Raw genomic sequence first — 113,128 nt, 5'->3', positions numbered from 1 at the left:
GGGTCCGCCCCCCCCCCCCCCACCCCCGCTCCTACAGGGAGGGCGGTGGGTCAGGAGAGGAAGCCGCCGTCGACGTTCAGCGATACACCGGTGGTGTAGCTGGACGCGTCGCTCGCCAGGTACAGCACCGCCCCTGCCATTTCACTCGGATCCGCCACACGCTTGAGCGGAATCTGCGCCAGCGCCGTGTTCAGGATCGCCTCGTTCTTCACCAGTGCCGACGCGAACTTGGTGTCGGTCAGCCCCGGCAACAGCGCGTTGCAGCGGATGCCGAATTGCGCGCATTCCTTGGCGAACACTTTGGTCATGTTGATCACCGCCGCCTTGGTCACCGAGTAGATGCCCTGGAAAATCCCCGGCGAGATGCCGTTGATCGACGCCACGTTGATGATGCTGCCGCCGCCGTTGTCGCGCATCAGCTTGCCGGCTTCGACGGACATGAAGAAGTAGCCGCGGATGTTCACATCAACGGTTTTCTGGAAGGCGCTGAGGTCGGTGTCCAGCACGTTGCAGAATTGCGGGTTGGTCGCCGCGTTGTTGACCAGGATGTCGAGGCGCCCGAACTGCTCGCGGATGCCGGCGAAGACCTGGCTGATCTGCTCCATTTCTCCGATGTGGCAGGCAACGGCGGTGGCTTTGCCACCCGCGGCGATGATCGCGTCGGCCACGTGCTGGCAGCCCTCAAGCTTGCGGCTGGAGACGATCACGTGGGCGCCTTGCTGGGCCAGCAGTTTGGCAATCGCTTCACCGATGCCGCGGCTGGCGCCGGAAACGAAAGCGATCTTGCCGTCGAGGTCGAACAACTGAGTCTTGGACATGCGGGTTCCTTGTTATTAGCGGGCCGTGTTTCAGGCACTCATCACGAGATCAAAGCGTGGATTTCTGGATGACCTGCAAGCTCATCTGCTCCAGCAGTTTGTTCATGTGAATGAACTGCGCGAAGCGTTTGTCCTGGGTCTGGCCATGGAAGAAGCGGTAGTAGATCTGCTGCACGATGCCGGCGAGGCGGAACAGGCCGTAGGTGTAGTAGAAGTCGAAATTGTTGATCTCGATGCCCGAGCGCTGGGCGTAGTAATCGACGAATTCGCGGCGGGTCAACATGCCCGGCGCGTGGCTCGGCTGGCGGCGCATCAGTTGCACCGGCGCCGGGTCGCCGGCTTCGATCCAGTAGGCGAGGGTGTTGCCCAGGTCCATCAGCGGATCGCCGAGGGTGGTCAGTTCCCAATCGAGCACGCCGATGATCTGCATCGGGTTGTTCGGGTCGAGGATCACGTTGTCGAAGCGGTAGTCGTTGTGCACGATGCTCGACGTCGGATGGTCGGCGGGCATCTTGTCGTTGAGCCAGGCTTTCACCGCTTGCCACTGCGGCGCGTCCGGGGTCAGGGCTTTCTCATAGCGATCGCTCCAGCCCTTGATCTGCCGCGCCACGTAACCTTCGGGTTTGCCGAGATCGCCGAGGCCATAGGCGTTGTAATCCACCTGGTGCAGTTCGACGAACTTGTCGATGAAACTCTTGCACAGGGCTTTGGTTTTCGCCGCGTCCAGGCCCAGCTCCGGCGGCAGTTCCGAACGCAGGATGATGCCGTTGACCCGTTCCATCACATAGAACTCGGCACCGAGCACTGACTCGTCGGTGCAGTGCACGTAGGCTTTCGGGCAGTACGGGAAGCCGTCACGCAGCTGATTGAGGATACGAAATTCGCGGCCCATGTCGTGGGCGGATTTGGCCTTGTGGCCGAACGGCGGCCGGCGCAGGACAAACTCCTGTTCGGGGTATTCCAGCAAGTAGGTGAGGTTCGACGCGCCGCCCGGAAACTGGCTGATCTGCGGCAGGCCACTAAGGCCCGGTATGTGCGTCTTGAGGTACGGATCGATCAGGCTGGCATCGAGTTCTTCGCCGGTGCGGATACGGGTGGACTGATCAGTAAGCGCCATGCTTATCCCTTCTGCTTATTCTGGAGGCCTGAAACTATTGGCTAATCTAATGCGCACACCCGGCACCCACAACCGCGATCGGCCCTTATAGGTGAGCGTGTTGCCGGGCAATCATTGCTTTTGATACACCTGTTTGAATTGTCCTACAGAACCGCATTGTTTTCCGCAGGCGGCGTGGCTGAGGCCGACGCTGGCAGCTCGATGGGGGTGAGCACCGGTTGACCGGAAAAGAACGCCATCAGGTTGCGCCCGACCAGTTCGACGGTGCCCCGGGTGGCTTCGGGCGACAGGCCGGCGACATGCGGCGTGAGGATCACGTTGCCCAGCGCTTTCAGGGCGTCCGGCACCTGAGGTTCGTGATCGAAGACATCCAGCCCTGCGCCGGCAATGCGCCGTTGCTCCAGGGCGCTGATCAAGTCAGCCGTGACCACCACGCTCGCTCGGGCGATGTTGATCAGGAATCCTTGCGGCCCCAGTGCATCCAGCACCGCTTTGTTGATCAGGCTCCGGGTGCCGAGCCCGCCGGGTGTGGCTACCACCAGGAAATCCGAGGCGCGGGCCAGTTCGGTCGGGGTCGAGCAGAAGCTGTATGACACGTCGCTGCGGTGCTGGCGGTTGTGGTAGCTGATCGACATGTCGAAGCCGTTGGCCGCGCGTTTGGCGATGGCCATGCCGACGGCACCCAGCCCGAGGATGCCCAAGCGTTTGCCCGCAAGGGAAGGGCGCATGATTTTCGGCCACTCGCCCCGGCGCACGGCGGCGTCGCAGCGGGGAATGTCACGGACCAGGGACAGCAGCATCGCCATCGCGTGATCGGCGACCGACGAGGCATTGACCCCGGCGCCGTTGGTGACGGTAATGCCACGGTCGGCCGCGGCCTGCAGGTCGACGTGCTCGTAACCGGCACCGATCACGCAAATGATTTTCAGCGCCGCCAGTGCCGCGATTTCATCGGCGTACAAGCCCAACGGACCGCGAGTGAGTACGGCATCGATACGCGCGCCGTGAGTGGCAATGGCTTCGGCGCGCTCGGCAGGGGTAGGGGCCAGAATCAGGTGAAAGCCCTGATGTTCGAGAATCGGCAGGTAATCGTTGATGGTTTCAACCAACACCAAAACGGTTGCGGGCATGCTGGGCTCCTGTTGCTTGAATATCCTAGAGATTGCTGGCTATAAAACGCATTGGCAACGATAAAAATTGCAGCACTGCCAGATGATCATAGCGGAACAGGGATGACACATTATGAAGCTGTGAGAAAGGTTCGCGCGGCCTCCAGAATTTCATCGGACAAGGCGTCGCCACGGGTGGCGCGGGCCAGTGTCAGCGCGCCAACCATCAACGAATAATCGACCAGCGCTTTCTGTCGATTCGCCTCGGGCTGGTCTGCCCCCATCAGCGGCGCGAGCATCTGCAGCAAGGCTTCCAGGCCTTGGGTGTAGGTCTGGTGCAAGCCGCTCTCAGAGGTTTCATGGCACATGTCGCCGGCAAATGCGGTCACCGGGCAGCTCTCGCCGGGATTGTCGCGGTTGGCGGCCGACAGGTACGGCGCAATGATGCTCTCGCGGGCCGAACGCTCGTCGTCGTGGCCTTCGATTTTCAGCTTCCAGCGCTCCATCGATTGCGTGAACGCCCGGGAGCAGGCTTCCTGCGCGAGTGCTTCCTTGGAATCGAAGTGACCGTAGAAACCGCCATGGGTCAGGCCGGCCGCGGCCATCACGTCGACGACGCTGATGCCGTGCAGGCCGCGCTCACGAAACAGGCGCGTGGCGGCCTCGACGATGATCTCGCGGTTCAGTTCGGCTTGTTTGCGGGAAACTCGAGGCATGGCGGCTCACAGATCAATCAGGCGTATAGATGACTGGCATCATAGGGAACTGTTGACGGCGTGTCAGGTGCTCACTTTGATGATGGCCGAAAGGCCCTATGGACGGTGCAACGGCTAGCCGGCGAATTGGCCGATGCCGTTGCCAAACGACCAGTTCTCGCGCTTGACCTCCACCAGGCTGATAAAGACATCCTCCAGGCGCACGGCCAGTTCCGCGTTGAGACTTTCGGCGATGGTTTTGTAGAGCAGTTTTTTCTGCTCGGTGGTGCGACCTTCCATCAAGGTGATCTGGATGATCACCAGGTTGTCGGTGCGCTGTATCCCCATAAAGGTCGGGTCATAAATGAAGTGGTTGGCATCGTGCTCGGCGAGGATCTGGAAATTATCGTTTTCGGGCACGCCGATGGTGGTGTGCATGGCCGTATAGATCAGTTTGCCGACACGCTTTGCAAAGGTCGGGTCCGGGTTGTTTTTGATATCGACGCGAACGAGAGGCATAAGTGGCTCCGCAGAATAGGCTGCCGGTCAGCAGGTCAGTCGAAAATACATGACGCTGATCCTTTATTAAATAGATTTTTTAAAACATCTATTGGTCCCTACGACCATTCCTCAGCTAAGTCTTTGCTTCTGCTCATGAATCCCGGACAATCGCGCCCCTGTTTCGGCCAGGGCGCTGCCTGTCGGATTTTTCCGACTCGTCCCGGCCGGGTAGCAACTGACCGGAATGTGGAGATCCCACCGGATGAATGATCAGGCCAATAGCGTCAACGAACGCTATGCAGCGGCGAAACCTGTCAGCCTTGAAAGCTGGAATCGCCATGACACCACCTGGATGCTCGGCCTGTTTGGCACGGCCATCGGTGCCGGCACCTTGTTCTTGCCGATCAACGCTGGCCTGGGCGGTTTCTGGCCGTTGCTGATCCTGGCGTTGCTGGCTTTTCCCATGACGTTCTACGCGCACCGTGGCCTGACCCGCTTCGTCTTGTCCGGTCGCGAGGGTGCGGACATCACGGAAGTGGTGGAAGAACACTTCGGCCTCAAGGCCGGGGCGCTGATCACGTTGCTGTATTTTTTCGCGATTTTTCCGATCCTGCTGATCTACAGCGTGGCCTTGACCAACACGGTGGGCAGCTTCCTTGAGCACCAGCTGCACATCATGCCGCCACCCCGCGCCGTGCTGTCGTTGGTGCTGATCCTCGGGCTGCTGGCGGTGGTGCGTTGTGGCGAACAGGTGATCATCAAGGCCATGAGCCTGATGGTCTACCCGTTCATCGTGGCGCTGCTGTTCCTGGCGGTATTCCTGATTCCGCACTGGAACGGTGGCATTCTCAGCACCGCCTCGACGTTGCCGGAGCCGTCGGCGTTGTTGCACACGCTGTGGCTGGCGATCCCGGTGATGGTGTTCTCGTTCAACCACTCGCCAATCATCTCGGCGTTCGCCGTGGACCAGAAGCGTCGATACGGTGATCACGCCGAAGAGCGCAGCTCGCAGATCCTGTCCCGCGCCCACGGGTTGATGGTGGTGATGGTGCTGTTTTTCGTGTTCAGCTGCGTGCTGACCCTGTCGCCAGCGCAACTGGCGGAAGCGAAGGCGCAGAACCTGTCGATCCTGTCTTACCTCGCCAATCACTTCAGCAATCCGACCATCGCCTTCGCGGCGCCGTTGATTGCGTTCGTGGCGATTTCCAAGTCGTTCCTGGGGCATTACATCGGGGCCAGCGAAGGTTTGAAGGGCCTGATCGTCAAAAGCGGCAAGCGCCCGGCGCCGAAGACGCTGGATCGTATGACCGCAGCGTTCATGCTGGTGGTGTGCTGGGTCGTGGCGACATTGAACCCGAGCATCCTGGGGATGATTGAAACCCTGGGTGGCCCGGTGATCGCGGCGATTCTGTTTCTGATGCCGATGTATGCAATCCGCAAGGTGCCGGCGATGGCCCGGTATCGTGGGCAGGCGTCGAATGTGTTTGTGGTGGCGGTGGGGCTGGTGGCGATTTCGGCGTTGATCTATTCGCTGAGTGCTTGATGGTTGAGGTGTGTTGATTTGATGAACGGCTGACCCAAATCGGGTTGGCCGTTTTTTTGTCCTGGTGTTTTTGCGCGGATCACGGTAGGAGCCAGCTTGCTGGCTCAGAACCTGAGAGCGCTGCGGGGTGTCTGGTTTCCCGCGTTATCGTTAACGACCATCGCGAGCAGGCTCGCTCCCAGTAACCAGGTTGGCTCGAGTGTGGCGGTCGCCCATAAAAAAACGCCGCTCATCTCGCGATGGGCGGCGTTTTTCATTGCTGTGTAACGTTAGGCTTGAACCACCGGAATGTTGGCGTTCGCAGCCGATTCACGGAACTCGGCAATCTGGTCGAATGACAGGTAGCGGTAGACATCGGCCGCCATGCTGTCGATCTTGCCCGCGTATTCCATGTACTCCTCGACGGTCGGCAGGCGACCCAGGATGGACGCAACGGACGCCAACTCAGCCGAAGCCAGGTAAACGTTCGCGCCGTCACCCAGACGGTTCGGGAAGTTACGGGTCGACGTCGACACCACCGTCGAGTTCGGCTCTACACGTGCCTGGTTACCCATGCACAGCGAGCAGCCCGGCATTTCCATGCGCGCGCCAGCCTTGCCGTAGATGCCGTAGTAGCCTTCTTCGGTCAGCTGGTGAGCGTCCATCTTGGTCGGCGGCGACAGCCACAGACGGGTTGGCAGCTGACCCTTGACCTGATCCAGCAACTTGCCCGCAGCACGGAAGTGGCCGATGTTGGTCATGCAGGAACCGATGAACACTTCGTCGATCTTCTCGCCGGCAACGCTGGACAGCAGACGGGCGTCGTCCGGGTCGTTCGGCGCGCAGAGCACAGGCTCTTTGACGTCGGCCAGGTCGATCTCGATGATTTCAGCGTATTCAGCGTCAGCGTCAGCCGCCAGCAACTCTGGGTTGGCCAGCCAGGCTTCCATCGCTTGAGCGCGACGTTCCAGGGTGCGTGCATCGCCGTAGCCTTCGCCGATCATCCAGCGCAGAAGGGTGATGTTCGACTTCAGGTATTCAGCGATCGATTCTTTGGACAGCTTGATGGTGCAACCGGCAGCCGAACGTTCGGCCGAGGCGTCGGACAGTTCGAACGCTTGCTCGACGGTCAGGGTTTCCAGACCTTCGATCTCCAGGATGCGGCCGGAGAAGGCGTTCTTCTTGCCTTTCTTCTCTACGGTCAGCAGGCCAGCCTGGATCGCGTAGTAAGGAATGGCGTGAACCAGGTCACGCAGGGTCACGCCCGGTTGCAGCTTGCCCTTGAAGCGAACCAGGATCGACTCCGGCATGTCCAGCGGCATGACGCCAGTGGCCGCGGCGAACGCAACCAGACCGGAACCGGCCGGGAACGAAATGCCGATCGGGAAACGGGTGTGGGAGTCGCCACCGGTGCCGACGGTGTCCGGCAGCAGCATGCGGTTCAGCCAGCTGTGGATGATGCCGTCGCCCGGACGCAGGGAAACGCCGCCGCGGGTCATGATGAAGTCAGGCAGGGTGTGGTGGGTGGTCACGTCGATCGGCTTTGGATACGCCGCGGTGTGGCAGAAGGACTGCATCACCAGATCGGTCGAGAAGCCCAGGCACGCCAGGTCTTTCAGTTCGTCACGGGTCATAGGACCGGTGGTGTCCTGGGAACCGACGGTGGTCATCTTCGGTTCGCAGTAGGTGCCCGGACGGATGCCGGTCACGCCGCATGCCTTGCCGACCATTTTCTGCGCCAGGGTGTAGCCCTTGGTGCTTTCAGCCGGTGCTTCAGGCTTCTTGAACAGATCGGAAGGTGGCAGACCCAGCTCGGTACGAGCCTTCTCGGTCAGGCCACGGCCGATGATCAGCGGAATACGGCCGCCAGCGCGAACTTCGTCCAACAGGACCGGGGTCTTCATTTCGAAGGTGGTCAGGACTTCGTCGGTGCCGTGCTTGCACACCTTGCCAGCATGCGGGTACAGGTCGATCACATCGCCCATGTGCATGTTGGAAACGTCGAATTCGATTGGCAGTGCGCCAGCATCTTCCATGGTGTTGTAGAAGATCGGAGCGATCTTGCTGCCGAAGCAGAAACCGCCGGCACGCTTGTTCGGCACGTAAGGAACGTCGTCGCCGAAGAACCACAGCACCGAGTTGGTAGCGGATTTACGCGAAGAACCGGTACCGACCACGTCGCCGACGTAGGCGATAGGGAAACCGGCGTTGCGCATTTCTTCGATCTGTTTCATCGGGCCGGTGACGCCTTGTACGTCAGGCACGATGCCGTCGCGGGCCATTTTCAGCATGGCCAGGGCGTGCAGCGGGATGTCCGGGCGGGACCAGGCGTCCGGGGCAGGGGACAGGTCGTCGGTGTTGGTTTCGCCGGTGACCTTGAACACGCGCAGGCTGATCTTGTCGGCCAGGACAGGACGCTTGACGAACCATTCGCCGTCGGCCCAGGACTGCAGCACGCCTTTGGCGTGAACGTTGCCGTTCTTGGCTTTTTCAGCGACGTCGTGGAAAGCGTCGAACATCAGCAGGGTGTGCTTGAGCTCTTCGGCGGCGACTGGCGCCAGTTCGGCGTCGTCCAGCAGGTTGACCAACGTCACGATGTTGTAGCCACCCTGCATGGTGCCGAGCAGTTCAACAGCGCGTTTCTTGTCGATCAGGGGGGAATTGACTTCGCCTTTGGCCACGGCAGAAAGGAAGCCTGCCTTTACATAGGCCGCTTCGTCCACGCCAGGCGGAACGCGATTGGTGATCAGGTCAACGAGGAAAGCTTCTTCGCCAGCCGGGGGATTTTTCAGCAGCTCGACCAGGCCTGCAGTTTGTTCGGCGTTAAGCGGCTGGGGAACGATACCCAGGGCTGCACGCTCTTCGATATGTTTGCGGTAGGCTTCAAGCACAGTTATTACCCTCATCAGTGGTCCCAAATGGGTGTCCGGGACGCTCATCCCGAAATTGCCGTACTCATGCGCTGCGTGGCGTTGTGGGCCACTTAGCCAGAATTACCGACAATTCCTTACAGAAGCTGCTTTCAAAGTTTTACGCCTGCAGAACGGGGAGCTGATGAGGGTTGGCGTTGGGCTTTTCCCCGCTGGAAAAACCCTTCGCCAACACCGCTCTGAAGGAACGACTGTGCTCGTGACGCTTTGAAAACAGCTTCTAACGGACATTGGCGCCTTAAAAGGCTGGCTGATTCTACGGCAAAAAAAATTTAAAGGTAAGTCAGGGGTTATTGGACTTTGGTGGCGAGTTACATTGAGCGGGGCTGTGGTACGGCCCTTTGGCCCCTGACTTTGAGGGGTGATGAATGCGGGACAAAGGGCTAACATGCCGACCTGTTCTGCTTTCCCATGCTGTGTTGACTATGCCCAATCAGACCATCAAGACCCCCTGCGTCGGCCTTTGCTCCACTGTTTACGGTGACCTGGTCTGCCGTGGCTGCAAGCGTTTCCACCATGAAGTGATCAACTGGAACGGTTACAACGAGGAGGAGAAGCGCGCGGTCTGGTTGCGTCTTGAGCAGCTGTTGTCCCAGGTAATGGCTGCCAAGCTCGAGGTGTTCGATTCGCAACGCCTGCGCCAGCAACTGGAGCAGCGCAAGATTCGCTTCGTGCCGCATCAGTCGGAATATTGCTGGGCGTATCAGTTGATCGCCCGTGGTGCACGGGTGATCAACAATCTGGATGCCTACGGGATGGTGCTGCTGCCGGAATTCCGCGACTGGAACCTGCCGGAGTTGCGGGATGCGATCGATCGGGAGTTCTTTTTGCTCTCCGAGGCGCATTACCAGCGCTACATTGCGCCGGGGTTTCTCAAGGATGCCTTCGGCGGCTGAGAGAGCATCGCGAGCAAGCCCGCTCCCACATTTGATCCGTGTCGTTCACGGACCCCATGTGGGAGCGGGCTTGCTCGCGAAGACGTCCGAACCGTCACCGCCCACCCTCAATGCTGCGTCACAATCTCCTCCAGATGATCCATGATCGTCTCCGGCTTCAGTACCAGCACATCGCTCTCCACCGCATCCAGCACCACCTCCGCCGTGTTGCCGATCAACGCCCCGGACAATCCTGACCGCGCGACCGTACCGATCACCGTCACCGCTGCCTGCAGTTTGTGCACGATGAACGGAATCAACACATCCGCCGGACCTTCCTCGATATGCAGGTGTTCATCGTCGATATCGAATTCGGCCTGGAACGCCTTGCACTGTTCGCGATAGCGCGCCTCGATGGTTTGGCTGAGCTGCAACGTCGGGTCAGAGGCCGACAGCATCGGTGAAGGGTGGGCGCTGACCACATGCAGGTGTGCCTTTGCCAGGCTGGCGATGTCATAGCCGTGATCAACAATGGTGGCGTGCAAGGTGCGGTGTTCACCGTCGGTATTACCCACGTCGATGGCCGCCAGGATGACCCCGCCGGTCCAGGGCTTCGACGTTTTCACCAGCAACACCGGCGTTGGGCAGTTGCGCAGCAGCTTCCAGTCGGCCGGGGTCAGCAGGGCCTTTTTCAACGGGCTGTCGGGGAAATGCTGTTTGATCACCAGCCCGCAGCCTTCTGCCTGCTGCACGTCGACAATGGTTTCGTGCAGGCTTTCATTCCACGCCTGCTCGGTGGTGACGCTGTAGCCGTCCTCGAGCAGGGCGGCCTTGAGCACACTGAGCATGGCGCTGTGATCATGCTTGCGGTCGCACACCAGCAGATGCAGATGTGCCTGGGTCACGCCGGCAATCAGTTTCGCCCGTTTGAGCGCCAGGCTTTCCGGGTGTTCGGGTTCGATGACCACCAGAATGCTGCGAATGGCTTGCATGAGCGGGATCTCCAGGAAGTAAAAAACACTGCGTTGGACAACTATAGTAGTTGCTGGTCGCGCATCCGGGACTTGATGCATATCAACGGTCACGGCTGGTGGTCTGGCGACGGGCCGGTATAATCGGCGCCCTTCGTTTTGAACCTTTATGTCCGTGAGCCCCATGATCCTTCCCGAAATTCACGAGTTCCTTGGCTGCCGCACCCCCGACGGCTGGGTCCGGGCCGCGCTGGCCGATCAGGAAACGCTGCTGATCGACCACAAGAACTGCGAATTCAAGGCCGCCAGCACGGCATTGAGTCTGATCGCCAAGTATCACTCCCACGTTGACCTGATCAACATGATGTCGCGCCTGGCCCGGGAAGAACTGGTGCACCACGAACAAGTCATGCGCCTGATGAAAAAGCGCAAGGTCGAGCTGCGTCAGCTCTCCGCCGGCCGCTACGCCTCGGGCCTGCGCAAAGTGGTGCGCAGCCACGAGCCGGTCAAGCTGGTCGATACTTTGGTGGTGGGCGCGTTCATCGAAGCCCGCAGCTGCGAGCGTTTCGAAGCGTTGGTGCCGCACCTGGACGAAGAACTGGGCAAGTTCTACTTCGGGCTGCTGAAAAGCGAGGCGCGGCATTTTCAGGGCTACCTGAAACTGGCTTACCAGTACGGTGACGCCAAGGACATCGCCCAGGTGATCGAGCGGGTTCGCGTCGCCGAGCAGGCGCTCATTGAATCGCCGGACGTGGAGTTTCGCTTCCACAGCGGCGTGCCGATGATGGCGGCAGCCGCCTGAAGCTCACAGCATCCGACCCTTCACGGCAAGGCCAGCAGATCGCTTCGGACTTTCGAATAACGACCGCCTAAATCTTCATTTCGACTGCACAGCATCAGCGGCAGTTGTTCGGCGTTGAACGTGACGTCGTCGAAGGTTTTGACGAAATCGGCGATCGCCACCTTGCTGCAGTCGGTATCCGCCGCCGGCCCCGAGTAATACAGCGTGCCGAAATGAGTGGGAATCAGGTAGCGCCACGTGACGCTGTAGTTCCAGTCGGCGCCCAGCGTCAGGGTCGGCTCCGGCATGCGTACCGGCGTTCTTTCGACCAATTGCACCGGCGTGATCCAGGCGCTTTTCATTAACGTCGCGGTCGGTCTGGTGTCGGCCGACTCGACGCCGATGACACACAGGTAATGCATGCCGGCATCTCTGCTGAGAGGGGTGTCGAGGACGGCTTTACTGGCGTCGAGCGTGCCGCTGTAGTTTCGCGGTGACCGGCAGTCCATGGCGTCCCGAACGGTTTTGAATCGATAGAGCGGTGTGCTCAATGAAAACTGTGCATTGAGGGCTGGGTCCGGACTGCCCGGATCTTTGGGCATTGCAACATATTGGGTCGGCCAGTATTCCAGTTCGGTCACTTTAAATGCAGGGTCGAACTGACAGGCGCTGGAAGTATGGGTGAATACGCCTTCGTTAAAACAACTTCGTACTTGATCAGCTGCAAAAGAATAGTGCGTGTCGGGTGACCAGGTAATGTTGCCGTTTTTTACTTCGCAGGGCGCGTTATCAAAACATTGTTCATCGGCCGTAGCGCCATAGGTGCTGGTCGAGACGACACTGAGAATTTCGCCACTTTTTCGGTCAAGTACCGGACTTCCCGAGGATCCAGGGCGTATGTCCTGGCACCTGTTCTTCAGCGCGGAGGGATAGACCCGATCGCCTTCAACCAGGGCGGCTGCGGTGGCCTCCTGTGTGCAGGCAGCCAGGCGCAACCCGGCTTGCGCCAGTCTTCCGGGCGCACCGACAATCAGCACATCCGTGGCGTCCTGCGCCCAATCAGAGGCCAGGCGGAGCGGACTGATGCCGTCCTTGAGCAACGTCGCGAGCGTTGCATCCAGTTCCATGATTGCCAGGTCCGTATGCTGGAAATCTTTCCAGAGCGTGTCCTTGATCCCGTAACTTCGGTAGCTGGCGGAAGTGTCGGTGAAGTAGTTGAATTTAACCGTGGCCTTTTCGTCCGGCGCGAGTGGCCGCCGAATGACGCCAGGCACGCAATGTGCGGCGGTGAGCAGGTAGGCCGGCCCCGTAGCCAGATTGTTGGCGTCGCGCGTGTCCAGCAGGCTGGCAGTGCAGGCCGGGTCGTCGTTCCAGAATATCTTGCCGATGCCATTCCAGTGTTTGTAGTTGCCCGTCCGGTTTTCCAGTAATACCGCATCGGCGCCGTTGGCGAGTCCTGCGCCGAGGTCTGAAGCACTAATGGACGTCGATAACGTGAGTGCTCCGGTTATAAGACAGGAAGTTGCAAGTTGATAAAGAGTCATAACCAATCCTTGGTTTTGTTGATATTGCGTATTCGCTTAGTTGTTAAGCACGCCTGTAGTTCGCAAAGTAAAGAGTGCGGTGAAGCCTCGCAAGAATAAGTAGTGGGTATGTTTTGATTAATGGTTTCGGCTTTTTTCAAGTGCTCCATTGCCACAGTTAGTGGCTCCCACCCTGTTCAGCGGTGGAACACAGGTAAGTGCGATGCTCCCCAACCGCTGTGGGAGCGGCGGTGCGACGGTTCGATACCAATCCCGGCTGTCCACCCGGTTTTGTAGAAATGAACAATAATCCCCATTACCACTTGTGCAGCGGACCGGCGTTATTGTCGGGGGCTGCTGGCAGGATGCAGGCATTGGAACAGGAGAATTCGCATGAAGATCGTCATCGCCCCCGATTCGTTCAAGGACAGCCTGAGTGCCCAGGGGGTGGCTGATGCCATCGGGCTCGGGCTGAGAGAGGTCTGGCCCGATGCGCAACTGATCAAATGCCCGATGGCCGACGGTGGGGAAGGGACGGTCGATGCCATTCTGGCCGCCTGCGAAAGCGAGCTGCATCGAATTAACGTTCGGGGCCCGCTGGGCACGCAGGTGCCTGCCGCGTGGGGCTGGCTGCCCCAGAGCCATACGGCGATCATCGAAATGGCTGAAGCCAGCGGCCTGCAACTGGTGCCGCCGGGACAGCGCGACGCGTGCATCAGCAGCACCTACGGCACCGGCGAGCTGATCCGCGAGGCGCTCGATGCCGGGGCGCAACGGGTGATCCTGGCGATAGGCGGCAGCGCCACCAATGATGGCGGCGCAGGGGCGATGCAGGCGCTGGGCGCGAGGCTATTGGATAAGCAGGGGGAAACGCTCCCGCCGGGCGGATTGGCGCTGGCGCAACTGGCCCGTATCGACCTGAGTGACCTCGACCCGCGCCTGGCAAAGGTGCGCTTCGACATCGCCGCCGACGTCGATAACCCTCTGTGCGGTCCCCATGGCGCCTCAGCGATTTTCGGCCCGCAGAAAGGCGCATCGGCGCAGCAGGTCGGACAACTCGACCGCGCCCTCGGGCACTTTGCCGATCACTGCGCGAAGGTACTGAACAAGGACGTACGCGACGAACCGGGCAGCGGTGCCGCCGGCGGTCTGGGGTTTGCCGCCAAAGCGTTTCTCAACGCGCAGTTCACGGCCGGGGTCGAGGTGGTCGCGGAGCTGGTTGGCCTGGCCGAACTGGTGGAGGGCGCTGATCTGGTGATCACCGGTGAAGGCCGTTTCGACGCACAGACCCTACGCGGTAAAACGCCGTTCGGCGTCGCGCGCATCGCCCGGCAATACGGTGTGCCGGTCATCGTCATTGCCGGTACGCTGGGCGAGGACTATCAGGACCTGTACCAACACGGCATTGATGCCGCATTTTCTCTGACGGGCGGGCCGATGACCCTGGAGCAGGCCTGCGCAGAAGCGCCGGTACTATTGAGGGAACGCGCCGGCGATATTGCGCGGGTCTGGCGCTTGGCTGCCAACAAACCCTGAACCCTGTAGGAGCGAGCACGCTCGCGATGAACGTCAACGATGACGCGGGTGTCTGAATCACCGCAGCGTCCATGCGTCCATCGCGAGCAGGCTCGCTCCTACAGGAGGCGGGGCGATTCGCAGAGTGTTTCATGGGTGAAACACTCGTAACCTCTTGAAATATATTTCGCAAATCCCTGCAAGAAACCTCAAGCCCGCCGATACAGATAACAGGCGAGCACAGACCTGTCACAACAGTGCCGCCTGCCTGAACGGCGCGCCCCGATGCCCGCCCGCCAGTGATTACGGCATGGACGCTCGAAGCCTCATTCACCCGAGTATCGTCCTATGTCCCTGCGTAATCTGAACATCGCGCCTCGAGCCTTCCTGGGTTTCGCCTTCATTGCCTTGCTGGTGATCGTGCTGGGCGTGTTTGCGGTCAACCGCATGTCGATCATCCGCCAGTCCTCGATCGACATGGGCAGCACCCAACTGCCGAGCGTCACCTTCCTGGGCAATGTCACCGAAAACATCCTGCGCATGCGCATCCTGTCGTTCCGCATCCTGGTCAACCGCGAGCCGGCCAGTTTGCAGGAAGCCGAAACCCGTCTCGGCGTGCTTACCGACAAGGCACGCAAGGCCCAGGCCGCTTACGCCGATCTGCCGGCAGGCCCGGACGAAGCGGCGCTGTACAAGTCGTTCAGCGCGACCCTGGACACCTACATGCAAGCCCAGCGCGAAATGATGGACCTGTCGCGCCAGAACAAAGTTGACGAGATGCGCAACCTCATCAATACGCGGATCAAGGACGGCACCGACCTGATGGGCGAGCAGCTCAATCGCCTGGTGCAGTACAACACGGACGGCGCCAAAGCCGCCGGGGTGGTCGCCGAAAACAACTACAGCACCGCCGTGAACGGCATCATCGTGGTGTCGGTGGTGGCTGCATTGATGACGGTGCTGCTGGCCTGGCTGTTGACCCGCAGCATCGTTACGCCGTTGAGCCGTGCGGTGCTGGCGGCGGAAACCATCGCCAGCGGCAACCTGACGAAAACCATCGACATCGACGGCAAGGACGAACCGGCGCGCTTGCTCGGTGCCTTGTCCACCATGCAAGCCAACCTGCGCAAAACCATCGAGCAGATTGCCGGGTCCGCCACGCAACTGGGCGCCGCCGCCGAAGAACTCAGCACCGTGACCGAAGAAGCGTCCCGCGGGCTGCAACAACAAAACAACGAAATCGAACAAGCCGCGACGGCGGTCAACGAGATGACCGCAGCGGTGGAAGAAGTAGCGCGCAACGCGGTGTCGACTTCCGAGGCTTCGAACCAATCGACCCAAGCCGCTCGCGAAGGCCGCGACCGCGTGGTGGAAACCGTCGATGCGATCCAGACCATGACCCACGACGTGCAAAACACCTCGGTGATGATCGAAGGTCTGGCGGCGCAGGGCCGCGATATCGGCAAGGTGCTGGACGTGATCCGCGCCATCGCCGAGCAGACTAATCTGCTGGCGCTGAACGCCGCGATCGAAGCGGCCCGTGCCGGTGAAGCCGGGCGCGGTTTTGCGGTGGTGGCGGACGAGGTTCGCGCGCTGGCCCATCGTACGGCGCAGTCGACCCAGGAAATCGAGAAGATGGTCGCCGGGATTCAGAACGGTACGGGCGAGGCGGTGTCGTCGATGCAGCAGAGCAATCAGCGCACCCAAAGCACCCTGGAAATGGCCCGAGCGGCGGGGGTGGCGCTGGAGCAGATCACTCAGTCGATCCATCTGATCAACGAACGCAACCTGGTGATCGCCAGTGCGTCGGAGGAGCAGGCGCAAGTGTCCCGCGAAGTGGACCGCAACCTGGTGAACATTCGTGACCTGGCCACTCAATCGGCGGCCGGTGCTAACCAGACCAGCGCGGCGACCCATGAGCTGTCGCGCCTGGCGGTGGATCTGAACGCGATGGTGGCTCGGTTCGTCGTTTGATCACCGACCCCTTGCAGGAGCGAGGGGGACGCCTGGTCCTTGATCGCGATGGGCGTGAATGATAACGCGTGAAACCTGATGGCCCGCGGGGCACTCAGGTTTTTCGCGAGCATGCTCGCTCCTACAGTTATCCGTGGCGTACCCGAAGGGGCAGGTGAAGAAGTCTATGAAGTGATCCTGCCGACCGAGGAGTTGGCCTCCTGGCGCCTCACCTACAAGACCCAGAATGGCCTGCTGTGCCTGATCGATGTCAAGACCCCCGTGGGCGGTCACGAAACCCTTGAATATGCGGGTACTGGCCATGCCTATCCAGGCTTCGTTCATCCGCCATTGCCCAGGGTATGGAAGCACATCATCGAGCCGGGCTTCAGGCAAGCGCCGATCGAGGTGCATTACGAATACGAGACCACCGAGCTGCCTGGAAGCAACAATTTTCTGGGCAACAACGACCCGACGATCAAATGGGACGACAACGGGCTGGACAACCTTTTCCAGGTCACAACCCGTTATCAGTACGCCACCACGGAACGGCACTATGACGGCGGCGTGGAGGTGCGTCGCATCGAACGCACGTTCAACCGTTTTCATCTGCTCACCGAAGAGAAAACCATCCAGGGTGACAACGTGCAGCAGGTCTTCACCCTCTACTACGCCGATGACAATCTCGACCTGCCGTTCGCCAATCAGCCTGCCCAGTGTCAACTGCCCAAAGAGGTCCGCACCCGCTGGGGACTCAAGGACGGCCCGTCACGCACGCAAACCGTGACCACCACGTACGACTCCCATGGCAACCTGACCAGGCAGATAGAGGCCAATGGTGTATCGGAGGAATACGAATATTTCCCGGTCGCCGGTATCGTCGGTGAATGCCCGAAAGACCCGCAGGGGTTCGTGCGCAGTCTGCGCAGTAAAACCGTGACCCCCGCCACCAACCGCGAAACCGGTGCCCCGCAGTTGAGCACTCGTCACAAATACGCCTTGATGGACCCGGTCCAGGACAACGCCGCGCCGACCGGCCAGTGGCTGGTGATGACCGATGAGACGCTGTATGAGGTCGACGGCACGCAGGCGTCCGAGTTGCAACACACCGCCTATATCACCTCGAATACGCCGACCAACCCCCTGCTGCATGGCCGCCGCGCGGAGCAGTCGATTACGCTCAATGATCTGACCACGACGACCAGGTATGCCTATAAAAAGCTGCCGAGCGTTTTTGCCGGTGAGACCATTCTGCAAACCGTCGAAACCCTCACCGGTTACGACCACGGCGTTGCCGGCACCTTCACCGAAAAAGTCGTGACCCAGGAGCACTCGCTGCTGCACGGCGAACCGCTGCTGGCCCGCGACGACAACGACGTGGAAATTCGCACCGCCTACGACGCCCTGCTGCGGGTCACCAGCGAAACCGTGGCACCTGACACCGATTATCAAGCGACGCGCAGTTACAGCTATTTCCTGACCCGTGCCGCTGGCGAACAGGCCAGTCAGGAAACCACTGACGTCAAAGGCGTCAAGACCAAAACCTTGTTCGACGGCGTCAACCGCGTGGTGCAGGAGCAGCGCCAGGACAAGGACTTCCTCACCGGCCTTCCGGCCGAGGCATTTCGCGACACCTACCTGGCCGAATACGACGGCCTGGGGCAATTGATCAAGGAAACCGAATATGACTGGCGCAGCGCCGCGCCGTCCGACGATCTGGTGCTGGTCAGCGAGTACCAGTACGACAACTGGGGCCAGCAGCGCAGCCTGAAACGCCCCGATGGCGTTGAAGAACACGAGGTCACCGATCCGATCAAACAGACGGTCACCCAATGGATCACCGGGCGGGCCAAGACCGTCACCACCAACAACCTGTTCGACAAGCCCGACAGCATCAGACGGTACAACCTAGCAGACGACCCTGCCGACCCTGAGGTCAAGCCGTACAGTGAACACCTCTACTACTACGATGGGCTGGGACGCACCGCGCACGAGTTCGATGCACTTCTGCGCAAGACGGCCTACGTGTACGACCCATTTGACCGGATGCTCAGGACGGTGCTGCCCGACGACGCACAGGTCGAGCGGCGATATGCGTTGCATTCCAGCGAAGATCTGCCTGTCTGGATCGGCGTACACGCCTACGGCAATGTGAAGGAGTTGGGGCAGCAGAGCTTCGACGGCCTCGACCGCATGATCCAATCGATCACGGGCGGTCGTGTGACCCGCTACAACTTTAAACAAGCAGAGTTGAAACCGTGCAAGGTTATCCGGCCATCCAAGGTCGAGGTCGACTACGTCTACGAGCCGGCATTGGGCGAGGACCCGGTGAAACGCACCACCTCATCCACGGTCATTGCCGCGACCTACGACTACGACGAAAAAAACGCCCGTCTGAAAAGCAGCGAAGAAAGCGGGATCACGCTGTCGCGCGACTACTTCACCACCGGGGAAATAAAGACCGAAACCCGTAAGCAGGGTGACGAGACATTTACGATGCACTATGGCTACAGCCGTCAGGCACGTCTGTTGAAGTATGTCGACGTGCTCAATCAGGAACAGGTGTATGACTACAACAAAGCCACAGGACAACTGCTGAGTACACGCCTGGGTACCACCGTCTCCCGGTTTGGCTACAACCCCCAGGGCGAGATCGAGAGCATCGAGACCTCCGATGGCGGGCAGACGCTGAAAACGACCTTGAGCTATGACGACTATGGTCGTGAAAGTCTGCGGGTGTTCGACTTTGGCGGCGGGCTGACCCAGGAGTTGAGCCAGGCTTACGACGAAGTCGATAACCTGACCCGAAGCACGCTGAAGGAAGGTGCGACTGTTTTGCGCGATCAGACCTACGAGTACGATATCCGCGGGCATCTGGAACTCTACGAGTGCAGCGGCACCCAGCAGCCCGTCGACCCCTACGGCAAGGCCATAGAGATGCAGCGGTTCATCTACGATGAGCTGAGTAATATCGAGGTGTGCGACACCTATTTTGCCGATGGACGTAATCGGGCGCGGTACAGCTACGACAATCAGGCCGATCCAACGCAGCTCACGGCGGTGACCAACGACCATGACGACTACCCGAGCGAGCTCACGCTTCCGTACGACGATAATGGGAACCTGAAGTGTGATGAAGAAGGGCGCGAGCTGTGTTACGACGACCTGGATCGTTTGATCAGTGTCAGCGGGGGGGATGATGGAGCCTCCAGGAGCTATGGCTATGATCCGCTGGACACGCTATCCAGCGAGAACGGCGGCAGCGGCGACCAGCATCGTTTTTACCAGAGCGGAGAGATTCACACCCTGAAACAAGGGGCGAACAGCAGCACCTTCGTTCACGCTGCCGGACTTGCGCTCGCCGAGCTCCAGGCCGGTGCCGACCCAAAGTCCCTGTTGCTGGCGAGTGACCAGAAGAGCAGTGTGCTGTGTGAGGCCAGTGAGGGGAGTCGTCAGGAGCAGAGCTACTCGCCTTACGGGTACTCCTTGGGGGGCGTGGGTGCGCTTGGGTTTAACGGTGAACTCCGTGAGGGGCACGCTGGCCAGTACATTCTTGGGAGCGGATATCGGGCCTACTCACCAACGTTGATGAGATGTTACGTAGCCGACAACATGAGCCCGTTCAGCAAGGGGGGAATTAACCCCTACATGTATTGCTTGGGCGACCCTGTGGGACTCATCGACGATACCGGGCATTTCTCCAAGCTTGGTCTGTTGGCGACGGTGCTCATGGAAAGCTCTGATGTAGGTAGAGGAGCGAGAGCGAGTGCGAGCGCAGGAGCGTTCAATCCGGGGCTCACCACCGTTACGTTTGATCCTGGCGATGTCCTCGCCAGATATACCATGACCACTTCAAATGCGGCGATGCCTTCCCGTACCGCGCAGTCGGCCGCATCGCGCAGTGTGAGCTTTGCGCCAACCAGCAGTTCAGCTAAGCCATCACCGACGAGCGCCCGGTCGGGATCCAATGCGGTATCTGCACCGAGGAACCAACCGCCTCTTGACCCTTCAGCACCACAGATAAAGACGCATAAAAAGGCGGCGCCTGTGCCGCAACCACAACCGGTCCCACAACCCGTTTCACTCGAAAAATTTGAAAAAATGTCGTCAATAATAAGGAATGACTACTTGTCACGGGGAGGCCTGGACCCTACCGTCGGACGCGGACGATTCCATGGTGCCGCCAAGAAAAGTGCGCTCGATTTGCGCCGTGATACGGGTCGACACAATTGACTGATAACTGATCGAAGCGAACCCACCCCATCGGTGGGTTCGCTTTTTCCCGGTGCCGACCTTCAGTCCTGTAACCCACTCAACCGCGCGAACTCCACCAAACCACCGTCGTGAACAAGCCCCAACTTGTCCATGGCGGTGCGCTTCTGCCGGCTGATGGTCTTTTCGCTGCGGTTCAATTGCGCGGCGATCTGTCTCCCGGAAAGACCCTGGACGAACAGCCGCACCACTTCCAGTTCCCGCTCCGAAAGGTTCACGGCGGGCGCTTCATACCTGGAGTAGGGCAGGCTTTGGGCCTCGATGATGCCGGCGAACGAAGGGCACAGGTGTTGTTGACCGTTGGCCACGCGGTTGACCGCGCGCAAAAGCTCGCTCAATGGACTGCGCTTGTCGAACAAGCCGCTGACGCCCTTGTTGAGCAACGCTTGCAGCATCGACGGGTTGCGCAACATCGTCATGACGATCAGGGGAATGTGGGTGAAATGCCGTTTCAGGTAGCCCATCAAGGCCAGGCCGTCGGGAAACTTGCCGCAGGGCATTGAGTAGTCGCTGATCAGCAGGTCGCAGGGTGTGCGTGCCAGATGGCGCACGAGTTCGTCGGCGTTGGTTGCCAAAGCGACCACAGAGAACGCGGGTCCACAAGCGCGCAGGGCCATTTCGACACCCTTCAGGACCACGGGGTGGTCGTCGGCCAGCATGATGCGCAGTGTTTGGCCTGGGCGGTACCTGTGCGATACGGGCGTATCGTCACAGGCATCTTCGCGGGAGAGATCAATCAGTGGGGAATGAGGCGCTAGTTCATCAGGCATATTGGGTCTCGACAGGGTCAATGACGCGCTGACCGCTGAACAAAGACCGGTTCAAGTGGATTGAATCAAGCCCTGTTCCAGCGCCTTGGCCATGGCGGCCCAGCGCGATCTCACGCCGAATTTGCGGCGGATATTGCAAAAGTGGTAATTCACACCTGCCTCGCTGCATTCGCAGATCTTGGCAATTTCCCAGGACGACTTGCCTGCCACACCCCACTGCAAGACTTCCTTTTCCCTGGCCGTCAGGGTGATCGTCTGGGGTTGCGGGTTTTCGTGGTGCTCGAAGTTGACCGGGGCTGGCGATGATCGAAGTGATGCGGTAGTGGAGCGGTACATGAGCGAATCTCCCATTCATCATCATTGACGGCGTGGGCGCGGCGGAATCGTCCTACTGCTTGATGGCGTGGATCGCGCGACCGTCCTTCAGCCAGCTGTGCGGGGGCTGGAGGCTCGGTTTCCTTATATCGCGATTTGATCACCTTGGAACCTGTCACAAGTTACAGGTGGCAGACTGTAATCAGGCCTCGTTGAAAAGGCTGTCAGTGAAAATGGTCAACACTTGTAGGAGTTGTCACCGGGTTTATGAGTCCTACAGCCCGGAGATAATTTTTTGATAAGGCGGGGGTTTTTATTTGCTGCGAGTGTGTAAGAACCGGTTGAACGTCGGCGCGAAAAATGACCGGGTCGCCGCTTGTCATCGCACCTTAATAATCCGGCCGTCCGTCGCTTTCAAACGTCATGCTGGCGCGCCGGTGGATTTCAGATAGGGTTGTGGCTTGGATACCCGCGCGACAGGAGAACCAGATGCGCTATTCAGCCTTGACCCAACGAATCGCCGGTGACGGAGCGGCGGCCTGGCAGATTCATGATCGAGCGCTGGAATTGCGCGAGCAGGGCGTCGATGTATTGCTGCTGTCGATCGGCGATCCCGACTTCGATACCCCCAAGCCCATCGTCCGCGCCGCCATCGACAGCCTGTTGGCGGGCGACACGCATTACCCGCCGGTGCTCGGCACTCCGGGGCTGCGCGATAGCGTTGCCCGTCGGCACCGGCAACGCAGCGGTCAGCCGGTAACCGCCGAGCATGTGGTGGTGTTTCCGGGGGCGCAGTGTGCGGTGTACTCGGTGGCGCAGTGCCTGCTCGATCCGGGCGACGAGGTGATTGTCGCTGAACCGATGTACGTCACCTATGAAGGTGTGTTCGGTGCCATCGGCGCGAACGTGGTGCCGGTGGCGGTACGCCCGGAGAATGGTTTTCGGGTGGACCCGGCGGATGTCGCGGCACTGATCACGCCGAAAACACGGGTCATTTTGCTCAACAGCCCGAACAATCCTTCCGGCGCCAGCCTGCCGCTGCTGATCTGGCAGGAGCTGGCGTCACTGTGTGTGCGCCACGATTTGTGGCTGATCAGTGACGAGGTGTACAGCGATTTACTGTACGAGGGCGAACACATCAGTCCGGCGAGCCTGCCGGGGATGGCCGAACGCACGGCGACGATCAACAGCCTGTCCAAGTCCCATGCGATGAGTGGCTGGCGGGTAGGGTGGGTGATCGGGCCGCCGCGTCTGGCCGGTCATCTGGAACATCTGTCGTTGTGCATGTTGTTCGGCATTCCCGAATTCATCCAGCACGCGGCGCAACGGGCGCTGGATGAGGATTTTCCAGAAGTGGCGCACATGCGTGACGAGTATCGCCAGCGTCGCGACCTGGTGTGCACCAGCCTGAGCCAGTGCCCGGGCCTGCGGGCGATCCGGCCGGATGGCGGCATGTTCGTGATGGTTGATGTGCGCCCGACCGGGTTGTCGGCCCAGCACTTTGCCGAGCGGCTGCTGGAAGGCTATGGCGTATCGGTGCTGGCCGGCGAAGCTTTCGGGCCGAGTGCCGCCGGGCATATCCGCCTTGGCCTGGTGGTTGGCCAGCCGCAACTGGCCGATGCCTGCCGGCGCATTGCGCTGTGTGCGACGGACATGCTCGAAGCGCGGCGGGCCTGAGGGATTTGCGGGGCCTGAGCTGGCGCCTTCGCGGGCAAGCCCGCTCCCACAGGTTTTTCGCCAGACGCAGGATGTGCGAGCGACGCGGTCACTGTGGGAGCGGGCTTGCCCGCGAAGGCTGACTGCCAGACGCCGACTGCCTCAAGCCTTCCACGCCCCGACATTCACCAGATTCTTCGGCCGCTCACCCGCCAGAGCCGCCAGCAGATTGTCCACCGCACAAGTCGCCATCGCCTCCCGGGTCTCATGGGTCGCCGAGCCAATGTGCGGGGTCGCCACCACATTGTTCAACTGCAACAACGGTGACTCCGCGTTGAGCGGTTCGCGCTCGAACACATCCAGCCCCGCCGCGCGAATCTGCCCCGACTGCAACGCCTCGATCATCGCCACTTCGTCCACGACCTTGCCGCGGGAAATGTTGATGAAGATCGTTTCCGGGCCCATCAATGCAAACTGTTGCGCACCGATCAGCCCCTCGGTTTCCGCCGTCAGCGGCAAGGTCAGGCATACAAAATCTGCCTGCCGCAGCAGCTCCGGCAGGCTGCGGTACTGCGCATCGAACCGCTGTTCCACCGCCGGTTTCGGCGAATGGCTGTGATAGATCACCGGCATGCCAAAGCCGAAATGCCCGCGCTGGGCCAACGCCTCACCGATGCGCCCCATGCCGATGATGCCCAGGGTCTTGCCGTGCACATCGGTGCCGAACTGCGCGGGGCCGACGTTGCTTTTCCATTGGCCGTTACGGACCACGTTGGCCAGTTCCACCACGCGCCGGGCGGTCGCCAGGATCAGCGCGAAGCCGGTGTCGGCGGTGGTTTCGGTGAGCACGTCCGGGGTGTTGCTGAGCAGGATCCGCCGTTCGCTCAGGTAGTCGATGTCGTAGTTGTCGACGCCCACCGAGACGCTGGCAATGGCTTCAAGCTTCGGCGCCAGGTCCAACAATTCAGCGTCCAGTTTCAGGCTGGCACCGAGTAATCCGTGGGCGCGGGGCAGGGCCTCGCGCAGTTGCGCCAAACCTTCGGCGTTGAGGTTCTCGATCAGCGTCACCTCGACCTGCTCCTGCAAGCGAGCCATCAACGGCGGCGAGAGTTTCTTGTACAGCACGACCTGCTTTTTCATCGTCAGTCTCTTTGTCAATTCAAGGATGGGCGTGGCGGTTCAGGGCGACCGTCGGACGCTCGCGATCACTGGCGCCGGGCTTGAGGGCAATCGTCAACACCACCGAGAGCATCAGCGCGCCGCTCATCAACAGGTACGACGCCCCTGGCGAGCCGGTGGAACTGTTCAGGTAACCGACCAGATACGAACCGCCAAACGAACCCAGCGCGCCCATGCTGTTGATCAACGCCATGGCGCCACCCGCGACGTTGGCCGGGAGGATTTCCGGGATGATCGCGAAAAACGGCCCGTACGGTGCGTACATGCAAGCGCCGGCAATCACCAGCAGGGTGTAGGACCACCAGAAATGCTCGGCGCCCAGCGCGTAGGACGCGTAGAACGCAATCGAGGCAATCAGCAGCGGCGGCCAGACGAAGCGTTTGCGCTTCTGCAGTTTGTCCGAGCCCCAGGACACCAGAAGCATGCCGATCACCGCCGCCAGGTACGGCAGCGCTGACAGCCAACCGGCCTCGACCATGTCCATTTGCGCGCCGGCCTTGAGGATCGACGGCAGCCACAGCACGAAGCCGTAGACGCCGATGCTCCAGCAGAAAAATTGCAGGGCCAGCAGGATCACTTTTGGCGAGCGAAAGGCTTCGGCGTAGTTCTTCACCGCTTTGATGCCGACCTGTTCGGCGGCCAGGGCGCTTTCCAGGTCATGCTTTTCTGCATCGCTGAGCCACTTGGCCTGGGCCGGACGGTCATCCGCCAGGCGCCACCAGATAAAGGCCCAGAGCACCGCTGGCAAACCTTCGATGATGAACATCCAGCGCCAGCTGAAATGCTGCACCAGGTAGCCCGAGACAACTGACATCCAGAGCATGGTCACCGGGTTGCCGAGGATCAGGAAGGTGTTGGCGCGCGAGCGTTCGGCGCGGGTGAACCAGTGACACAGGTAGATCAGCATCGCCGGCATCACCGCGGCTTCGACCACGCCGAGCATGAAGCGGATGACGATCAGCCAGTAGGCATTGGAGACGATCCCGGTCAACGTGGCCAGGCCGCCCCAGAGAATCAGGCTGACGAAAATCAGCTTTTTCACGCTGTGCTTTTGCGCGTAGATCGCGCCGGGCACCTGAAAGAAAAAGTAGCCGAGGAAGAACAGCGCGCCCAGCAGCGAGGACAGGCCGGGGGTGATCATAAGGTCGGCGGCCATCCCGGAGGCGGCGGCGAACCCATAGTTGGCGCGGTCCAGATACGCCAGGCTATAGGTGATGAAGACGATGGGCATGATGTACCACCAGCGGCGGGCGGCGAGGGTTGCGGTTTTCATGAGGTGCTCCTGAGCTTGTTGTTTTTGTCGCAGCAGGTGTTTGGATTTTCAGTGACTGGGCGGGCCTCATCGCCAGCAGGCTAGCTCCCACAAGGGGTCCTACGTTCGGCACAAATCCCCTGTGGGAGCTAGCCTGCTAGCGATGGCGGCCTCAAATTCAACAGACATTTCGGCTCGGCTCGGCAACCCCTCCATATCCCCCCGGCTCTGCACCGCGCGGCTGCCAATCCAGTTGGCGCGCTTCACAGCGTCGGCAAAGCTGAAGTTCTCCAGCAGCGCGCTGATCAGGCCGACGGCAAAACCGTCGCCGGCGCCGACGGTGTCGACCACTGTTTCCACCGGCACACCGGCCACGAATCCTTCATCCAGCTGCGTGCGGTAATACGCACCGTGCGGGCCGAGTTTGATCGCCACGGCCTCAACACCCTGGTCGAGGTAAAACGCCGCAATGTCGGCCGGGTCGTCGTAACCGGTCAGCACGCGACCCTCGCTCAACCCCGGCAGCACCCAGTGGGCGAGGGCGGCGAGGCGGTTGATCTCGCTGATCATCTGCTGCTCGCTGGCCCACAGGCTCGGGCGCAGGTTCGGGTCGAACGACACACTGCGCCCGGCCTCGCGCATGCGCGTCATCAATTCGAACGACATCTGCCGTGCGGTTTCCGACAGCGCCGGTGGAATGCCGGTGGCGTGCAGGTGCCGCGCATTCAGCAAATCAGGGACGATCGATTGCGGCGACAGATGGCTCGCCGCCGAACCGCGGCGGAAGTATTCGACCACTGGATCGTCGCCGTCATCGCTGCGCGATTTGAGCTGGAAACCGGTCGGGTGGGCGCTGTCGATCGCGACGTTGCGGCAATCCAGGCCCTCCTTCTGCAGCGTGTCGATGACGAACCGACCGAGGGAATCGGCGCCGACCCGGCTCAGCCACGCCACGTTGAAGCCCAGTCGCGACAGACCAATGGCGACGTTGCTGTCGGCCCCGGCAATACGCTTGTGAAAGTGGTCGACGTTGGCCAGGTCGCCGTTGTGATCGGCGACGAACATCGCCATGGTTTCGCCGAACGACAGAATATCGATCTCAGACATGAGCGCTCTCCAACCGTGCTTGACCCAGGTGGGCGAGGACGGCGACATGCTCGGTGGTCAGTTGCACCAGGTCGTCGCCCTGCAGCGGATATTCCGCAGCCCGCATCACGCCTTGGGCCATGTGCCGCAGCAGTTGTTCCCACAGATGCAGGTCGCTGGCGGCGGGCGGTATGGCGATCAGCTTGCCGTCGGCGCGGCGCGAAACCGCTTTGCAGTGCACATAGCCGACGTGACGCCCGAGCAAGCGTGCGGCGCTGCTGGCGGATTGGTCCTGCCAATGCCAGTTGCCGATGTCGAAGGTCATCCTGATCGGCAGGTTGTGTTGCTCGACCGCGGCGAAAAAGCGCTGAAAGGGTTCGATGCGGCCGCCGTGCAGGGTCTGGTCGTTTTCCACCAGCAGTTGCACGGCGCTTTTACCCAGGATCCGGGCGAGGGTGTGCAGGTCGCTGGTGTCGGTGAAATAACCGAGGGACACTTTCAGCCATTGGGCGCCGAAAGCCTGGGCCCGTTGCAGGGCGATGATCAATTCGGGATTGGGTTTCGACTGGCCGGCCAGCCACAGTTCCATCGGCGCGGAGTACACGCTTTCGAGGCCGTTGGCCTGAGTGGCGTCGGCCAGCTGCGCAGGGTCTTCGTCAGTCAGCAGCTCTTCACGCCATTCGATGCGCGTGGCGCCGGCGGCGGCCAGCAATTCGATGAAACTGCCCTGGCCGCGTTGGCGGACTAGGTCTGCGCCGTAGCTGGAGAGGCTGATGGAAACGGGTGGTTTGTTCATTGTTTTTCTACCTCTGAAACCGGTTTCATTTTTATGCAAAAAAAAGGTGAGGGTGTTGTGGTGGTCGTTCGGGCCTCATCGCTGGCAGGCTAGCTCCCACAAGGGATTTGCGAACACAGCGCCTGTGGGAGCTAGCCTGCTAGCGATGAGGCTTCACAGTCAGCGCAGATTGCCAAGGGTCGACCCCCTGACAATCAACCGCGCCGAAAAATCCAGTGTCCGCACCGGTCCGTCATCCCCGCGCAACCGCTTGAGCAAACACTCGAACGCACTCGCGCCAATCTGCGCCGTCGGTTGCGCCAACGCGGTGATCCCGCTGCCCACCAGCGGATACCAATCCAGATCATCGATCGCGATCAGCCCGACGTCTTCAAACAGATTGCAGTTCAATTCGCGCAACGCATGGGTGCTGGCCAGCGCCGCAATTCCGTTCGCACAGAACAACGCCTTCGGTCCGGGTCCAGGTGTGTCGAGAAAAGCCTTGAGGTTCGCCGTCAGTTCGCTGCCGGTTTCGATCAACGTCCCCTGCAGCGCTGGACGCTGGGCGATGCCCGCCTTGAAGCTGCTGACCCGCTCGATCCGCGAACTGGTGCCGTCAAACGGTTCGGTAACCAGCAACACATCACGGTAGCCGCGCTGCTCAAGGTGGGTGAGGGCGAGTTCGACCGCGGCCGGGTTGTCCAGCCCGACCAGGTCGCTGGCGAGGTGCTCGACCTTGCGGTCGACCAGCACCAGGGGCATTTCCCGGTGCAGTTCCTGCAAGGCATCGCGGTGATGGCCGAGGGTGTTCACGATCAGCCCTTCGATGTTGTAGGAACGCAACAGGGCCAGGTGCTGGCATTCCTGCACGTCATCGCGGTCGGTGTTGCACACCACCAGGCTGTAGCCATGCTGACGGCAGGCGGTTTCCACCCCGTGCATCACGGCAATCGAATAAGGGTTGCGGATGTCGGCCACCAGCATGCCGATCAGGCGGGTGCGCCCGCGTTTCAGGCCACGGGCCATCTGGTTCGGGCGATAACCGAGTTCGGCAATTGCCTGTTCGATGCGCAGGGCCGTAGCCTCGGACAACAGGGCGCGGTCATCGCCGATGAAGCGCGACACGCTGGCCTTGGATACCTTGGCGTGTTCAGCGACATCAAGCATGGTCACGCGGCTGCGCTGGGCGGCGGAAAAATCGTTCACGGGCTGAAACCTTCTTATTGGATTTATACGGTTTGTGCGATTGCGATGGCACTGAAACCGGTTTCAGAAGACACCAAAAGCGAATCCTGCGTCAAGCCCTTCAGCCCGGATTGTCCGACAAATGGGCTTCAGACCCAGACGCTGAGCCATGCCGACCCCAGCAGCAACAGGGCCATGCAGCGATTGAAAGTCTGCATTGAACGCGGCGAGCGCAACCACCGCGTCGACCCCGCACCCAGCAGCGCCCAAGCCCCGAGACACGGCAGGGAAATCAAAAAAAACGCCAGGGATAGACACATCACGTGGTGCAACCGCTGTTCGCCAGCCCCGGCAAACACGCTGACCACCGCCAGCGCCATCATCCAGGTTTTCGGATTGATCAGTTGCAGGCTCGCGGCGCCCACCAGTCCGAGTCGGGCTTTAGGGGCTTGCGCATCCAGCGCCTCGGCGGGTGCGCTGAAGATCTGCCAGGCCAGGTAACTCAACCAGGCCATGCCGAGCCACTGCATCACGGTTTGCACAGCAGGAAACGCAGTGAGCGACGAACCGATGCCGCTGCCCACCAGCAACACGATGGCCGCCGCACCGGCACAACCGCCGAAGACGATTGGCATGGCCGCCGCCAACCCATAACGAGCACTGTTGCTCAACACCAGAATATTGGTCGGGCCCGGCGTGATCGACGCCACGAAAGCAAACAGAAGGAAGGGCAACAACGTCGGGAAAGAAGCAAACATCGCAGGGAAACTCCGGTGAAGATCAGTGAAGTCGATCTTCACAACTGCGCGGGTCAACTGTCTGGAAGATTTGAGCAACGCTTGCGGTACAGCGCCGGCGTCAGGCCATACGCGCGGACAAACCAACGACCCAGGTGACTCTGGTCAGCGAAGCCCAACGCCATCGCCACTGTTGCCGGTTGCTCGCCGCGGGCCAGCATCCGGCGGGCAGTGGCCAGGCGCAATTGCACCAGGTAGGCGTGGGGCGCGATGCCGTATGCGGCTTTGAATGCGCGGGTCAGGCGGAAGCGGTCGACGCCGGTGGCGGCGGCCAACTGATCAAGGCCGACGTCCTCGTGGGCATGGGCGTGCAGGTATTCCCGGGCCTTTTGCGCCACCAAAGGCAGGCGCGGGTCCTCGCGGTAGCGAGCGCGCCAGTGCAAGTGCGTGGTGAGGCGTTCGAGCAGGCCATCGAGGGCGGTCTGGCGCACGATCTTCAGCTCGCCGCCATGCAGCGCCTGAAACGCATGGCCGGTGGCGTGTGCCAGTCGCATGTCGGTGGCCAGGGTGTTGGCGAAACTCAACTCGGCATTGTCCGGCGCGTTGTCGAACAGGGCGCTGACTTCACGCTGCAGCCAATGCGGGTCGAGGTACAGCATGCGGTAGGTGAATCCATCGGCGGTCGGCGCCTCGCCGTCATGAATGTCTCCCGGTTCGAGCAGAAACACCTTGCCGGGCGTGCTCTGGTGTTTGGCCCGGCGACAGTTGAACTGCTGCACCCCTTGCTCGGTCACGCCGACCAGGTAGCTGTCATGCCAGTGCGGATCGTAGGCGTGCCCCTCGAAATGCGCGCGCAGCGTCTCGATGCCGGTGTCGGCGTCCTGGGCCAAATCGATCCAGTTGGTTGAAATCATGCGCCTGCTTGCCAGTTTACGTGTGCCGTAGGGATATTCGTTATCTTCCCTGAGCAGACCAATGTCTAGAACAAATGTGCGGGTGGAGCGCGTTGCAGTCGCTATCAGGTCGCTCGTGCACATCCCTTAAGCAAAGTCAACTAGTAGTTCTGTCAGGCGCGCAGTTGAATATTCCGGTGTACAAGGTATTGCATTCGGGCCGGTTAGGGAGACGTAGCATGAAGAAGCTGTCAGAGAGCGTTTCGATCGACGTGGCCTCACCATTGCAAATCTGCGCCCCCGGCAATCTGAGCGGCTACAGAATGTCATCGACTTCGGCGACGCTGACCTGGAGCGAACCCTATGCAACCTGCCATTTGTGTCCCGACGCGAAAGGTTATGAGGTGTCGGGCAGCACCTTCGCCACTGTCCACGTCACCCGCCCTCCTTGTGAGCTTCAGCTGGGTAATACCTACGGTGCCGCCCATGTCCATGTGCGGGCCAAAGCAGCGAATGGCGTGTTGTCGGATCCCAGCGTTTTTGTTTTTCTGCCAAGCCCTGGCAGCCCGACTGAACTGCGGGCGACCGATCGCACAGACAACGGTTTCACGCTCAGCTGGCTGGCGCCTGTGGGCGGGGTGCCACCTTTCAATTATGTGATTTTTCGCAATGGCCAGGCGCTCATGACGGAGCGCGGCGTGAGTTGCGCGGTGAAACATCTTCTGCTGGCAACCGATGTTTATGAAGTACGCGCCAGAAGTAACGCTGGCAATCTTTCTGATCCCGGCATCCTTGATATCACGCCGCCGCGAAAGCCGGTTGGCCTCGGTGCCCTTAACTTTTCGAGCAAAGCTGCAGTCTTGATCTGGGGGGCAGATAACCACGGCGAAGTCAGCAGATATGAGGTCTTCAAAAACGATGAGCTAACGGGAGCGTCGCAGGGGGCGGCGCCTGTGTTCACGGCTGTTGGACTCACGCCTGGGGTCCAATACACATTTTTCGTCGAGGCTGTGGACGCGTCCGGGAATCGCTCGGCGAGAAGCGATTCGATCGTGGTCAAGACACCCCTGCTGGATCCGCCCGAAAAGGTGCGGGTGTCCGTCGTTACACGCTCCAGTATCACGCTGGTATGGGAGCGGCCCAGTGACGCTGTCGGTATTATCATGTATGTATCTGAAGCCGATAACCATCGCGGTTCCACCAGAAAGATCACGAGTGTCGTTCAGGGGGTCACATTTTCAACTCTGCGTTCATCCAGCACTTATACGCTGACTGTCAGAGCGGTGGATGCAGCCGATCAATACTCGCAGCCGGTGACGCTCGAAGTGACTACCCCGTGAACACGCGGGTTCTGAGCGGCTATCAGCTGAATAGTCCCGCTGCAATATTGATGGAAAACCCCAGAATGGCCGTGTTGAACAAAAAGCCGATCAACGATTGCGCCAGCACGATCTTGCGCAGCTCCCGCGTCGCCACGCCGACATCCGAGGTCTGCACGGCCACGCCGATGGTGAACGAGAAGTACAGGAAGTCCCAATAATTGGGGGTGGTCAGGCCTTCGGCAAAACGCAGGGCCGGGTCCTTGCCATTCCAGGTGTAGAACAGGCGTGCGTAGTGCACGCTGAAAATCACCCCGATCAGCAGCCATGAACCGATGACCGTCAGCGCGGTGAATCCGTAGTGCAGCAGTTTGCTGGCGTTTTCCAGGTCCTTGCTGCCGGCCAGTTCGAAGGTGATGGTCGCGAGGCTGGCGATGGCGGCGATGCATACCATGAACAGCACCAGCCCGGCGTTCTCGTCCTCGATCTCGGCAATACGCTTCACATCCGGCGCCTTGGCGCGGGCGGTGAGCCAGAGCATCAGCACCAGATAGGTCCAGACCCCGGCGTTCCAGCCGAGGAGGATTTTGCTGATGATCGAATCGGCTGGAGCCAGAATGCCCACCGCGAGACCGAGGGCGGCGGCGGCAGACAGGCGAGGGTGGGTGCGGGCGAGGAAGGGCATGACGGCTCGATAGTCAGGATCGTGGGAACAACATAGCCCAACGGCGATGGTTATGACCACACCGCCCCGTGTAGGAGCGAGCATGCTCGCTCCTACACGGGGGCTTCAGCGTTTTTTGCGAACCCGCTTCATCACCACCACAAAAAACACCGGCACGAACACCACCGCCAGCGTCGCGGTGATCATCCCGCCGATCACCCCGGTGCCGATCGCCTGTTGGCTCGCCGAGCTGGCGCCGGTAGCAATCGCCAGCGGCACCACGCCGAGGATGAACGCCAGTGACGTCATGACGATCGGTCGCAGGCGCAGGCGTGCGGCTTGCAGCGTGGCGTCGATCAGGTCGTGACCTTCGTCGTACAGGCTCTTGGCAAACTCGATGATCAGGATCGCGTTCTTCGCCGACAGGCCGATGATGGTGATCAAACCCACCTTGAAGAACACATCGTTGGGCATGCCGCGCAAGGTCACTGCCAGGACGGCGCCGAGCACGCCGAGGGGCACCACCAGCAGCACCGAGGTCGGGATCGACCAGCTCTCGTACAACGCCGCCAGGCACAGGAACACAATCAGCAACGACAGCCCGAGCAGGATCGGCGCCTGGCTGCCGGATAGCCGCTCCTGCAGCGACAGCCCGGTCCATTCCTGGCCCAACCCCGCCGGCCCTTGCGCCACCAGCCGCTCGATTTCCGCCATGGCCTCGCCGGTGCTGTGACCCGGTTTCGGTTCGCCCGAAATACTGATCGCCGGGTAGCCGTTGTAGCGGGTCAATTGCGCCGGGCCCTGGGTCCATTTGGCCTGGACGAAGGCCGAGAGCGGCACCATTTTGCCGTTGCTGTTGCGCACATGCATCTTCAGCAAGTCGGCGACCTGGCTGCGTTGATCGCCTTCCGCCTGGACCACCACCCGTTGCATCCGCCCCTGATTGGGAAAGTCGTTGATGTAGGCCGAGCCCACGGCGGTGGACAGCACGCTGCCAATGTCGGCAAACGACACCCCGAGTGCATTCGCCTGTTTGCGGTCGACGATCAGTTGCACCTGCGGCGCCTCGGCCAAGGCGCTTTCGCGCACGTTCATCAGGATCGGACTTTTCTCGGCGGCGGCCAGCAACTCGGTGCGCGCCTGCATCAGCGTGGCATGGCCGAGGCCACCACGGTCCTGCAGGCGGAACTCGAAACCGCTGGAGGTGCCGAGACCGTCCACTGGCGGCGGCAGGACCGAGAACGCCACGGCGTCCTTGATCTGGCTCAGGGCGATGTTGGCGCGGTCGGCAATCGAACCCGCCGAATCATCGCTGCCGCGTTCGGACCAGTCTTTCAGCGTGGTGAACGCCAACGCCGCGTTTTGCCCGCTGCCGGAGAAGCTGAAGCCGAGGATCACCGTGCTGTCACCGACGCCGGGTTCGCTGGCGTTGTGCGCCTCGATCTGCTCGACCACCTGCACCGTGCGATTCTTGCTCGCGCCGGGCGGTAACTGGATGTCGGTGATGGTGTAACCCTGATCCTCCACCGGCAGGAACGACGAGGGCAGGCGGCTGAAGCACAGCGCAAGGCCGACAAGCAGCACGACATAGATCAGCAGGTAACGGCCGCTGCGCTTCAACGCATAGGCGACCCAGCCCTGATAGCGCTCGGTCAATTGCTCGAAGCGGCGATTGAACCAGCCGAAAAAACCACGCTTTTCGTGGTGCTCGCCCTTGGCTATGGGCTTGAGCAGCGTGGCGCAGAGTGCAGGAGTCAGGGTCAGGGCGAGGAAGGCCGAGAACAGGATCGACGTCGCCATCGACAACGAGAACTGCCGATAGATCACCCCGACCGAGCCTTGCATGAACGCCATCGGAATGAATACCGCGACCAGCACCAGGGTGATGCCGATGATTGCCCCGGTGATCTGCTGCATCGCCTTGCGGGTTGCCTCTTTCGGCGACAGGCCTTCGCTGACCATGATCCGCTCGACGTTTTCCACCACCACGATGGCGTCATCCACCAGAATGCCGATCGCCAGCACCATGCCGAACATGGTCAGCACGTTGATCGAGAACCCCAGCGCAAGCATGGTTGCGAAAGTGCCCATCAGCGCCACCGGCACAACGAGGGTCGGGATCAGCGTGTAGCGGATGTTCTGCAGGAACAGGAACATCACCGCGAACACCAGCGCCATCGCCTCGACCAGGGTGTAAACCACTTTGGTGATCGAGACCTTGACGAACGGCGACGTGTCGTAGGGGATCTTGTATTCGACGTTGGCCGGGAAGTAGCGCGCCAGTTCATCCATCTTCGCTCGCACCAGGGTCGCGGTGCTCAAGGCGTTGGCGCTGGGGGACAATTGCACGGCGACGGCGGTCGAGGGCTTGCCGTTCAGGCGTGTGCCGAATTGGTACTCCTGACTGCCGATTTCCACCCGCGCGACGTCACCGATGCGCACGGTAGAACCATCGGGATTGGCCTTGAGCACGATGTCGGCGAATTCTTCCGGCGTCGACAGCTGGCCTTTGACCAGAATCGTCGCGGTGATTTCCTGGGTGGTGCGGGTCGGCAGATCGCCGATGCTGCCCGCCGAGACCTGAGCGTTCTGCGCCACGATGGCGGCGTTGACATCGGCCGGGGTCAGGTTGAAACCGATCAGCTTCTGCGGGTCGATCCAGATTCGCATCGCCCGTTCGGCGCCATACAACTGAGCCTTGCCGACACCGTCGAGACGCTTGATCTCATTCATCACGTTGCGCGCCAGGTAATCGCTGAGCGCCACGTCATCCAGCTTGCCGTCGGTAGACGTCAGGGTGATCAGCAACAGGAAACCGGCGGAGACTTTCTCCACCTGCAAGCCTTGCTGGTTCACCGCCTGCGGCAGGCGCGACTCCACGACTTTCAGACGGTTCTGCACATCGACCTGGGCCATTTCCGGATCGGTGCCCGGCTGGAACGTCGCCTTGATGGTGGCGCTGCCGAGACTGCTCTGGGATTCGAAGTACAACAGATGGTCCGCGCCATTGAGTTCTTCTTCGATCAGGCTGACCACGCTTTCGTCCACGGTCTGCGCCGAGGCACCGGGGTACACGGCGTAGATCTCGATTTGCGGTGGCGCGACGTTGGGGTACTGCGCCACCGGCAACTGCGGAATGGCCAGTGCGCCGGCCAGCAGAATGAACAGGGCAACCACCCAGGCGAACACCGGACGGTCGATAAAGAACTGCGGCATAAAAAGCGTCCTGCTTACTGCCCGGAAACCTGGGCAAGTGGAAGAGGGGTGTCGTCGATCTGCACTTTCTCGCCGGGCCTGGCGTGTTGCAGGCCTTCGATGACGATGCGGTCGCCGGGCTTGAGGCCCGCGGTGACGATCCAGCGATCGTTCTGCACGGCGCCCAGTTCGACCGGTTGCTGGCCAACCCGCTGCTCCGCATCGAGCAGCAGCACTTGCGCGATCCCTGCGCTGTCCCGTTGGACGGCACGCTGCGGCACGCTGATGCCCTGCCGGTTCACCGCTTGCTCCAGGCGCACCCGGACAAAACTGCCGGGCAACAGATCGAGGTCGGGGTTGGGAAACTCGCTGCGCAGGATGATCTGGCCGGTGCCCGGGTCGACGGTAATGTCGGTGAACAGCAGCTTGCCCGGCAGCGGATAAAGACTGCCGTCGTCCTGAATCAACGTGGCTTTGGCCTGACCCTGACCGACTGCCTGCAACTGGCCGGAGCGAAAGGCGCGGCGCAGGTCGTTGAGTTCGCGGGTCGATTGGGTGAGGTCGGCATGGATCGGATTCAGCTGCTGAATCAACGCCAGCGGCGTGGTTTCGTTCTGCCCGACCAAGGCGCCTTCGGTGACCAGCGCGCGGCCGATGCGCCCGGAAATCGGTGCGGTGACGGTGGCGTACCCGAGGTTGAGTCTGGCCCGCTCCACGGCGGCCTTGTTGGCGGCGACGTCGGCGGCGGTTTGCCGGACGGCGGCGCGGGCATTGTCGTAGTCCTGGCCGCTGATGGCGTTGCCTTCGATCAGCTGGGCGTAACGCTGCGCTTGCAGACGCGCCTGAAAGGCATTGGCCTCGGCTTTGCGCAGGTCCGCCTCGGCGCTGTCCAGGTCTGCCTTGAATGGTGCCGGATCGATGCGAAACAGCACGTCGCCTTGTTTCACGTCGCTGCCTTCGTGGAACACCCGTTGCAACACGACGCCGGCAACCCGGGCGCGGACCTCGGCGATCCGTGGCGCGGCAATCCGTCCGCTCAACTCGCTGGTGATCGACAGCGGCCGGGCTTCGAGGGTCTCGATGCGCACGGTGGCCAGAGGCGCCGGTTCTTCGGCGTTCGAGGACTTGTCACACGCGCTCAGCGTCAACGCCAGGGCCAGCAGGCTGAGCTTGGCCAGCAGGTTCTTCGACATGTAAATACCCCAATAATGAACTCCCGCATCCTACGGGGCGCCGACGAGGGTAGCGGTGAAGCTTTGTAGGCGCTGTGTGAAATTGTGTAAGGGTTTTGCTCAGGGGTGGATGAGGGCGTATATCCTTCACGCCTTGATTCCTTTTGCGACATCGAGCCCGCCTTCGCGAGCAAGCCCGCTCCCACATGGAATCTTCTGCGTGTCATAAATTTTGGCGCTACGCGAATCCAATGTGGGAGCGGGCTTGCTCGCGAAAGCGGCCTTGGGGTTGCCACAGAACTCCCTGGAAACACCATGCCCAACATCCTCCTGGTCGAAGACGACACTGCGCTCTCCGAACTGATTGCCAGCTACCTGGAACGCAACGGCTATTCCGTCAGCGTCATCAGCCGCGGCGACCACGTGCGCGAGCGGGCGCGGGTCAATCCGCCGGACCTGGTGATCCTCGACCTGATGCTGCCAGGGCTCGACGGCCTGCAGGTCTGTCGCCTGCTGCGCGCGGACTCGGCGACGCTGCCGATCCTGATGCTCACCGCCCGCGACGACAGCCACGACCAGGTGCTCGGCCTGGAAATGGGCGCCGACGACTACGTCACCAAACCCTGCGAACCCCGCGTCTTGCTGGCCCGTGTACGAACCCTGTTGCGCCGCAGCAGCCTCAGCGAACCGCAGACGGCTAACGACCGCATTCTCATGGGCAACCTGTGCATCGACCTGTCCGAACGTACCGTGACCTGGCGCGGGCAACTGGTCGAATTGTCCAGCGGCGAATACAACCTGCTGGTGGTGCTGGCCCGTCATGCCGGTGAAGTGCTGAGCCGCGACCAGATCCTGCAGCGCCTGCGCGGCATTGAATTCAACGGCACCGACCGTTCGGTGGACGTGGCGATTTCCAAGTTGCGGCGCAAGTTCGATGACCACGCCGGCGAGGCGCGCAAGATCAAGACCGTATGGGGCAAGGGTTACCTGTTCAGCCGTTCCGAGTGGGAATGCTGATCGATGTACAGAATCCTCTTTCGCCTGTATCTGGTAACGATTGTGTCGTACAGCGCGGCGATCTATCTGGTGCCGGACGTAGTGATCAAGATCTTCCAGGAGCGCTTCGTCACCTACAACCTTGATTATTCCCGCGGCCTGCAAACGCTGATCGTCAAGCAGTTCCACGCCGTGCCCGAAGCCGAGTGGCCGGCGTTGGCGACGGAGATGGACAAACAATTCAGTCCGCTCCACATCGTCCTCAGCCGTAATGACGATGACGGCTTGACCCTGGCCGAACAGCAACGTTTGCAACGTGGCGAAAACGTGGTGCGCATCGGTGACTGGGGCTGGCGCACGCTGGCGGCGGCGCCGTTGAACGAGCACACCGTGGTGCAAATGGTCGTGCCGCCGGACCCGATGGACGTCAACTTGCTGTACTGGAGCATCAACGTGCTGATCGGCGCGACCATGCTCGCGTGCCTGCTGATCTGGCTGCGCCCGCACTGGCGCGATCTGGAGCGCCTCAAAGGCACGGCGGAACGCTTCGGCAAGGGCCACTTGAGCGAGCGCACCAGGATCCCCGCCAGTTCCAACATCGGCAGCCTGGCCAATGTGTTCGACACCATGGCCGGCGACATCGAGAACCTGCTCAATCAGCAGCGGGATTTGCTCAACGCGGTCTCTCACGAATTGCGCACGCCGTTGACCCGCCTGGATTTCGGCCTGGCCCTGGCGCTGTCCGACGACCTGCCCGCCGCCAGTCGCGAGCGTTTGCAGGGGCTGGTTGCGCACATTCGCGAACTGGACGAGCTGGTGCTGGAGCTGCTGTCCTACAGTCGCCTGCAAAATCCGGCGCGCCTGACGGAGCAGGTCGAGGTGTTGCTGGATGAATTCATCGACAGTATTTTGGGCAGTGTCGATGAGGAACTGGAATCGCCCGACATCGTGATCGACGTGCTGCTGCATGGCCAGCTCGAACGCTTCAGCCTCGACCCGCGCCTGACCGCCCGGGCGATTCAGAACCTGTTGCGCAATGCGATGCGCTACTGCGAGAGGCGCATTCAGATTGGCGTGCAGGTATGCCCGAAAGGGTGCGAGATCTGGGTCGACGATGACGGCATCGGTATTCCGGACGACGAACGCGAGCGCATCTTCGAACCGTTTTATCGCCTGGACCGCAGCCGGGATCGGGCGACGGGCGGCTTCGGCCTCGGTTTGGCGATCAGTCGCCGGGCGCTGGAGGCTCAAGGCGGCACGTTGACGGTTGAAGCGTCACCTTTGGGGGGCGCGCGGTTCCGCTTGTGGTTGCCGACGCCGGCCTGAAATGAGTGCAACACCTGTCAAACCTGACAGTAGTCATGTTCCGCAATTAGGCGTTTGATGGTCCCTCGCGGTCAGGCTTTTCAGAGCGTAGCCTGCGGAAGGAGGGTTCATGGGCGCGGTAATAATAAAAACAAACGCGGTAGGAACGATCGGCGCCATCAGGAGCGTCCGGATCGACGAAGCAACGACCCGATTCGCCATGGTCATACCGGAAGACGGCTGGCCCCTGCTGGCCGTGCGGATAGGGCTGAATATCACCGCGGAGGGCGACGATTATTTTTTTGTCGGCGACAAGGTGCGGTACACCGTGTTGATGGATCCCGCGGGCGAGTTCCCACGCGCCCTGGACCTCGAAAAATGCTACGTCGAGCGCAATAGGGTGTGATGGTTTGTATGGCAATCCTCGAGTTTGCCGCAATGTCTGATGGCCTCAACGCCAGCAAGCTGGCTCCTGCAGGGTCGGGTTTGCAACAGCGCATCCGGGCACGCCGCCAAACCCGGTGGGAGCTGGCCTGCCAGCGATGGCGTCGTCAGTACTTACGCGTTGAGCCGGCGCTTCAGCAGTTGCGCCATGTCCTCCAGCTCCGTCGCCGGGTTATGTCCGATCAGCATCCAGGCGTGTTCCATGTCCGACCAATACACCACGTTCATCTCATGCCGGCGCTCATGGGCGAAATGCCGGCTGCCATTGTTGGAGCGCGTGACGCATAACGCCATGGCCCCATGCGCCGGGTCCAGGTAGGTAATCTGCGCGATGGGCACGCCGTCGTATTCGAGAATCTGCGCGCGCTTGAGCTCAACGCGCGGCAGGACCAGTTGACCGGGTGAAAGGCTCAACCCCAGGCGCGCGTCGATGGTGCGTAATTGCGCGCGCTGGACGGCTTCGTCGTTGGGCAGGTGTTCCAGGGTTTGCGGTACGTACAGCGACATATAGTCCGCGACCAGCCCACGCCAGTTGTGCTTGACCTGGCTCGCCTGCCAGCCGAGGAACAAGCGGTCCGCCAGTACGCCGCTGACCACCAGACCGGCTGCCGCCGTGAGAAACCAGCGTCGACTCATGGCTGGCCGGGCCGGCGAAGGCAAGGTATCGAGCATGGCTTGCAAACGGTCTACCGGTGCCTGACGTGCCAGGTCATCGTAGGCCTCGCGAAATGGCAGGCTGCTGCGGGCCAGCCATTGCAAGCGCAGGTTGAGGGTCGAATCTTCGGCAATGGCTGCGTCGATACGGCTGCGCTGGTCGGTGTCGAGTTGGTCGTCGAGGTACGCCACCAGTTGCTCGTCAGATGGTTTTGCGTGATCGTTCATCGACGTTCTCCGGTGGAAGGGTTGGGCACCGCGTGCATGGGTGGGTATTCGGCCAGTTTGGCCCGCGCGGCCGCCAGGCGGCTCATCACCGTACCGATGGGCACGTCCAGCACCTCGGCGACTTCGCGATAGGACAAGCCTTCGACGTAGGCCAGGAATACCGTTTCGCGCTGGGCTTCGGGCAGCGCATCGACGCGCCGGATCACCTGGGTTGCCAGGACGTGGGTTTGCGCCACGTATTCGCCGTCGAACGACAGAGCGCTGTCGGCCTCCACCAACCCCTGGCCCTGACGCACCCGGCGCGAGCGCACTTCATTGAGCCAGATCGAATGCAGGATGCTCAGCAGCCAGCGGTCCATGCGAGTGCCGGGGTCAAATTGCCCGGCGCGTTCCAGCGCCCGCACGCAGGTGGCTTGCACCAGGTCTTCGGCGACATGCCGTTGCCGGGACAGCAGCAGGCCATAGCGCCATAAACGCGCCAGGTGCTGGCCCAGCTCTGCCCGTATTGCCTGATCGCTGGCGATGGCGACCTCCGTCCCGTCAGGTTTTCGATGAGCCGTTGATGGCTTCGGCCAGGTCCTGGTACTCCTCGCAGGTGTTGCCGCAAATCGACTTGATCTGCTGCAGCTGTTCTTGCGCGAGGTCCAGACGACCCTTGATTACATACGCCTCGCCGAGGTATTCGCGGACTTGCGCATACTGCGGATCGAGTTTGACCGATTGCAGGTAATAGCCGATGCCTTCGTCGGTGCGCCCCAGTTTACGCGTGGCATAGCCGCGATAGTTAAGCGCCTTGGCAGTGTTTGGGTTTTCAAGTGTGTCGAGCAACGCCAAGGCTTCTTCATAACGCCCGTCCTTGGCCAGGCGGTAGGCGTAATCGGTGCGGTCGGCGTCGGGCACGAGGCGACTGGTCTGCAGCACGCATTTCTGCGATTTGCTGTCCCAGACCTGGCCCTTGGGGCAATTGGGTTTGGCCGGTGCGTTGTCTTCGCCGTTGGCCAGGGCCAGGGAGCCGGACAACGCAACGGCGAGCAGCAGCGGGGCGGTAAACACAGCAAGACGGTTATTCATGGTAGGGCTCCACAGGATTATTTTCAGTTCGAACCACGTCCCGGCAACATGCGGCGCAAGGTGTTATCGCGCAAACCGTAATGGTGAACCAGCGCCATGACCGCGTGCAGACTGGCCAGGATAATGATGACCCACGCCACTTGCTCATGCAGGCCGCCGAACACCGATTTCATGCTTTTGTCGAAGGTGACCAAGGTTGGGACATCGAACAGGCCGAAAAAGCTGAACGGTTCTGCCTGGGCCCAGCGGAACAGGAAACCCAGTACGATCTGGCTCAGCAGCAAGGCATAAAGCGCCCCATGCGCGGTCTTCGCCAGGATGTTCATCGCCCCCTTGTTGGCGGCTGGCAAGCGCTTGCCTTGGGACAGGCGCCAGAGCAACCGGGCGATGACAATCACCGCGAGCAGGATACCGCAGGAGATATGCAGCGCCTGCAACTCCTTGCGCAGTGGCGTGCCTTTGGCCAGTTGCTCCCAGGTTTGAGCGCTGGCGAACAGGCCGATGACCAGCACGGCAGTCAGCCAGTGCAGGGTCATGGTCAGGCGGTCGTAACGTATCGGTGAATCCGGGTTCAAGTTGTTCATGGGCAATCCTCATGGGCTCTGCCAAGTGAACACCTCGGGGTAAACATTTATTCATTTCTTTCTGCAATTCTTTTCAAGGAAAGGACCGGCCCAGACGCTATGCTCGACAGCGTTCGCCGTCGATCTGGAGAGTTGTCATGAAAGACCACGTTCATCATTCTGCGGCCGCCGGTTACAGAACCGCTGCCGATACTTACGTTCGCGGTCGTCCGGATTATCCGCCGCAAGTGGCTGATTGGCTGGCGCACATGCTGGGGTTGAATGCGGATAAGTCCGTGGTCGATCTGGGCGCTGGAACCGGCAAGTTCACCGCCCGGCTGGTGGCGACCGGGGCACAGGTGATTGCTGTGGAGCCGGTGCCGCAGATGCTGGAAAAGTTAGCCGAAGCCTTTCCCGATGTGCTCGCCGTCAGCGGCACCGCCATGGACCTGCCGTTGCCGGATGCGTCGGTGGATGTGGTGGTCTGCGCCCAGGCCTTCCACTGGTTCGCCAGCGGCGATGCCCTGAGCGAAATCGCCCGGGTGCTCAAGCCCGGCGGCAAGCTGGGGCTGGTGTGGAACCTGCGCGATACCCGGGTGGGCTGGGTGCCCAAGCTGGACGCGATCGTCAATGCACTGGAGGGCGATACGCCGCGTTTCTACACCGGAGCCTGGCGTCAGGCGTTTCCGCACGCGGCGTTCGGGCCGCTGCAAGAACAGCAGTTCAGCCATGGGCACACCGGCTCGGCGGAGGACGTGATTTTCAATCGCGTGCGCTCTACCAGTTTTGTTTCGGCATTGCCGGCGGCGGAGCGTGAGAAGGTGGATGAACAAATGCGCGCTTTGATTGCAGCCGAGCCTGAATTGCGGGGCAAGGATGTGGTGACGGTGCCGTATGTGACCGCGGCATTCGTGGCAGTAAAAATCAGTTAGCCCAACGCCAACCTTTGTAGGAGCAAGCGTGCTCGCGATAGCGGATTATCAGTCACCCTGGATATCCGACGGTCAGACCACCGCGCCAGCACGCCGGCCCCCACAGGATTTGCGCATCAGCCCAGTAACCGGATCGGCTTTCCAGCCGACCAGGCTTGAATATCCTCGATCATCTGCGAGAAGAACTGGTGATAATTCTGCTGGCTGACATACCCGACATGCGGTGTCGCCAGCACATTCTCCAGCGTACGGAACGGGTGGTGCGGCGGTAGGGGTTCCTGATCGAACACATCCAGAGCTGCACCGGCCAGGCGTCGTTTCTGCAGGGCCTTGATCAGCGCCGCTTCATCGACAATCGGCCCGCGTGCGGTGTTGACCAGCAGCGCCGTCGGCTTCATCCAGTCCAGCGCCTGGGCGTCGACCAGCCCACGACTGCGGTCGCTGAGCACCAGATGCACCGACAACACGTCGGCCTGTTCGAACAGTTCCTGTTTGCTGACGTAGGTCACGCCGGCCGCGGCGGCCCGTTCGGCGGTGAGGTTTTCGCTCCAGGCAATCACGCGCATGCCGAACACCTGACCGAACTGCGCAACCCGCTGACCAATGCTGCCCAATCCGAGAATCGCCAGGGTCTTGCCGTGCAGGTCACCCCCCAACGTTTGCTGCCATTTTCCGGCGCGCAGGGCGTTGGCTTCCTCGACCAGGTTGCGGGTCGCGGCCATGATCAGCGCCCACGTCAGCTCTGGCGCGGCGTGTTTGTAGCTGTCGGTGCCGCTGACCTGGATGCCCAGCGCCGCTGCCGCTTTCAAGTCCAGCGCGGCGTTGCGCATGCTGCCGGTGACCAGCAGCTTGAGTTTCGGCAGCCGCCGCAGCAGGTCTTCATCGAAGCGGGTGCGTTCGCGCATCACACAGATCACTTCGAAGTCACCCAGGCGCGCCGCCAGCGTGTCGTTGTCGGCAGGGTAGTCATGGATAAAACTCACCTGGCCAATGGCATCCAGCGCCGACCAGTCCACCACGTCCCGCGCGACATTCTGCCAGTCATCGATCACCGCAATTTGCACAGCCATCAGCCTTACCTCATCAACGAACGGGGTTGGTTTTGTTCAGCCAGGCGAGCAGGGCCTGGTGGAATTGTTGCGGTTCTTCCATTTGTGGCGCATGGCCCATGCCGGGGAATTCGACCAGCGTCGACCGCGGGATCAACTGTGCCACTTGCTTGCCCAGGACATCGTAGTGCCCGAGTCTGGCCTTGACCTCCGGCGTCGCAATGTCGCTGCCGATGGCTGTGGTGTCGGAGGTGCCGATCATCAACAGGGTCGGCATCTTCAGGTCCTTGAACTCGTAGTACACCGGCTGGGTGAAGATCATGTCGTAGATCAGCGCCGAGTTCCACGCCACTTGCGTGTGTCCCGGCCCTTTGTTCAGGCCGGCGAGCATGTCCACCCAGCGATCGAATTCGGGTTTCCAGCGACCACCATAATAGGTGTTGCGCTCATAGCTGCGGATGCCGTCGGCCGTCAGTTTCAACTCGCGCTCGTACCATTGATCCACGGTCCGATAGGGCACGCCGAGGGCTTTCCAGTCTTCCAGGCCGATCGGGTTGACCAGCGCCAGTTGCTCGACCTGATCGGGGTATTGCAACGCGTAACGGGTGGCGAGCATGCCGCCGGTGGAATGTCCGAGCACGCTGGCCTTCTGGATGCCAAGCGCCTTGAGCAATTGCTGGGTGTTGGTGGCCAGTTGCTGGAAGCTGTACTGATAGTTGTCAGGTTTGCTGGAGGTGCAGAAGCCGATCTGGTCCGGGGCGATGACCCGGTAGCCGGCGTCGCTCAGGGCCTTGATCGAGCTGTCCCAGGTAGCGCCGCAGAAATTCTTGCCGTGCATGAGCACAATGCTGCGTCCGTTGGCCTTGCCATGGGCGGCGACGTCCATGTAACCCATTTGCAAGGATTTGCCCTGGGACTGGAAAGCGAAATGCTTGACCGTGTACGGGTACGCGAAACCTTGCAGCTCCGGCCCGTATTCCGGACCTTCGGCGGCGATGACAGGCAGGGCGGCGATCAGCAGCAGGCTGGCCAGCCAGCGGGAGCGGGGGAGGGACATGGGCAAACTCCACAGGAAATCGGCCGATGCTGGATCGGCATGATTAGGGCGACATTAAACACAGGCAATCGCCGCGAATGATCGTTCAACCCATCCAGCCCGAGGTCGCCATGGCCAGCACGCCATAGCGGGCGCCTTTGGCCAGGGTCACGATCAGCAGGAAGCGACCAACCGGCTCGCGCATCACCCCGGCCACCAGGGTTAGCGGATCACCGATGACGGGCACCCAACTCAGCAACAGTGACCAATGACCATAGCGCTGATAATGCCCCCGGGCTTTTTCCAGATGCTTCGGGCTGACCGGAAACCAGCGTCGACCACGAAAGCGCTCGATGCCTCGGCCCAGCCACCAGTTCACCAAGGAGCCAAGGACGTTGCCCAGGGTCGCGACCGCCAGCAGCGACCAGAGCCAGTACTGTTCGCTGAGCAGCAACCCCACCAGCAGCGCTTCTGACTGCAACGGCAGCAGGGTTGCCGCACCGAATGCGGCGGAGAACAACCCGACGTACGCACCCGACATCAATGGGCAGCGTAGTCCGCCACCACCACGTCATTGCCGTCCTTTTTCAGGCCGATCACTTGATAGGCATCACTCATGCCGTCCATTTCCATGCCCGGCGAACCCATCGGCATGCCGGGGGCGGCCACACCCAACAGGTCGTCGCGCTTGCTCAAGGCCAGCACCTGATCGGCCGGGACATGGCCTTCGACGAATTTTCCGTTGATCAAACCGGTGTGGCAGGAGGCCAGGCGGGGCGGCACGCCATGCTGTCGCTTGAAGTCGCTCATGTTGGCTTCGACATGATCCTCGACCTCGAAACCGTTGGCCTCCAGGTGGCTGATCCATTTTTTGCAGCAGCCGCAATTGGCGTCGCGGTGGACTTCAATCGGGATCAGGTCGGCGGCTTGGGCGAGGGAAGAGAGGAACAGGGCGCTCAGCGCGATCAGACTCAGTGGGGTTCGCATGGGGAATCTCGTCTCGAGGGGCGGGCAAAAAACGCATTCTGACCATTCTAGCCAACGCCGAGGCAGTAGATTGTTTCGAAGTAATACGCGGCGACAGGTCGTGCCCACGCTTCAGCGGGCCAAGGTTGTGCTTTGTATCCGAAGTGTATTGAAATTGTAAGCTCGGCAAATATAAGCTGGTGGGGTGTTGTAACTAAACCGATACTCGCGCCCACCTAACTTGCTTGAACAAGGAGTTTCCATGCTCGTCTTACAAGGACTTTGCTCATGACAATCGGTTATACCGGCGCCTGGACGTCTAAAGCGGGCCTGCTTGTTCAAGACACGGGCACCAGCACGAAGCCGGTGGCCCAGAGCGTTAAGGTCAAGCAGATGCTGGCCCTGGTGGGCAACAATCCAAACGCGCTCGACACGGCGAAGATGGACAAGATGCAACTGCACAAGAACATAAAGGGTTTCAACCCGGAAAGCGTGACCGCCACGTCGCTGGGCAATCTCACGGCCTTCCTGAAAGAGCGTGGTCTGATCACCGACGTGACCGCGGTGACCCTGAGCAATGCCGGTGACAAGTTCGATCGCTTCGGTATTCCGAAAGACCCGGATGCGCCCTTTAACGCACTTGAGTACTTCGCCACGCAACTGGATACCATCCAGAACAACAACCTGAAGGGTAACAAGTACGCGAACTACTTGATTCCCGAGTACAAGAAGGCGATCTACGTACTGCAGAACCTGGCCACTTACGGCAAGGGCAACGGTACGACACCATCAGACAAGAACCTCTCCGCCAAGGCGTGAGATCGAATTGCACTGACCCGTTCGGGCGACCGAACGGGCCAGGTGCCTGTCAACGGTCGAGCAACTTCATGACTTCCTCCGGGTAGCGCAAACCGGCGGTGGCATTCGCCGGGAAAATCGCTTCCAGTGCGAGCAATTCGTCGTCGCTCAGTTTGACCTCCAGCGCCGCCACGTTTTCTTCCAGGTATTTACGCTGTTTGGTCCCGGGAATCGGGATCAGGTAATCACCTTGGGCCAGCACCCACGCCAGTGCGAGTTGACCGGCCGTCACGCCTTTTTGCGCCGCCAGGTCTTGAACCTGCTGTACCAGCAGCAGATTTTTCGCGAAGTTCTCACCCTGAAAACGCGGGCTGAACCGCCGGTAATCATCCGCCGCGAAATCGTCCGGGCTTTTCAGCGCGCCGGTCAGAAAACCCCGACCCAATGGGCTATAAGGCACGAAAGCGATGCCTAGTCGCTGGCACGCCGCCAGGCAACCGTTTTCTTCCTGATCGCGACTCCACAGCGAATACTCGCTTTGCAGCGCACTGATCGGATGCGCCTTGTTGGCCCGTTCCAGGGTCGCCGCCGAAGCCTCGCTTAATCCCAGGTAACGCACCTTGCCGGCCTTTACCAGGTCGGCCATGGCCCCAACCGTTTCCTCGATGGCCACTTGCGGGTCGATACGGTGCTGGTAATACAAGTCCAGGGTGTCGACGCCCAGGCGTTTGAGCGTGCCGTCGATGGCGGCACGAATGTAGTCCGGGCGGCCGTTGACACCCCGGGCAGTCGGGTTCGCCGGGTCGCGGACGATGCCGAACTTGCTCGCCAGGAACACTTGATCGCGCTTGCCGACGATGGCCTTGCCGATCAGCTCTTCGTTGGTGTGCGGGCCGTACATGTCAGCGGTGTCGAGCAGATTGATGCCCAGCTCCAGCGCCCGGTGCAGGGTAGCAATGGCTTCGCGGGTGTCGACCCCGGTGGTGTAGAAATCGGTCATGCCCATGCAGCCGAGGCCAATGGCGCTGACCCGTGGACCGTTCTTTCCAAGTTGACGTGTTTGCATGAAATCAGCTCCTTTTGAATGTGACGCCCATTGTTGACCTCGACACAAACGAGATAAACCGGCTAAAACTGCTATCACTGTTCATCAATTCTAAATAATCAGTCGGTACGCCAAAGCAATGGACCGTCTCAACGCCATGCGCGTGTTTACCCGAATCGTCGAACTGGGCGGTTTTGCCAAAGCGGCGGACAGCCTGCAGATGCCCCGTGCTTCGGTGACGCTGCTAATCAAGCAACTGGAAGCGCATTTGGGTGTGCAGCTGTTGCAACGCACAACGCGTCAGATCAGCCTGACCCTCGATGGCGCGGCCTATTACCCGCGTTGCGTGCGGTTGCTGGCGGACCTGGAGGAAACCGAAGCGGTGTTCTCCGCCGCGCGGCACAACCCCAAAGGCTTGCTGCGGGTGGACATGCCAGCAGGCATCGGGCGTTTGATCGTGATTCCGGCGCTGCCGCAGTTCACCGCCCGTTATCCGTTGATCGAGCTGGAAATCGGTCTAAACGACCGGCCTGTCGACCTGATCCGCGAAGGCGTCGACTGCGTGTTGCGGGGCGGTTCCTCCCTTGACGATTCGCTGGTGGCGCGGCCATTGGTCATGTTGGACCAGGTCACCTGCGCCAGCCCCGACTATCTGCAACGGCACGGCATGCCCCAGGACTTCGCGGCACTGGCGGGGCATCAAATGGTGGAATACGTGGCCAGCAACGGTAAACGTTTCGGGCTGGAGTTTGTCGTGGATGGCCAGGTGCAGGCTCTGAATCTGCCCAAGCACATTTCGGTCAACAGTGCCGATGGCTATCTGGCGGCCTGCGAGGCGGGATATGGCCTGGTGCAGGCGCCTTACTATCATGTGGCGCGGCGATTGAAGGAGGGGCGTCTGGTCGAGGTGCTGAGGGAAGTGCCGCCACCGGTCATGCCGTTGACGGCGCTCTATCCTCCTCACCGTCAGTTGTCACGACGGGTGCGGGTGTTCGTCGACTGGATGGTTGAGCTGTGTACACAGCCGGGCAATATTTTTTTCAGGGATCAGTCACGTCCATGAAAAGCGTTAGCGATGGTAATAACCCGGTCCACCACGGTCGTCGTAGTGGTGGTCGCCGTGCCAGCCGCCGTGGGGGAAAATAATGCAGCCGCTCAGGGAAAGAATGGCGAGCAGGGGAATCAGCAGGGCGATTCGACGGAACATTTCTAAATCCTCATGGTTAACGCCGTGAAGCTAAAACTCTTCATCGGCTGTAACATGAGACCCCGTTTGCAGCGCCCCATCCCCGAAAAACGGTAGGGGCTTGGCATGCATCCGGATACAAAGCGGATACATTTTTCACGTTCAGTTTCAGGTTTGAGGAAAAGGGCAAATGACCCAGTCGCAACGTTTGAAATATTCGATTCTGATCTCCCTGGTCGTGCTGGGGATCATGTTTGGCCTGTCGTATCTGCAGAACACCGGGGTCATCAGCGAGAAGCTGTTCCAGTACATCGCCATTGGGGTGGCGGTTCTCGTGGTGGTGATCAATGGCGTGATGCGCCGCAAGGTCAAACCCTGAACGACGCCCGCCAGGGCGATTACTCGCCGTGCAGTACGGCGGCAGCCTGCGGGTGCAGGCTGTAGCTCTTGTCCGCGTTCAGCGTGATCACGCCTTCGCTGCACAAGCGCTTCAACACTTCGCGAACGCTGAGAAACGACAAGGGAATGTCCAGGTCTAGCAGGTGGCTGTGCACGCCACGTACGCCGAGGCTGCGGTCGCTCTCGGCGGCGCTCAGCAGGGCGTCGATGACTTTCAGGCGAATCAGGCTGGTGCGCAAGCCAAAGCTCTTGAGCAGGACGCGGATCCGCTCATTGCCGTGACGCTCGGCCTTTTGATTGAACAGGCCCGAGTGACCTAGCGCTGCAGTGCTACCGTCCGTTGGCAGTTGCGAGTTGTACATGCAAAAACTCCTTTGCAGAGCCTGGACCGAAAAGATGTATTGGTGCTCTTACCCATAAGACGTATGAGCCAGGCAAATCATGAAGCCTCAGATGTAGAAATTTTGTCGCCGCTACGTCACGACCCCGTAAATTCCCGTCTTCCTCCCCTTTAAATTTTTGCCATCAAATTCGTTCCCTGTAGGAGCGAGCCTGCTCGCGATGGTCGTCAACGATGACGCGGGCTATCTGAATGCCAACGTTGCCTGGACGACCATCGCGAGCCTGCTCGCTCCTACAGTTTGATTTGCATTCAGGAGCGAGCGTGATTATTACCAGGCAGTTAACCCGATTGAGCCTTGCCGCGGTATGGGTGGGGCTGAGCCTTGCGGCCAACGCGCGTAGCCAGCCGGATCAGGCGACAGCCGAGATCCGCCGGACCAGTTTCGGCGTGCCGCACATTCGCGCCGACAACGAACGTGGCCTCGGCTACGGCATTGGCTATGCCTATGCCCAAGACAATCTGTGCCTGCTGGCCAATGAAATCACCACCGTGAATGGCGAACGTTCGCGGTATTTCGGCGCGGAACAATTCACCGTCGAAGAGCGCGAAAACCAAGTCAGCGACGTGTTTTTCAACTGGCTGAATACGCCGCAGTCCGTCGCCGCGTTCTGGCAGGGACAAACCCCGGAAGTCCGCGACCTGATGGAAGGTTATGTGGCGGGCTACAACCGCTCGCTGGCAGAACGTCGCGCTCAGGGCTTGCCGCAGCAATGTCGGGGTGAATGGGTGCGGGACATCACTGCGCAGGACCTGGTCAAGCTGACCCGTCGCCTGTTGGTCGAGGGCGGTGTGGGGCAGTTTGCCGAAGCGCTGGCCGGTGCGAAGCCGCCCAACGCCGTTGCGCAAGCCGCCGCTGGCCCCGCAGCGTTCCAGACCGCCGAAGTACGCCAGCAACGCTTCGCCCTCGATCGCGGCAGTAACGCGGTCGCCGTGGGTAGCGAGCGCTCGTTCAACGGTCGCGGCATGTTGCTGGCCAACCCGCATTTTCCGTGGGTCGGCGGGATGCGCTTCTATCAGATGCACCTGACCATCCCCGGCAAACTGGACGTGATGGGCGCCGCGCTGCCCGGCCTGCCGATGATCAACATTGGCTTCAACCAGCATCTGGCCTGGACCCACACCGTTGATTCGTCCAAGCACTTCACCTTGTATCGCCTGCAGCTCGATCCGCAGGATCCGACGCGTTACCTGCTCGACGGCAAGTCGGTGCCGATGAAACAGCAAACCGTCACCGTCAGCGTGAAACAGCCGGACGGGCAGACCCGGGCGGTTTCCCATGTGGTCTACAGCTCGCAGTTTGGTCCGATCGTGCAATGGCCGGGCAAACTGGGGTGGGACAAGCAATTCGCCTTCAGTTTGCGCGACGCCAATCTCGATAACGACCGCGTGCTGCAGCAGTGGTATGCGATGAACCGCGCAACCAGTCTTGAAGAATTGCAGGCGTCGGTGCACACGATCCAGGGCATCCCGTGGGTCAACACCCTGGCTGCGGACGACAAGGGCCAGGCGCTGTACATGAACCTGTCGGTGGTGCCGAACGTCGATGCCGCCAAACTGGCCCAATGCAGCGATCCGCGGGCCGGGTTGCAGATGATCGTGCTCGACGGGTCCAACAGCGCTTGCGCCTGGGACATCGACCCGGAGGCCGCACAAAAAGGCATCTACGCCTCCGCCCGGTTGCCGCAATTGCTGCGCAAGGATTTCGTGCAGCACTCCAACGATTCGGCGTGGATGGCCAACCCGGCGCAGCCGCTCACCGGGTTCTCGCCGTTGATCAGCCAGGAAGGCCAGCCGCTGGGCCTGCGCTCGCGCTTTGCGTTGGATCGGCTTGGCACGTTGGAGAAGGCCGGGCCGATCACGGCGGCGGACCTGCAACACATGGTGATGGACGATCAGGTGTATCAGGCGGCGCAAGTGATGCCGGACCTGCTGCAGTTCTGCGCGGCGGACCTGGGCGCGGATGCCTCGACGCTGGCGCCGTTGTGCGCCAGCCTCAAGGCCTGGGATCGCAGCGCCAATCTCGACAGCGGCCTGGGTTTCGTGCATTTCCAGAACGTGATGGAGGCATTGCAGGTAACGCCGGACGTCTGGCGAGTGGCGTTCGACCCGAAAGACCCGCAACACACCCCGCGCGGCCTGGCAGTGGATCGCCCGGAGGTGGCGACCGCTTTGCGTGATGCGATGCAGGCGTCAGTGGAGCGGGTCAACACATCGGGGCTGAAGAGCGACAGCCGTTGGGGCGATATCCAGGTGGTCAGCAGTGGCGGCAAGCAGACGCCGATTCACGGCGGGCCGGGTGCCCTGGGCGTTTACAACGCGATTCAGAGTGTGTCGAGGAGCGATGGAAAACGCGAAGTGGTCAGTGGCACCAGCTACCTGCAAATCGTGACGTTCGATGACAAAGGTCCGCAGGCCAAAGGGTTGCTGGCGTTCTCGCTGTCCAGCGACCCGTCCTCGAAGTACTCGAATGACCAGACCCTGGCGTTTTCGACGAAGCAGTTGAGCGCGATGCCGTTCACCGAACAGCAGATCACCTCGGACCCGCAGTATCAGGCGCAGACGATCCGCGAACAGGACGAAAAAGCCGGGAAGGTGGCGAGGCAGTAAAACGAAAAATGCTGGGATAAAAAGAAGGCCGCACCTCGCGAGGGTTGCGGCCTTTCAGCTTTTCGGCGGTTGTTGCGGCATGGAGTTGAGGACCGGGTTGCCGTCCTTGTTACGGGTCAGGTAGACGGGCAGCACTTTGGGCAGCGACCCTACAAGCGTGTTGAGTTCCTTGATGTTGTAGATGCCGCCGAGACGGATCGCGCCGGTGCTGCTGTCGGCGACCATCACCGGATGGGTCAGGTAGCGGTTGATCAGGGGCAGCGCTTCGGACAATGCCAGGTCATCGAGCACCAGTTTGCCTTGGCGCCAGGCCAGCGACGTGTCGTTGGCGTAGGTCTGGCTGATCTGCGGCGTAAAGTCGCCGTGTTTGTAGCGGGCCTGCATCGACGGCTCGAGGCGCAAACCATCCCCCGGCAGGTCCTCGTTGCTGCTGACCAGCACCGAGCCTTCAATCAGGTTCACCCGCACCTGATCTTCATACATCCAGACGTTGAACTGGGTTCCGGTTACGCGGATCCGGCCGTCTCCCGCCTTGACGATGAAAGGGTGGGCCGCGTCGTGGGTGACACGGAAAAACGCTTCACCCTTTTGCAGCGTGACCCGGCGTTGATCCTTGTAGTTACTGTAAGTCAGTTCGGTGCCCAGGTTCAGTTCGACCTGGCTGCCATCCTTCAGGGTGACCTGGCGGACCGTGTTGCTCGCTTCGAAATGCTGATACGAGTTGGGCAGCCAGCCCAGGTTCCAGCCGGCGTACGCCGCCAGGGGCAACGCCAGGGCGCAGACGGCGGCGGCAATGCCCAGGGTACGCCAGGGGGTGGCGGGTTTGAGGCGGGGGGCGGGGGAGACGGTTTCCGGTCGAGGCAGATCTTCCGCGACAACCCAGATCTCCAGCATGGCCTCGTATTCGAAGGCATGCAGTGGATGCGCATCCCGCCACTGCTCGAAGGCTTGTCGCTCTTCAGCGGTGCAGTCGCTGGCGTGCAGACGCATGCACCAGTGCGCGGCGGCATCGGTGACGGCGTCATAGTCGGCTTGTGAGAAAGGGCTGTCGGTCATTGACTCATCCTGATTTCGTGCATTCTAACCTTGGGGGGAGTCTGCGAGAACAGCCGTCATGGCATTTACCCATCAAACGGGGTGTTTATTTTGTCCCTAAGGCCCTGAACTGTCTGCAGCTGCGGCCTGAGCACCCAGTTCCTGTAGGAGCGAGCAGGCTCGCGATGGTCGTTAACGATAACGCGTGCTGCCTGAATAAACGCGGAGCCCTCGAGTCCATCGCCAGCAAGCTGGCTCCTACAGGGTTTTGCGTGTTGTTGGTTCTGGTTACGTCACCGGGTCGAGCTGTCGGCCCATTTCACAGATCAGAAACGCGATCGAGTCGGCATTGCGCAGGATGATGTCGATTCGGGCAGACGGGTTTGTCTGGTCCAGAAATGCACTGCGTGCTTCGTCCATCGTCTTGCTTTGGGTCGCGCTCAGGATTTCCCGGCCCACATGCTCCAGCCCCGGTATCGCGTCAAGGCTGACCCACGCACTCAGCGAGTTGTTCCACTGCGCGAACAGCTCTTGCCGAGGGCTGGAAAGGGACAGGGCCAGGCGCTGGAAGTCCTGTTGTGATTGTTTCATTGTGGCGCCGTAGCGGGTGATCGGTGTGATGAGGTCGCTGAACGGTCGCCGTGCCTCAAGCGTCGCGATGTCCAGCGCCTTCGAATAGGTATGGGCAAATTCATGAATCAGGGTGGCTGCCTGGCTATGACCGTCGACATTGAAGGGCTCGGTCAGGCACGACTTGTACCCGTCGAGCCCCTGTTCGAAAAACCGTTCGGTGAAATGCACATACTTGCGATCATCATCTTTCAGCACGAAGGCAATCAGATCGGTCAACTGATGCTTGACGGAGCCGACCACGAACCGCTCGGAGTTCAGCAGGTCTTCACCCGGGTCCACCAGGGCATCGCAGACGGGGGTGATGGCGTGTTTGATTTTATCGAGCAGGGCGGTATCGACGCGGGCGACGTCAAAAAAACGCCTCAGGAACGTATCCAGTCGCGTCCCGGGCAGCAGTTTCCTGAGCTGCGCGAGGTTGTGCAGACTGTTGAAGGCGTAGAAGCGCGCCATGTCGATGGCCTGCACGATCATCCGGGCCTTTTCCGGGTGGCAGGCGCGGATCTGTTGCATGCCCCGGGCCTCGATGTTCAGCACCTGACGGGTCCGAAGGTTGTTTGTGTAGCGATTGTGCAGGGTTGACAGCGCCTTGCCGAAATGCACGGTGTGCGAATCCAGGTCGACCACCTGCAATCCTCCGGGCGTTGTCATCAGATAGGGGCCCTTTTCCCGATCGCTGAGTATTCGCCACACGGCTCCCGGGTTGGCGACGCGATAGACTTTTCCGGCGATGGCAGCGTAGCGATTCGTGCCCACTGACTTGACCCAAGTGCCACTCGTGGCGTCCTTTTTCAAATCTTTCAACGCCACGGTGGTCACTTCGAACGGTTGCAACGAGGTGCGCATCGGCGTGGTGGGCCGCACGTCCGCCCACTGCGGGTCGACAACCGGGGTGGCAACAGGAGGGGCATCGGAGGTCGTTTCCGCCGTGAGCAGCGAGGCTTCCTGTGACAGTTTTCCCAATGACACGAGCTGCTTGCCACCGTCGATAAACGCCTGGACGGCGCGTGTCCAGTGATGATCCTGCAGGGCCTCGGCGGAGTCTTTGAAGGCCTTGTAGGCGTGCCACAAGAACCGGCCATAGGCGAGTTTGCCGGGCAGGACGCCGGAGATCAGGTTGATCCCGGCGCTGAACAGTTGCCGGGTGGCCTCCCAGTCCGACTGGCCGGTGTCTTCGGACTGACTGCCTAGCATCTGCGCGAGCAGACTTGCGTTGTCGGCGAACAATCGCGCCAGCAGATTGCCGACGATGGGGGTGGCCCCCAGGTTAATTTCGCTCACCTCACCGAGACTGGACTGGAACAGATTGCTGAACGACATCCGCTGGCTTTCCGGCAAGCGCCTGAGAATCAGCTCCTGCAGGGTTCCGGGTCTGTTGATCGCCGCCACCACGTCGAGCTCGTTGGCGAACTCGCTGAAGATCGGCCCGCAGTGGTAGGGCGCATACAGAATGTGCGGCCCGGTTTTCCCTCCACCGGGGCCGATCAGGTACACCCCAAGGGCCTGGACGGCGGCGGTGCCGACCGTCTTGATCAGTTCCAGCGGCCGGACGACGGCGTGAGCCCCCGCCACGGTGACACGGGCGAGCGCGTCTGGCATGTCCAGCACCTGGGCAATCAAATCGAATGCGCTGGACGACAGGCGTTGCTGCAGTTTTTGCGCGTGGGCGTGATGGAGCAGTTGCCACGGCAGTTGTTGCGCGAAGCGCAATGAGCGTGCGGCGGAATCGACGCCTGACAGCGCCTCGGTCACCTTTTTGGCAAAGTCCCGCGGGATGTTCAGCGACTGCAGAAGCTGACGGACCGCCCCTTGATTCAGTCCCTCGGGCAGCTTTCGCGTGGTTCCGGCACTGACTCGAAATCCCGTGCCCTGCGCGATATTGACGTGGTTCAAGGCGAACTCGGTCAGGGTTTGCGCGGGCCCCGCCAGTGCCAGGTTGGGCGTGATTTCCACTGTGTCTGGGTCAATGGACTGTCCAGGGAAACGCGCGGTCAGCAATGACTTGAGGGTATCGCGAACGTAGTCCTCCAGCGTCTGCATCCCATGCAGATAGTCCTTGTCGTCGATGACGTTGTTGCGGTACTGCTCCAGCAACTCGAAGTGCAATTGCTGTTCTTCGACCGGTGCCAGACCCAGCCAGGCAGGCAGGGATTGCTGGTGAGCGATGGCGTCGGCAATCCGCATCGCTCGGCGCAGATTGGTGTCGATGGGTGTCTGCGTCAGTGTCCTGAATGCCTTACTCTGCTTCTCGGTGCTGAGTTTCAACGAACGCAGATGCTCGCAACGTCCCAGGAAGTGGGCAATGGCTGACTGCGTGAGACGCTGCAGGACATTGTCTTCGATCAGCCGCAGCGAGTTGAGGGCATAGCGTCGGTGGAACTTGCGCTGTTCGGGAGTGAGGTTTTCCAACAGCACCAGACGCTGGTCAGGGTCCAGCAGGCGCAGGTTCAGCTGTTGCCGAGCAGTGCCGACCGTATCAAACACTTCCAGACCCGCCGCTGGCGTCCACAGGATCGCACGTCCGGAATGCTGGGCGTCTAGCCCGCCACGCTCGGTCAGCAGGAAGCAGTGGGCCAATGGCAACACATTCCGCTCACCGGAACATTCCAGAACCAGCGAGAACGCATCCGGATAGAAACCACGGACCGCCGGGCGGCTTTTGCGGTCCGGCCGGTCCGGGTTGAACACGGTATCGACAATCAGCCAGTCGCCATTGCGCAGGGTGCCACCGAGTTCGCGCAAACCGGCCTCGCCACGCAAGCCAACGGAGAGGGCGTGGGCCAAGCGTGGCTTCATGTTTTCCAGGTACGCCCGTTGTGCTGCCAGCGTTGCCACGGGTTGTGCGACAAACTCGGTGTGGATCGGCCATTCGACTGCACGAAAAGTCTTCGCCTGACCGCTCGCCGTGTCCGCCAACACCATGGAGGGCTGTTGCTCCGGCAGCGCTGGCCGGGTGCTCCAGCGGCCCTGGACATCCAGTGTCAACAGGTCAGTGTTGATCATCGAGCGCATGTCCAGCGCCTTGTCAAAGAACGCGTGGATGTTCACCGCGCCGTCGCTGAGGCGGAACACCTGAAAGGCGTATTCCATGTTTTGCAGCTGTTTGCTGATGATTGCTTCGAACAGGGCGTTGAACACCGAACCCGTAACCACGGCGCCCGACACTTGCGCCTGATCGAAACCGATGAAGCGGTTGCGCTCCTCAAGGCTCAGCAGGTCATACAGTTCGTCGTCGTGACCGGCCACCAAGGATTTTTTCTGCAGCGTGTCCTTCAGGTCCTGGTAGTTCTTCAGTACTTGCATGCCGTGGCCGGGCGTGTAGAGAAAAGCATTGGCGCTGTCGTGGCTGATCATCAGCGCGCCGGCGAGTTCGACATGGTTGGGCGGGTATTCCCAAAGGCGCACGGTTTCCAGGGTCAGGCTCGATGCTCTTTCAAGCGACTCGTCGATCAGCGGGTGCAAGTCGCGGCTTTGTTCCGGGCTGATGATCCCGGCTTCGCGCTTGAGCAGCAGGTCGGCGCGGGCCTTTTCGCGCAGGGCACGGGTAAAGAATGCCCTCCGTGTGGCACCGTCGACGCTGCCGTCATTCCAGTAGCGTTGCAATTGCACGGCCAGCAGGTTGATCAGGGTGTCGGCGGCGTTCTTGATCGCCGTTTCCCAGAGTCTCTGGTCTGCGGCTTGCGGCGTTCGTTGCGGGTGAGAAAATTCCGGATGCTGTCCGACGGGCCAGCGTTGATGGCGGTAATAAGAGAGCAGCGCCTCGCTGAAGGACATGGCACTGATCCAGCGGCGGGTCGTCGGGTTTTGCGCGTCGGTTTCGGCATAAAAACTGACTTGGGTTCGTTGTTGATCCAGCCTCGGAAAGGCCGCTTTCATTGAGTCCTCAAGCACTTTATCGAGCAGCCCGCCCAGTGTCGGCAGTTTGCGCAGCTCGTCGATCATCGCCTGATTATTGCTGCGCTGGTTGCTTTCAATGACGGTGCGCTGGTCTTCGAAAATGTCCTCATCGATGGTCGCGAAGCTCAGCTTGATGTCAGTGGCCGCCGCCAGTGTCTTGCGCGCGGCCAGCGACATGAAGGCCAGCAAGTCATCGTCCTCGCCTGCGCGGTCGAGTTGGCGTTTGAGGTCCGCGGACAGGCTCGCACGGCTGTCGAATTTCTTGATGCCGGCGTACGGGGTGTAAAGGATTTCGCCTTTGTCATCCGGCGTCGAACTCAGTACGAAGCAACCCGCGAGGGGCAGCGACGATGTGCCGATACCGACCAGGATACGCTCGGCGAGCATCGGCAGCGTCTGTTGACTGCGTTGGGTCTGGCTGGCCAGTTTCAGGTGGCGGAACCACTCGAAATCCTTGCGCGTCAGCCCGTGGGTTTTGCCAAGCTCAGTCCAGAGGCCGGGCGAACTCAGGGCCTGGGGAAAGAACAGCGGGGTAGAGGGTGTAGACATTGTTTTCCAGTCTCTTGCTGGGCGCCACGAAGAGCGCCGTTAAGGTGAGACTCGAGACTAAAAGCCGCGGGAATAGGGCAGGTGGTAGATAGTTAACGCATCCGCCGTCAGCGGGGGTTGAGCGGAAAGGTTGACAGGCTCCCGGTCGCGCGTGGTTAATCAGCGGGTCTTCATACGCTGTTGCCCCCTCCAATAATTAGTCTGGAGCTTCAGATGTCTGCGCCACACGATCAAGTGTCTACTGTTGTCTCGCAAAACCTGTCCCTCGACGAGCTGACGGGGTTGCTTGAGAAGATCTTCCTGCGTCACGGCACCTCGGCCGGAGTCGCGCGAGTGTTGGCCGAAAACTGTGCCGGCGCCGAACGCGATGGTGCCCACAGCCACGGCGTGTTCCGGATTCCCGGTTATGTGTCGACCCTCAAGAGCGGCTGGGTCAACGGCCAGGCTGTACCGGTGGTCGAGGACGTGGCGTCCGGCTTCGTTCGGGTCGACGCCGGCAATGGCTTTGCCCAGCCCGCCCTGGCGGCCGCTCGCGCCTTGCTGGTGGAAAAGGCTCGCAGCGCCGGTATCGCGGTGCTGGCCATTCGTAATTCGCATCATTTCGCGGCGCTGTGGCCGGACGTCGAGCCGTTCGCCTATGAAGGGCTGGTGGCGTTGAGCGTGGTCAACAGCATGACCTGCGTGGTGCCCCACGGCGCCGATCGGCCGCTGTTCGGCACCAACCCGATTGCCTTCGCGGCGCCTCGGGCCGATGGCGATCCGATTGTTTTCGACCTGGCCACCAGCGCCATTGCCCATGGCGACGTGCAGATCGCCGCGCGCAAGGGCGAGCGCCTGCCGGCGGGCATGGGCGTGGACAGCCTTGGCCAACCGACCCAGGACCCGAAGGCGATCCTCGAAGGCGGCGCGCTGCTGCCGTTTGGCGGGCATAAGGGATCGGCGCTATCAATGATGGTGGAGCTGTTGGCGGCGGCGTTGACCGGCGGCAATTTCTCGTTCGAGTTCGACTGGTCGAACCATGCGGGGGCCAAGACGCCGTGGACCGGGCAGTTGTTGATCGTGATCGACCCGAGCAAATCGGCAGGACAGAGCTTTGCCGAACGCAGTCAGGAACTGGTGCGGCAGATGCACGGAGTGGGGTTGAAACGGTTGCCGGGGGATCGGCGGCATTCTCAGCGGGCCCGGTCCGAGGCGGAAGGGGTTCAGCTTGATGCGCAGACGCTGGCGGATCTGCACAAATTAGCGCAGCCGTAAGCGCATAAACCTGTAGGAGCGAGCTCGCTCGCGATGGTCCTCAACGATGACGCAATCTGTCTGGATGCCAGCGTTGACTGGGCTTACATCGTCGGAACGCCGCCCGGAGCATGCTCGCTCCTACAGGAGACAGGAGGCAGGAAGGATCTGGGGTTACTTACGACCCAGCAACAACCCGACCACCAGACCAAACCCGGCCGAAATAGCCACGGTCTGCCATGGATGACCGCCAATATAGGTCTCGGTGGCCTCTACCGCTGGCAGGGTCCGGTCGCGAACGCTGGTCACCGAATCCCGCGCCTGCTGGAGTTTCTGGGCGATTTGCCCGCGTAGCGTGTCGGCTTCCTCACCGACCAGTGAAGCACTGCTCTTCAGCAGTGTTTCCGACTCTTCGATCAACGCTTGAAGTTCGCTGAATGCCTGATCCTTGATTTGATCTTCGGCGGCTTGTACGCGGGTTTTCCGGGCCATTGGGTAACTCCTTACTGATGAATAGGCAGTGAACAATGGAGTCCGCCACGACGGAAAAAGTTGCAGCGATTTTGCGTGCGGGCTCGATCTTGCAGAAAAATCCAGCGCAGGAGATTTCTTCCTACAGTGTAAGATGTTGCCAATTTACGCAGCAGGTAATTCCCCATGAGCTTCAATCTGGCCGACAAACCCCTTGCAGAGCGCGCGGCGCTGGAAGACGAGAAATCTCGTCTGTTCGAACTGTGGCAGAACAACCTCGGCAAAGCCAAAGGCGAAGCGGCACGGCTGTTCGGCGAGCGCGCCAAGCGCAAAGGCAAATGGGCCGAGTGGGTCCGTGCCGAACTCGACGGCATGTCGCCACCGGAATTCGCCAACATGGTGCGCAGTGAAGTCAATCGATTGATGGCTGCGAAGTAAGGCGCGACATCAGGAGAAACACCGCCGCTCCTGCGCGGCGGTGCGTTTGCCTTATTTGATCACCAGCATCCGATACACCCCGGCCTCGGCCTCGATCCCATGGGTATCATGGGTGAAACCGGGGAAAGACTTGTCGAACGCTTCCAGTGCTTTGAGGTAGGCCAGCAAAGGCCCGTCCGCCGCACCGGCATTTTCCCCCGGCATCAGCAGCGGGATTCCCGGCGGGTAGGGCACGATGCCAGTGGCCGCGACGCGACCGGCCGCTTCCTCCAGGGTCACCCGCTCGATGTCGTTGCGCACCAGTTTTTCGTAGGCCTCCACCGGGCTGAACTCGGCTTTGGGCAGGGTGCCGAAGGCCTGGGACATGTTGTAGGTGGTCTTGTGTTTCTTCATGGCGGCGAAGATTTCGTCGGCCAGGTCCTTGAGCCCCATGCCGGCGTAACGGGTCTGGTTGGCGGCCAGCAGGTCCGGCAGGCACAGCTCCAGTTCAAGGTTGTCGTCATAGTCGCGCTTGAAGTCGAGCAGGGCGTTGACCAGGGTGCCCCATTTGCCCTTGGTAATGCCGATGGAGAACAGGAACAGGATGGTGAAGTCGGTGGTTTTCTCGACCACGATGCCCTGGCGCCCGAGGTAGGCGGTGAGCACGCAGGCCGGAATCCCCGATTCGAGCAAGTTGCCGTCGTCGCCCATGCCGGGGCTGAGCACCGAGACCTTGATCGGGTCGAGCATGCAATAGCCGTCTTCGATATCACCAAAGCCGTGCCATACCTCGTTGGGGTGCAGGACCCAGCAGTTCGGCTCGGATTTGAGCAGCGCAGGGTCAACTTCGTGGAACGGCACCGTGGTATGGCCAACCTGAACGGTGGGCGGCTGCCAGCAGGTGAAGAACCAGTCGTTGTGGCTCGCCATTTCGTTGTGCATGCGCGAAATGACCTGGCGGAACGAGATGGCTTCCTCGATGGATTCGGTGGTGAGGATCTGCCCGCTGGGCGCCTCCATCATCGCCGAGCTGACGTCGCAGGACGCCATGATCGCGTAGTTCGGCGAGGTCGAGGCGTGCATCATGAACGACTCGTTGAAGCGCCCGTGCTCGATGGGGTTGCGGCCGTCGCGCACATGAATCATCGAGGCCTGGGACAGCGCCGCGAGCAACTTGTGCGTGGACTGGGTGGCGAACACCGTGGGTTTGGACGCGTCGTGATCGTCCGGGCTGCCATGCATGGCGTGGCGCCCGCGATACAGCGGGTTGAATCGCGCGTAGCCATACCAGGCTTCGTCAAAGTGCAGGCGGTCGACGCTCTGGCCCAGCAGCTCTTCGACCCGGGTGACGTTGTAGGTCAAGCCGTCGTAGGTGGAGTTGGTGATGATCGCGTGCACCGGCGTCGGGTCAATCCCGTCCCGCACCAACGGGTTATCGGCGATGGCGGCTTTCACGCTCTCGGCACTGAGGGTTTGCGGCAGGATCGGGCCGATGATGCCGAAGCGGTTGCGCGTCGGCACCAGGTAGGTCGGGATCGCGCCGGACAAGGTCATCGCGTGCTCGGCGGACTTGTGACAGTTGCGGTCGCACAGGGCGATCTGGTCACGGGTGACGCTGGCCATCAGGATGACCCGGTTGGACATCGACGAGCCGTTGGTCACGAAGTAGCTGCGATGGGCGCCAAACACCTTCGCCGCATAGCGTTCGCCCTGGCCGATGGGGCCGCTGTGGTCGAGCAGCGAGCCCAGTTCACCCACCGAAATCGACAGGTCGGAGCGCAGCAGGTTTTCGCCGAAAAACTCGTAGAACGCGCGCCCGGCGGTACTTTTCAGAAACGCCGTGCCGCCGGCATGGCCCGGGGTGTGCCAGGAATATTCATAGTTGCGCGAGAATTTCACCAGAGAGCCGAACATCGGCGGCAGCGCGGCCTGACGGTAGCGCTCGATGGCGGCGAGGATCCGCCCACTGAGGAAACGGCTGGTGTCTTCCGGCAGCCAGATGAAGTCATCGGCGTGTTGCATGACCACCAGCGGGATGTTCGAGGCGGTGCTGCGATCGCTGATCAGGAACACCGGCACGCGGGTATTGCGCTCGCGCAGCTTGGTCAGCAGCTTGATGCATTCGCTGTGGTCTTCGCTTTCATCCATTTCCCAACTGAGCAGCACACACTGGACGGCGGGGTCCGAACGCAGGATCGACGTCGCGTCGCTCAGGGACTCGGACGCCAGGACGTGAATGGCGCGGGCCTCCACTTCGTGGATCAGTTGCGTCAGGGCGCGGCCGAAAACGGTGCGTTTGTCCGGTGGGCTGCTGACCAGCAGCGTCAGCATACCGAGTGAGTGTTTATAGTCCGTCATACCCTAATCTCCTGTGCCTGGAATTCAAGATTGTTCACTGGCACCGGTTCGCCAGTGAGGTGCTGCGCGCTGACCGTCTGGGTCGGTACGCTGTTGTTGAGTGCCTCGAGACGAATCAGGCGGTTGTTGACGAAGCCGAACAGGGTGTAGCCGAAGATGGTCGCCACACCACCGAGCATCAGCGCCTGCTCTCCGGAGCTGTACAGCGCCAGGTAGCTGTAGGCTGCGGCGATCAGCGCGATGATATTGGTCGCCAAGGCCTTGCCTTCCGGCACGTTGGAGACCTTCTGCATGGTGATCAGCGCTGCCATGGACAGGATGTACGGCACCAGGTTGGTGACCACCGCCAGGTTCACCAGCGTGTCGAACTGCTTGCTCAGGTTAGGGCTGATGGTGAGCAGCGCCAATGCCGTTTGCGCAGCCAGCAGCACCAGCATGCCGATGATCGGCGTACCGGCCTTGTTGCCCTTGGCGAAGATCGGCAGGAAGTAACCGGTGTCGGCCGAACTCTTGTAGACCTGGGCGATGGTGAACTGCCAGCCCAGCAGCGAGCCTACGCACGCCAGGACCATGGCCGCCATGACGATGTCACCCACCAGCGGCGTGAACATTTTGGCGAATACCAGGCCGAACGGTGCGGTGGAGGCGACCAGCTCTTCGTTGCCGACGATGCCGAAGATCACGTTGGTGGAAACGATGTAGATCACTGCAGCGCCCAGGGTGCCGCCGAGCACCGCAATCGGCACGTTCTTCTCGGGGTTTTCAACCGCGTCAGTGTTGGCGCACGCCGACTCCAGACCCAGGAACGCCCAGAGCGTAATGGCCACCGAAGCGCCGGCGGCTTCGTACCAGGGCTTGTCGTGGGGGTTCCAACCAGCCGCGTAGACGCTGCTGTCGAACCAGAACCAGCCGATGGTCGACACCAGCACGACGGGCGCAATCACCCCCCATACCGTGACAGCGCCAATGCGTCCGGTGATGCGGGCGCCGCCGAAGTTGGCGAACGTGGTGATCCACAACAGCGCGATGGTTGCCAGGCCCACTTGCAGTGAATCCAGCTTTATATTGAACAACACCTGGATATAGCCGACCGCCGTGATACTGATCGCCACGTTGGCGATCAACAGCGACAGGCCATAGGTGTAGTTGGTGATGTAGTTACCGGCCTTGCCGAAGGTGTATTCGGCGTAGCCACCCATGCCACCGGTCTTGCGGCTGAGCATCCCGCAGCGTGCGAAGGCGTAAGCCAGCGCCAGCGAGCCGGTGGCGGTCACCAGCCAGGAAAGGATTGAAATTGCACCGACTTCCGCCAGTTTCGTGGGAAGCAGCACAATGCCTGAGCCCAGCATGTTGACGGCCGTCAACATGGTGAGCTGCCCTACGGTCATTTTCTTAGCGACTGACATTCCGTTGCCTCACGAGTTAACAATCTGGACTGTTAGCTATAGCAAAGGAACAGGATGTCGCAAGGAATCCGGCGATCGATCGTGCTGTCTGGCCCGCGGCATGGATGTCATTGCGGTGGTACGCACAGACCAGGAACACTCTCGTGAGGCCAAACAACGTTAATGTCGACTGACACACCGCCTTCGCGAGCAAGCCCGCTCCCACCTTTGGATCTTCAGCGTTCCAGTAACCACTCTTCGCGAGTGATTTCCCAGAGTTCCCTGGCCATCCGGCCGCCGACAAAATCACCCTGATCGGTACGGATCAAGCGCATGCCGGTCCGCTCGGAGATTTTGCGCGAGCCGGTATTGGCTGCCGCCTTCGGTACTCGCAACAGTGTCCGGCCCAGCGTTTCAAACCAGTATTCGGTCACGGCGGCACTGGCCTCCGTCATCAGACCCAGGCCTCGCCATTGCGGCCCCAGCCAGAAGCCACGGTTGTTGTCCTGCTCATCCATCAGGCTGACGTTGCCGATCAATTGCTCCGGCGCGGACTTCAGGCGAATCGACCAATGCCATTCCTCGCCACGCGCCATCGCCGGCAAGGCGTTGTCGCGCAGGTAGGTCAGCGCGCCATCGGCAGGATATGGCCAGGGCACCAGGGCATTCAGGTACTGCACCACTTCCCAGTGGGGGAATTGTTGCTGGATGGCTTCGGCATCGGCCAATGCCAGGGGACGCAGGATCAGGCGTTCGGTGTACAGCTCGGGGGCGGCTTCCATCGGGGGTACGGCTCCTTGTCGTGGGTTTACCAGGTGCCGGTCGTCGCTCCCGGCAGGCTGAGCTTGCCACTGTCGGTGAAACGCATCGTGCCGAACAAGCCTCCCGCCAGTTTGCCGCGCAGGACATAAGGCAGGTTGTTCAGGGTTTGCGTCTGACTCAGGCCGAGGGTCTGGCGCAGGACCGAGAACGCCGAAACGCTCACAGGCACCGTCAGCACCGTTTCGGAGAAGCGCGCAATCGAGCCCGACTGGTCACTGACGCCGGACGCCAGTGGCTGGCCGTTGACTTCGAGGTCCAGGGCCACGCCGTTGTAGTCGATGGGTGTTTCATTGGGATTCTGTACGCGGATTTTCACCGCGAAACGTACTTCCATGTCCTGGCTTTGCAGCGGTTCAAAGCCGACCACGTTGATGTTCAGCGGGTCGCGATTGGGCAGCAGGGCGCAGGCGCTCAGGGACAATAAAAGGAAGGAAAGGACAACGGCGTGGACACTGCGCATGGACATGCTCTCTTGAAGAAAAGGCCGAACCACCTGGGGCTCGGCCTTGAGCCTGTCTAGCGGTTCAACTGTGCGACAACGGCCGGCGCGGCGGGTTCAGCTTTGGCCGGGACGTCCGGGTTTTCCATCACCTGCAGGATCGAGGCTTCCGGATCGAAATCGTCTTCCTCCAGCTCGATGAATTCTTCGGGCAGGAAGATATTCAGCACGATAGCGCACAACGCGCCGACGGTAATCGGCGATTCGAAGATGTTGTGCAGCGCTTTTGGCAACTCGCGCAGTACCTCCGGCACGGCCGCCACACCGAGGCCCATGCCGATGGAAATCGCCACGATCAGCATGTTGCGCCGATGCAGGCCGGCTTCGGCGAGAATCTTGATCCCGGCCACCGCAACGGTGCCGAACATCACCAGTTCCGCGCCGCCAAGCACCGGTTTCGGCATCAATTGCAGCACCGCGCCGATCATCGGGAACAGCCCCAGCACCACTAGCAGGCCGGCAATGAAAAACGCCACGTAGCGACTGGCCACGCCGGTCAGTTGAATCACGCCGTTGTTCTGCGCGAAGGTGACCATTGGCATGCTGTTGAACACCGCTGCCATGGCTGAATTGAGGCCGTCGGCCAGCAGACCCGACTTGATCCGCCGGATGTAGACCGGGCCTTTGACCGGCTGCCGGGAAATCATCGAGTTGGCCGTCAGGTCGCCGGCCGCTTCCAGTGGCGACACCAGGAAAATCACCGCCACCGGCACAAACGCCACCCAGTCGAAGTTGAACCCGTACTTGAACGGCACCGGCACGCTCATCAGCGGCACGGCGGGCATGCGCGCGAAATCCACCTGGCCCATCAGCCAGGCGACGACATAACCGAGGGTCAAGCCAATCACGATTGCGCCAAGGCGCAGGAACGGCACGTCGACCCGGTTCAATACGACGATGGTGCCCAGCACCAGGGCCGCCAATCCCAAATGACTGGCCGCACCGAGGTCGGTCGCGCCGAAGCCGCCCGCGATGTCGGTCATGGCGACCTTGATCAACGACAACCCCATCAGGGTAATGATCGTCCCGGTCACCACCGGCGTGATCAGCATTCGCAGCTTGCCGATGAACTGGCTCAACACCACTTCAATGAACGCGGCAAAAAAGCACACGCCGAAGATCGTCGAGAGGATTTCATCGGTGCCGCCACCCCGGGCCTTGACCATGAAGCCGGCGCTGAGGATCACGCTGATGAACGAGAAACTGGTGCCTTGCAGGCACAACAGGCCGGAGCCCACGGGGCCGAAGCGTCGTGCCTGCACGAACGTGCCGAGGCCCGAGACGAACAGCGCCATGCTGATCAGGTAGGGGATTTCGCTTTGCAGGCCGAGGGCGCTGCCCATGATCAGGGTCGGGGTGATGATGCCGACGAAACTGGCGAGTACGTGTTGCAGGGCGGCGAACACGGTGGCGGTCAGGTGTGGGCGGTCGTCGAGTCCGTAGATCAGGTCGCTGTGGCGTGGGGCAGGGGCTTTTTCAGAGGCGGTCATGGTGGTTTGCGGGCCGAAGGGCCGGCCGGGGTCAGAAAATGGAGGCGCAGGATGCCAGAAAATTTACCGGCTTACACAATTCCCTGTGGGAGCGGGGGGGGGGGGGGGGGGGGGGGGGGGGGGGGGGGGGCCCCCCCCCCCCCCCCCGCGCCCCCCCCCCCCCCCCCCCCCCCCCCCCCCCCCGCTCCCACATGTGATCTCTGTCAGCCCCACGTCTACGGACCATCACCCGACTCAATGCTTGCGCAACCACTCGATAAACAACGCAAACAGCTCCGACTGCGACCCGACGTTCAGCTTCAGATACAGATTCTTGCGGTGCATGCGCACGGTTTCTGGCGAGATGCTCAACTGGCTGGCGGTGGATTTTACCGAGTGACCTCGCAGCACCATGTGCGCCACTTCGCGCTCGCGTTCGGTCAGCAAGTCTTTGCCGAAGTTCTCGAACGCCAACTGCACCCGATTCTTCAGATCGTCGCGCAGACCCTGGTCGTTATCGCTCTGGATCAGGCTGTCGCGCAGCATTCCCCGCTGACTGAATTCACTGATGAACTCGCGCACCAACGGTTCGACGGCGCGCAACAGATGAAGTTGTTCGACGCTCAGGCATTCACCGCCATACCCTTGAAACAGGCTGACGGAAATCTTCGTGTCGTTGCCGATATCGACGATGTAGTAGCTGTCTTCCGAGCAGCCTGCGTTGAGGTAATAGGTCTTGTAATAGTCACTGTCGAAAAAGCTGTCCGGCGCAATTTCCTCCAGGTGGTAAAAGCCTTGCGCCAACCCTTGCTCCACCGCCAGGCAAAACGGGTCGAGCAAATAGCCGCCGGAAAAATAGCGCTCAAGCAACGAAACCTGGTACTCCTGGGCGATACCACGCTGGTGCAGCAACTGGGGGGCACGATCCTTGCGCTCCAGGCTGATCATCATCGACTCGACCGACACCAGTTGCGCCAACGCTGACGCCAGGTATTGCAAGGCGTCAGACTCCTCGATATGAGCGAATGCCTCGCGCATTCCGCCATGCCATTTGTGCAATGCCCCGAAAGGCATTGCGATCAGCGTATCGTCGTTTGGTTTGCTCATGCCCCGCAGTCTAGCGGGTGCACACGGCCTTGGTAAAAGCCTGAATGGCGAACTCATTGGCCGCCATACTGGCCGCTGGCTTGAAGCTCGGCTGCCACCTCGAGAATGCACACGCGCAAGGTCTCGACAATTTCATCCACCTGGGCGCGCGTCAGGATCAGCGGCGGCGACATGACGTTCAGGTGCATGATCGGCCGCACCAGCAATCCACGAGCCTGCGCACGGGAATGAATGCGCTCGCCGATGTTGATCTCGTCGGCAAACAGCGCCTTGGTGCGCTTGTCGGCGACGAACTCCACGCAGGCCATGAGTTTCTGGCAGCGCACGTCACCCACCAGCGGCAACTCGCTGAGGGTCGCCAGGCGTTCCTCCAGGTACGCGCCCACCTCATCGACATGCGCCAGCAGGTTTTCCCGCTCGATGATCTCGATATTCTTCAGCGCTGCGGTGCAGCACACCGGATGGCCGCTGTAGGTGAAACCGTGGGTAAAGCAGCGGCCCTTGCCCGGCTCGGCGATCACCTTCCAGATTCGGTCAGAAAAGATGCAGGCGCCCAGCGGCAGGTACGCCGAGGTCAGGCCTTTGGCCGTGGTGATGATGTCCGGCTGCACGTCGAACACATCGTGGGAGGCGAAGAACTTGCCCAAGCGGCCGAACGACGTCACCACTTCATCGGCGACGAACAGAATGTCGTAGCGCTGGCAGACTTCCCACATGCGTTTCAGGTAACCCTTGGGCGGAATGATCACGCCGCCGGAGCCCATGATCGGCTCAGCGAAAAAGCCCGCGACCTTGTCCGCGCCGATGGACAGGATCTTGTCTTCGAACTCCTGCACCAGGAACTCGAGGAACTGCGCCTCATCCATGCCATCGGGAGCGCGGTACGGATTGGGGTTGGAAACGTGATGAATGAAGTCGTGGGCGTAATCGAACTCCGGCACCCGGTCGGCGGCCTTGTTGCCGATCGACATGGTCAGTGTGGTCGAGCCGTGATAGGCGTTGAAGCGCGCGATGATGTGCTTCTTGTCGGTTTTGCCGCGGCAGTTCTGATAGTACTGAATCAGCCGGTACGCGGTGTCCACGGCGGTGGAGCCACCGGTGGTCAGGAACACGTGATCGAGGTCCCCCGGTGCCAGGCTGGCGAGCTTTTCGCACAGCTGGATGGCGACGTTGTTGGACATGTCGGAAAACGGGTTCGAGTACGCCAGTTGGCGCACCTGGTCGGCAATCGCCAGGGCCATTTCTTCACGGCCCAGGCCGATGTTCGTGCACCACATGCCACCCACGGCGTCGAGAAAGCGGTTGCCATGCGTGTCGTAGATGTAGGCGCCGTCACCGGCAACGATGTTCAGGGAGCCTTGTTCGGCGTGCTCGTCGAACACGTGGTAGCCGTGCATGTAGTGGGCCTTGTCGGCTTTGACCAGACGGGACTCATCTGCGGCGGACAATATGTTCTTAGTGGGAGTAGCCATACCAAAACCTCAAACCGAAGGGTTGAACGATCAGATGCCGCTTTTTACCGTGCTCCAGACCCGCGTCATGGCGCGCATCTCCTTGGCGTCCTGGGTCTTTTGCGGGAACAGGCGCTCGCGGGTTTGTGCATCGGGGTAAATCGCCGGGTTGTCACGCACGTCGGCGTTCAGTAACGGGGTGGCCGCCGCATTGCTGTTGGCGTAGTTGATGAAATCACTCACGTCGGCCATGACTTGCGGCTGCATCAGGTATTGCAGGAACTTGTGCGCATTGGCGACGTGCGTCGCGTCGGCCGGGATGTACATGTTGTCGAACCAGATCAGCGAGCCTTCCTTGGGGATGAAGTACGCCAGGTTGATCTGCTTCTTGGCTTCTGTGGCACGGGCCATGGCGGTGGCGTAATCGCCGGACCAGGTCATGGCCATGCACACATCACCGTTAGGCAGGCTGGTCAGGTAATTGACCGAGTCGAATTTGCGGATGTACGGCCGCACGGACAGCAGCAACTCCTGGGCGGCTTTCAGGTCCGCCGGCGCGGCGCTCCTTGGATCACGCCCCAAGTACGTCAACGCCATCGGAATGACTTCGGTAGGGGCATCGAGCAGGGTCACGCCGCAGTCGGCGAAGCGCGAGACGATCTTCGGATCGAAGATCATCGCCAGCGAACCGATCGGCGCATCCGGCATGCGTTCCTTGATTTTTTCGACGTTGTAGGTGACGCCATTGCTGCCCCAGGTGTAGGGCGCCGAGTACTGGGTGCCGGGGTCAAACCCCTGCAGATCCTCGAGGATCTGTGGGTCGAGGTTGGTCCAGCCCGGCAACTGCTTTTTATCCAGCGGCTGGAACACCTTGGCCTTGATCAGCGGCGGCGCGAGGGACGCATTCAGCACGATCAGGTCGTAACCGGAATGGCCGGTGAGCAACTTGGCCTGCACCGTTTCATAGGAATCGAAGGTGTCGTAGACGACCTTGATGCCGGTGGCTTTCTGGAAGTCCGAGATGGTTTTTTCGCCGATGTAATCCGCCCAGTTGTAGAGCCGTAGCGTATTGCCGTCGTCCACTTCAGCGGCATGAACGTGGGTAAGCAGGGGAACGAGAAACAGGCTGGAAATCACCGTGAGGGCCTTGCGCATAGCAAATTCACCTTATCAAGCGAGTTCTGCTCTGGATGAGCGGATGTGCCTACTATTGGCGGGTTTCGGGGGTGGCGCCATACCCCGAATGGGTGTGTGGGTTTGGAGCGGGATGCCGCGAATGCCAAAATGAGACGCGCCCCATCAATCAACCTGTACGCGCTCCCTGTAGGAGCCAGCTTGCTGGCGATGGCGTCACAGGCGCCGCGTCCATTCAGGTAACACGCGTAGCGTTGACGACCATCGCTGGCAAGCCAGCGCCTACGGGGGCCGGGTACATCACGCTGAAAGAGAAATGACCGTCAACAAAAAAGGCAGGCAGACGAGATGCGGCTCGTCTGTCCGTCAAAAACGGGAAACCCTCAATACAATTCTTTATGCACGCGGTTCGAGCCTGACAGCTCGGCAACCAACCGTTGCGCGTCTTCCTCGGTGAGCTGGCCGACGGTCATGACTTTCGCGATCAGCGCCTGTTCATTGATCAAAGACACCGCACATAGTCTCAATGACTCAACCGAATAGTCTCTGCCCCACCCTTCTGCTTGATATTTTTACTTGGCAACTGGTCGCAATCCATCAATCCCGCCCCGTTCCCGCGCCATAAATTAACTCCCAGAACCAATTGCCGTGCCGTGCGGCCAGTCACTGTGGAGATCGCCTCATGCAAAATTTCCAAACACGCAAACAGCAGAGCCCCGTAGAGGGCTGGGACCAGCAGGACCCGGAAGAAGCCTTCACCCTGCCCTCGCGCTATTTCTACGACGAGAGCCTGTTCAAGGCCGAGCGCGACAATATTTTCATGCATGCCTGGCACGTGGCCGGGCATGTCAGTGAGTTCGCCGAGCCGGGTCAGTACGTGGTCACGGACCTGTTCGACCAGAGCGTGGTGGTGGCGAGGAATCGGCAGGGGCAGATCCATGCGTTCCACAACGTTTGCCAGCATCGCGGCAATCGCTTGCTTGAAGAGCGGCGCGGCACCACGGGCGGCGTGGTGCGCTGCGCCTATCACTCGTGGTGCTACGAGATGGACGGCAGCCTGCGCAGTGCGCCCCGTTGCGAGAAGATGAAGAATTTCGAGTTGCAGCAATTCAATATTCCGCAGGTCCGTACCGAGGAGCTGGGCGGCTTCATTTATTTCAACCTCGACCCCGCCGCGCCGTCGCTGCGCGATCTGTTCCCCGGTGCCGACGAGGAGATGCGCCGGGTGTTTCCGGACCTGGAGAACATGCGCCTGATCGAGGAACAGGACGTGATCGTGCCGGCCAACTGGAAGGTGATCATGGACAACTCCATCGAGGGTTATCACTTCAAGCTGTCCGGGCCGTGCCATATCGACCTGGCCCGGTTGATCGATTTCAAGGGCTATCAACTGACCAAACGCGACAACTGGTGGACCTACATCGCCCCCGCCAACCTCACGGTGACCGAGGCGTACGGGGTGCCGCTGAAAAGCCAACTGAACCCCGACGAGTGTTTTTTCAACATCGGCATGTGGCCGAACAACACCTTCTACACCTTCCCGTTCTCCGAGTTTCTCGGCTCGTTCATCATGATTCCGCTGGACGCCGAGCGCTCGCTGTTGCGCTTCGGCTACTACTCGAATAACGCCGAGACTGCGGCGGTCAGCCGATCCTGCATGAAGTGGATGAACGAGGATTTGGGACCGGAAGACATCGCGCTGAACATCTCGGTGCAGAAAGGCCTGCACTCACTCGGCTACAACCAGGGCCGCTACATGATCGATGCCCAGCGCAGTAATGAGAGTGAGCATTTGGTGCATCACTTTCATCGGTTGGTGTTCAACGGGATTCATGGTGCGTCGGGTGCCTGAATCAGCCGATCAACGCGGTCAATTGTGGGAGCGGGCTTGCTCGCGAAAAGGGAATGTCAGCCGGCTTGTCTGTTGCCTGACACACCGCTTTCGCGGGCAAGCTCGCCGCCACAGGAACCGTGTCGTGACTGAATGATCCGTTCTTTATGGAGCACCACAAACCATGACCGATCATGAGTTTGACTACCTGATTGTGGGCGCAGGGTCGGCCGGCTGCGTCCTGGCCAACCGTCTGGGCGAAGACCCGACCGTGCGGATTCTGCTGCTCGAAGCGGGCCCGGCGGACAAGAGCTGGACCATCGACATGCCCTCCGCAGTGGGCATCGTGGTCGGCGGCACGCGCTACAACTGGAGCTACACCTCCGAGCCGGAACCGTATCTGGACGGTCGCCGGATCGGCACGCCGCGAGGCCGGACGCTGGGCGGGTCGTCGTCGATCAACGGCATGGTCTATATCCGCGGTCATGCCCGGGACTACGACGGCTGGGCCGACCAAGGCTGCGACGGCTGGAGCTATCCCGAGGTGCTGCCGTACTTTCAGCGCGCGCAAACCCATGCCGACGGCGCAGACGATTACCGCGGGGCGAAGGGGCATTTGCACGTGACGCCGGGCGATGTGCGCACGCCGCTGTGCGCAGCTTTTCTCGCGGCGGGCGTCGAGGCTGGCTATGGTTTGAGCGACGACTTGAATGGCTATCGTCAGGAAGCGTTCGGCCCGGTGGATCGCACGACGCGCAATGGGCGCCGCTGGAGCACGTCACGGGGTTACCTGAGCGAGGCGCTGGCGCGGGGCAATGTCCGCGTCACCACGGATGCATTGGCGTTGCGCATTCTGTTCGACGGTCAGCGCGCGGTGGGCATCGAGTATGAACAGAGCGGCGTGATCCACCAGGCCCATGCCCGACGCGAAGTGTTACTGACCGCCGGGGCGATCAACTCGCCGCAGCTATTGTTGCTCTCGGGCATCGGTCCGGCAGCCGAGTTACGCGACCTCGGCATCGAAGTGAAACATGACCTGCCCGGCGTCGGCCGCCGCCTCAACGATCACCCGGACACCGTCGTGCAGTACCTGTGCAAACAGCCGGTGTCGCTCTATCCATGGACCACCGCGCCGGGCAAATGGTGGATCGGCGCGCGCTGGTTCGCCACCCACGATGGACTGGCCGCGAGCAACCATTTCGAAGCCGGTGCGTTCATTCGCTCCCGTGCCGGGGTCGAACATCCGGACTTGCAGCTGACCTTCATGCCGCTGGCGGTGAAACCCGGCAGCGTCGATCTGGTGCCGGGCCATGCGTTCCAGATCCACATCGACCTGATGCGCCCCACCAGCCTGGGCAGCGTGACCCTGACCAGCGCCGACCCTCGACAGCCACCGCGCATCCTGTTCAATTACCTGAAAACCGAGCAGGATCGAGCCGACATGCGCGCGGGTGCGCGACTGGTGCGCGAGATCATCCGGCAACCGGCGATGAAAGCGTTCAAGGGTGAAGAACGGGTCCCCGGCCCCCACGCGCAAAGCGACCAGGCGCTGGATGCCTGGGCCAGACAGGTCACGGAAACCGGCTACCATGCCAGTGGTACCTGCAAGATGGGGCCGGCGGGTGATCCGGAAGCGGTGGTCGATCCACGACTGCGCGTGCACGGCCTCGACGGCTTGCGGGTGGTAGACGCATCGATCATGCCGGTGATCGTCAGTGGCAACACCAATGCGCCGACGGTGATGATCGCGGAAAAGGCCAGCGACATGATTCGTGGCCTGCAACCACTGCCCGCCAGCGATGCGCCGGTGTGGATTCATCCACAGTGGCAGACACGTCAACGATAGAGATGAACCATGAGTGATCAATCGCCTGACAGCGCAGCGCCGTTCGATCCGCACTTCACCTGGCGGCGAGGCGATGTCGCGCCGTTGCGGGTGGCGGTGCTGTTGCTGCCGTCGTTTTCCAACTTTGGCCTGGCGGCGGTGCTGGAACCCTTGGCGATTGCCAATTGGTTGAGCCAGCGCCCGTTGTTCCAATGGTCGCTGTTATCCCTGGACGGCGAACCGGTGCAGGCCAGCAATGGCCTGACCACCGTGGCCAACGACGGCCTGCGCGCCGATCAGGGTTTCGATGTGTGCCTGGTGATCGCCAGTTTCGATGTGCACAAACACAGCCGCAACCTGGCGCTGAAGAGCTGGCTGCGCAAACAGGCATTGTTTGGCGCGGTGTTGGCGGGCGTGGAAACCGGTACTGAACTGCTCGCTGCCGCGGGCGTGCTCGATGGCTACGAAGCGGCGGTGCACTGGGACAATCTCCAGGGCTTTCAGGAAAGCTATCCGCGGGTCCACGCCAAGCCGCAACTCTATACGCTGGAGCGTCAGCGCATGACCTGCGCCGGCGCCACCACCACGCTGGACATGCTGTTGGGCTGGATCGGCCAGAGCGTCGACAGTGAACTGGCGCGGGAAATCGGCATGCATTTGTTGATGGGCCACGTTCGTGCGCCGGCGGACAACCAACTCGACGGCGGCCTGAACAACACCGGCATGTTCGGCAACAAGATTCGCCGTGCGGTGCAACTGATGGAAAAAGCCCTGGAGGAACCGCTGGATTGCGAGGCGATCGCCAGTCAGGTCGGCCTGTCGCGACGGCAACTGGAGCGGCAATTCAAGCATCAGACCGGTTTGTCGCCACTCAAGTACTACATCACCCTGCGACTGGCCAAGGCCCACAGCTTGCTGCAACAGACGCGCCTGAGCGTGGCGCAAGTGGCCGCGTGTTCAGGCTTTGGTTCGCTCGAGCATTTTTCCCGCACCTACCGCGCCCGCTTCGGCTGCCCACCCAGCGAAGACCGCAGCCAGGTCTGGACCGCCCCGGTGATGCGCCAGCCGCTGCGCAAGGAGCACCGGCCGGCCGAGGCGGATTGATTTCACAGGCGATAGCCCGGCTCCTGCTCATCGAGCATGCCCAGCAACGCGTTGAAATGCTTGTCGGCGAAACCCGGATAGTCGAGCCATTGCCGGCAAGTCTTACGGGCGATGTCATTACTGGCGACGCGCAATTCGCGGCCGGTGGACAGCGCGGTGATGTAGGTTTCGCAGGCACGCTCAAAGTAATACAGATCATCAAAAGCCTGGGCGATGCTCGGCGCCGCGACCAGCACGCCGTGATTGCCCATCAGCAGAATCGGCTTGTCCCCCAGCAAGTGGCTGACCCGCTCGGCCTCGTCGCCCAAACCCATGCCGTCAAAGCCGTTGTCGATCACCACCCGCTCGAAGAAACGCATGGCGTTCTGCTCGATCGGCGGCAGCCGCGAGTCCGCCAGGCAGGCCAGCGCCGTCGCATATTTCGAATGGGTGTGGAGGATGCAGCGCGCCTGCGGTTGATTGCGATGCAAGGCACTGTGCAGCGCCCAGGCAGTGATGTCCGGCGCGTCCGGGCGATCCAGGCTGGCGGGGTCATCGGCATTCACCAGCAACAGGTCGCTGGCCTTGAGGGTGGAGAAATGCTTGCCATACGGATTGATCAAAAACTCCCGACCGTCCCCCGACACCGCCACGCTGAAATGATTGGCGATGGACTCGTGCAGGTTCAGGCGCGCGGCCCAGCGAAAGGCGCAGGCCAGGCGGATTCTCAGTTGTTCGACAGCGTCTTTCATCGCTTCCCCTCTCGGCTCGTGTTGACGGTTGCCTGCCAGTGTAGAGAGGCGTCGGCCGCGCACTTGACGGGAAACGACATCGCTTGCCGTTATTTCGCGGGCCAGCCACCGTGGAAAAACGGCGTGGTTATGCCGCGTTTGATCAAGAGTCACCCTGGCTGCCCCGCCATAGTGAGCGCCACGACTCACTTGGCTGGAGACGCAGATGCAGAAGATTCCGTTGTACATCGCGGGCAAATGGTTGGCGCCGCAACTGGCGCGTTACCGTGAGGTGATCAATCCGGCGACCGAAGAAGTGCTGACGCATGTTGCGGTGGCCGGAGCTGTCGATGCGCAACTGGCGATTGGCGCCGCGCGGGAGGCGTTCGATAACGGACCGTGGCCGACGATGGCGGTCACCGAACGGGCGCAACTGCTGCAACGGATCGCCGATCTGATTGAACTGGACGCCGAACACCTCGCCCGCCTGGAAACGCTGAACGCCGGGAAAACCCTCGGTGAAAGCCTCGGCGACATCGGCAATGTGATCGCAACCTTTCGGTATTACGCCGCGCTGCTGGAAACCGAAAGCGCCAGCGTCAACAGCCACGCGCCGGCCCACGTGATCAGCTTCAATCAGCGTGAACCGGTGGGCGTCTGTGCCTTGATCGCGCCGTGGAATTACCCGCTGCTGCAAGCCGTGTGGAAGATCGCCCCGGCCCTGGCCGCCGGCAACACCGTGGTATTCAAACCAAGCAGCCTGACGCCGATGACCGCGCATCGCCTGACGGAACTGTTGGCGCAGGCGGGTTTGCCAGACGGTGTGTTCAACTTGCTCTGCGGTCCGGGCGACGTCGGTGAAGTGCTGGCGGCCAGTCATGAAGTGGACCTGGTGTCGCTGACCGGTGGCGCCGGTGCGGGCGGCAAAGTGATGCGCGCGGCCAGCGGCAATTTCAAACGCGTGGCACTGGAACTGGGCGGTAAAAATCCGAACATCGTGTTCGCCGATGCCGACTTCGAGGTGGCGCTGGATCAGGCGCTGAACGCGGTGTTTTTCAATGCCGGGCAAATCTGTTCCGCCGGCTCCCGGTTGCTGGTCGAGGACGGGATTCACGACCGATTCGTCGAGGCGTTGCAGCAGCGGGTGTTGAATATTCGCCTCGGTGACGGCCTCGATCCGCTGACGCAAATGGGTCCGCTGATTTCTGCCAGTCAACGCGACCAGATCCTCACGATGATCGCCGGTGCCGTTGAACAAGGCGCGACCCTGCTGGCCGGCGGGACGATCCCCGAACAGTTCGATCGCGGCTTCTGGTTGCGCCCGACCTTGCTGGGCAACGTCACCGCCGCCATGCGCATCGCCCGGGAGGAAATCTTCGGTCCGGTGATCACCGTCGAGCGTTTCAGCGGTGAAGCCCAGGCGCTGCAACTGGCCAACGACACGCCGTACGGCCTGGCCGCCGGCGTCTGGACCCGAGACATCGGCAAGGCCTATCGCATGGCCAAGCGCCTGCGGGTCGGCACCCTGTGGATCAACGATTACAACGCCGCGTTCCCGCAGGCGCCGTGGGGTGGCTACAAGTCCAGCGGAATCGGTCGCGAGCTGTCCCGGGCCGGGCTGGATGAGTTCACCGAGCTCAAGCATATCTACCTCAACACCGAACCGGCGGCGCTGAACTGGTTCGGTGTCGATTAGCCGCGGCGGGATCAATGCGTTAACGCAGGTTTTTGTTTTACCCATAACAACAAGATCGCAACACCCAAAACCGCTGCCAACGTTGTCCTTCGAGGAGTTGACCCATGAAAGCCTTGCTCTTGCTCGCATCCCTCAGCCTGCCGCTTCTCGCCCAGGCAGCGGAACCGGAATCCTGCGCCACGGTGCGTTTTTCCGACGTTGGCTGGACCGACATCACCGTGACCACCGCCGTCGCCAGCGAAGTGCTGGAATCCCTCGGCTACAAAACCAAAACCACCCTGCTGTCGATTCCCGTGACCTACCGCGCGCTGTCCTCGGGTAAAGAGCTGGACGTGTTCCTCGGCAACTGGATGCCCACCACCGAGAACGACATCAAGCCATACCGCGACGCCGGAACCGTGGAAACCGTGCGGGCCAATCTGCACGGCGCCAAATACACCCTGGCCGTACCCGATTACGTGTATGACGCCGGGCTGCACGACTTCGCCGACATCGCCAAATTCAAGGACAAGCTCCACGGCCAGCTCTACGGCATCGAACCGGGCAACGACGGCAACCGGCTGATCCAGAGCATGATCGACAAGGACGCTTTTGGCCTGAAGGATTTCAAGATCGTCGAATCCAGCGAAGCAGCCATGCTCTCGCAACTCAAACGCGCCACCCGCAAGAATGAATGGATGGTGTTCCTCGGCTGGGAACCGCACCCGATGAACACCCGCAACAAGATGAAGTACCTCAGCGGCGGCGACGACTACTTCGGCGCCAATTTCGGCCAGGCGACCGTCTACACCAACGTGCGCAAGGACTACCTGAAGGAATGCAGCAATGTCGGCCAATTGCTGCAGAACATGGAATTCACCCTGGCCATGGAAAACCAGCTGATGGATGCCGTGTTGAACCAGAACCAGAAACCGCGCGCGGCGGCGAAAGCGTGGTTGAAGGCAAATCCGCAGGTGTTGGAAGCGTGGTTGGCGGGGGTGAGCAGTCGGGATGGGAAAGAGGGGGTGCAGGTCGCGAATGCGAAGTTCGCGAGCCAATAACCCGCTTCCTTTGTAAGAGCGGCGAGCTGGTGATGGCGGCCTGAAGATCTGTGCAAATTCCCAGGCCCCATCGCCAGCAAGCTGGCTCCTACAGGGACCGTCGGCGAACTCGAATTCACCTCAGTCAACTGTAGGAGCTGGCGTGCCAGCGAAGGCGGCCTCAGGATCGATGAGCAGATCGTTTTGTCTGGGCCAACAGCATCGCCACTCCACCGCACACCATCAACGTCCCATCCAGCGCCTGCACCCACGCCACCACCATCAGCCCACCCCCAATCAACAAGTAATACAGCAAACCAAACAACGCCCCCGCCGTGCCCAGCCGATCGCCATAACCGGCCAGCGCCGAGCCGAGGATGTTCGGGATGGCCATGCCGAACGCCAGGAGTACCGGCAGCATCGCCGCGACAAAAAACGCGCTGTCCTGCATCAGCCATACACCGATCCCGCCCAACAGCACTAACACCGCAGCCAGCCGGATTAACTGCGAACCATCAAGCCCGAGAGCCAACAGGTATCGGTTGAGCCAAGCGCCGAGCCCGGAACCCAACGCCAGAATCACCCCGCTGTAACCGAACCACTGCGCACTCAGCCCCAAGCGCTGAAACGCAAAGGGCCCGAGGCTGTAGTAGCTGAACAGAGCGATGTTGAACACTGCGACCAGCAGAGCGGAGCACCAGATACCCCGGTCACCCAGCATTCGCCACAGCGTCCCGAACAAGGCTGGTGTCGTCAGCGGATGCGGTCGGGTTTCCGGCAGGCTTCGCAGGCACCAGAACCACAATGCCAGGGACACCAGCAACAGGCCTCCCGGCGCGCCTCGATAGCCGAACGCTTGCACCAGGCTTGCGCCCGTGAACAATCCGATGGCCGGACTGGCAGCCAGCGCCACCCCCATCAGCGAAAACACCTGCGCCAGTTCGGCGCCCTTGAAGCGGTCACGCAGCACCGTTTGCGTCACCACCGAACCGACCGCCGCACCGAAGGCGGCCAGCGATTGCGCAATCAACAAGGCATTGAACGTGCTGGCGGTCAGCGCCAGCCCCGAGGCAACCGCGTACACCGCCAACCCGGAAAGCATCGAGGATCGTCGACCGATCCGGTCGCACAGTCGCCCCCACACCACCACACCCAACGCGAAGGCCAGAAAATACACCGACAACAGTCGCGCCGCTCCGAACGGCCCGACCGCAAACACCTGGCCGATGTCCGCCAACGCCGGGCTGTACAGGGTTTGGGCCATCTGCGGAAACATCAGCAAGGCGATGGCCAGCACAAGCAGCGTTTTGCAATTCGTCACGACGGCACTCTCCAAGAAAACTGGCGAGCAGCTTAAAAAGCGCTGACTGACGTATTATCGAAACCCCGCCAATTTATCGCTTGGATCGGACAACCCATGGCCTGGCTCGACGCCCACGCACGATTCGACCCCGACGCCTACCTGGCGCCTGTCATCGGCATCGCCGCCACCCTTGGCAATCATGATTCGGGATTGCATGAACACCAGCGCGGTCAACTGCTGTTCACCCGACAGGGCTGCACGCGCATTACCCTCGCGCAACAGCTGTGCCTGCTGCCACCGTCCCGCGCCGCCTGGATTCCATCGGGGGTCCGACACCGCGCCGTCATGCAGCAGAGTGTCGACTACCGTTCGATTTACCTGACGCCCGCGTTGTGCGCCGGGCTGCCGCAACAGGTCTGCGTGATTGAAGTCAGCCCGTTGCTGCGCGTGGTGCTGGAGCCGATTGCTCTCGCCGATTTCGACACCGACTGGCAGCAAGATAAATTCGTTCACTTGCTCGGCCTGTGCCTCAGCGAAATTCGAGAGGCCACGCAGCAACCGATGCTGCTGCCGTTGCCGTGGGACAAACGCCTGGCCCCGCTGCTCGCGTCCCTCGATCAATTGCCACCCGAACTCCAGGTGCTGGAGGCGCAGATTGGCGCAAGCGGCCGCACCATCGGGCGGATCTTCCAGCGCGAAACCGGCATGAGCTATCAACAGTGGCGCCAACAATGGCGATTACTGCGTGCGATCGAGTTGCTCACGACCGGACGCAACATCGGTTACAGCGCGTTCGAGCTGGGGTTCGCCAGCGACAGCGCCTTCATCGCGTTCTTCAAGAACATGACCGGCATGACCCCCGGTGCCTGGCTGAAATAACGACCTGACGACCGGCAGCAAAAAATAATTGCGACTAAATATTACATGCGTCATATTACATACGTAATAAACACCCGTTTCCTACAGGTATCCCTCAATGACCAGCATGCCCAGCCTTGAATCCGATCTAGCCGTCCCGGCGAGCGCACCCAAGCCGCCCCTGCTCAAACGCCTGATCCTGTCGACGCTGGCCATTGCCGCTCTGGTATTTGCCGGTTTCTACGCGGTGCATTGGTGGACTGCCGGCCGTTTTCTCGAGGAAACCGACGACGCCTACATCGGCGGTGACGTGACCGTGATCGGACCGAAGGTCGCGGGTTACATCGAAGAAGTGCTGGTCAGCGACAACCAGAAAGTGAAGGCCGGCGACGTGCTGATCCGCCTGGACTCCCGCGACTATCGCGCCAACCTGGCCAAGGCCGAAGGCGCGGTCGCCGCTGAAGAAGCCCTGCTCGCCAACCTCGACGCCACGCAGCAACTGCAACAGGCGGTGATCGGTCAGGCCCGCGCCGGGATCGATGCGGCCGGCGCTGAAACTTCCCGCTCGCGGGACGACAACGCACGCTACAAAAAACTGGTGGGCAGCAATGCCGTGTCGGTGGAAAGCGCCCAGCGCGCAGATGCTACGTTCAAGACCGCTCAGGCGCTGAGCTCGAAGGCCCAGGCCGAACTGCTGGCCGCGCAACGCCAGTTGAACGTGATCGAAACCCAGAAACAACAAGCCCGCGCCGCCCTGATGCAAGCGCGGGCCGAGCGTGATCTCGCGCAACTCAACGTCGGTTACACCGAGTTGCGCGCACCGATGGATGGCGTGATCGGTAACCGTCGGGCACGGGTCGGCGCGTATGCGCAAGCCGGTTCGCAACAGTTGTCGGTGGTGCCGGCCAGCGGGCTGTGGGTCGATGCCAACTTCAAGGAAGACCAACTGGCGCGCATGATTCCCGGCCAGCGCGTGATCATTCACGCCGACGTGCTTTCTGGCCAGGAATTCCACGGTCACCTCGACAGCCTCGCACCGGCCAGCGGCTCGCAATTCAGCGTGCTGCCACCGGAAAATGCCACCGGCAACTTCACCAAGATCGTCCAGCGGGTGCCGGTGCGGATCGTCCTTGATCCGGCCGATGGCGTGCTCGGTCATCTGCGTCCGGGGCTGTCGGTGACCGCTGAAGTGGACACCCGCAAAGAAGCTGAAACCCCTGCCGTGGCCAGTGCGCCATGAGCGGCGCGGTAGCTGCTCCCGCGCAACCTTTCAACGCCGCGAACATGGCGACGGCGACCAAGGTCTTCGCCTTCGCCAGCATGTGCATCGGCATGTTCATTGCGCTGCTGGACATCCAGATCGTTTCCGCCTCGCTGCGCGATATCGGCGGCGGGCTCTCGGCGGGCACCGACGAAACCGCGTGGGTGCAGACCAGCTACCTGATCGCCGAAATCATTGTGATCCCGTTGTCCGGCTGGCTGTCCCGGGTGTTCTCCACGCGCTGGTTGTTCTGCGCATCCGCTGTCGGTTTCACCCTGGCCAGCCTGCTGTGCGGGGTGGCCTGGAACATCCAGAGCATGATCGCCTTCCGCGCGCTGCAAGGTTTTCTCGGCGGATCGATGATCCCGCTGGTGTTCACCACCGCGTTCATCTTCTTCTCCGGCAAACAACGGGTAATCGCTGCGGCGACCATCGGCGCGGTGGCTTCGTTGGCGCCGACCCTGGGCCCGGTGATCGGTGGCTGGATCACCGACGTGTCCTCGTGGCACTGGCTGTTCTACATCAACCTGGTGCCGGGGATTTTCGTCGCGGTGGCGGTGCCGATGCTGGTGAAGATCGACCAACCGGAACTGTCGCTGCTCAAGGGCGCCGACTATTTGAGCATGGTGTTCCTGGCACTGTTTCTCGGTTGCCTGGAATACACCCTGGAAGAAGGCCCGCGCTGGAACTGGTTCAGCGACCGGACGATTCTGGCCACCGCCTGGATCAGTGGCCTGGCGGGTCTGGCGTTCATCGGCCGGACGTTGCACGTGGCCAATCCGATCGTCGACTTGCGCGCCTTGAAGGATCGCAACTTCGCCCTCGGCTGCTTCTTTTCCTTCGTCACCGGCATCGGGCTGTTCGCGACGATTTACCTGACGCCGCTGTTTCTCGGCCGGGTGCGCGGCTACGGCGCGCTGGACATTGGTCTGGCGGTTTTCTCCACCGGGGTGTTCCAGATCATGGCGATTCCGCTGTACGCCTTCCTGGCCAATCGCATCGATCTGCGCTGGATCATGATGACCGGCCTTGGGTTGTTCGCGTTATCGATGTGGGATTTCAGCCCGATCACCCATGACTGGGGGGGCAAGGAATTGATGCTGCCGCAAGCCCTGCGCGGGATTGCCCAGCAGTTGGCGGTGCCTCCAACGGTGACCCTGACCCTCGGCGGACTGGCGCCCGCCCGGCTCAAGCATGCGTCGGGGCTATTCAACCTGATGCGAAATCTGGGGGGTGCCATCGGTATCGCGGCCTGCGCAACGATCCTCAATGACCGGACCAACCTGCACTTCACCCGGTTGGCGGAAAACCTCAACAGCACCAATGAAGCGCTGAATCAGTGGCTGTCGCAGGTCGGCAACAACTTCGCCACCCTGGGCCAGAGCGGTGTCACCGGTGTCACCGCCAGCCTGCATCAACTTTGGCTGCTGACCTACCGCGAAGCGCAGACGCAAACCTACGGCGACGCGTTTCTGATGATCGGAGTCTGCTTCGTCATCGCCACGGCGATGGTGCCCTTGATGCGCAAGGTACAACCACCGGCCGCGCCAAGTGCCGACGGACATTGAGCGGGTCGGCTTTGGATCACCCAAGTTGATTCTTTGCCTCTTCACCCGCTCATAGGCAAAGGGCGTAGGAATACATGCCCCGGGTAACGTAGGACAGGTCCGATTGTTGTTTTTTTGCCGATTATTAAGCCATCAACCGAAGTCAGGGCGCTTTACATTAAAAGCGTAACTGACCGGGGGCGCCTCACCTACATCGCCTACGGCCGACCTGGCTTATCTATTGAGAAAAAAGTCGATGCAGCTTATTCATCGCTACGATCGCGAGCGCCTCGGTATTGGCTTTCGCAACATCGAATCACCGTTCTTTGCGAAATCCGAAGTCGAGGCCGCGTTTAACGGGCATTCCTTTCACTGGATCACCGGACTGGAAGTTCGAACGCATGGTCGTTTATGGAGCAAACAAGAGGTTATCGACGCGGTTGAAAAAGGTGATCTGTTGTTGGTATCGGATAACCCCTTCGACCCTCTGAGCAATGATTTATCAGGGACGTACTCATCCATCACCCACAGAGGTTGGTCCTCCAACAACTTCCGCCGTCCTACTGTTCAGGACCGGCCCGTTCTGCCGGACGCTGACCCGCTGGTTAGGCACCCCCCGCAAGAACCCGGCTTTTATGTCGTACCCAAAAGCATGACAGCTGAAAAGCTGATAGCGACTCTGTTTCCTGTGCAAAACCAGCGGGTAATGAGCAAATTTCATTCACTGAATCCGGAGTTGGATGACGTGAAGGCCGGCACGATGATCGTGCTAGGCGATCCGAATAACCTGCAGTGCACTCAAGAAGAAGCGTTGTTGATGGAGGCGGCGGCCAGAACCCGTGAGGCCCTCGACGCTCTCAGCCCAGAAGAAGCGGACTTCATGGTGCGGCACCGCGAAGAAATCGAAACTTTCCTGTCTCACGGTTCAACCGGTATCGGCATCGGCGAAGCGATTTTTGCCAGTCACCTGAAAAACATGGAAAACGTGCTGCGGGACATCGAGGCGTTGCACATCCGGACATTCAACGCTGAGGGGCATTTACGTTCGCCGGACTTTTTTGCCGAGCGCAAACGTCTGCTGGCCAGACTCAATGACAACCTGACCGCGCTCACTCGCAAAAGTATTGGATTACCGGACCATCCAAACCTGAAAAATGCACTGGGGATTTCCAGTCGCAGTCTGGTGCACCGTTGGACAAAAGCCGGTGCCGCCGGGCAGATTCCCGGTTACGCCACACACATCGAAGGCGTCGCGAAAGCAGCGAGCGTTGTCAAATATGGCGGCTGGATAGGGACAGCGATTGGCGGTGGCGCCTCGTCCTTGAAAGTGCAAGACGTATGCGTTGCGGGGAGTGTAGAAGCTTGCAGGAAGATCAAGTTTACCGAGACCGGTAGTTTTGTGGGTGGGGTCTTGGGCGGAGCGGCGACAAGCGGTGCTTTAAGCGGTGCCAACGTTTTAACTCTTTGCGTGGGACTAGGCGTGCCAACCGGTGGGATTGCTTCGTTAATATGCGGCGTAATGGTTGTCGGAGTTACCGCCTTTGCTGGAAGCACAATTTTAGGTACAGGAGGGGAAATGCTTGGTGAAATGATTTACGAGTCTCATCAATGAGCAATACCCGGCTAATTCTTGGTTGGTTTAATGCAATAGTATTTTTGGGGATATTGGGATGGTTCTGTTTTGTCTTTTATATGGCACACACCACGCTGACTCTGATTCTGAATCTTCTGAAAGACTGCCCAAGTGTTAAAGCTCTATCGCGTAATTGGGATGCAGGTCCTAGGGCAAAGTTTCGTCTGATAACCAGTATCTCCGCGATCGTGACGTTTCCACGTTTCCACTCCAAAGCGTTTGAATTAAGTTCAAACGATTTATCCAGCTTACCGGTGTCGATTAAGCGAAAGTTGGTATTTATGCAATGGAGCATATGGGCTCTATTGGCTCTCGCTGGATTGCTATGGGCGGCAGGAAAAATCGCCGGCTGGCACGATTAATCCCAGGCTCTAATGCTCCTGCAATGGTGGAGATTGCCACAGTCAGGTCGGCCATTTCCTTCAGCGAGAATTGCGCGCTGACGAACTCGTAGTCCTCATCCGGGGCGTGAGTCAGGCTCAGTTGGGTCAGGGACTCGGTCCATGCCAGGGCGGTGCGCTCACGGTCAGTGAAGAACGGTGCTTCGCGCCAGGCAGTCACGGCGAACAGGCGACGTGGGGTTTCTTCAAGAGGTTGGCGAGGTTATCTATGAGTACAGTCAATGAGTACTGCTGAGTTCGTTTTCGGTTGTATTTGTGGGGTAGCTGGTTTGGGTATGTTCATCTGGCTGGCTGTTGTCTTGCATATGGCTTACACAAAGCTGGATTTAATGGTGGAACACCTGAAGAACAGCCAAGCCGTTATGACCAGTGCATCACTAAGAAAAGGTGGCCCTTGGGGGAAGTTGATGTTGGTTGGCACAATTTCGGGCGCCGTGACGTTTCCATATTTTCATCTTAGAAAAGGCAAACTTGATCGAAACGACCTGTCAAGTTTCCCACTACCACTCAAGCGAAAGCTGGTAATCATGCAATGGAGCGGCATGGGTCTTTTTTGCTTACTCGGTCTGCTATGGATGGCAGGAAAAATCGCCGGCTGGCACGCTTAATCCCAGGCTCCAATGCTCCTGCCACCGCCGTGTGCCGATGCTAAAGAACGCTCATCGGCACTCAGGGCAATCCTCAGGCTTGCGGCGTTTTACGGAAGCCAACGGCCAGGCGATTCCAGCTGTTGATGGTGGAGATTGCCACAGTCAGGTCGACCATTTCCTTCGGCGAGAATTGCGCGCTGACGAACTCGTAGTCTTCGTCCGGGGCGTGGGTCAGGCTCAGTTGAGTCAGGGACTCGGTCCATGCCAGGGCGGCGCGCTCACGGTCGGTGAAGAACGGTGCTTCGCGCCAGGCCGTCACGGCGAACAGGCGACGTGGGGTTTCCCCGCCTTTGATCGCGTCGGCGGTGTGCATGTCGATGCAGAAAGCGCAGCCGTTGATCTGCGAGGCGCGCAGCTTGACCAGTTCGATCAAGGTCTTTTCCAGCGGCAGCTTCGAAACGGCGGTTTCCAGGGCGATCATGGCTTTCAGTGCGTCGGGGGATGCGGTGTAGAAATCGGTACGAGGTTTCATGGCTGGCTCCGGGAGCAAGTGGGGGTGGAGCTAAGTTAATCCCGCATGCCCCTGGCTGAAATAGCCAATATTCCAGAAGTCGAGGAGACCACCGCCGCCCCAGGAGCGAGCTTGCTCGCGGTGGACATCAGGGCGGCGCGTTTATCCAGACAGCTCGCGTCATCGTTAACGTCCATCGCGAGCAAGCTCGCTCCTACAGTCTTACCACCCCGCGTTGCTCCAGACGGCCCGAGAATCCCTAGGCCCGACTCCGCAACCACTGCAAAAACCCTTTCTTCGCCACCACCTTCGGCGCTTCCTGGGTCAATGTCTGTGCCTTGTGCAGGCGGAAATCCAGCAGCGCCTTCATCGCTTCGCCGATGTCATGCCGCGCATCCAGGCACGGCTTGAGGTAATCCTTTTCGATCCGATAAAGGCTGCACGCCGTCTTGGCCGTGAAGTCCGCCGGCAACGCCGTGTCCGACAGGATACCGCCCTCGCCGATCACTTCCCCCGGCCCCATGCGCCCGGATTCGAACTTGACCCCGGCGCGGCTCAGCGCCACCGAGACCACGCCGGATTCAATGATGAACAAATGATCGCTGACCTCTCCCGCCGGCAGGATCATCTCCCCGGGACGAAAGGTTTGCAGGGTCATGTGCTGGCTGAAGGTTTCTTTCTCTTCCTGGCGCAGGGTCGAGAAAATCGCCGAGCTTTCCAGCAACGCCCGTGGCCGTGAAAGCCCCGCTGGCACATTCGATTCGACACTGGACAACAGGCTGACGCCGGAGGCCTGCAAATGCCGGAACGCCAGGTCGAACAGCAGATTGCGCACCATGCGTTTCTGGTCCATGGAGACCACGAAGCCGCTGATTTCGTATTCCACGCCGGCCGGGCTCGAACTTTTCAGGGCGACGCTGGGCGCGGGTTTGATCAACAGATAACGACACCCTTCCATCGCCCGTTCCAGCGCATCGATCACCGTCTGCGGACGGGCGTGCGGGCTTAGTTGCAGGCTGATCGACACGCCAAATATGTCACTCGGCCGGCTGAAATTGATGATCTTGGCCTTGGCGGCCAGCGAGTTGGGGATCACCGCCATGCTGCCCTGGGCAGTTTGCAGGCGCGTGGCCCGCCAGTCGATGTCGGTGACCCGGCCCTCGGTGCCGTCGATGGAGATCCAGTCATCCAGTTGGTAGGGTTTGGTGGTGTTGAGGACGATCCCCGAGAACACGTCGCTGAGGGTGCTTTGCAATGCCAGGCCGACGATGATCGCCAGCGCGCCGGACGTGGCCAGCACGCCCTTGACCGGCAGGTCGAGCACGTAGGCCAGCGCCGCGATGATCGCGATCAGGAAAATCACTGCGCCGAGCAGATCCTGGAGCAAGCGCCCGGTGTGCCCGACCCGCTGCATCATCATTGTGCCGATCAGCACCGTCAGGGTGCGCGCACCGAACAGCCACCAGCCGATCTGCAGACCGGTCGCCGCCAGGTGCAGCGGCACGTTGTCGGCCCACGGCGCGGGCTCCAACGGGTTCAGGCCTTCGTTGAACAACAGCATGCTGAACAGCGAAAAAATCAGCAGCCGCACCACCAGTTTCCAGTTGCTGCCGTTGACGCTGATCAGCCGCCATAACCCCAGGTCGATCAGGATCAGAACCAGGGCGCAGATCAACGGGTGATTGGTGAGCAGTGACAGCATCGAGCAACTCCAGACAGGTGCAAGTGAGCACAGTGTAGGAGCAATTGATGTCCAGAGAACAACACAAAACACCGTGGGAGCGGGCTTGCTCGCGAAGAGGCCGTATCAGTCGACATTACTGTCGAATGACAGACCGCTTTCGCGAGCAAGCCCGCTCCCACATTGGCTTTGTGCGGTCAGTGATTACTTGCTGTTGGTCAGGATGTTGTAGCTGGTCATCAGGTTGCGGTAGTCCGGGATATGGTTGGAGAACAGGGTCGCCAGGCCTTCCACGTCGTTGCGCCAGTCGCGGTGCAGCTCACAGGCCAGGCCGAACCAGGTCATCAGTTGCGCGCCGGAAGACGACATGCGGTCCCAGGCCGATTGGCGGGTCAGCTCGTTGAACGTGCCGGAAGCGTCGGTCACGACGAACACATCAAAACCTTCGGCCAGGGCCGACAGCGCCGGGAATGCCACGCACACCTCGGTCACGACACCGGCGATGATCAGTTGCTTCTTGCCGGTGGCCTTGATCGCCTTGACGAAATCCTCGTTGTCCCAGGCGTTGATCTGGCCAGGGCGGGCGATGTACGGCGCGTCCGGGAACAGCGCTTTCAGTTCGGGCACCAGCGGGCCGTTTGGGCCGGTTTCGAAACTGGTGGTGAGGATGGTCGGCAATTTGAAGTACTTGGCCAGGTCGGCCAGGGCCAGCACGTTGTTCTTGAACCGGTCCGGATCGATGTCCCTCACCAGCGACAGCAGGCCCGCCTGATGATCCACCAACAGAACGGCGGCGTTATCCTTGTCGAGACGCTTGTAAGAAGTAGTCATGGGGTCATCCTCGCTTTTAATCGATGCCGAACGGGTCGGCGTTGGTTTTGGCTTGATCGTTCAAACGCGGCCAGACAAGCGTAGTCAGTCAAGCCTGGCGCGGTGCAACCGTGTATCCGTGTCAACCGCTCATCCGACCGAACCGGCCCGATTGAAAATCGGCGAAGGCCTGGTGGATTTCCTGCTCGCTGTTCATCACGAACGGGCCATGGCCGACGATCGGTTCGTCGATCGGCTCGCCGCTGAGCAGCAACACCACCGCGTCGTTATTGGCTTCCAGGGTGAGCTGATGGCCATCGCGTTCGAACAACGCCAATTGCCCTTCGCGCACCAGTTCCAGGCCGTTGACCTGAACCGTGCCGCGCAGCACCACCAGCGCGGTGTTGCGGCCTTCGTGCAGGTCGAGGGTCAGCAACTTGCCGCCGTTGAGGCGCAGGTCCCAGACATCCACCGGCGTAAACGTCCGCGCCGGGCCGCTGTGGCCGTTGAATTCACCGGCGATCAAGCGAAGGCTGCCGGCCTTATCCTTGAGCGGGATGTTCGGGATGTCCGTGTCGAGAATCGTCTGGTAACCGGCGTCGGCCATCTTGTCCTTGGCCGGCAGGTTGACCCACAGCTGGACCATTTCCAGGGTGCCGCCACTCTTGGCGAAACCTTCGGAGTGGAACTCCTCGTGGATAATCCCCGAGGCGGCGGTCATCCATTGCACATCACCTGCACCGATCTTGCCGCCACTGCCGGTAGAGTCGCGGTGTTCCAGTTCGCCCTTGTAGACAATGGTCACGGTCTCAAAACCGCGATGAGGGTGCTGGCCGACGCCACGACGCTCGGTGGTCGGGGTGAATTCGGCGGGACCGGCGTGATCCAGCAACAGAAACGGGCTGATGTGTTTGCCCAGGTTGTCGTAGGAAAACAGCGTACGAACCGGGAAGCCGTCGCCGACCCAATGGGTTCGCGGGCTGGTGTAAATGCCGATGATGTTTTTCATGCTGCCTCCAAATCTGTGGTTTGACGCGATGGAGAAAGCTTAAAACTGCAGGCTTTGCTGCGCTAGACTGCAAAAATCAGCCTTAGCGTTCTATTTGGAGAACGATGGTGGAAGACCTCAACACCCTCTACTACTTCACCCAAGTGGTGGAACACGGCGGTTTCGCCCCGGCCGGGCGGGCGCTGGACATGCCCAAGTCGAAGCTCAGCCGGCGCATCGCCGAGCTCGAAGAACGCCTTGGCGTACGCCTGCTGCACCGCACCAGCCGGCACTGCTCGCTGACCGAAATCGGCCAGGCGTACTACCAGCGCTGCCTGGCCATGCGCGTTGAGGCGGAAAGTGCCGCCGAGCTGATCGAGCGCAATCGCTCCGAGCCCCAGGGCCTGGTGCGGATCAGTTGCCCGACCGCGCTGCTCAACACCTGGGTCGGGCCGATGCTGACCCGCTACATGCTCAAATATCCGCTGGTGGAGTTGTTCATCGAGAGCACCAACCGGCGGGTCGACCTGATTCACGAAGGCTTCGACATCGCCCTGCGCGTGCGTTTTCCGCCGCTGGAAAACACCGACATGGTGATGAAGGTACTGGGCAACAGCACCCAATGCCTGGTGGGCAGTCCGGCGTTTGCCGAGAGGTTGTCAGCGCCGGCCACGCCGGCCGACCTCAGCGGTTTGCCGAGCGTGCACTGGGGCGCGGCGCAGCGTGAATACCACTGGGAACTGTTCGGTGCGGACGGCGCCAGCGCGCTGATTCGCCACGCCCCGCGCATGGTCACCGACGACTTGCTGGCCTTGCGGCACGCGGTTCTCTCCGGCATCGGCGTTGCGCATCTGCCAAGCGTGGTGGTGCGCGATGACATTGCCGCCGGACGCCTGCTGGAACTGGTGCCGGGCTGGGCGCCGAAATGCGGGATCGTCCACGCGATCTTCCCGTCGCGGCGGGGATTGTTGCCGTCAGTGCGGGCGCTGATCGATTTTCTTGGGGAAGAGTTCAGCCATAGCGATATAGCCTAGCAATCACCCTGTGGGAGCGGGCTTGCTCGCGAAGAGGCCGTATCAGTCGACATTACTGTCGAATGACAGACCTCTTTCGCGAGCAAGCCCGCTCCCACAGGGCGTGCGATGGCATTCAGAGGTGATGGACAGGCGCTGTCGAGCGAACGAGGCTGCGACCTTCAAATCCCGATTCATGACTTGCAGTAAATAGTGCTTTGCCCCACCAGCGGTTTTTCTCAAGGATCCAGGCGCGGATACTCCTGCCCATTCCCACTGCAACCCTGGAGTCATTGATGTCTATTCCCGCATTCGGTCTCGGTACCTTTCGCCTGCAAGGCCAGGTGGTCATCGATTCGGTGAGCACTGGCCTGGAGCTCGGCTACCGGGTCATCGATACCGCGCAGATCTACGACAACGAAACCGAGGTCGGCCAGGCCATCGCGGCCAGCGGCATCGTCCGTGACGAACTGTTCATCACCAGCAAGATCTGGGTCGCCAACTTTGCCAGGGACCGCCTGATCGACAGCCTCAAAGAGAGCCTGCAGAAACTGCAAACCGACTACCTAGACCTGACGCTGATCCACTGGCCATCGCCGGAAGACCAGGTGCCGGTCGAAGAATTCATGGGCGCGTTGCTGGAGGCCAAGCAGCTCGGCCTGACCCGCCAGATCGGCGTCTCCAACTTCACCGTCGACCTGATGCAACAGGCGATTGCCGCGGTCGGCGCCGAACACATCGCCACCAACCAGATCGAACTGCACCCGTACCTGCAAAACCGCAAGGTCGTGGGGTTCGCACAAAGCCAGGGCATCCAGATCACCTCCTACATGACCCTGGCCTATGGCGAAGTGCTGAAAGACCCGGTCATCCAGCAGATCGCCAATCGCCTGCACGCCACGCCGGCGCAGGTGACCCTGGCCTGGGCCATGCAACTGGGTTACGCGGTGATTCCGTCGTCCACCAAACGCGCCAACCTGCAGAGCAATCTGCAAGCCTGCGCCCTGACCCTGAGCGACGCCGACATGGCGCTGATCGCTACTCTCGATCGCGGCCAACGCCTGACCAGCCCCAAAGGCATCGCGCCGCACTGGGATTAAGCGTCGGCCCTGCCGAGACTTTGGTCCAGGCGCAGCATGGCCTGCTGCAACTGCTCGACCGCGACGTCGATCTGCCCAGCATGGCCATCGCCGCAGGCACGCTCCAGTGCCTCGCAACATTCGACCAGACTCATCGCGCGGACCATCAGCGCCCCGCCCTTGATGCGATGCGCGAGTGTGCCAAGTGCATGCTGGTCGCCATTGGCGTGCGCCTTGAGCAATGCCTCCCGATCGGTGCGGTTGGTGGCGGCCAGGTCGCTCAGCAACTGGTCGATCAGCTCGTGATCCGCGCCGACGTATTGCTTCAGCCCGCTCAAATCGATCTCGGCGACAGCAGGCGGTTCGATGACCGGCTTCGGCCCACCGGCAAATCTTGACGCCAACCAGGCGCTCAGGTCCGCCAGACGGATCGGCTTGAACAGGCAGTCGTCCATGCCTGCCTCGACGCAACGGGCCTTCTCTTCAGGCTGTGCATTGGCGGTGAAGCCCAAAATCAGCGTGGGCTGCAGTTCCTGCGCACGTTCCTTATCGCGGATCGCACCCGCCAATTCATAACCGCTGAGCACTGGCATGTTGCAGTCGGTAATCAGCACATCGAATTCGTGTTCACACCACAGCTCGAACCCTTGTCGACCGTCCTCCGCTTCCATGACGCGGTGCCCCAGGTAATTCAGCTGCCGCGACAACAGCAGCCGATTGGCCGGGTAATCGTCGACCACCAGGATCGTCAACGCACGGGTCTGCACCGCGGCCGGGTTTCCAGTTAGTTCGCTGCCGGCAATGGGTTTCAACAGCGGCAGATCCAGGCTGACATCGATCCGTGTCCCCTGCCCCAGGGTGCTGTCGAGTCGCAGCCGACCGCCCATCATTTCGCACAGCGTTCGGCTGATCACCAACCCCAGCCCGGAACCCTGCTGGCCCGATTGCTGGGTGTTGCCGGCCTGCACGAACGGACTGAACAGGCGCCGCTGGTCGAACGCGCTGATGCCAATGCCGGTGTCTTCGATACGCAGGCTGATCGCCAGGTGCCCGGGCACTTCCGACGCGACCCGCAACCTCAGGCCCACTTCGCCTTCACGGGTAAATTTGATCGCGTTGCTCAGCAGATTGGACAACACCTGCTTGAAGCGCGTGGGGTCGATCAGCACGTCACAGTCGCTGTCCTCGTCCAGATCGACGCGCCACTCCAGGTTCTTCTGCCGCGCCAGGCCTTCGAACACCCGGCACACCGAGGTCACCAGACTTTGCAGATTGGCCCGCTCCGGCGCCAGCGACAAATGCCCGGACTCGATGCGGGCGATGTCGAGAATGTCGCCGATCAACGCCAGCAACTGTTGCCCGGCATTCGACGCCACTTCAATCGCCGCGCGGTCGGTGATGCCGTCATCCGCGCGCTTCAGCGCCAGTTCGAGCATCCCCAGCAGTGCGTTCATCGGCGTGCGGATTTCATGGCTCATGGTTGCCAGGAACGTGGTTTTCGCGCGGTTGGCATCGTCCGCGGCGTCCTTGGCGTCCTGCAACTGGCTGAGCAATTGCTGGCGCAGGCGAATCTGCCGGCGCTGCCAGGCGATCCAGGCCAGCGCCAGCAATATCAAGACGCCCGCGCCGACGAAGGCCTTGAGAAGGTCCTGACGGTAATGCAGCCAGAAGCTCTGCTCGACCATCAGGTCGTTGCGCCAATAGCCGGTCATTTCATCGATTTCTTCCGGGGCGATGCTGAGCAGCGCCTTGTCCAGAATCGAATGCAGCTCAACCGCGTCGCGACTGGTGGCTAACGTGCTGCGCGCCGGATCGGTGCCGACGGTGCTGGTCACTTGCAGCCGGTCACGGTATTGCCGGGAAATCATCACCCGCGCGCCGATCAATGAATTGATCGCGCCATCCGTCCTGCCTTGCGCAACCATCTCCATGGCATCCGCCGTCAACGGCGCATTGACCAGTTCGATCTGCGGGAAATGCTGACGAATGTATTCGCCGGCACTGTTGCCTTGAGTGACGGCCAGGGTCTTGCCGGCCATGTCATCCAGGGTTTTGGGACTGCCGGAGGCCATCCGCGTCACCAGCACATTCGGGCTGGTCAAAAAAGGACGGGTGAAACGCAATTCGGTTTCGCGTTCGATGCTGGGGCTGACGCCCGCTACCAGGTCGATCTGCCCGCTCTTGATCCCTTCGAGCATTTCGGCGACCGACCGGGTCGGCTGGAAGTCGAACTTCAAACCGGTGCGCAGGCTGATTTTTGCCAGCACGTCGATACTGATGCCGCGGTACTTGCCGGCGCTGTCGACGAAGGAAATCGGCATGAGGTTGTCATTGATCGCCACGTTCAACCGCGGATGCTGATCAAGCCAGCGTTGCTCGGCCACGCTGAATTGCAGCAGCTGAGTGCCGGCGATGGACGCCCCGCTCGCACCCCATCGGCGCAGGATATTGATCCGTTCGTTGGTCGGCACCGCCGCCAGCGCCCGGTTGACGATCCGTTGCAGCTGGTCGTTGTCGCGGGCCATCGCAAAGGCGAAACGGCCCGATTCCATGGGCGAGAAGTCGGCCAGTTGCACGTTGTTGAGGTAGTTTTTGCTGATCAGGTAATGGGCGCTGACGGCGTCGCCGATGAACACGTCCGACTGACCGAAGGCCACCGCCCCCACCGCCCCCAGCGTCGAGGGAAACAGCTGCACATCGGCCTTGGGATAAAACGCCCGCACTTGCTGCTCAGGCAGATAGTGGTACAGCATTGCCAGGCGTTTGCCGGCCAGTTCCGGGTCCAGGGGCTGAGTCGAATCGGTGCGTGTCACCAGCACCGGTTGATCGTCGGCATAAGCGCTGGACATCCGCAGCTGCGGATCCTGGGTTTCGTAACGATTGGCCGTACCCAGCAGGTCGGCCGCGCCGTCCTTGATCGCCTGCACCGCCTCATCTCGCGAGGCGTAGCGGTGAACCTCGATCTCCACGTTGAGCAGTTGCTGGAGCAAGCGCGCGTAGTCCGCCGTCAGGCCTTCATAGTCGGTGCCCGTGGTGGTGATGTCGAAGGGCGGATAATCCGGCGCCGAGACCGCGAGCACCACCCGGCCCTTTTGCCGCAGCCAGCGCGCGTCGGCTTCCGACAGTTTGACGCCATAGCCATCCACGCTGGAGCGTCCCAGCAGCGTGAACGTCTGCGGCTGCGCAGCCACGTCGGATAACCAGAAGCTGCACACCAGCATGAGGATGATCAGGCCACGAAATCGCCGAAAGGTATTCATTCAGATCAGATGATTACGCTTGGCGAAATCCCTCAGGTGAACCTTGGATTCCACATTGAGTTTTTCCACCAGACGGGTCTTGTAGGTGCTGACCGTCTTGTGGCTCAGGTTCATGGTGGCGGCAATGTCCTTGTTGCCCATCCCCCGGGCCAGGTGCTGAAAGATCGTCAGTTCGCGGTCGGAGAGTTTGTCGATCATTTCCGACTCGCTGCGTTGCAATGCGCTCATCGCGACCGAACTGGTCTCCAGCTGGATGAAATAGGAGTAGCCGGCCCTGACCGCATGGACGGCCTTGTGCAGATGCTGCAAATCGTTGGTCTTGGAAACGTACGCCACGGCACCGGCACGCATGCAGCGTTCCTGATAGAACCGCGCCTCCTGACCGGTGAAGACCACCACGCGACAGCGCGCCTCACTGGCCTGGATCCTGGCCAGCACATCCAGCCCGTCCAGACCGGGCATTACCAGGTCGAGCACCAGCAGATCCGGATGATGCTCACGGACCATCGGCAAGACCTCGTTGCCGCTGGACACCTCATGGATCTGGTTGAACCCCTCCTGTTTCAGCAGGATTTTTACTGCAGCGCGAACCACCGGATGATCGTCCGCTATCAACGCTGACTTCATGGCAACTCCCTGTGCGAATACGCGACGGTTGGGCACAGAACGCCCATGGGCCGGGCCCGGGTTAGACGCAGTAGCTGCGCGGTGACTCTTGCATGTAACAACGCGCAAGACTAGCTGACAGAATTGACAGTGCCGACGAACGGTAACCGAGGATCGACAATCGTCATGGCCCGCTGGATACACGGTAGATCAGGTAACGCAGCCTCGATGATCTGAATTTTCCGCCGCCCGCTGACGGGGATCGGCGACAACGTTGCAGCCTCGCCGTTATAGACCAGTGCGTGATGAACCTGTGGGTTATCGGCGAGGAAACCGACCAGGTTCAAGGCCTCGCCGGCCAGCGCTGCATTGATGATCACCAGGTCGAAGGACACGCCACCGTAATCGACCAGGGTCAGCAATTCGGCAAGGTTCTGCACGGGCACCACGCGGTAGTAATCAAGCCGATTGAACAGACGCTCGATTCTCATCCGCTGAAAGTGCTGCTCGTCGGCAATCAGGATACGTAACGCTTTGTTCGACAACCGGGGCCACCAGGAGGGTTTCAGATTCGTGAGATCGCAAGGCTACGGAAGAGCCTTCAGGCTTTCTGTAGGACTATTCCTAAATATCGGGGCGTCTCGTCGTCCGGTAGCCGGGCATGAAAGCCGCGCCGAGTCTCGGATGAGGATCGTTCCCACAGCGTGGAAACGATCCGTCCGTCAACCTTACTGCCAGCCAAACCGGCGGATATAAAAGCCCTTCACCGCCTGGGTCAGCGCCATGTACGCCAGCAGGATCACCGGCAGGAACACGAAGTACAGCGACGGCAGCGCCTGCAATTTGAAGTAATGCGCCAACGGCCCCATCGGCAGGAAAATGCCCACGGCCATGATGATTCCGGTCATCACCATCAGCGGCATGGCCGCGCGACTTTGCAGGAACGGGATCTTCGGCGTGCGGATCATGTGCACGATCAGCGTCTGGGTCAGCAGCCCGACCACGAACCAGCCGGACTGGAACAGGGTTTGATGATCCGGTGTATTGGCGTCGAACACGTACCACATCAAGGCAAACGTGGTGATGTCGAAGATCGAGCTGATCGGCCCGAAGAACAGCATGAACCGCCCGACATCCGCCGGCTGCCAGCGCTGCGGTTTGCTGAGCATTTCTTCATCGACGTTATCGAACGGGATGGCGATCTGCGAGATGTCGTAGAGCAGGTTCTGTACCAGCAGGTGCATCGGCAGCATCGGCAGGAACGGAATGAACGCGCTGGCCACCAGCACCGAGAACACGTTGCCGAAGTTCGAGCTCGCGGTCATCTTGATGTACTTGAGCATGTTGGCGAAGGTGCGACGCCCTTCCAGCACGCCCTCCTCCAGCACCATCAGGCTTTTTTCCAGCAGGATGATGTCCGCCGCTTCCTTGGCGATGTCCACGGCGCTGTCCACCGAAATGCCGATATCAGCCGTGCGCAGCGCCGGCGCGTCGTTGATGCCATCGCCCATGAAACCGACCACATGGCCGTTGCCTTTGAGCAGGCGGACGATGCGTTCCTTGTGGGTCGGCGTCAGTTTGGCGAAGACGTTGGTGGTCTCCACCGCCACCGCCAGTTCGGCGTCGCTCATGCGCTCAATGTCGTTGCCCATCAGCAGGCCCCGTTGTTCCAGGCCCACTTCGCGGCAAATTTTCGCGGTGACCAGTTCGTTGTCGCCGGTCAGCACTTTCACCGCCACCCCATGGGCAGCCAGCGCCTTCAGCGCCGGGGCGGTGCTTTCCTTCGGTGGATCGAGGAACGCCACGTAGCCGATCAGTGTCAGTTCCTGTTCATCCGCCAGGCTATAAGTGTCGCGGGAGTCGATCATCGGCCGGGCCGCGACCGCCACCACGCGCAGGCCCTCGGCATTGAAGGCGGCGGTGACCTGGCGAATCCGCGCCAGCAGGTCATCGGTCAGCGCTTCATCGACCACACCGTGACGCACCCGGGAGCACACCGCCAGCACTTCTTCCACCGCGCCTTTGCAGATCAGCAGGTGCGAATGATCGCGCTCGGCGACCACCACCGACATGCGCCGGCGGGTGAAATCGAACGGGATCTCGTCGACTTTGCGAAACGCGGTGCCGACCTTCAATTCACGGTGGACCTCGACGTGCTCGAGCACCGCCACGTCCAGCAGGTTTTTCAACCCGGTCTGGTAGTAGCTGTTGAGATAAGCCATTTCCAGCACGTCATCGGAGTCGTTGCCCCAGACGTCGACGTTGCGCGCGAGGAAGATTTTGTCCTGGGTCAGGGTGCCGGTCTTGTCCGTGCACAGCACGTCCATCGCGCCGAAGTTCTGGATCGCGTCCAGGCGTTTGACGATGACTTTTTTCCGCGACAGAAACACTGCACCTTTGGCCAGGGTCGAGGTGACGATCATCGGCAGCATTTCCGGGGTCAGGCCCACGGCAATCGACAGCGCGAACAGCAGTGCTTCGGTCCAGTCGCCCTTGGTGAAGCCGTTGATGAACAACACCAGCGGCGCCATGACGAACATGAAGCGGATCAGCAGCCAGCTGACTTTGTTGACCCCGGTCTGGAACGACGTCGGCGCACGATCGGTGGCGCCGACCCGCTGGGCCAGCGCCCCGAAATAGGTGCTGTTGCCGGTGGTCAGGATCACCGCGATCGCGGTGCCGGACACCACGTTGGTGCCCATGAACAGGATGTTGTCGAGGTCCAGCGGGTTGCTCGTGTCGCTGTCCTGCTGCAGACGGAATTTTTCCACCGGCATTGACTCACCGGTCATGGCCGCCTGGCTGACGAACAGGTCCTTGGCGTTGAGCACCCGGCAATCGGCGGGAATCATGTCGCCGGCCGACAACACGATCAGGTCGCCCGGCACCAGGAGTTTGATCGGCACTTCGGTGCGCAGCGCGTCGCGGCGCATCACCGTGGCGGTGTTGCTGACCATCGCCTTGAGCGCGTCGGCAGCCTGGTTGGACTTGGTTTCCTGCCAGAAGCGCAGCAAGGTCGAGAGCACCACCATGGAGAAAATCACGATGGCGGCTTTCATGTCCTCGGTCAGCCAGGAGATCACTGCGAGCAACGTCAGCAGCAGGTTGAACGGATTTTTGTAGCAGTGCCACAGATGCACCCACCATGGCAGCGGCTGCTCGTGCTCGACTTCGTTGAGGCCGAATTGCGCGCGCAGGGCATCGGCTTCGGCTTCGCTCAGGCCGTCGGTGTGGCTGTGGAGATGGTTCAGCAATGAACCGGTGTCGCTGTTGGCGGCGCCCACCAGGGTTTGCGCGAGGGTCGGCGGCACTTCGCGGCTGACCGTGGTGTCGGTGAAGGTTTCCAGCAGCGCCAGGCGACGAAAGTGACGGGCGATGTGGCGGGTGCGCAGGAATCCGGCGAAGAATTCCTTGAGCAGGGTCAGGTTCATGGCAGTTCCCCCAGGGTCAGCCGGGAAACCGTCGAGCAGGCATGCACGAGCGCCGCGATAACGACAAAAGTCGAACATCACGCACGGTTCAGCGTCGATGAGAGGGCGTCGGGACACAGGCCAGGATTGGCCGCGATCGGGAAGCCGCTGCTCGCTATACGGCGAGACAACGGCGCAAAACAGGGGCGCGTTATCTTGCCGGGAAGGTGCCGGTTATTGAAACCGGCCGACTACTGTCACTCGAACAAGTACCCACTGTGGGTCTCCGCTATTGATGAAAACGCGCGAAGCTTACGCCCCGATTTCTGGAGAGTAAACGAAGGAATGGCGGGTTGCCGTGGAATCTCGGGGTTCTTCAGGGAGGGTTCAGGATTCAGGATTTTTATCGTCGTTGAGGGCCTCTTCGCGAGCAAGCCCGCTCCCACATTAGTCCTGCGAATGCAGTTTCATTGTGGGAGCGAGCCTGCTCGCGAAGGCGGCCTCAAAGTCGCCGCAAAACTCAGCTGGCCGTCGCCAACAACAGATCCGCCATCGACCGGCCATGCCCACGATGCTTGCCGTGCTCATACAACGAACCGGCAATCTCGTCCGCGCGAATCGGCAGGATCGACAACAGCGTGTCGCTCAAGCCGTGGCTCGCCTGGCAGAAGCCCTGCATATAAATGCCGGTCCTGCAGCGCTCGTCGGTGATCAGTTTGTAGTTGCGATCCACCTCGAAATCACCCAGGTACTCTTCCAGTGGCGCCAGCAACGTGCGGTGCATCTGCCGCTCGTAACCGGTGGCCAGCACCACCGCGTCGTAATGCCGAACCGTTACCTCGCCGGTAGCGTTGTTGCGCAGGGCCAGTTCGACGCCGCGCTCGGTGGCGGTGGCTTTTTCGATCGTGGTCAGGGTGCGGAAGGCATGCCGCGCAATGCCCGAGACTTTCTGACGATAGAAGATGCCGTAGATGCGCTCGATCAGGTCGATGTCGACCACCGAATAGTTGGTGTTGTGGTACTCGTTGACCAGGCGCTCACGCTCGCTGCTCTCCTGCTGGAACACCAGATCGGTGAATTCGGGCGAAAACACTTCGTTGACGAACGGGCTGTCGTCCGCCGGCTTCAGCGCCGAACCGCGCAGAATCATGTCCACCTGCACCGACGGGAAGCTGTCGTTCAGGTCGATGAAGGCTTCCGCGGCGCTCTGCCCGCCCCCGATGATCGCGATGCTCATCGGCTGATTGTTCACGCACGGTTGCCTGGCCATCTGCGCCAGGTACTGCGAGTGATGGAACACCCGACCGTCATCCTTCAGCGCCTTGAACGCTTCGGGAATGCGCGGCGTGCCGCCGGCGCTGACCACCACCGAACGGGTCGTGCGCACGTGCTGATGGCCCTGGGTGTCGCGGGAGATCACCCGCAGCGCTTCGACCTGCTGGTTGTGCAGCACCGGCTCGATGGTCAGCACTTCTTCGCCGTAGCGGCTTTGTTCGGCAAATTGCCCGGCGACCCAGCACAGGTAGTCGTTGTACTCCATGCGGCACGGATAGAAGGTGCCGAGGTTGATGAAGTCCACCAGACGACCGTGGTGCTTGAGGTAGTTGACGAAGGAGTACGGGCTGGTCGGATTGCGCAGGGTCACCAGGTCCTTGAGGAAGGAAATCTGCAATTCGCTCTGGGTCACCAGCGTATTGCCGTGCCAGCGGTAGTTGGCCTGTTTGTCGAGAAACAGGACATCCAGACTGCCCTGGCTCGCGGCGCGCTCCTGCAGCGCGATGGCCAACGCCAGGTTCGATGGGCCGAAACCCACACCGATCAGGTCGTGAACGATGGGCGATGCAATTGCCTGTGTCATTTCCAGTGTCCTCTGGATGAACCCCTCAACATGGGGAGAAGCCTAAGTGACCTGGCCAGCCTTGATCAGGACAGCAGGTTGTCTGTTGAGTAGGAACGAGGACCGTGAAATAAAATTTAATACTCTTTGTTCAAGTCTCGGACAGGATCAATGGGCATCCCAATCCCGCATCCGCACGCGGCAGTGCTTCATCGCATTGACAATGTGCTTCTCCACCAGCGCTCGGGAGATCCCCAGCCGTTCGGCGATTTCGGGGTGCGACAGGCCGTCGATCTTGCGCAGCAGGAAGCTCTCGCGGCACAGCCTTGGCAGTTCCGTCAACGCGCGCTGCAGCATTTCCAGGCGCTGGCCGTGATCGAGGCAATTGTGCGGGGACGGGGTGAAATAGCGCTCTTCATTGTCGAGCACGTCGAGTGATTCGACCTGACGCAGGGCATTGCGCCGATGGTCGTCGATCACCAGATTGAGCGCGGTGCGATAAAGGAACGCCCGGGGCTGCTCGATCGGCGTATCGCTGGAACGCTCCAGCACCCGCAGATAAGCGTCATGCACCACATCTTCGGCGACCTGACGGTTGCCCAGCTTGGCGTTCAGGAAACACACCAGCTCGCGATAGTAGTTTTCCAACCATGACTCCCGGCCGCTCGGGTGCGACGTCTGTCCTTGGGCCAGATCCGCGACTGCCAAGTGGACAGTGGCACGATGGTGGCAATTTCGAGCGTGTAATTTATAGTAATTCTCATATAGATTTAAAGTGCTGTTTCAATTTGCCCCGTAAATCGCTGGGCGACTGTGGGAACATGCCTGTCCGTGAAGATGGTCATGACGCGGCCTTCAGCGGCGTCAGCAAGATCGCCTTCGCGAGCAGGCTCGCTCCCACAGGGGGTGTTGTTGTCTCTAAATTTGCGGGCCGTTTCCTCGTTTACACAACACCTTCCCATCGCTGTCGGCTCCCTCCGGATGCATTGGCTGCTGCGACGGGCCGAACTCCATTGGCCGGAACCCTGCATGAAACGTCCCCGACACACCCGACGCGCCCTGCTTGTAGCCCTTTGCCTGATCCCCGTGATTGCCGTCGCCGCCTGGCAAATATTGCCGCCCGGCCGCGATCAATACGCGACGGTGCAAGTCGCCCGCGCTGACATCGAAAGCAGCGTCACCGCCCTCGGCACCCTGCAACCGCGGCGCTATGTCGACGTCGGTGCCCAGGCCTCGGGGCAAATCCACAAGATCCACGTGGAGGTCGGCGACGTGGTCAAGGAAGGCCAGTTACTGGTGGAAATCGACCCCTCCACGCAACAGGCCAAGCTCGACGCCGGGCGCTATTCCATCGATAACCTCAAGGCGCAGTTGCAGGAGCAGCGCGCCTTGCACGACCTCGCGCAGCAGAAATACCAACGCCAGCAGAACCTCGCCGCCGGCGGCGCGACCCGCGACGAAGACGTGCAGACCGCCCAGGCCGAACTGCGCACCACCCAGGCGCGTATCGACATGTTCCAGGCGCAGATCCGCCAGGCCCAGGCCAGCCTGCGCAGCGATCAGGCCGAACTCGGCTACACCCGCATCTATGCGCCCATGAGCGGTACGGTGGTCGCCCTCGATGCCCGGGAAGGCCAAACCCTCAACGCCCAGCAACAGACACCGCTGATTCTGCGCATCGCCAAACTCTCGCCGATGACGGTCTGGGCCGAGGTGTCCGAGGCCGACATCGGTCACGTCAAACCGGGCATGAACGCCTGGTTCACCACCCTCAGTGGCGGCAATCGACGCTGGAGCAGCACGGTGCGGCAGATCCTGCCGATCCCCCCCAAGCCGCTGGATCAGACCAGCCAGGGCGGTGGCAGCCCGGCCAGTTCGAGTAAAAGCGGCACCGCTCGCGTGGTCCTCTACACCGTGCTGCTGGATGTCGATAACGCCGACAACGCACTGATGGCTGAAATGACCACCCAGGTTTTCTTCGTCTCCAACCAGGCGAAAAATGTCCTGACCGCGCCGATCGCCGCGTTGCAGAGTGGCGAGCAAGCCGACGTCCAGATCGCCACCGTGGTTGCCAAGAGCGGTGAGACCCAACAACGCAACGTGCGCACCGGCATCAGCGATCGGCTGAAAGTGCAGATCCTCGACGGCCTCGAAGAAGGCGATCACCTGCTGATCGGCCCGGTCGACGGGAGTGGCGGCTGAATGCAGACGCCCCTGATCGACCTGCAGGACATCCGCAAAGCCTACGGAGGCGGTGACGCTCCGGAGGTGCACGTGTTGCGCGGCATCGACCTGTCGATTCATGCCGGGGAATTCGTGGCGATTGTCGGCGCTTCCGGTTCCGGCAAATCGACGCTGATGAACATCCTCGGCTGCCTCGACCGTCCGACCTCGGGCGACTACCGCTTCGCCGGGGAAAACGTCGCCGGCCTCGACAGCGACGAGCTGGCCTGGCTGCGGCGCGAGGCGTTCGGCTTTGTGTTCCAGGGTTACCACCTGATCCCGTCCGGCTCGGCCCAGGAAAACGTCGAGATGCCGGCCATCTACGCCGGCCTGCCCGCCGCCGAGCGCCACGCCCGCGCCGCCGCCCTGCTCGACCGCCTCGGCCTGGCCTCGCGCACCGGCAACCGCCCGCATCAACTGTCCGGCGGCCAGCAGCAACGGGTATCCATCGCCCGCGCCTTGATGAACGGCGGCCACATCATCCTCGCCGACGAACCCACCGGCGCCCTCGACAGCCACAGCGGCGCCGAGGTCATGACCCTGCTCGACGAACTGGCGAGCCAGGGCCACGTGGTGATCCTCATCACCCACGACCGCGAAGTCGCGGCCCGGGCCAAGCGCATCATCGAAATTCGCGATGGCCTGATCATCAGCGACAGCGCCCGCGACAACCCCGACGTGCAGACCTCGGCCAACCCCGGCGCCCTGCAAGCGGTGGACCTGCGCAAACGTCTCAGCGAAGGCGCCGAAGCCACCGGTGCCTGGAAAGGCGAATTGGTGGACGCGGTGCACGCAGCCTGGCGGGTGATGTGGATCAACAAGTTCCGCACCGCGCTGACGTTGCTCGGCATCATCATCGGCGTCGCCTCGGTGGTGGTGATGCTGGCGGTTGGCGAAGGCAGCAAGCGCCAGGTGATGGCGCAAATGGGTGCCTTCGGCTCGAACATCCTTTACCTCAGCGGCGCCCCGACCCACCCTGGCGCGCCACCGGGGATCGTCACCCTCGATGACGTGCGGGCGCTGGCCAGCCTGCCGCAAGTCATGCGCATCATGCCGGTCAACGGCGCGGAAGCGGTGGTGCGCTTTGGCAACCTCTATCACCTGAGCTACGTCGGCGGAAACGACACCAACTTCCCGGCCATTTTTAACTGGCCCGTCGCCGAAGGCAGCTATTTCACCGCCGCCGATGAACAGAACGCTGCGGCCGTCGCGGTGATCGGGCACAAGGTGCGCAACAAATTGCTCAAGGATGTCGCCAACCCGATCGGTCAGTACATCCTGATTGAAAACGTGCCCTTCCAGGTGGTCGGGGTGCTGGCGGAAAAAGGTGCCAGTTCCGGCGATTCCGACAGCGACAACCGGATTGCCGTGCCCTACTCCGCCGCCAGCGTCCGCCTGTTCGGCACCCACGATCCCGAATATGTGGCGATCGCCGCCGCCGACGCACGCAAGGTCAAGGACGCGGAAAAAGCCATCGAGCAGTTGATGCTGCGCCTGCACAACGGCAAGGCGGATTTCGAACTGACCAACAACGCCGCCATGATCCAGGCCGAGGCGCGCACGCAAAATACCCTGTCGCTGATGCTCGGTTCGATTGCCGCGATTTCGTTGCTGGTCGGCGGCATCGGCGTGATGAACATCATGCTCATGACCGTACGTGAACGCACCCGGGAGATCGGCATCCGCATGGCCACCGGCGCCCGGCAACGGGACATCCTGCGCCAGTTCCTCACCGAAGCGGTGATGCTTTCGGTCGTCGGTGGGCTCGCCGGGATTGCCCTGGCGCTGATCGTCGGCGGCGTGCTGATCCTCAGCGAAGTCGCCGTGGCCTTTTCCCTGGTGGCAGTGCTCGGCGCCTTTGCCTGCGCACTGGTCACCGGCGTTGTCTTCGGCTTCATGCCGGCCCGCAAAGCTGCCCGGCTCGACCCGGTCACGGCCCTTACCAGTGAATGATCGATCTATGAAACCGCGCCTCAGCCTGTTGACCCTGTGCCTGCTGCTCAGTGCTTGCGGCAGTAACGCCCCGCGTCCGGACAGCGGCATTGTCCCGCCCGCCGCGTGGCAATCGCCGCACGACGCCGAGGCCCGCAGCAACGCGCAATGGTGGACGCAGTTCGGCAGCCCGGCGCTGGATCGCCTGATCGAACAGGCCCGCGTCGGCAGTTTCGACCTGGCCGCCGCCGTGGCACGGGTGCGCCAGGCCCAGGCCGGCACTGTGATTGCCGGCGGTTCGCAACTGCCGGAAATCAAGGGTGCCGCCAATGCCAACCGCCAGAAACTGCTGCGCGGCAGCGGCTATAACCAGCTGGATGTCGACGACAGCAACAAGGCGGTGGACTACTTCGATGCCAGCCTCACTGCCAGCTATGAAATCGATTTCTGGGGCGGCAACCGCGCCGCTCGCGACAGCGCCCGATTCAGTCTGCAGGCGAGTGAGTTTGATCAAGCGACGGTGGAGCTAACGTTGCTTAGCGGCGTGGCCAGCAGTTACGCGCAAACCCTGTCTCTGCATGAGCAAGGCCGCATCGCTGAACTGAATCTGGCCAACGCGCAACGGGTCTTGAACCTGGTGCAGACGCGCTTCGACTCCGGCTCGGCCACGGCCTTGGAACTGGCGCAACAAAAAAGCCTGGTGGCGGCGCAGCAACGGCAATTGCCGACGGTGCAGCAACAGGCCCGGGACGCGCAAATCAGCCTCGCCGCTTTGCTCGGCCGGCCGGTGCAGGAACTGGCGCCGCTGGATGAGGGTTTCGATCAGTTGCAGTGGCCGGTGATCGGCAGCGGTGTGCCCAGTGAATTGCTCAGCCGCCGTCCGGACATTGCCCGCGCCGAGGCGCAGCTGGCGGCGGCCCAGGCTGACGTCACGGTCGCCCGCGCCGCGATGCTGCCGGCCGTGACCCTCAGCGCCAACCTCGGCTCCGGCTCGAACACCGCCTCCGACCTGCTGCGCAGTCCGTTCTACAACCTCACCGCCGGGCTGGTGACGCCGATCTTCAACAACGGCCGGCTCGGTGCAGAACGCGACAAGGCCACCGCCCGCCAACAGGAGCTACTGGAGAATTATCGCGCCAGCATCATCAACGGCTTTGCCGATGTGGAGAAAGCCCTGAACAGCATTCGCGGGCTGGACGCGCAACGGCAGTGGCAGAGCGAAGAACTGACCCAGGCGCAAACCGCGTTCAACATTGCCCAGAGCCGCTACCAGGCCGGCGCCGAAGATTTGCTGACGGTGCTGGAAACCCAGCGCACGCTGTACGCGGCGCAGGATTTGAATGTGCAACTGAGGTTGGCGCGGGTGCAGGCGAGTATCGGGTTGTACAAGGCGCTTGGGGGTGGGTGGCAGGCGCTGTAATTGGCAGCGCCTGCAAAGCCGCTTTCGCGAGCAAGCCCGCTCCCACACTGGATCTTCAGGCTTCACAAAATCCCTGTGGGAGCGGGCTTGCTCGCGAATGAACGATAACGCGCAATACCTGATTAACCGGTAATCGGGTTGACCTTGAGATGCCGCGCATACCACGGCCGTTGCGGAACGCGGCGGAACAGGCTGGCGGTTTTCTTTTCGTCGCTGAGAAAGGTAATGCGCAGGGCCAGTTTCATGGTTTCCGGGTCCATCTCCACCGACTTGCCCACCTGCAAACCAGGCGTGGTGCTGCAGCCATGGGTCACCGGGCCGAGCCACGGATCGGCCACTTCAACCCAGCGTCCCGGCGCGAACCACTGCACCCTGTTGACCTCCAGCCGACTGACCTCCCCCGGATGAAAACGCTCATGGGCGCGAAACCAGTCTTCGATGCGATCGTCGATCCAGCCATGGAAATGCCAGAACACCGGGTTCACATGGGACGAAAACGGGTCGCCGAGGAAATCGTTTTCCGGCGCATACCACCGCGCCGCGAAGTCCGCCGGATCCCGGGCGAACGGCACCGGCTGACCGTTTGACGGATCCCGTGGCACCGAGGCCCAGCGCATGTGCAGCCAGTCATGCAAACCCAGTTCGACTTCCGAACCAAACTGCCCCAGGGTCAGCTTCGACAGATAACGCGGATCGCGGTAGCGCGATTCCCAGACCTCGAAGTTGCTGTGATAGGTCTCGGCCGTCTTGATGTCGCTGACCCACTGGGTGTACTCGCTGTCTTCAGCCGCCAGCCAGGTCGGTGGCAGCGCCGTACCGTCTTCGTTGTCGTGATAGCGGGCGAACCCTTGACGATCCCGTTCCAGCTCCGGCTGCGGCATCGGGAAGCTCGACCAGGACGGCAGATCCTGCATCGACCGGGCCGTACCGAGCATGTGCCGGTGCATGAAAAAGAAATCCACCCCGGAACCATTGCGATCCTTGCGCGGACCACGGGCATCACGCTCCTGCCCCCGAGGACCGGGCTGCCAACCGATACCGCGCAAGGCCTCGCGCTTGTCTTCAGCGAGGGTGTGCCATTTGTCCCGGCTCGCGTGCCAGAGCTGATGGAACAGACGGTGCTCAGAAGAAACCAGCCAGGCCAGCAGCGTCGGGTTCAGGCCCACCCGCTCCCGGGCTTCAGGGAACAGGCGTTTACGCGCGACGAATCGATTGTCCACTTCCGGCAGGCCCAGCGGACGATCAAGCCGCAGGATGCGCCCGCTGAGGGTGCCGCTACCGGCATTGCCGAAATCGGCCCAGACTTCATCGAGAACGACCACCAGTTCATAGGTTGGCGCCCCCTCCGGCGACCGGGTATCGAACAGGCGCCAGTAAAGTTCAGTGGGTTGGGACTGCACCAGATCGCCGAGCAACCGGTAGCGCGGCTGCGCGTCGCTGCGCAGTTGATGTGCGGTGTCGAGATAGCCGCGCACACCGCGACCGCGCTGGGCAATGTCGAGAAACAATTCCAGGCCATCCTGCGGCAAGCCTTCAAGACCCGCCTGCGAACCTTCGAAACGGACATCCCAGACCCCGCGCAGCGAGTTGGCCAGTTGCTGACCCGCGGTGTCCGCCAGGTCGACCGTGGCCTCGCCGGGGGTGATCGTCGGGTCTGGCTTCGTCCATTCGCGATGCCCATAAAAAGCCGCCGGCACAGCGGCGCCAGTCAGCGCCAGGCCTGCCATGAACCATCGTCGAGAAATCTTCATTGCCCTACCTGTGTCAGCCATGGAGCAGGCTTTATCCAAGCTAGAACGTTTGTTGCCCCCACAAATTTAAACGCTTCCTGTAGGAGCGAGCCTGCTCGCGAAAAACCCATGGGCAACGCGGTTATCCAGAAAACCCGCGTATTCGCTGACGCCCACAGGCCCTAAATTTCCCACCCGGCCGCTCGTTCTTCCCAGATAGCAAAGGCCCCTGCGCCTGCACCTCGACGGCGAACCTGACTGAGATGGCAATGACAAGACCACGTTCGAAAAAGGCTCTTTACATCGGCCTGCCACTGGCCCTGGCGATCACCGCCGGTGCGGGCTTTGCGGCTTGGGATCATTGGTTCAAGGACGACCTCGGCTACCCGGCCGAGGTGATGAAACAAGCCAATGAGTTGCACGAACGCCTGCTCTCCTTCGACAGCCACGTCAGCCTGATGCAAAACTTTGGCACCGACGGCCACGAAGCCGACAAGGATGGCGAGGGCCAGTTCGACCTGGTCAAAGTCAACCGCGGCCCGCTGTCCAGCGCGGCCCTGACGATTTTCGGCTGGCCGGAAATCTGGAACGGCGCCAATGCACCGCACAAGCCCACTGAAGGCTTCGTCGACGAGGCGCGCAACCAGCAGGAAATCCGCTACAAGATCATCACTGGCATGGTCCGCGACTTCCCCAATCAGGTGGCCATCGCCTACACCCCCGATGACCTGCGCCGCCTGCACGGCGAAGGCAAGTTCGCGATTTTCATCAGCATGCTCAACGCCTATCCGCTGGGCCATGACCTCAACCAGTTGAACCTGTGGGCGGCGCGCGGCATGCGCATGTTTGGCTTCAGCTACATCGGCAACAACGATTGGGCCGACTCCTCGCGACCGCTGCCGTTCTTCAACGATTCACCCGACGCGCTCAATGGCCTGTCGGATATCGGCAAGCAAGCGGTCGGTCGCCTGAACGATCTGGGGGTCATCATCGACGTGTCGCAAATGTCGACCCAGGGCCTGGAGCAAGTCGCGCAGTTGAGCCGCACGCCGATGGTCGCCTCGCACTCGGCACCGCGGGCAATGGTCGATATCCCGCGCAACCTCAGCGACAAGGAAATGCAACTGATCAAGAACAGCGGCGGCGTGGTGCAGGTGGTCGGTTTCTCCCAGTACCTGAAGCCGCTGACCCAGCCGACCCAGGACAAACTCAACGAACTGCGCAAGGCATTCGGCTTGCCGCCGCTGCCCAACCTGGCCGTGGCGCTGATGCCGGGTGACCCGATCATTTCCGCCTGGCCCGAAGAAAAGTTCGGCAAGTACGCCAGCCGCCTCTACGCGATCCTCGAGGAAGAACCCAAGGCCAGCCTCAAGGACCTCGGCGACGCCATCGACTACACGGTGCGTAAAATCGGCATCGACCACGTTGGCATCAGCTCCGACTTCAACGAGGGCGGCGGCGTCAAAGGTTGGGAGAACGTCGGCGAAATCCGCAACGTCACCGCCGAACTGATCTCCCGCGGTTACTCCGAGGCGGACATCGCCAAGTTGTGGGGCGGCAATTTCCTGCGGGTTTGGGATCAAGTGCAGAAAGCCGCCAAACCCGCTCTGGTTTCCCAGCAGGACACTCGCACACCATGACGGATCGCCGCACCTTTCTGAAACAGGCCGGGCTCTTCGCCGCCACGCTGCCCCTGACCGCCGGCCTGCACAACGTTGCCAGCGCCACAGCACTGGCGCCGCTGCCCCGGGACAAATGGGCGCAGCTGCGATTGCTGTTCGATCAGGATCCGGACTACCTGCACTTCTCCAACTTCCTGATCACCTCGCACCCCAAACCGATACGGGACGCGATCGACCTGCATCGCGCAGCCCTCGACAAGAATCCCGGGCTGGCCATGGATTGGGACCTGGGCGTGATCGAGCAGCGCGAGGAAGAAGTCCGCCTCTGGGCCGGACGTTATCTCAAGGCCGACGCCAGACAGATCGCCCTGACCGGCAGTACCACCGAAGGCCTTTCCATGATCTACGGCGGCGTGCACGTGCGGCCGGATCAGGAAATCCTCACCACCGACCACGAACACTACGCGACCCACACGATCCTCGCGCTGCGCAACGAACGGGACGGCACCCGCGTGCGCAAGATCGCCTTGTTCAAGGATCCACAGACCCTGACCGAGGCAGAAATCCTCAATAACATCGACCGCAGCATCAAGCCGGAAACCCGCGTGCTGGGCATGACCTGGGTGCATTCCGGCAGCGGCGTCAAATTGCCGATAGCGGCCATCGGTGCCTTGGTCGACAAGCACAATCGTGGCCGTAGCGAACAGGACCGGATCATCTACCTGGTCGACGGCGTGCACGGTTTCGGTGTCGAGGACCTGGATTTTCCGGACATGAACTGTGACTTTTTCATCGCCGGCACCCACAAGTGGATGTTCGGCCCCCGAGGCACCGGCATCGTGTGCAGCCGCAGCGCCGAGGTCAAATACGTCACGCCGATCATTCCGACCTTCTCCGAAGCCACGGCGTTCTCCACCACCATGACGCCGGGCGGTTACCACGCGTTCGAGCACCGCTGGGCGCTCAACGAAGCATTCAAATTGCACCTGCAACTGGGCAAGGCCGACGTGCAGGCGCGCATCCATGCGCTCAACACTTACCTGAAAAAACGCCTGGCGGAGCACCCGCAGATCGAATTGGTGACGCCGCGCAGCCCGGCGTTTTCCTCCGGCTTCACCTTTTTCCGAATCAAGGACAAGGACTGCGACAAGATCGCCGCCTACCTGATGCAGAACCGCGTGGTCGCCGACGCCGTGGAGCGCGATGTCGGCCCGGTGATCCGCACCGCGCCCGGCCTGCTCAATAACGAAAGCGAAATCGACCGGTTCATGGCGTTGCTCGCCAGGCAGCTCTGAGCCACCGACCTAATTAACCTTTCAACGAGAGAGACGATGAACAGTGCGCTGCGTAGTTATTTCCTGAGGGTGCTTCCCGTCCTGGCCGTCAGCTGTCTGTTGCCGGTCAGCGCCCAGGCGGCTGCGACCATCGCACCGGGCAAGGTGTTCAAGGACTGCAAGGACTGCCCGGAAATGGTCGTGCTGCCCGCGGGCACCTTTACCATGGGCACGCCGGACGATGAAGTCGGCCGCGAGCCCGATGAAGGCCCGCAGCATCCGGTGACGTTCGCCCGACCTGTGGCGATCAGCCGCTTTCAGGTGCTGAAGGGCGAATGGGACGCCTATATCCGTGACACGGGCTACGTCATGCCCGACGGCGACGACCGCCCGGGCCGTGAATGCAAGGCCGGCGTTCCGCGCTACGAATACACCGCCAGGCATCCGGCGGTGTGCATGGACTTGTCCGAAGCCACGGCCTATGTGGCCTGGCTCTCGAAAAAATCCGGCAAGCCCTACCACCTCGTCAGCGAAGCCCTGCGCGAGTACGCCGCCCGCGCCGGCAGCAGCGGTCCATTCCCCTTCCCGTTCGATGAGGGCAAGGAATACAGCATCGCCAGGCACGCCAATACCTACGGCGCTGCCGACGGCTACAACTTCACCTCGCCGGCGGGCAGCTTCCCGGCCAACGCCTTCGGGGTCTTCGACCTGCACGGCAACGTCTACGAATGGACCGCCGATTGCTACAACGACAACTACGTCGGTGCGCCAGGCGATGGCAGCGCGTGGCTGACCGGCGACTGCAAAGTCCAGCGCATCCGCGGCAACGACTGGGGCGAAGCACCGGTGTTCTCACGATCGGGCAACCGCAACGCCGCCTACCCCGATGCCCGTGGCGACTGGCTGGGCTTTCGCGTCGCACGGGATTTGTAAGTCTCAAACGCCACCTAAACCAACTGTGGGAGCGAGCCTGCTCGCGATGGCGGTGGGTCAGTCAAATTTTTTTAGCCTGTAACTGCCCTAAACCCAGCCCGC

Annotated in this window: 93 protein-coding genes and 1 pseudogene; 37 read left to right on the top strand and 57 right to left on the bottom strand. The window is 61.2% G+C overall.

What is annotated here, in order from left to right; genetic code table 11:
- Positions 1-50: 50 nt before the first annotated feature.
- The 5 genes from NTD84_RS19480 to NTD84_RS19460 form a co-directional block, all read right to left on the bottom strand.
- Positions 51-818 (bottom strand): SDR family oxidoreductase, encoded by a 768-nt coding sequence (locus NTD84_RS19480; protein WP_253427666.1) that lies wholly within the window; start codon positions 816-818, stop codon positions 51-53.
- A gap of 49 nt (positions 819-867) precedes the next feature.
- Positions 868-1,935 carry a phosphotransferase family protein gene (locus tag NTD84_RS19475; protein WP_262168705.1) on the bottom strand — a complete coding sequence of 356 codons (1,068 nt, stop codon included), beginning with the start codon at positions 1,933-1,935 and terminating at the stop codon, positions 868-870.
- A gap of 143 nt (positions 1,936-2,078) precedes the next feature.
- On the bottom strand, positions 2,079-3,065 hold the full coding sequence (locus tag NTD84_RS19470; protein WP_262168701.1) for a 2-hydroxyacid dehydrogenase: 987 nt from the start codon (positions 3,063-3,065) through the stop codon (positions 2,079-2,081).
- Between the two features lie 110 nt (positions 3,066-3,175).
- The gene (locus NTD84_RS19465; RefSeq protein WP_262168698.1) at positions 3,176-3,760 is read right to left on the bottom strand and encodes a TetR/AcrR family transcriptional regulator; all 585 of its coding nucleotides are present in this window, start codon (positions 3,758-3,760) and stop codon (positions 3,176-3,178) included.
- A gap of 114 nt (positions 3,761-3,874) precedes the next feature.
- Positions 3,875-4,258, bottom strand: a complete 384-nt coding sequence (locus NTD84_RS19460) for a tautomerase family protein (RefSeq protein ID WP_262168696.1) — start codon at positions 4,256-4,258, stop codon at positions 3,875-3,877.
- A gap of 244 nt (positions 4,259-4,502) precedes the next feature.
- On the opposite strand from NTD84_RS19460, the gene NTD84_RS19455 reads away from it, so the two are divergent.
- Complete coding sequence (locus NTD84_RS19455; RefSeq protein WP_262168694.1) at positions 4,503-5,783, top strand: serine/threonine transporter; 1,281 nt, start codon at positions 4,503-4,505, stop codon at positions 5,781-5,783.
- A 269-nt stretch (positions 5,784-6,052) separates the two neighbouring features.
- Here the strand turns inward: NTD84_RS19455 and acnB are convergent, their stop codons facing one another.
- Entirely contained in the window at positions 6,053-8,653 is a 2,601-nt protein-coding gene (acnB, locus tag NTD84_RS19450; RefSeq protein ID WP_262168722.1) for a bifunctional aconitate hydratase 2/2-methylisocitrate dehydratase, read from the bottom strand.
- Between the two features lie 464 nt (positions 8,654-9,117).
- Here acnB and NTD84_RS19445 point away from each other — a divergent pair, with 464 nt between their 5' ends.
- Positions 9,118-9,588, top strand: coding sequence for a DUF1289 domain-containing protein (locus tag NTD84_RS19445; protein ID WP_262168691.1), 471 nt, complete (start codon positions 9,118-9,120; stop codon positions 9,586-9,588).
- 107 nt (positions 9,589-9,695) lie between these two features.
- Here NTD84_RS19445 and NTD84_RS19440 read toward each other — a convergent pair whose 3' ends face one another.
- A complete protein-coding gene (locus NTD84_RS19440; protein ID WP_262168688.1) occupies positions 9,696-10,559 on the bottom strand; it encodes a universal stress protein in 864 nt (287 codons plus the stop codon).
- Between the two features lie 163 nt (positions 10,560-10,722).
- Between NTD84_RS19440 and NTD84_RS19435 the strand changes: the two genes are divergently transcribed.
- A complete protein-coding gene (locus NTD84_RS19435) occupies positions 10,723-11,340 on the top strand; it encodes a tRNA-(ms[2]io[6]A)-hydroxylase (RefSeq protein ID WP_262168685.1) in 618 nt (205 codons plus the stop codon).
- Positions 11,341-11,360: 20 nt separating this feature from the next.
- Here NTD84_RS19435 and NTD84_RS19430 read toward each other — a convergent pair whose 3' ends face one another.
- The gene (locus tag NTD84_RS19430; RefSeq protein ID WP_262168682.1) at positions 11,361-12,863 is read right to left on the bottom strand and encodes a trypsin-like serine peptidase; all 1,503 of its coding nucleotides are present in this window, start codon (positions 12,861-12,863) and stop codon (positions 11,361-11,363) included.
- Positions 12,864-13,235: 372 nt separating this feature from the next.
- Between NTD84_RS19430 and NTD84_RS19425 the strand changes: the two genes are divergently transcribed.
- The 3 genes from NTD84_RS19425 to NTD84_RS19415 all read left to right on the top strand — a co-directional run bounded on the left by NTD84_RS19425 (position 13,236) and on the right by NTD84_RS19415 (position 20,543).
- Complete coding sequence (locus tag NTD84_RS19425) at positions 13,236-14,378, top strand: glycerate kinase (RefSeq protein WP_262168680.1); 1,143 nt, start codon at positions 13,236-13,238, stop codon at positions 14,376-14,378.
- 327 nt (positions 14,379-14,705) lie between these two features.
- The gene (locus NTD84_RS19420) at positions 14,706-16,331 is read left to right on the top strand and encodes a methyl-accepting chemotaxis protein (protein WP_262168678.1); all 1,626 of its coding nucleotides are present in this window, start codon (positions 14,706-14,708) and stop codon (positions 16,329-16,331) included.
- A 111-nt stretch (positions 16,332-16,442) separates the two neighbouring features.
- The gene (locus NTD84_RS19415) at positions 16,443-20,543 is read left to right on the top strand and encodes an RHS repeat domain-containing protein (protein WP_262168675.1); all 4,101 of its coding nucleotides are present in this window, start codon (positions 16,443-16,445) and stop codon (positions 20,541-20,543) included.
- A 62-nt stretch (positions 20,544-20,605) separates the two neighbouring features.
- On the opposite strand, the gene NTD84_RS19410 is transcribed toward NTD84_RS19415, so the two are convergent.
- Together NTD84_RS19410 and NTD84_RS19405 are read right to left on the bottom strand one after the other, a co-directional pair.
- Positions 20,606-21,352, bottom strand: a complete 747-nt coding sequence (locus NTD84_RS19410) for a response regulator transcription factor (RefSeq protein ID WP_262168672.1) — start codon at positions 21,350-21,352, stop codon at positions 20,606-20,608.
- Between the two features lie 51 nt (positions 21,353-21,403).
- The gene (locus NTD84_RS19405; RefSeq protein WP_315975571.1) at positions 21,404-21,688 is read right to left on the bottom strand and encodes a LuxR family transcriptional regulator; all 285 of its coding nucleotides are present in this window, start codon (positions 21,686-21,688) and stop codon (positions 21,404-21,406) included.
- Positions 21,689-22,156: 468 nt separating this feature from the next.
- On the opposite strand from NTD84_RS19405, the gene NTD84_RS19400 reads away from it, so the two are divergent.
- The gene (locus NTD84_RS19400) at positions 22,157-23,344 is read left to right on the top strand and encodes a pyridoxal phosphate-dependent aminotransferase (RefSeq protein ID WP_262168671.1); all 1,188 of its coding nucleotides are present in this window, start codon (positions 22,157-22,159) and stop codon (positions 23,342-23,344) included.
- Between the two features lie 141 nt (positions 23,345-23,485).
- Here the strand turns inward: NTD84_RS19400 and NTD84_RS19395 are convergent, their stop codons facing one another.
- The 7 genes from NTD84_RS19395 to NTD84_RS19365 form a co-directional block, all read right to left on the bottom strand.
- Positions 23,486-24,463: a 2-hydroxyacid dehydrogenase gene (locus NTD84_RS19395; RefSeq protein WP_262168669.1), complete on the bottom strand. Its 978-nt coding sequence runs from the start codon at positions 24,461-24,463 to the stop codon at positions 23,486-23,488.
- Positions 24,464-24,482: 19 nt separating this feature from the next.
- Complete coding sequence (locus NTD84_RS19390; protein WP_262168666.1) at positions 24,483-25,775, bottom strand: MFS transporter; 1,293 nt, start codon at positions 25,773-25,775, stop codon at positions 24,483-24,485.
- A 99-nt stretch (positions 25,776-25,874) separates the two neighbouring features.
- Positions 25,875-26,861 carry a sugar kinase gene (locus NTD84_RS19385; RefSeq protein WP_262168664.1) on the bottom strand — a complete coding sequence of 329 codons (987 nt, stop codon included), beginning with the start codon at positions 26,859-26,861 and terminating at the stop codon, positions 25,875-25,877.
- Complete coding sequence (locus tag NTD84_RS19380) at positions 26,854-27,636, bottom strand: sugar phosphate isomerase/epimerase family protein (RefSeq protein ID WP_262168661.1); 783 nt, start codon at positions 27,634-27,636, stop codon at positions 26,854-26,856. Before NTD84_RS19380 ends, NTD84_RS19385 begins: the two co-directional genes overlap by 8 nt.
- A gap of 159 nt (positions 27,637-27,795) precedes the next feature.
- Positions 27,796-28,821 carry a LacI family DNA-binding transcriptional regulator gene (locus tag NTD84_RS19375; protein ID WP_315975570.1) on the bottom strand — a complete coding sequence of 342 codons (1,026 nt, stop codon included), beginning with the start codon at positions 28,819-28,821 and terminating at the stop codon, positions 27,796-27,798.
- A gap of 128 nt (positions 28,822-28,949) precedes the next feature.
- Positions 28,950-29,558: a LysE family translocator gene (locus tag NTD84_RS19370; protein ID WP_262168659.1), complete on the bottom strand. Its 609-nt coding sequence runs from the start codon at positions 29,556-29,558 to the stop codon at positions 28,950-28,952.
- 53 nt (positions 29,559-29,611) lie between these two features.
- On the bottom strand, positions 29,612-30,451 hold the full coding sequence (locus NTD84_RS19365) for an AraC family transcriptional regulator (RefSeq protein WP_262168657.1): 840 nt from the start codon (positions 30,449-30,451) through the stop codon (positions 29,612-29,614).
- 218 nt (positions 30,452-30,669) lie between these two features.
- Between NTD84_RS19365 and NTD84_RS19360 the strand changes: the two genes are divergently transcribed.
- On the top strand, positions 30,670-31,770 hold the full coding sequence (locus tag NTD84_RS19360; RefSeq protein WP_262168655.1) for a fibronectin type III domain-containing protein: 1,101 nt from the start codon (positions 30,670-30,672) through the stop codon (positions 31,768-31,770).
- 22 nt (positions 31,771-31,792) lie between these two features.
- Here NTD84_RS19360 and NTD84_RS19355 read toward each other — a convergent pair whose 3' ends face one another.
- The 3 genes from NTD84_RS19355 to NTD84_RS19345 all read right to left on the bottom strand — a co-directional run bounded on the left by NTD84_RS19355 (position 31,793) and on the right by NTD84_RS19345 (position 36,801).
- On the bottom strand, positions 31,793-32,434 hold the full coding sequence (locus tag NTD84_RS19355; protein ID WP_262168652.1) for a DUF1345 domain-containing protein: 642 nt from the start codon (positions 32,432-32,434) through the stop codon (positions 31,793-31,795).
- A 105-nt stretch (positions 32,435-32,539) separates the two neighbouring features.
- On the bottom strand, positions 32,540-35,629 hold the full coding sequence (locus NTD84_RS19350) for an efflux RND transporter permease subunit (protein WP_262168650.1): 3,090 nt from the start codon (positions 35,627-35,629) through the stop codon (positions 32,540-32,542).
- Between the two features lie 14 nt (positions 35,630-35,643).
- Positions 35,644-36,801: an efflux RND transporter periplasmic adaptor subunit gene (locus tag NTD84_RS19345; RefSeq protein ID WP_262168648.1), complete on the bottom strand. Its 1,158-nt coding sequence runs from the start codon at positions 36,799-36,801 to the stop codon at positions 35,644-35,646.
- Between the two features lie 294 nt (positions 36,802-37,095).
- Here NTD84_RS19345 and NTD84_RS19340 point away from each other — a divergent pair, with 294 nt between their 5' ends.
- The 3 genes from NTD84_RS19340 (at position 37,096) to NTD84_RS19330 (ending at position 39,487) form a co-directional block, all read left to right on the top strand.
- Complete coding sequence (locus NTD84_RS19340) at positions 37,096-37,797, top strand: response regulator transcription factor (protein ID WP_262168646.1); 702 nt, start codon at positions 37,096-37,098, stop codon at positions 37,795-37,797.
- A 3-nt stretch (positions 37,798-37,800) separates the two neighbouring features.
- Positions 37,801-39,102, top strand: a complete 1,302-nt coding sequence (locus NTD84_RS19335) for an ATP-binding protein (RefSeq protein WP_262168642.1) — start codon at positions 37,801-37,803, stop codon at positions 39,100-39,102.
- A 109-nt stretch (positions 39,103-39,211) separates the two neighbouring features.
- Positions 39,212-39,487 carry a hypothetical protein gene (locus NTD84_RS19330; protein ID WP_262168639.1) on the top strand — a complete coding sequence of 92 codons (276 nt, stop codon included), beginning with the start codon at positions 39,212-39,214 and terminating at the stop codon, positions 39,485-39,487.
- 152 nt (positions 39,488-39,639) lie between these two features.
- Here the strand turns inward: NTD84_RS19330 and NTD84_RS19325 are convergent, their stop codons facing one another.
- From NTD84_RS19325 to NTD84_RS19310, 4 genes are read right to left on the bottom strand one after another with little or no spacing between them, the layout of a single operon-like run.
- Positions 39,640-40,407 carry an anti-sigma factor family protein gene (locus NTD84_RS19325; protein WP_262168635.1) on the bottom strand — a complete coding sequence of 256 codons (768 nt, stop codon included), beginning with the start codon at positions 40,405-40,407 and terminating at the stop codon, positions 39,640-39,642.
- Positions 40,404-40,901 carry an RNA polymerase sigma factor gene (locus tag NTD84_RS19320; protein WP_262168718.1) on the bottom strand — a complete coding sequence of 166 codons (498 nt, stop codon included), beginning with the start codon at positions 40,899-40,901 and terminating at the stop codon, positions 40,404-40,406. The genes NTD84_RS19325 and NTD84_RS19320 overlap by 4 nt, the downstream gene beginning before the upstream one ends.
- A 46-nt stretch (positions 40,902-40,947) precedes the next feature.
- The gene (locus tag NTD84_RS19315) at positions 40,948-41,478 is read right to left on the bottom strand and encodes a tetratricopeptide repeat protein (RefSeq protein ID WP_262168632.1); all 531 of its coding nucleotides are present in this window, start codon (positions 41,476-41,478) and stop codon (positions 40,948-40,950) included.
- Positions 41,479-41,501: 23 nt separating this feature from the next.
- The gene (locus NTD84_RS19310) at positions 41,502-42,062 is read right to left on the bottom strand and encodes a cytochrome b (RefSeq protein WP_262168628.1); all 561 of its coding nucleotides are present in this window, start codon (positions 42,060-42,062) and stop codon (positions 41,502-41,504) included.
- Positions 42,063-42,199: 137 nt separating this feature from the next.
- Here NTD84_RS19310 and NTD84_RS19305 point away from each other — a divergent pair, with 137 nt between their 5' ends.
- Positions 42,200-42,973: a class I SAM-dependent methyltransferase gene (locus NTD84_RS19305; RefSeq protein WP_262168626.1), complete on the top strand. Its 774-nt coding sequence runs from the start codon at positions 42,200-42,202 to the stop codon at positions 42,971-42,973.
- 116 nt (positions 42,974-43,089) lie between these two features.
- On the opposite strand, the gene NTD84_RS19300 is transcribed toward NTD84_RS19305, so the two are convergent.
- The 4 genes from NTD84_RS19300 to NTD84_RS19285 all read right to left on the bottom strand — a co-directional run bounded on the left by NTD84_RS19300 (position 43,090) and on the right by NTD84_RS19285 (position 46,045).
- A complete protein-coding gene (locus tag NTD84_RS19300) occupies positions 43,090-44,043 on the bottom strand; it encodes a D-2-hydroxyacid dehydrogenase family protein (RefSeq protein ID WP_262168623.1) in 954 nt (317 codons plus the stop codon).
- A 13-nt stretch (positions 44,044-44,056) separates the two neighbouring features.
- The gene (locus NTD84_RS19295; RefSeq protein WP_262168621.1) at positions 44,057-45,079 is read right to left on the bottom strand and encodes an alpha/beta fold hydrolase; all 1,023 of its coding nucleotides are present in this window, start codon (positions 45,077-45,079) and stop codon (positions 44,057-44,059) included.
- An 85-nt stretch (positions 45,080-45,164) separates the two neighbouring features.
- A complete protein-coding gene (locus NTD84_RS19290) occupies positions 45,165-45,599 on the bottom strand; it encodes a YqaA family protein (RefSeq protein ID WP_262168619.1) in 435 nt (144 codons plus the stop codon).
- Complete coding sequence (locus tag NTD84_RS19285; protein ID WP_262168616.1) at positions 45,599-46,045, bottom strand: DUF411 domain-containing protein; 447 nt, start codon at positions 46,043-46,045, stop codon at positions 45,599-45,601. Before NTD84_RS19285 ends, NTD84_RS19290 begins: the two co-directional genes overlap by 1 nt.
- A 267-nt stretch (positions 46,046-46,312) precedes the next feature.
- On the opposite strand from NTD84_RS19285, the gene NTD84_RS19280 reads away from it, so the two are divergent.
- Positions 46,313-46,843 carry a hypothetical protein gene (locus NTD84_RS19280; protein ID WP_262168613.1) on the top strand — a complete coding sequence of 177 codons (531 nt, stop codon included), beginning with the start codon at positions 46,313-46,315 and terminating at the stop codon, positions 46,841-46,843.
- Between the two features lie 49 nt (positions 46,844-46,892).
- Here NTD84_RS19280 and NTD84_RS19275 read toward each other — a convergent pair whose 3' ends face one another.
- Positions 46,893-47,888 (bottom strand): aldo/keto reductase, encoded by a 996-nt coding sequence (locus NTD84_RS19275; RefSeq protein ID WP_262168611.1) that lies wholly within the window; start codon positions 47,886-47,888, stop codon positions 46,893-46,895.
- A gap of 118 nt (positions 47,889-48,006) precedes the next feature.
- Between NTD84_RS19275 and NTD84_RS19270 the strand changes: the two genes are divergently transcribed.
- Positions 48,007-48,930, top strand: a complete 924-nt coding sequence (locus tag NTD84_RS19270) for a LysR family transcriptional regulator (RefSeq protein ID WP_262168608.1) — start codon at positions 48,007-48,009, stop codon at positions 48,928-48,930.
- A gap of 6 nt (positions 48,931-48,936) precedes the next feature.
- On the opposite strand, the gene NTD84_RS19265 is transcribed toward NTD84_RS19270, so the two are convergent.
- Positions 48,937-49,074: a hypothetical protein gene (locus NTD84_RS19265; RefSeq protein ID WP_262168606.1), complete on the bottom strand. Its 138-nt coding sequence runs from the start codon at positions 49,072-49,074 to the stop codon at positions 48,937-48,939.
- A 169-nt stretch (positions 49,075-49,243) separates the two neighbouring features.
- On the opposite strand from NTD84_RS19265, the gene NTD84_RS19260 reads away from it, so the two are divergent.
- Entirely contained in the window at positions 49,244-49,432 is a 189-nt protein-coding gene (locus NTD84_RS19260; RefSeq protein WP_100943910.1) for a hypothetical protein, read from the top strand.
- A 19-nt stretch (positions 49,433-49,451) separates the two neighbouring features.
- Here the strand turns inward: NTD84_RS19260 and NTD84_RS19255 are convergent, their stop codons facing one another.
- Positions 49,452-49,814 (bottom strand): fe2+ zn2+ uptake regulation protein, encoded by a 363-nt coding sequence (locus NTD84_RS19255; protein WP_262168603.1) that lies wholly within the window; start codon positions 49,812-49,814, stop codon positions 49,452-49,454.
- A 302-nt stretch (positions 49,815-50,116) separates the two neighbouring features.
- Here NTD84_RS19255 and NTD84_RS19250 point away from each other — a divergent pair, with 302 nt between their 5' ends.
- Positions 50,117-52,462 (top strand): acylase, encoded by a 2,346-nt coding sequence (locus tag NTD84_RS19250; RefSeq protein ID WP_262168601.1) that lies wholly within the window; start codon positions 50,117-50,119, stop codon positions 52,460-52,462.
- A gap of 54 nt (positions 52,463-52,516) precedes the next feature.
- Here the strand turns inward: NTD84_RS19250 and NTD84_RS19245 are convergent, their stop codons facing one another.
- Entirely contained in the window at positions 52,517-53,518 is a 1,002-nt protein-coding gene (locus tag NTD84_RS19245; RefSeq protein ID WP_262168599.1) for a FecR family protein, read from the bottom strand.
- Positions 53,519-53,785: 267 nt separating this feature from the next.
- Complete coding sequence (locus NTD84_RS19240; protein WP_262168597.1) at positions 53,786-58,573, bottom strand: dermonecrotic toxin domain-containing protein; 4,788 nt, start codon at positions 58,571-58,573, stop codon at positions 53,786-53,788.
- A gap of 213 nt (positions 58,574-58,786) precedes the next feature.
- Between NTD84_RS19240 and NTD84_RS19235 the strand changes: the two genes are divergently transcribed.
- Complete coding sequence (locus NTD84_RS19235) at positions 58,787-59,827, top strand: Ldh family oxidoreductase (protein ID WP_262168593.1); 1,041 nt, start codon at positions 58,787-58,789, stop codon at positions 59,825-59,827.
- Positions 59,828-59,980: 153 nt separating this feature from the next.
- Here NTD84_RS19235 and NTD84_RS19230 read toward each other — a convergent pair whose 3' ends face one another.
- Positions 59,981-60,298 (bottom strand): YqjD family protein, encoded by a 318-nt coding sequence (locus tag NTD84_RS19230; protein ID WP_262168590.1) that lies wholly within the window; start codon positions 60,296-60,298, stop codon positions 59,981-59,983.
- A gap of 165 nt (positions 60,299-60,463) precedes the next feature.
- Here NTD84_RS19230 and NTD84_RS19225 point away from each other — a divergent pair, with 165 nt between their 5' ends.
- Positions 60,464-60,715: a hypothetical protein gene (locus NTD84_RS19225; protein WP_007983592.1), complete on the top strand. Its 252-nt coding sequence runs from the start codon at positions 60,464-60,466 to the stop codon at positions 60,713-60,715.
- 51 nt (positions 60,716-60,766) lie between these two features.
- Here NTD84_RS19225 and NTD84_RS19220 read toward each other — a convergent pair whose 3' ends face one another.
- The 9 genes from NTD84_RS19220 to NTD84_RS19180 all read right to left on the bottom strand — a co-directional run bounded on the left by NTD84_RS19220 (position 60,767) and on the right by NTD84_RS19180 (position 71,431).
- Positions 60,767-63,052 (bottom strand): Orn/Lys/Arg decarboxylase N-terminal domain-containing protein, encoded by a 2,286-nt coding sequence (locus NTD84_RS19220; RefSeq protein WP_262168585.1) that lies wholly within the window; start codon positions 63,050-63,052, stop codon positions 60,767-60,769.
- On the bottom strand, positions 63,049-64,458 hold the full coding sequence (gene potE, locus NTD84_RS19215) for a putrescine-ornithine antiporter (protein WP_262168583.1): 1,410 nt from the start codon (positions 64,456-64,458) through the stop codon (positions 63,049-63,051). Before potE ends, NTD84_RS19220 begins: the two co-directional genes overlap by 4 nt.
- Positions 64,459-64,673: 215 nt before the next feature.
- Entirely contained in the window at positions 64,674-65,219 is a 546-nt protein-coding gene (locus NTD84_RS19210) for a GNAT family N-acetyltransferase (RefSeq protein WP_262168581.1), read from the bottom strand.
- 26 nt (positions 65,220-65,245) lie between these two features.
- Entirely contained in the window at positions 65,246-65,719 is a 474-nt protein-coding gene (locus tag NTD84_RS19205) for an LEA type 2 family protein (RefSeq protein WP_262168579.1), read from the bottom strand.
- A 56-nt stretch (positions 65,720-65,775) separates the two neighbouring features.
- Positions 65,776-67,248, bottom strand: coding sequence for a nucleobase:cation symporter-2 family protein (locus NTD84_RS19200; protein ID WP_262168577.1), 1,473 nt, complete (start codon positions 67,246-67,248; stop codon positions 65,776-65,778).
- A 234-nt stretch (positions 67,249-67,482) separates the two neighbouring features.
- Entirely contained in the window at positions 67,483-68,391 is a 909-nt protein-coding gene (locus tag NTD84_RS19195) for a helix-turn-helix domain-containing protein (RefSeq protein WP_262168575.1), read from the bottom strand.
- Positions 68,388-69,806, bottom strand: a complete 1,419-nt coding sequence (locus NTD84_RS19190; protein ID WP_262168572.1) for an aminotransferase — start codon at positions 69,804-69,806, stop codon at positions 68,388-68,390. Before NTD84_RS19190 ends, NTD84_RS19195 begins: the two co-directional genes overlap by 4 nt.
- 30 nt (positions 69,807-69,836) lie before the next feature.
- Entirely contained in the window at positions 69,837-70,940 is a 1,104-nt protein-coding gene (locus tag NTD84_RS19185) for a polyamine ABC transporter substrate-binding protein (protein WP_262168570.1), read from the bottom strand.
- A gap of 362 nt (positions 70,941-71,302) precedes the next feature.
- Entirely contained in the window at positions 71,303-71,431 is a 129-nt protein-coding gene (locus tag NTD84_RS19180) for a hypothetical protein (RefSeq protein WP_262168567.1), read from the bottom strand.
- Between the two features lie 170 nt (positions 71,432-71,601).
- Between NTD84_RS19180 and NTD84_RS19175 the strand changes: the two genes are divergently transcribed.
- The 3 genes from NTD84_RS19175 to NTD84_RS19165 all read left to right on the top strand — a co-directional run bounded on the left by NTD84_RS19175 (position 71,602) and on the right by NTD84_RS19165 (position 75,679).
- Entirely contained in the window at positions 71,602-72,771 is a 1,170-nt protein-coding gene (locus NTD84_RS19175) for an aromatic ring-hydroxylating oxygenase subunit alpha (protein WP_262168564.1), read from the top strand.
- A 163-nt stretch (positions 72,772-72,934) separates the two neighbouring features.
- A complete protein-coding gene (locus tag NTD84_RS19170; RefSeq protein ID WP_262168561.1) occupies positions 72,935-74,596 on the top strand; it encodes a choline dehydrogenase in 1,662 nt (553 codons plus the stop codon).
- A gap of 9 nt (positions 74,597-74,605) precedes the next feature.
- The gene (locus NTD84_RS19165; protein WP_262168559.1) at positions 74,606-75,679 is read left to right on the top strand and encodes a GlxA family transcriptional regulator; all 1,074 of its coding nucleotides are present in this window, start codon (positions 74,606-74,608) and stop codon (positions 75,677-75,679) included.
- 2 nt (positions 75,680-75,681) lie between these two features.
- Here NTD84_RS19165 and NTD84_RS19160 read toward each other — a convergent pair whose 3' ends face one another.
- Entirely contained in the window at positions 75,682-76,410 is a 729-nt protein-coding gene (locus tag NTD84_RS19160; protein ID WP_262168556.1) for a class II aldolase and adducin N-terminal domain-containing protein, read from the bottom strand.
- 205 nt (positions 76,411-76,615) lie between these two features.
- Between NTD84_RS19160 and NTD84_RS19155 the strand changes: the two genes are divergently transcribed.
- Entirely contained in the window at positions 76,616-78,085 is a 1,470-nt protein-coding gene (locus NTD84_RS19155) for an aldehyde dehydrogenase family protein (protein WP_262168554.1), read from the top strand.
- Between the two features lie 104 nt (positions 78,086-78,189).
- Entirely contained in the window at positions 78,190-79,125 is a 936-nt protein-coding gene (locus NTD84_RS19150) for a choline ABC transporter substrate-binding protein (protein WP_262168551.1), read from the top strand.
- Positions 79,126-79,285: 160 nt separating this feature from the next.
- Here the strand turns inward: NTD84_RS19150 and NTD84_RS19145 are convergent, their stop codons facing one another.
- A complete protein-coding gene (locus tag NTD84_RS19145; RefSeq protein WP_262168716.1) occupies positions 79,286-80,380 on the bottom strand; it encodes an MFS transporter in 1,095 nt (364 codons plus the stop codon).
- 141 nt (positions 80,381-80,521) lie between these two features.
- Between NTD84_RS19145 and NTD84_RS19140 the strand changes: the two genes are divergently transcribed.
- From NTD84_RS19140 to NTD84_RS19120, 5 genes are all read left to right on the top strand, one after another.
- The gene (locus tag NTD84_RS19140) at positions 80,522-81,286 is read left to right on the top strand and encodes an AraC family transcriptional regulator (protein WP_262168548.1); all 765 of its coding nucleotides are present in this window, start codon (positions 80,522-80,524) and stop codon (positions 81,284-81,286) included.
- Positions 81,287-81,383: 97 nt separating this feature from the next.
- Positions 81,384-82,505 (top strand): HlyD family secretion protein, encoded by a 1,122-nt coding sequence (locus NTD84_RS19135; RefSeq protein WP_262168545.1) that lies wholly within the window; start codon positions 81,384-81,386, stop codon positions 82,503-82,505.
- Positions 82,502-84,094: a DHA2 family efflux MFS transporter permease subunit gene (locus NTD84_RS19130; protein WP_262168543.1), complete on the top strand. Its 1,593-nt coding sequence runs from the start codon at positions 82,502-82,504 to the stop codon at positions 84,092-84,094. Before NTD84_RS19135 ends, NTD84_RS19130 begins: the two co-directional genes overlap by 4 nt.
- Positions 84,095-84,329: 235 nt before the next feature.
- Positions 84,330-85,685: a hypothetical protein gene (locus NTD84_RS19125; protein ID WP_262168541.1), complete on the top strand. Its 1,356-nt coding sequence runs from the start codon at positions 84,330-84,332 to the stop codon at positions 85,683-85,685.
- Complete coding sequence (locus NTD84_RS19120) at positions 85,682-86,068, top strand: hypothetical protein (protein ID WP_262168538.1); 387 nt, start codon at positions 85,682-85,684, stop codon at positions 86,066-86,068. Before NTD84_RS19125 ends, NTD84_RS19120 begins: the two co-directional genes overlap by 4 nt.
- On the opposite strand, the pseudogene NTD84_RS19115 reads toward NTD84_RS19120, so the two are convergent.
- A pseudogene (locus tag NTD84_RS19115) lies at positions 85,986-86,291 on the bottom strand (carboxymuconolactone decarboxylase family protein); the annotation flags it as partial. The gene NTD84_RS19120 and the pseudogene NTD84_RS19115 sit on opposite strands and share 83 nt — an antisense overlap.
- A 37-nt stretch (positions 86,292-86,328) precedes the next feature.
- Here NTD84_RS19115 and NTD84_RS19110 point away from each other — a divergent pair.
- On the top strand, positions 86,329-86,715 hold the full coding sequence (locus NTD84_RS19110) for a hypothetical protein (protein ID WP_262168535.1): 387 nt from the start codon (positions 86,329-86,331) through the stop codon (positions 86,713-86,715).
- A gap of 73 nt (positions 86,716-86,788) precedes the next feature.
- Here NTD84_RS19110 and NTD84_RS19105 read toward each other — a convergent pair whose 3' ends face one another.
- From NTD84_RS19105 to NTD84_RS19090, 4 genes are all read right to left on the bottom strand, one after another.
- Complete coding sequence (locus tag NTD84_RS19105) at positions 86,789-87,229, bottom strand: carboxymuconolactone decarboxylase family protein (RefSeq protein ID WP_262168532.1); 441 nt, start codon at positions 87,227-87,229, stop codon at positions 86,789-86,791.
- Positions 87,230-87,467: 238 nt separating this feature from the next.
- Complete coding sequence (locus NTD84_RS19100; protein WP_262168530.1) at positions 87,468-88,910, bottom strand: mechanosensitive ion channel domain-containing protein; 1,443 nt, start codon at positions 88,908-88,910, stop codon at positions 87,468-87,470.
- Between the two features lie 183 nt (positions 88,911-89,093).
- The gene (ycaC, locus tag NTD84_RS19095; protein ID WP_262168529.1) at positions 89,094-89,720 is read right to left on the bottom strand and encodes an isochorismate family cysteine hydrolase YcaC; all 627 of its coding nucleotides are present in this window, start codon (positions 89,718-89,720) and stop codon (positions 89,094-89,096) included.
- Between the two features lie 121 nt (positions 89,721-89,841).
- The gene (locus NTD84_RS19090; RefSeq protein WP_262168528.1) at positions 89,842-90,708 is read right to left on the bottom strand and encodes a pirin family protein; all 867 of its coding nucleotides are present in this window, start codon (positions 90,706-90,708) and stop codon (positions 89,842-89,844) included.
- Between the two features lie 104 nt (positions 90,709-90,812).
- On the opposite strand from NTD84_RS19090, the gene NTD84_RS19085 reads away from it, so the two are divergent.
- Together NTD84_RS19085 and dkgB are read left to right on the top strand one after the other, a co-directional pair.
- A complete protein-coding gene (locus NTD84_RS19085; RefSeq protein WP_262168526.1) occupies positions 90,813-91,721 on the top strand; it encodes a LysR substrate-binding domain-containing protein in 909 nt (302 codons plus the stop codon).
- 275 nt (positions 91,722-91,996) lie between these two features.
- Entirely contained in the window at positions 91,997-92,800 is an 804-nt protein-coding gene (gene dkgB, locus NTD84_RS19080; RefSeq protein WP_262168525.1) for a 2,5-didehydrogluconate reductase DkgB, read from the top strand.
- On the opposite strand, the gene NTD84_RS19075 is transcribed toward dkgB, so the two are convergent.
- The 6 genes from NTD84_RS19075 to NTD84_RS19050 form a co-directional block, all read right to left on the bottom strand.
- Entirely contained in the window at positions 92,797-96,039 is a 3,243-nt protein-coding gene (locus tag NTD84_RS19075) for a transporter substrate-binding domain-containing protein (RefSeq protein ID WP_262168524.1), read from the bottom strand. The genes dkgB and NTD84_RS19075 overlap by 4 nt on opposite strands.
- Positions 96,040-96,666, bottom strand: coding sequence for a response regulator transcription factor (locus NTD84_RS19070; protein WP_262168523.1), 627 nt, complete (start codon positions 96,664-96,666; stop codon positions 96,040-96,042).
- A gap of 110 nt (positions 96,667-96,776) precedes the next feature.
- Complete coding sequence (locus NTD84_RS19065) at positions 96,777-97,190, bottom strand: response regulator (RefSeq protein WP_262168520.1); 414 nt, start codon at positions 97,188-97,190, stop codon at positions 96,777-96,779.
- A gap of 183 nt (positions 97,191-97,373) precedes the next feature.
- Positions 97,374-100,076, bottom strand: a complete 2,703-nt coding sequence (gene mgtA / locus NTD84_RS19060) for a magnesium-translocating P-type ATPase (protein ID WP_262168517.1) — start codon at positions 100,074-100,076, stop codon at positions 97,374-97,376.
- Between the two features lie 499 nt (positions 100,077-100,575).
- On the bottom strand, positions 100,576-101,913 hold the full coding sequence (locus NTD84_RS19055) for a lysine N(6)-hydroxylase/L-ornithine N(5)-oxygenase family protein (protein ID WP_262168515.1): 1,338 nt from the start codon (positions 101,911-101,913) through the stop codon (positions 100,576-100,578).
- A 147-nt stretch (positions 101,914-102,060) separates the two neighbouring features.
- A complete protein-coding gene (locus tag NTD84_RS19050) occupies positions 102,061-102,585 on the bottom strand; it encodes a sigma-70 family RNA polymerase sigma factor (protein ID WP_262168714.1) in 525 nt (174 codons plus the stop codon).
- Between the two features lie 336 nt (positions 102,586-102,921).
- On the opposite strand from NTD84_RS19050, the gene NTD84_RS19045 reads away from it, so the two are divergent.
- From NTD84_RS19045 to NTD84_RS19035, 3 genes are read left to right on the top strand one after another with little or no spacing between them, the layout of a single operon-like run.
- Positions 102,922-104,094, top strand: a complete 1,173-nt coding sequence (locus tag NTD84_RS19045; RefSeq protein WP_262168512.1) for an efflux RND transporter periplasmic adaptor subunit — start codon at positions 102,922-102,924, stop codon at positions 104,092-104,094.
- Positions 104,095-106,068, top strand: a complete 1,974-nt coding sequence (locus tag NTD84_RS19040; RefSeq protein ID WP_262168510.1) for a MacB family efflux pump subunit — start codon at positions 104,095-104,097, stop codon at positions 106,066-106,068.
- Between the two features lie 7 nt (positions 106,069-106,075).
- Positions 106,076-107,467: an efflux transporter outer membrane subunit gene (locus tag NTD84_RS19035; RefSeq protein WP_262168507.1), complete on the top strand. Its 1,392-nt coding sequence runs from the start codon at positions 106,076-106,078 to the stop codon at positions 107,465-107,467.
- Between the two features lie 122 nt (positions 107,468-107,589).
- Here the strand turns inward: NTD84_RS19035 and NTD84_RS19030 are convergent, their stop codons facing one another.
- Entirely contained in the window at positions 107,590-109,218 is a 1,629-nt protein-coding gene (locus tag NTD84_RS19030; RefSeq protein ID WP_262168504.1) for a PvdJ/PvdD/PvdP-like protein, read from the bottom strand.
- Between the two features lie 248 nt (positions 109,219-109,466).
- On the opposite strand from NTD84_RS19030, the gene pvdM reads away from it, so the two are divergent.
- The 3 genes from pvdM to NTD84_RS19015 are packed head-to-tail and all read left to right on the top strand — an operon-like array spanning position 109,467 to position 113,026.
- Positions 109,467-110,837: a pyoverdine-tailoring dipeptidase-like protein PvdM gene (gene pvdM / locus NTD84_RS19025; RefSeq protein WP_262168503.1), complete on the top strand. Its 1,371-nt coding sequence runs from the start codon at positions 109,467-109,469 to the stop codon at positions 110,835-110,837.
- A complete protein-coding gene (locus tag NTD84_RS19020) occupies positions 110,834-112,114 on the top strand; it encodes an aminotransferase class V-fold PLP-dependent enzyme (RefSeq protein ID WP_262168501.1) in 1,281 nt (426 codons plus the stop codon). Before pvdM ends, NTD84_RS19020 begins: the two co-directional genes overlap by 4 nt.
- A gap of 36 nt (positions 112,115-112,150) precedes the next feature.
- Positions 112,151-113,026 carry a formylglycine-generating enzyme family protein gene (locus NTD84_RS19015; RefSeq protein ID WP_262168499.1) on the top strand — a complete coding sequence of 292 codons (876 nt, stop codon included), beginning with the start codon at positions 112,151-112,153 and terminating at the stop codon, positions 113,024-113,026.
- Positions 113,027-113,128 lie beyond the last annotated feature (102 nt).

The organism is Pseudomonas sp. 14P_8.1_Bac3, from assembly GCF_025466085.1.
In the GTDB taxonomy this organism is placed as follows: domain Bacteria; phylum Pseudomonadota; class Gammaproteobacteria; order Pseudomonadales; family Pseudomonadaceae; genus Aquipseudomonas.
This window is presented reverse-complemented; position numbering and strand designations above follow the sequence as displayed.

Bases quoted from the DNA above. Each gene is read 5' to 3' on its own strand.
- NTD84_RS19480 (WP_253427666.1), bottom strand. From the start codon at position 818: ATGTCCAAGACTCAGTTGTTCGACCTCGACGGCAAGATCGCTTTCGTT.
- NTD84_RS19475 (WP_262168705.1), bottom strand. From the start codon at position 1,935: ATGGCGCTTACTGATCAGTCCACCCGTATCCGCACCGGCGAAGAACTC.
- NTD84_RS19470 (WP_262168701.1), bottom strand. From the start codon at position 3,065: ATGCCCGCAACCGTTTTGGTGTTGGTTGAAACCATCAACGATTACCTG.
- NTD84_RS19465 (WP_262168698.1), bottom strand. From the start codon at position 3,760: ATGCCTCGAGTTTCCCGCAAACAAGCCGAACTGAACCGCGAGATCATC.
- NTD84_RS19460 (WP_262168696.1), bottom strand. From the start codon at position 4,258: ATGCCTCTCGTTCGCGTCGATATCAAAAACAACCCGGACCCGACCTTT.
- NTD84_RS19455 (WP_262168694.1), top strand. From the start codon at position 4,503: ATGAATGATCAGGCCAATAGCGTCAACGAACGCTATGCAGCGGCGAAA.
- NTD84_RS19445 (WP_262168691.1), top strand. From the start codon at position 9,118: ATGCCCAATCAGACCATCAAGACCCCCTGCGTCGGCCTTTGCTCCACT.
- NTD84_RS19440 (WP_262168688.1), bottom strand. From the start codon at position 10,559: ATGCAAGCCATTCGCAGCATTCTGGTGGTCATCGAACCCGAACACCCG.
- NTD84_RS19435 (WP_262168685.1), top strand. From the start codon at position 10,723: ATGATCCTTCCCGAAATTCACGAGTTCCTTGGCTGCCGCACCCCCGAC.
- NTD84_RS19430 (WP_262168682.1), bottom strand. From the start codon at position 12,863: ATGACTCTTTATCAACTTGCAACTTCCTGTCTTATAACCGGAGCACTC.
- NTD84_RS19425 (WP_262168680.1), top strand. From the start codon at position 13,236: ATGAAGATCGTCATCGCCCCCGATTCGTTCAAGGACAGCCTGAGTGCC.
- NTD84_RS19420 (WP_262168678.1), top strand. From the start codon at position 14,706: ATGTCCCTGCGTAATCTGAACATCGCGCCTCGAGCCTTCCTGGGTTTC.
- NTD84_RS19415 (WP_262168675.1), top strand. From the start codon at position 16,443: ATGCTCGCTCCTACAGTTATCCGTGGCGTACCCGAAGGGGCAGGTGAA.
- NTD84_RS19410 (WP_262168672.1), bottom strand. From the start codon at position 21,352: ATGCCTGATGAACTAGCGCCTCATTCCCCACTGATTGATCTCTCCCGC.
- NTD84_RS19405 (WP_315975571.1), bottom strand. From the start codon at position 21,688: ATGTACCGCTCCACTACCGCATCACTTCGATCATCGCCAGCCCCGGTC.
- NTD84_RS19400 (WP_262168671.1), top strand. From the start codon at position 22,157: ATGCGCTATTCAGCCTTGACCCAACGAATCGCCGGTGACGGAGCGGCG.
- NTD84_RS19395 (WP_262168669.1), bottom strand. From the start codon at position 24,463: ATGAAAAAGCAGGTCGTGCTGTACAAGAAACTCTCGCCGCCGTTGATG.
- NTD84_RS19390 (WP_262168666.1), bottom strand. From the start codon at position 25,775: ATGAAAACCGCAACCCTCGCCGCCCGCCGCTGGTGGTACATCATGCCC.
- NTD84_RS19385 (WP_262168664.1), bottom strand. From the start codon at position 26,861: ATGTCTGAGATCGATATTCTGTCGTTCGGCGAAACCATGGCGATGTTC.
- NTD84_RS19380 (WP_262168661.1), bottom strand. From the start codon at position 27,636: ATGAACAAACCACCCGTTTCCATCAGCCTCTCCAGCTACGGCGCAGAC.
- NTD84_RS19370 (WP_262168659.1), bottom strand. From the start codon at position 29,558: ATGTTTGCTTCTTTCCCGACGTTGTTGCCCTTCCTTCTGTTTGCTTTC.
- NTD84_RS19365 (WP_262168657.1), bottom strand. From the start codon at position 30,451: ATGATTTCAACCAACTGGATCGATTTGGCCCAGGACGCCGACACCGGC.
- NTD84_RS19360 (WP_262168655.1), top strand. From the start codon at position 30,670: ATGAAGAAGCTGTCAGAGAGCGTTTCGATCGACGTGGCCTCACCATTG.
- NTD84_RS19355 (WP_262168652.1), bottom strand. From the start codon at position 32,434: ATGCCCTTCCTCGCCCGCACCCACCCTCGCCTGTCTGCCGCCGCCGCC.
- NTD84_RS19350 (WP_262168650.1), bottom strand. From the start codon at position 35,629: ATGCCGCAGTTCTTTATCGACCGTCCGGTGTTCGCCTGGGTGGTTGCC.
- NTD84_RS19345 (WP_262168648.1), bottom strand. From the start codon at position 36,801: ATGTCGAAGAACCTGCTGGCCAAGCTCAGCCTGCTGGCCCTGGCGTTG.
- NTD84_RS19340 (WP_262168646.1), top strand. From the start codon at position 37,096: ATGCCCAACATCCTCCTGGTCGAAGACGACACTGCGCTCTCCGAACTG.
- NTD84_RS19335 (WP_262168642.1), top strand. From the start codon at position 37,801: ATGTACAGAATCCTCTTTCGCCTGTATCTGGTAACGATTGTGTCGTAC.
- NTD84_RS19330 (WP_262168639.1), top strand. From the start codon at position 39,212: ATGGGCGCGGTAATAATAAAAACAAACGCGGTAGGAACGATCGGCGCC.
- NTD84_RS19325 (WP_262168635.1), bottom strand. From the start codon at position 40,407: ATGAACGATCACGCAAAACCATCTGACGAGCAACTGGTGGCGTACCTC.
- NTD84_RS19315 (WP_262168632.1), bottom strand. From the start codon at position 41,478: ATGAATAACCGTCTTGCTGTGTTTACCGCCCCGCTGCTGCTCGCCGTT.
- NTD84_RS19310 (WP_262168628.1), bottom strand. From the start codon at position 42,062: ATGAACAACTTGAACCCGGATTCACCGATACGTTACGACCGCCTGACC.
- NTD84_RS19305 (WP_262168626.1), top strand. From the start codon at position 42,200: ATGAAAGACCACGTTCATCATTCTGCGGCCGCCGGTTACAGAACCGCT.
- NTD84_RS19300 (WP_262168623.1), bottom strand. From the start codon at position 44,043: ATGGCTGTGCAAATTGCGGTGATCGATGACTGGCAGAATGTCGCGCGG.
- NTD84_RS19295 (WP_262168621.1), bottom strand. From the start codon at position 45,079: ATGTCCCTCCCCCGCTCCCGCTGGCTGGCCAGCCTGCTGCTGATCGCC.
- NTD84_RS19290 (WP_262168619.1), bottom strand. From the start codon at position 45,599: ATGTCGGGTGCGTACGTCGGGTTGTTCTCCGCCGCATTCGGTGCGGCA.
- NTD84_RS19285 (WP_262168616.1), bottom strand. From the start codon at position 46,045: ATGCGAACCCCACTGAGTCTGATCGCGCTGAGCGCCCTGTTCCTCTCT.
- NTD84_RS19280 (WP_262168613.1), top strand. From the start codon at position 46,313: ATGACAATCGGTTATACCGGCGCCTGGACGTCTAAAGCGGGCCTGCTT.
- NTD84_RS19275 (WP_262168611.1), bottom strand. From the start codon at position 47,888: ATGCAAACACGTCAACTTGGAAAGAACGGTCCACGGGTCAGCGCCATT.
- NTD84_RS19270 (WP_262168608.1), top strand. From the start codon at position 48,007: ATGGACCGTCTCAACGCCATGCGCGTGTTTACCCGAATCGTCGAACTG.
- NTD84_RS19265 (WP_262168606.1), bottom strand. From the start codon at position 49,074: ATGTTCCGTCGAATCGCCCTGCTGATTCCCCTGCTCGCCATTCTTTCC.
- NTD84_RS19260 (WP_100943910.1), top strand. From the start codon at position 49,244: ATGACCCAGTCGCAACGTTTGAAATATTCGATTCTGATCTCCCTGGTC.
- NTD84_RS19255 (WP_262168603.1), bottom strand. From the start codon at position 49,814: ATGTACAACTCGCAACTGCCAACGGACGGTAGCACTGCAGCGCTAGGT.
- NTD84_RS19245 (WP_262168599.1), bottom strand. From the start codon at position 53,518: ATGACCGACAGCCCTTTCTCACAAGCCGACTATGACGCCGTCACCGAT.
- NTD84_RS19240 (WP_262168597.1), bottom strand. From the start codon at position 58,573: ATGTCTACACCCTCTACCCCGCTGTTCTTTCCCCAGGCCCTGAGTTCG.
- NTD84_RS19235 (WP_262168593.1), top strand. From the start codon at position 58,787: ATGTCTGCGCCACACGATCAAGTGTCTACTGTTGTCTCGCAAAACCTG.
- NTD84_RS19230 (WP_262168590.1), bottom strand. From the start codon at position 60,298: ATGGCCCGGAAAACCCGCGTACAAGCCGCCGAAGATCAAATCAAGGAT.
- NTD84_RS19225 (WP_007983592.1), top strand. From the start codon at position 60,464: ATGAGCTTCAATCTGGCCGACAAACCCCTTGCAGAGCGCGCGGCGCTG.
- NTD84_RS19220 (WP_262168585.1), bottom strand. From the start codon at position 63,052: ATGACGGACTATAAACACTCACTCGGTATGCTGACGCTGCTGGTCAGC.
- potE (WP_262168583.1), bottom strand. From the start codon at position 64,458: ATGTCAGTCGCTAAGAAAATGACCGTAGGGCAGCTCACCATGTTGACG.
- NTD84_RS19210 (WP_262168581.1), bottom strand. From the start codon at position 65,219: ATGGAAGCCGCCCCCGAGCTGTACACCGAACGCCTGATCCTGCGTCCC.
- NTD84_RS19205 (WP_262168579.1), bottom strand. From the start codon at position 65,719: ATGCGCAGTGTCCACGCCGTTGTCCTTTCCTTCCTTTTATTGTCCCTG.
- NTD84_RS19200 (WP_262168577.1), bottom strand. From the start codon at position 67,248: ATGACCGCCTCTGAAAAAGCCCCTGCCCCACGCCACAGCGACCTGATC.
- NTD84_RS19195 (WP_262168575.1), bottom strand. From the start codon at position 68,391: ATGAGTTCGCCATTCAGGCTTTTACCAAGGCCGTGTGCACCCGCTAGA.
- NTD84_RS19190 (WP_262168572.1), bottom strand. From the start codon at position 69,806: ATGGCTACTCCCACTAAGAACATATTGTCCGCCGCAGATGAGTCCCGT.
- NTD84_RS19185 (WP_262168570.1), bottom strand. From the start codon at position 70,940: ATGCGCAAGGCCCTCACGGTGATTTCCAGCCTGTTTCTCGTTCCCCTG.
- NTD84_RS19175 (WP_262168564.1), top strand. From the start codon at position 71,602: ATGCAAAATTTCCAAACACGCAAACAGCAGAGCCCCGTAGAGGGCTGG.
- NTD84_RS19170 (WP_262168561.1), top strand. From the start codon at position 72,935: ATGACCGATCATGAGTTTGACTACCTGATTGTGGGCGCAGGGTCGGCC.
- NTD84_RS19165 (WP_262168559.1), top strand. From the start codon at position 74,606: ATGAGTGATCAATCGCCTGACAGCGCAGCGCCGTTCGATCCGCACTTC.
- NTD84_RS19160 (WP_262168556.1), bottom strand. From the start codon at position 76,410: ATGAAAGACGCTGTCGAACAACTGAGAATCCGCCTGGCCTGCGCCTTT.
- NTD84_RS19155 (WP_262168554.1), top strand. From the start codon at position 76,616: ATGCAGAAGATTCCGTTGTACATCGCGGGCAAATGGTTGGCGCCGCAA.
- NTD84_RS19150 (WP_262168551.1), top strand. From the start codon at position 78,190: ATGAAAGCCTTGCTCTTGCTCGCATCCCTCAGCCTGCCGCTTCTCGCC.
- NTD84_RS19145 (WP_262168716.1), bottom strand. From the start codon at position 80,380: ATGTTTCCGCAGATGGCCCAAACCCTGTACAGCCCGGCGTTGGCGGAC.
- NTD84_RS19140 (WP_262168548.1), top strand. From the start codon at position 80,522: ATGGCCTGGCTCGACGCCCACGCACGATTCGACCCCGACGCCTACCTG.
- NTD84_RS19135 (WP_262168545.1), top strand. From the start codon at position 81,384: ATGACCAGCATGCCCAGCCTTGAATCCGATCTAGCCGTCCCGGCGAGC.
- NTD84_RS19130 (WP_262168543.1), top strand. From the start codon at position 82,502: ATGAGCGGCGCGGTAGCTGCTCCCGCGCAACCTTTCAACGCCGCGAAC.
- NTD84_RS19125 (WP_262168541.1), top strand. From the start codon at position 84,330: ATGCAGCTTATTCATCGCTACGATCGCGAGCGCCTCGGTATTGGCTTT.
- NTD84_RS19120 (WP_262168538.1), top strand. From the start codon at position 85,682: ATGAGCAATACCCGGCTAATTCTTGGTTGGTTTAATGCAATAGTATTT.
- NTD84_RS19110 (WP_262168535.1), top strand. From the start codon at position 86,329: ATGAGTACTGCTGAGTTCGTTTTCGGTTGTATTTGTGGGGTAGCTGGT.
- NTD84_RS19105 (WP_262168532.1), bottom strand. From the start codon at position 87,229: ATGAAACCTCGTACCGATTTCTACACCGCATCCCCCGACGCACTGAAA.
- NTD84_RS19100 (WP_262168530.1), bottom strand. From the start codon at position 88,910: ATGCTGTCACTGCTCACCAATCACCCGTTGATCTGCGCCCTGGTTCTG.
- ycaC (WP_262168529.1), bottom strand. From the start codon at position 89,720: ATGACTACTTCTTACAAGCGTCTCGACAAGGATAACGCCGCCGTTCTG.
- NTD84_RS19090 (WP_262168528.1), bottom strand. From the start codon at position 90,708: ATGAAAAACATCATCGGCATTTACACCAGCCCGCGAACCCATTGGGTC.
- NTD84_RS19085 (WP_262168526.1), top strand. From the start codon at position 90,813: ATGGTGGAAGACCTCAACACCCTCTACTACTTCACCCAAGTGGTGGAA.
- dkgB (WP_262168525.1), top strand. From the start codon at position 91,997: ATGTCTATTCCCGCATTCGGTCTCGGTACCTTTCGCCTGCAAGGCCAG.
- NTD84_RS19075 (WP_262168524.1), bottom strand. From the start codon at position 96,039: ATGAATACCTTTCGGCGATTTCGTGGCCTGATCATCCTCATGCTGGTG.
- NTD84_RS19070 (WP_262168523.1), bottom strand. From the start codon at position 96,666: ATGAAGTCAGCGTTGATAGCGGACGATCATCCGGTGGTTCGCGCTGCA.
- mgtA (WP_262168517.1), bottom strand. From the start codon at position 100,076: ATGAACCTGACCCTGCTCAAGGAATTCTTCGCCGGATTCCTGCGCACC.
- NTD84_RS19055 (WP_262168515.1), bottom strand. From the start codon at position 101,913: ATGACACAGGCAATTGCATCGCCCATCGTTCACGACCTGATCGGTGTG.
- NTD84_RS19045 (WP_262168512.1), top strand. From the start codon at position 102,922: ATGAAACGTCCCCGACACACCCGACGCGCCCTGCTTGTAGCCCTTTGC.
- NTD84_RS19040 (WP_262168510.1), top strand. From the start codon at position 104,095: ATGCAGACGCCCCTGATCGACCTGCAGGACATCCGCAAAGCCTACGGA.
- NTD84_RS19035 (WP_262168507.1), top strand. From the start codon at position 106,076: ATGAAACCGCGCCTCAGCCTGTTGACCCTGTGCCTGCTGCTCAGTGCT.
- NTD84_RS19030 (WP_262168504.1), bottom strand. From the start codon at position 109,218: ATGAAGATTTCTCGACGATGGTTCATGGCAGGCCTGGCGCTGACTGGC.
- pvdM (WP_262168503.1), top strand. From the start codon at position 109,467: ATGACAAGACCACGTTCGAAAAAGGCTCTTTACATCGGCCTGCCACTG.
- NTD84_RS19020 (WP_262168501.1), top strand. From the start codon at position 110,834: ATGACGGATCGCCGCACCTTTCTGAAACAGGCCGGGCTCTTCGCCGCC.
- NTD84_RS19015 (WP_262168499.1), top strand. From the start codon at position 112,151: ATGAACAGTGCGCTGCGTAGTTATTTCCTGAGGGTGCTTCCCGTCCTG.